Origin of the sequence: Sphingomonas sp. (genome assembly GCF_035910975.1) — a bacterium.
Lineage (GTDB): Bacteria > Pseudomonadota > Alphaproteobacteria > Sphingomonadales > Sphingomonadaceae > Sphingomonas.
In genome coordinates, this window is record NZ_JAMHWM010000026.1 from 1 (window position 1) to 115343 (window position 115343).

99 protein-coding genes and 2 tRNA genes (1 of these 101 running past the window's edge) are annotated in these 115343 nt (G+C 68.2%); 57 read left to right on the forward strand and 44 right to left on the reverse strand.

Translation table 11 applies throughout. The annotated features are described in order from the left end of the window. Positions 1-142 (reverse strand): transposase (locus tag VYI76_RS04560; RefSeq protein ID WP_326523881.1); only part of this gene is annotated, 142 nt, incomplete at its 3' end. Positions 143-179: 37 nt separating this feature from the next. On the opposite strand from VYI76_RS04560, the gene VYI76_RS04565 reads away from it, so the two are divergent. Together VYI76_RS04565 and VYI76_RS04570 are read left to right on the forward strand one after the other, a co-directional pair. Further along, entirely contained in the window at positions 180-569 is a 390-nt protein-coding gene (locus VYI76_RS04565) for a hypothetical protein (RefSeq protein ID WP_326523589.1), read from the forward strand. A gap of 6 nt (positions 570-575) precedes the next feature. Next, positions 576-1082 (forward strand): hypothetical protein, encoded by a 507-nt coding sequence (locus VYI76_RS04570; protein WP_326523590.1) that lies wholly within the window; start codon positions 576-578, stop codon positions 1080-1082. A gap of 474 nt (positions 1083-1556) precedes the next feature. On the opposite strand, the gene VYI76_RS04575 is transcribed toward VYI76_RS04570, so the two are convergent. Both VYI76_RS04575 and VYI76_RS04580 read right to left on the reverse strand, forming a co-directional pair. Beyond that, positions 1557-1838 carry an RHS repeat domain-containing protein gene (locus tag VYI76_RS04575; protein ID WP_326523591.1) on the reverse strand — a complete coding sequence of 94 codons (282 nt, stop codon included), beginning with the start codon at positions 1836-1838 and terminating at the stop codon, positions 1557-1559. Positions 1839-2068: 230 nt separating this feature from the next. After that, complete coding sequence (locus VYI76_RS04580) at positions 2069-2500, reverse strand: site-specific integrase (RefSeq protein ID WP_326523592.1); 432 nt, start codon at positions 2498-2500, stop codon at positions 2069-2071. Positions 2501-2562: 62 nt separating this feature from the next. On the opposite strand from VYI76_RS04580, the gene VYI76_RS04585 reads away from it, so the two are divergent. Next, positions 2563-3710 (forward strand): IS3 family transposase gene (locus VYI76_RS04585; protein WP_326523593.1). Its coding sequence is split into 2 segments (ribosomal slippage): positions 2563-2821 and positions 2821-3710, totalling 1149 coding nucleotides; the frame shifts between segments, so codons are not numbered across the junction. A 231-nt stretch (positions 3711-3941) separates the two neighbouring features. Here the strand turns inward: VYI76_RS04585 and VYI76_RS04590 are convergent. After that, positions 3942-4017, reverse strand: a tRNA-Thr gene (locus VYI76_RS04590). 187 nt (positions 4018-4204) lie between these two features. Between VYI76_RS04590 and VYI76_RS04595 the strand changes: the two genes are divergently transcribed. The 6 genes from VYI76_RS04595 to VYI76_RS04620 all read left to right on the forward strand — a co-directional run bounded on the left by VYI76_RS04595 (position 4205) and on the right by VYI76_RS04620 (position 13280). Continuing rightward, a complete protein-coding gene (locus VYI76_RS04595) occupies positions 4205-5479 on the forward strand; it encodes a PAS domain-containing protein (RefSeq protein WP_326523594.1) in 1275 nt (424 codons plus the stop codon). 67 nt (positions 5480-5546) lie between these two features. Further along, positions 5547-10169 carry an NAD-glutamate dehydrogenase gene (locus VYI76_RS04600; RefSeq protein ID WP_326523595.1) on the forward strand — a complete coding sequence of 1541 codons (4623 nt, stop codon included), beginning with the start codon at positions 5547-5549 and terminating at the stop codon, positions 10167-10169. Positions 10170-10293: 124 nt separating this feature from the next. Continuing rightward, entirely contained in the window at positions 10294-10941 is a 648-nt protein-coding gene (locus VYI76_RS04605; RefSeq protein ID WP_326523596.1) for a PepSY-associated TM helix domain-containing protein, read from the forward strand. A 10-nt stretch (positions 10942-10951) separates the two neighbouring features. Then, positions 10952-11467, forward strand: coding sequence for a DUF2271 domain-containing protein (locus tag VYI76_RS04610; protein ID WP_326523597.1), 516 nt, complete (start codon positions 10952-10954; stop codon positions 11465-11467). Between the two features lie 17 nt (positions 11468-11484). Then, the gene (locus tag VYI76_RS04615) at positions 11485-12297 is read left to right on the forward strand and encodes a DUF4198 domain-containing protein (protein ID WP_326523598.1); all 813 of its coding nucleotides are present in this window, start codon (positions 11485-11487) and stop codon (positions 12295-12297) included. A gap of 89 nt (positions 12298-12386) precedes the next feature. Next, complete coding sequence (locus tag VYI76_RS04620; protein WP_326523599.1) at positions 12387-13280, forward strand: FAD:protein FMN transferase; 894 nt, start codon at positions 12387-12389, stop codon at positions 13278-13280. Positions 13281-13283: 3 nt separating this feature from the next. On the opposite strand, the gene glmM is transcribed toward VYI76_RS04620, so the two are convergent. Beyond that, positions 13284-14621, reverse strand: coding sequence for a phosphoglucosamine mutase (glmM, locus tag VYI76_RS04625; RefSeq protein WP_326523600.1), 1338 nt, complete (start codon positions 14619-14621; stop codon positions 13284-13286). Between the two features lie 60 nt (positions 14622-14681). On the opposite strand from glmM, the gene VYI76_RS04630 reads away from it, so the two are divergent. Continuing rightward, positions 14682-15959 carry a dicarboxylate/amino acid:cation symporter gene (locus VYI76_RS04630; protein ID WP_326523601.1) on the forward strand — a complete coding sequence of 426 codons (1278 nt, stop codon included), beginning with the start codon at positions 14682-14684 and terminating at the stop codon, positions 15957-15959. Positions 15960-16469: 510 nt separating this feature from the next. On the opposite strand, the gene gorA is transcribed toward VYI76_RS04630, so the two are convergent. Continuing rightward, the gene (gene gorA, locus VYI76_RS04635) at positions 16470-17819 is read right to left on the reverse strand and encodes a glutathione-disulfide reductase (RefSeq protein ID WP_326523602.1); all 1350 of its coding nucleotides are present in this window, start codon (positions 17817-17819) and stop codon (positions 16470-16472) included. A gap of 63 nt (positions 17820-17882) precedes the next feature. Continuing rightward, positions 17883-20468, reverse strand: coding sequence for an aminopeptidase N (pepN, locus tag VYI76_RS04640; protein WP_443018907.1), 2586 nt, complete (start codon positions 20466-20468; stop codon positions 17883-17885). Between the two features lie 109 nt (positions 20469-20577). Between pepN and VYI76_RS04645 the strand changes: the two genes are divergently transcribed. The 9 genes from VYI76_RS04645 to VYI76_RS04685 all read left to right on the forward strand — a co-directional run bounded on the left by VYI76_RS04645 (position 20578) and on the right by VYI76_RS04685 (position 28597). Beyond that, on the forward strand, positions 20578-22284 hold the full coding sequence (locus VYI76_RS04645) for a M28 family metallopeptidase (RefSeq protein ID WP_326523603.1): 1707 nt from the start codon (positions 20578-20580) through the stop codon (positions 22282-22284). 128 nt (positions 22285-22412) lie between these two features. Beyond that, complete coding sequence (locus VYI76_RS04650; RefSeq protein WP_326523604.1) at positions 22413-23543, forward strand: CaiB/BaiF CoA transferase family protein; 1131 nt, start codon at positions 22413-22415, stop codon at positions 23541-23543. Positions 23544-23609: 66 nt separating this feature from the next. Continuing rightward, a complete protein-coding gene (locus tag VYI76_RS04655; RefSeq protein ID WP_326523605.1) occupies positions 23610-24551 on the forward strand; it encodes a J domain-containing protein in 942 nt (313 codons plus the stop codon). Between the two features lie 7 nt (positions 24552-24558). After that, on the forward strand, positions 24559-25524 hold the full coding sequence (locus VYI76_RS04660) for a YihY/virulence factor BrkB family protein (protein WP_326523606.1): 966 nt from the start codon (positions 24559-24561) through the stop codon (positions 25522-25524). After that, a complete protein-coding gene (gene fabI, locus VYI76_RS04665) occupies positions 25521-26324 on the forward strand; it encodes an enoyl-ACP reductase FabI (protein WP_326523607.1) in 804 nt (267 codons plus the stop codon). The genes VYI76_RS04660 and fabI overlap by 4 nt, the downstream gene beginning before the upstream one ends. Then, positions 26321-26848: a GNAT family N-acetyltransferase gene (locus VYI76_RS04670; protein WP_326523608.1), complete on the forward strand. Its 528-nt coding sequence runs from the start codon at positions 26321-26323 to the stop codon at positions 26846-26848. Before fabI ends, VYI76_RS04670 begins: the two co-directional genes overlap by 4 nt. Further along, complete coding sequence (aroC, locus tag VYI76_RS04675; protein ID WP_326523609.1) at positions 26845-27906, forward strand: chorismate synthase; 1062 nt, start codon at positions 26845-26847, stop codon at positions 27904-27906. The genes VYI76_RS04670 and aroC overlap by 4 nt, the downstream gene beginning before the upstream one ends. An 86-nt stretch (positions 27907-27992) precedes the next feature. Continuing rightward, entirely contained in the window at positions 27993-28262 is a 270-nt protein-coding gene (locus VYI76_RS04680; protein WP_326523610.1) for a hypothetical protein, read from the forward strand. Between the two features lie 113 nt (positions 28263-28375). Then, complete coding sequence (locus VYI76_RS04685) at positions 28376-28597, forward strand: hypothetical protein (RefSeq protein WP_326523611.1); 222 nt, start codon at positions 28376-28378, stop codon at positions 28595-28597. A 30-nt stretch (positions 28598-28627) separates the two neighbouring features. On the opposite strand, the gene VYI76_RS04690 is transcribed toward VYI76_RS04685, so the two are convergent. Both VYI76_RS04690 and VYI76_RS04695 read right to left on the reverse strand, forming a co-directional pair. Beyond that, positions 28628-29917 carry an adenylosuccinate synthase gene (locus tag VYI76_RS04690; RefSeq protein ID WP_326523612.1) on the reverse strand — a complete coding sequence of 430 codons (1290 nt, stop codon included), beginning with the start codon at positions 29915-29917 and terminating at the stop codon, positions 28628-28630. A 36-nt stretch (positions 29918-29953) separates the two neighbouring features. Beyond that, on the reverse strand, positions 29954-33328 hold the full coding sequence (locus tag VYI76_RS04695) for a PAS domain-containing protein (RefSeq protein ID WP_326523613.1): 3375 nt from the start codon (positions 33326-33328) through the stop codon (positions 29954-29956). Positions 33329-33429: 101 nt separating this feature from the next. Between VYI76_RS04695 and VYI76_RS04700 the strand changes: the two genes are divergently transcribed. Beyond that, positions 33430-34434: a fumarylacetoacetate hydrolase family protein gene (locus VYI76_RS04700; RefSeq protein ID WP_326523614.1), complete on the forward strand. Its 1005-nt coding sequence runs from the start codon at positions 33430-33432 to the stop codon at positions 34432-34434. A gap of 93 nt (positions 34435-34527) precedes the next feature. On the opposite strand, the gene VYI76_RS04705 is transcribed toward VYI76_RS04700, so the two are convergent. The 5 genes from VYI76_RS04705 to VYI76_RS04725 form a co-directional block, all read right to left on the reverse strand. Continuing rightward, positions 34528-35271, reverse strand: a complete 744-nt coding sequence (locus VYI76_RS04705; protein WP_326523615.1) for an extensin-like domain-containing protein — start codon at positions 35269-35271, stop codon at positions 34528-34530. Next, on the reverse strand, positions 35268-36023 hold the full coding sequence (locus VYI76_RS04710; RefSeq protein WP_326523616.1) for an NUDIX hydrolase: 756 nt from the start codon (positions 36021-36023) through the stop codon (positions 35268-35270). Before VYI76_RS04710 ends, VYI76_RS04705 begins: the two co-directional genes overlap by 4 nt. Before the next feature lie 40 nt (positions 36024-36063). Continuing rightward, positions 36064-36516 carry a YaiI/YqxD family protein gene (locus VYI76_RS04715; protein ID WP_326523883.1) on the reverse strand — a complete coding sequence of 151 codons (453 nt, stop codon included), beginning with the start codon at positions 36514-36516 and terminating at the stop codon, positions 36064-36066. Between the two features lie 16 nt (positions 36517-36532). After that, positions 36533-38218, reverse strand: a complete 1686-nt coding sequence (locus VYI76_RS04720; protein WP_326523617.1) for a DEAD/DEAH box helicase — start codon at positions 38216-38218, stop codon at positions 36533-36535. A 149-nt stretch (positions 38219-38367) separates the two neighbouring features. Further along, a complete protein-coding gene (locus VYI76_RS04725; RefSeq protein ID WP_326523618.1) occupies positions 38368-39285 on the reverse strand; it encodes an ABC transporter ATP-binding protein in 918 nt (305 codons plus the stop codon). 85 nt (positions 39286-39370) lie between these two features. Here VYI76_RS04725 and VYI76_RS04730 point away from each other — a divergent pair, with 85 nt between their 5' ends. Beyond that, on the forward strand, positions 39371-39868 hold the full coding sequence (locus tag VYI76_RS04730) for a hypothetical protein (protein WP_326523619.1): 498 nt from the start codon (positions 39371-39373) through the stop codon (positions 39866-39868). Positions 39869-39928: 60 nt separating this feature from the next. After that, a complete protein-coding gene (locus VYI76_RS04735) occupies positions 39929-40165 on the forward strand; it encodes a zinc-finger domain-containing protein (protein WP_326523620.1) in 237 nt (78 codons plus the stop codon). A gap of 19 nt (positions 40166-40184) precedes the next feature. Here the strand turns inward: VYI76_RS04735 and VYI76_RS04740 are convergent, their stop codons facing one another. Next, positions 40185-41291: a DUF3667 domain-containing protein gene (locus VYI76_RS04740; protein WP_326523621.1), complete on the reverse strand. Its 1107-nt coding sequence runs from the start codon at positions 41289-41291 to the stop codon at positions 40185-40187. Between the two features lie 47 nt (positions 41292-41338). On the opposite strand from VYI76_RS04740, the gene VYI76_RS04745 reads away from it, so the two are divergent. The 10 genes from VYI76_RS04745 (at position 41339) to VYI76_RS04790 (ending at position 49156) form a co-directional block, all read left to right on the forward strand. Next, a complete protein-coding gene (locus VYI76_RS04745) occupies positions 41339-42586 on the forward strand; it encodes a glutamate-5-semialdehyde dehydrogenase (protein ID WP_326523622.1) in 1248 nt (415 codons plus the stop codon). Positions 42587-42643: 57 nt separating this feature from the next. Continuing rightward, positions 42644-43693 carry an aldo/keto reductase gene (locus tag VYI76_RS04750; protein ID WP_326523623.1) on the forward strand — a complete coding sequence of 350 codons (1050 nt, stop codon included), beginning with the start codon at positions 42644-42646 and terminating at the stop codon, positions 43691-43693. Further along, positions 43690-44313 (forward strand): nicotinate-nucleotide adenylyltransferase, encoded by a 624-nt coding sequence (locus VYI76_RS04755; RefSeq protein WP_326523884.1) that lies wholly within the window; start codon positions 43690-43692, stop codon positions 44311-44313. The genes VYI76_RS04750 and VYI76_RS04755 overlap by 4 nt, the downstream gene beginning before the upstream one ends. Next, positions 44295-44702 (forward strand): ribosome silencing factor, encoded by a 408-nt coding sequence (gene rsfS, locus VYI76_RS04760; protein ID WP_443018899.1) that lies wholly within the window; start codon positions 44295-44297, stop codon positions 44700-44702. Before VYI76_RS04755 ends, rsfS begins: the two co-directional genes overlap by 19 nt. 17 nt (positions 44703-44719) lie before the next feature. Beyond that, entirely contained in the window at positions 44720-45139 is a 420-nt protein-coding gene (locus VYI76_RS04765; RefSeq protein ID WP_326523625.1) for a 23S rRNA (pseudouridine(1915)-N(3))-methyltransferase RlmH, read from the forward strand. After that, entirely contained in the window at positions 45129-46271 is a 1143-nt protein-coding gene (locus VYI76_RS04770) for a murein hydrolase activator EnvC family protein (protein WP_326523626.1), read from the forward strand. Before VYI76_RS04765 ends, VYI76_RS04770 begins: the two co-directional genes overlap by 11 nt. 113 nt (positions 46272-46384) lie before the next feature. Then, a complete protein-coding gene (locus VYI76_RS04775; protein ID WP_326523885.1) occupies positions 46385-47716 on the forward strand; it encodes a S41 family peptidase in 1332 nt (443 codons plus the stop codon). A 14-nt stretch (positions 47717-47730) separates the two neighbouring features. Beyond that, positions 47731-48207, forward strand: coding sequence for a disulfide bond formation protein B (locus tag VYI76_RS04780; protein WP_326523627.1), 477 nt, complete (start codon positions 47731-47733; stop codon positions 48205-48207). Next, the gene (locus VYI76_RS04785) at positions 48204-48740 is read left to right on the forward strand and encodes a demethoxyubiquinone hydroxylase family protein (protein ID WP_326523628.1); all 537 of its coding nucleotides are present in this window, start codon (positions 48204-48206) and stop codon (positions 48738-48740) included. The genes VYI76_RS04780 and VYI76_RS04785 overlap by 4 nt, the downstream gene beginning before the upstream one ends. A 14-nt stretch (positions 48741-48754) precedes the next feature. Next, positions 48755-49156 carry a hypothetical protein gene (locus tag VYI76_RS04790; protein WP_326523629.1) on the forward strand — a complete coding sequence of 134 codons (402 nt, stop codon included), beginning with the start codon at positions 48755-48757 and terminating at the stop codon, positions 49154-49156. Between the two features lie 81 nt (positions 49157-49237). Here the strand turns inward: VYI76_RS04790 and VYI76_RS04795 are convergent, their stop codons facing one another. Next, entirely contained in the window at positions 49238-50515 is a 1278-nt protein-coding gene (locus VYI76_RS04795) for a dicarboxylate/amino acid:cation symporter (protein WP_326523630.1), read from the reverse strand. 238 nt (positions 50516-50753) lie between these two features. After that, the gene (gene rpoZ / locus VYI76_RS04800; protein ID WP_326523631.1) at positions 50754-51098 is read right to left on the reverse strand and encodes a DNA-directed RNA polymerase subunit omega; all 345 of its coding nucleotides are present in this window, start codon (positions 51096-51098) and stop codon (positions 50754-50756) included. Between the two features lie 114 nt (positions 51099-51212). Between rpoZ and VYI76_RS04805 the strand changes: the two genes are divergently transcribed. Then, complete coding sequence (locus VYI76_RS04805) at positions 51213-52385, forward strand: phospholipase D-like domain-containing protein (RefSeq protein ID WP_326523632.1); 1173 nt, start codon at positions 51213-51215, stop codon at positions 52383-52385. Between the two features lie 16 nt (positions 52386-52401). Here VYI76_RS04805 and VYI76_RS04810 read toward each other — a convergent pair whose 3' ends face one another. Next, on the reverse strand, positions 52402-53610 hold the full coding sequence (locus tag VYI76_RS04810; RefSeq protein WP_326523633.1) for an MFS transporter: 1209 nt from the start codon (positions 53608-53610) through the stop codon (positions 52402-52404). Further along, positions 53607-55085, reverse strand: coding sequence for a S10 family serine carboxypeptidase-like protein (locus VYI76_RS04815; protein WP_326523634.1), 1479 nt, complete (start codon positions 55083-55085; stop codon positions 53607-53609). Before VYI76_RS04815 ends, VYI76_RS04810 begins: the two co-directional genes overlap by 4 nt. Before the next feature lie 129 nt (positions 55086-55214). Here VYI76_RS04815 and VYI76_RS04820 point away from each other — a divergent pair, with 129 nt between their 5' ends. The 5 genes from VYI76_RS04820 to VYI76_RS04840 are packed head-to-tail and all read left to right on the forward strand — an operon-like array spanning position 55215 to position 61062. Next, positions 55215-56903, forward strand: coding sequence for a M61 family metallopeptidase (locus tag VYI76_RS04820; protein ID WP_326523635.1), 1689 nt, complete (start codon positions 55215-55217; stop codon positions 56901-56903). Then, positions 56900-58354: a CapA family protein gene (locus VYI76_RS04825; RefSeq protein ID WP_326523636.1), complete on the forward strand. Its 1455-nt coding sequence runs from the start codon at positions 56900-56902 to the stop codon at positions 58352-58354. The genes VYI76_RS04820 and VYI76_RS04825 overlap by 4 nt, the downstream gene beginning before the upstream one ends. Before the next feature lie 43 nt (positions 58355-58397). Next, positions 58398-58922, forward strand: a complete 525-nt coding sequence (locus tag VYI76_RS04830; RefSeq protein ID WP_326523637.1) for an RNA polymerase sigma factor — start codon at positions 58398-58400, stop codon at positions 58920-58922. Beyond that, entirely contained in the window at positions 58919-59953 is a 1035-nt protein-coding gene (locus tag VYI76_RS04835; RefSeq protein WP_326523638.1) for a FecR family protein, read from the forward strand. Before VYI76_RS04830 ends, VYI76_RS04835 begins: the two co-directional genes overlap by 4 nt. Continuing rightward, positions 59950-61062, forward strand: coding sequence for a dipeptidase (locus tag VYI76_RS04840; RefSeq protein ID WP_326523639.1), 1113 nt, complete (start codon positions 59950-59952; stop codon positions 61060-61062). The genes VYI76_RS04835 and VYI76_RS04840 overlap by 4 nt, the downstream gene beginning before the upstream one ends. On the opposite strand, the gene VYI76_RS04845 is transcribed toward VYI76_RS04840, so the two are convergent. From VYI76_RS04845 to VYI76_RS04855, 3 genes are read right to left on the reverse strand one after another with little or no spacing between them, the layout of a single operon-like run. Continuing rightward, positions 61022-62461 (reverse strand): M28 family peptidase, encoded by a 1440-nt coding sequence (locus tag VYI76_RS04845; protein WP_326523640.1) that lies wholly within the window; start codon positions 62459-62461, stop codon positions 61022-61024. The genes VYI76_RS04840 and VYI76_RS04845 overlap by 41 nt on opposite strands. Further along, on the reverse strand, positions 62458-63645 hold the full coding sequence (locus VYI76_RS04850; RefSeq protein ID WP_326523641.1) for an aminotransferase class V-fold PLP-dependent enzyme: 1188 nt from the start codon (positions 63643-63645) through the stop codon (positions 62458-62460). Before VYI76_RS04850 ends, VYI76_RS04845 begins: the two co-directional genes overlap by 4 nt. Then, on the reverse strand, positions 63642-66932 hold the full coding sequence (locus VYI76_RS04855; protein WP_326523642.1) for a TonB-dependent receptor plug domain-containing protein: 3291 nt from the start codon (positions 66930-66932) through the stop codon (positions 63642-63644). The genes VYI76_RS04850 and VYI76_RS04855 overlap by 4 nt, the downstream gene beginning before the upstream one ends. A gap of 208 nt (positions 66933-67140) precedes the next feature. On the opposite strand from VYI76_RS04855, the gene VYI76_RS04860 reads away from it, so the two are divergent. After that, positions 67141-68802, forward strand: a complete 1662-nt coding sequence (locus VYI76_RS04860; protein ID WP_326523643.1) for a hypothetical protein — start codon at positions 67141-67143, stop codon at positions 68800-68802. A 119-nt stretch (positions 68803-68921) separates the two neighbouring features. On the opposite strand, the gene VYI76_RS04865 is transcribed toward VYI76_RS04860, so the two are convergent. Further along, complete coding sequence (locus VYI76_RS04865) at positions 68922-70190, reverse strand: serine/threonine protein phosphatase (protein ID WP_326523644.1); 1269 nt, start codon at positions 70188-70190, stop codon at positions 68922-68924. 440 nt (positions 70191-70630) lie between these two features. Between VYI76_RS04865 and VYI76_RS04870 the strand changes: the two genes are divergently transcribed. Further along, complete coding sequence (locus tag VYI76_RS04870; protein WP_326523645.1) at positions 70631-73504, forward strand: TonB-dependent receptor plug domain-containing protein; 2874 nt, start codon at positions 70631-70633, stop codon at positions 73502-73504. Positions 73505-73719: 215 nt separating this feature from the next. Here the strand turns inward: VYI76_RS04870 and VYI76_RS04875 are convergent, their stop codons facing one another. Further along, positions 73720-76068 carry a TonB-dependent receptor domain-containing protein gene (locus VYI76_RS04875; protein WP_326523646.1) on the reverse strand — a complete coding sequence of 783 codons (2349 nt, stop codon included), beginning with the start codon at positions 76066-76068 and terminating at the stop codon, positions 73720-73722. Between the two features lie 231 nt (positions 76069-76299). Between VYI76_RS04875 and VYI76_RS04880 the strand changes: the two genes are divergently transcribed. Both VYI76_RS04880 and VYI76_RS04885 read left to right on the forward strand, forming a co-directional pair. Beyond that, positions 76300-77001: a response regulator transcription factor gene (locus VYI76_RS04880; protein WP_326523886.1), complete on the forward strand. Its 702-nt coding sequence runs from the start codon at positions 76300-76302 to the stop codon at positions 76999-77001. Further along, positions 76998-78386: an ATP-binding protein gene (locus VYI76_RS04885; protein WP_326523647.1), complete on the forward strand. Its 1389-nt coding sequence runs from the start codon at positions 76998-77000 to the stop codon at positions 78384-78386. Before VYI76_RS04880 ends, VYI76_RS04885 begins: the two co-directional genes overlap by 4 nt. 207 nt (positions 78387-78593) lie before the next feature. Here VYI76_RS04885 and VYI76_RS04890 read toward each other — a convergent pair. Continuing rightward, positions 78594-78680 (reverse strand) — tRNA-Leu (locus VYI76_RS04890). A 99-nt stretch (positions 78681-78779) separates the two neighbouring features. Further along, complete coding sequence (locus tag VYI76_RS04895) at positions 78780-79559, reverse strand: MJ0042-type zinc finger domain-containing protein (RefSeq protein ID WP_326523648.1); 780 nt, start codon at positions 79557-79559, stop codon at positions 78780-78782. 159 nt (positions 79560-79718) lie between these two features. On the opposite strand from VYI76_RS04895, the gene ftsE reads away from it, so the two are divergent. From ftsE to VYI76_RS04915, 4 genes are read left to right on the forward strand one after another with little or no spacing between them, the layout of a single operon-like run. After that, the gene (gene ftsE / locus VYI76_RS04900; protein ID WP_326523649.1) at positions 79719-80426 is read left to right on the forward strand and encodes a cell division ATP-binding protein FtsE; all 708 of its coding nucleotides are present in this window, start codon (positions 79719-79721) and stop codon (positions 80424-80426) included. After that, a complete protein-coding gene (locus VYI76_RS04905; protein ID WP_326523650.1) occupies positions 80423-81295 on the forward strand; it encodes a cell division protein FtsX in 873 nt (290 codons plus the stop codon). Before ftsE ends, VYI76_RS04905 begins: the two co-directional genes overlap by 4 nt. Before the next feature lie 59 nt (positions 81296-81354). Next, on the forward strand, positions 81355-81828 hold the full coding sequence (locus VYI76_RS04910; RefSeq protein WP_326523887.1) for a YdcF family protein: 474 nt from the start codon (positions 81355-81357) through the stop codon (positions 81826-81828). After that, complete coding sequence (locus VYI76_RS04915; protein WP_326523651.1) at positions 81825-82556, forward strand: lysophospholipid acyltransferase family protein; 732 nt, start codon at positions 81825-81827, stop codon at positions 82554-82556. Before VYI76_RS04910 ends, VYI76_RS04915 begins: the two co-directional genes overlap by 4 nt. Before the next feature lie 79 nt (positions 82557-82635). Here the strand turns inward: VYI76_RS04915 and VYI76_RS04920 are convergent, their stop codons facing one another. Then, positions 82636-83544, reverse strand: a complete 909-nt coding sequence (locus tag VYI76_RS04920) for a prephenate/arogenate dehydrogenase family protein (RefSeq protein ID WP_326523652.1) — start codon at positions 83542-83544, stop codon at positions 82636-82638. Further along, positions 83544-84641 carry a histidinol-phosphate transaminase gene (gene hisC / locus VYI76_RS04925; RefSeq protein ID WP_326523653.1) on the reverse strand — a complete coding sequence of 366 codons (1098 nt, stop codon included), beginning with the start codon at positions 84639-84641 and terminating at the stop codon, positions 83544-83546. The genes VYI76_RS04920 and hisC overlap by 1 nt, the downstream gene beginning before the upstream one ends. An 80-nt stretch (positions 84642-84721) precedes the next feature. Here hisC and VYI76_RS04930 point away from each other — a divergent pair, with 80 nt between their 5' ends. The 3 genes from VYI76_RS04930 to metW all read left to right on the forward strand — a co-directional run bounded on the left by VYI76_RS04930 (position 84722) and on the right by metW (position 88126). After that, positions 84722-86290, forward strand: coding sequence for a flavin monoamine oxidase family protein (locus VYI76_RS04930; RefSeq protein WP_326523654.1), 1569 nt, complete (start codon positions 84722-84724; stop codon positions 86288-86290). Between the two features lie 142 nt (positions 86291-86432). Further along, positions 86433-87542, forward strand: a complete 1110-nt coding sequence (gene metX, locus VYI76_RS04935; protein ID WP_326523655.1) for a homoserine O-acetyltransferase MetX — start codon at positions 86433-86435, stop codon at positions 87540-87542. Beyond that, positions 87539-88126 (forward strand): methionine biosynthesis protein MetW, encoded by a 588-nt coding sequence (metW, locus tag VYI76_RS04940; RefSeq protein WP_326523656.1) that lies wholly within the window; start codon positions 87539-87541, stop codon positions 88124-88126. Before metX ends, metW begins: the two co-directional genes overlap by 4 nt. Positions 88127-88145: 19 nt before the next feature. Here the strand turns inward: metW and VYI76_RS04945 are convergent, their stop codons facing one another. After that, the gene (locus VYI76_RS04945; protein WP_326523657.1) at positions 88146-88781 is read right to left on the reverse strand and encodes a TetR/AcrR family transcriptional regulator; all 636 of its coding nucleotides are present in this window, start codon (positions 88779-88781) and stop codon (positions 88146-88148) included. 113 nt (positions 88782-88894) lie between these two features. Here VYI76_RS04945 and VYI76_RS04950 point away from each other — a divergent pair, with 113 nt between their 5' ends. Both VYI76_RS04950 and VYI76_RS04955 read left to right on the forward strand, forming a co-directional pair. After that, positions 88895-91234, forward strand: a complete 2340-nt coding sequence (locus tag VYI76_RS04950) for a TonB-dependent receptor (protein ID WP_326523658.1) — start codon at positions 88895-88897, stop codon at positions 91232-91234. Between the two features lie 151 nt (positions 91235-91385). Then, entirely contained in the window at positions 91386-92663 is a 1278-nt protein-coding gene (locus VYI76_RS04955) for a spinster family MFS transporter (RefSeq protein WP_326523659.1), read from the forward strand. A gap of 48 nt (positions 92664-92711) precedes the next feature. Here the strand turns inward: VYI76_RS04955 and VYI76_RS04960 are convergent, their stop codons facing one another. The 6 genes from VYI76_RS04960 to rpmI form a co-directional block, all read right to left on the reverse strand. Then, positions 92712-94181, reverse strand: a complete 1470-nt coding sequence (locus VYI76_RS04960) for a peptide chain release factor 3 (RefSeq protein ID WP_326523660.1) — start codon at positions 94179-94181, stop codon at positions 92712-92714. 138 nt (positions 94182-94319) lie between these two features. Then, complete coding sequence (locus tag VYI76_RS04965) at positions 94320-94727, reverse strand: hypothetical protein (protein WP_326523661.1); 408 nt, start codon at positions 94725-94727, stop codon at positions 94320-94322. Positions 94728-94750: 23 nt separating this feature from the next. Next, entirely contained in the window at positions 94751-97171 is a 2421-nt protein-coding gene (gene pheT, locus VYI76_RS04970) for a phenylalanine--tRNA ligase subunit beta (RefSeq protein ID WP_326523662.1), read from the reverse strand. Then, entirely contained in the window at positions 97168-98241 is a 1074-nt protein-coding gene (gene pheS, locus VYI76_RS04975) for a phenylalanine--tRNA ligase subunit alpha (RefSeq protein WP_326523663.1), read from the reverse strand. The genes pheT and pheS overlap by 4 nt, the downstream gene beginning before the upstream one ends. Before the next feature lie 239 nt (positions 98242-98480). Further along, on the reverse strand, positions 98481-98849 hold the full coding sequence (rplT, locus tag VYI76_RS04980) for a 50S ribosomal protein L20 (protein ID WP_326523664.1): 369 nt from the start codon (positions 98847-98849) through the stop codon (positions 98481-98483). A gap of 15 nt (positions 98850-98864) precedes the next feature. Then, a complete protein-coding gene (rpmI, locus tag VYI76_RS04985; RefSeq protein ID WP_056428647.1) occupies positions 98865-99068 on the reverse strand; it encodes a 50S ribosomal protein L35 in 204 nt (67 codons plus the stop codon). 168 nt (positions 99069-99236) lie between these two features. Between rpmI and VYI76_RS04990 the strand changes: the two genes are divergently transcribed. Together VYI76_RS04990 and VYI76_RS04995 are read left to right on the forward strand one after the other, a co-directional pair. Continuing rightward, positions 99237-101342, forward strand: a complete 2106-nt coding sequence (locus VYI76_RS04990; protein WP_326523665.1) for an AsmA family protein — start codon at positions 99237-99239, stop codon at positions 101340-101342. Positions 101343-101404: 62 nt separating this feature from the next. Then, positions 101405-102298 carry a sterol desaturase family protein gene (locus VYI76_RS04995; protein ID WP_443018900.1) on the forward strand — a complete coding sequence of 298 codons (894 nt, stop codon included), beginning with the start codon at positions 101405-101407 and terminating at the stop codon, positions 102296-102298. Positions 102299-102390: 92 nt separating this feature from the next. Here the strand turns inward: VYI76_RS04995 and VYI76_RS05000 are convergent, their stop codons facing one another. Next, positions 102391-102693: a polyhydroxyalkanoic acid system family protein gene (locus tag VYI76_RS05000; protein WP_326523666.1), complete on the reverse strand. Its 303-nt coding sequence runs from the start codon at positions 102691-102693 to the stop codon at positions 102391-102393. Continuing rightward, positions 102693-103124, reverse strand: a complete 432-nt coding sequence (locus VYI76_RS05005; RefSeq protein ID WP_326523667.1) for a VOC family protein — start codon at positions 103122-103124, stop codon at positions 102693-102695. The genes VYI76_RS05000 and VYI76_RS05005 overlap by 1 nt, the downstream gene beginning before the upstream one ends. Positions 103125-103189: 65 nt before the next feature. On the opposite strand from VYI76_RS05005, the gene lnt reads away from it, so the two are divergent. Both lnt and metK read left to right on the forward strand, forming a co-directional pair. Beyond that, a complete protein-coding gene (lnt, locus tag VYI76_RS05010) occupies positions 103190-104737 on the forward strand; it encodes an apolipoprotein N-acyltransferase (protein WP_326523668.1) in 1548 nt (515 codons plus the stop codon). A 102-nt stretch (positions 104738-104839) separates the two neighbouring features. Further along, entirely contained in the window at positions 104840-106054 is a 1215-nt protein-coding gene (gene metK / locus VYI76_RS05015; protein WP_326523669.1) for a methionine adenosyltransferase, read from the forward strand. Positions 106055-106116: 62 nt separating this feature from the next. On the opposite strand, the gene gdhA is transcribed toward metK, so the two are convergent. Beyond that, positions 106117-107463, reverse strand: a complete 1347-nt coding sequence (gene gdhA, locus VYI76_RS05020) for an NADP-specific glutamate dehydrogenase (protein ID WP_326523670.1) — start codon at positions 107461-107463, stop codon at positions 106117-106119. A 218-nt stretch (positions 107464-107681) separates the two neighbouring features. On the opposite strand from gdhA, the gene trmB reads away from it, so the two are divergent. Then, entirely contained in the window at positions 107682-108362 is a 681-nt protein-coding gene (gene trmB / locus VYI76_RS05025; RefSeq protein ID WP_326523671.1) for a tRNA (guanine(46)-N(7))-methyltransferase TrmB, read from the forward strand. 147 nt (positions 108363-108509) lie between these two features. Next, on the forward strand, positions 108510-109457 hold the full coding sequence (locus VYI76_RS05030) for a winged helix-turn-helix transcriptional regulator (protein ID WP_326523672.1): 948 nt from the start codon (positions 108510-108512) through the stop codon (positions 109455-109457). Positions 109458-109469: 12 nt separating this feature from the next. On the opposite strand, the gene VYI76_RS05035 is transcribed toward VYI76_RS05030, so the two are convergent. The 6 genes from VYI76_RS05035 to VYI76_RS05060 all read right to left on the reverse strand — a co-directional run. After that, entirely contained in the window at positions 109470-109883 is a 414-nt protein-coding gene (locus VYI76_RS05035; protein WP_326523673.1) for a nuclear transport factor 2 family protein, read from the reverse strand. Continuing rightward, entirely contained in the window at positions 109880-111574 is a 1695-nt protein-coding gene (locus VYI76_RS05040) for a class I adenylate-forming enzyme family protein (RefSeq protein WP_326523674.1), read from the reverse strand. Before VYI76_RS05040 ends, VYI76_RS05035 begins: the two co-directional genes overlap by 4 nt. Positions 111575-111697: 123 nt before the next feature. Continuing rightward, entirely contained in the window at positions 111698-112495 is a 798-nt protein-coding gene (locus tag VYI76_RS05045) for a DUF1295 domain-containing protein (RefSeq protein ID WP_326523675.1), read from the reverse strand. A 104-nt stretch (positions 112496-112599) separates the two neighbouring features. Next, complete coding sequence (locus tag VYI76_RS05050) at positions 112600-113364, reverse strand: SDR family oxidoreductase (protein WP_326523676.1); 765 nt, start codon at positions 113362-113364, stop codon at positions 112600-112602. A gap of 1 nt (position 113365) precedes the next feature. After that, positions 113366-113899 carry a nuclear transport factor 2 family protein gene (locus tag VYI76_RS05055; protein WP_326523677.1) on the reverse strand — a complete coding sequence of 178 codons (534 nt, stop codon included), beginning with the start codon at positions 113897-113899 and terminating at the stop codon, positions 113366-113368. Positions 113900-113910: 11 nt separating this feature from the next. Next, positions 113911-115343: the 3' portion of an AMP-binding protein gene (locus tag VYI76_RS05060; protein ID WP_326523678.1), read on the reverse strand. Its footprint extends 349 nt past the window's final position; only the last 1433 of its 1782 coding nucleotides appear in the window; the start codon falls outside the window, past its right edge; it ends in the stop codon at positions 113911-113913.

Genomic DNA, 115343 nt, shown 5'->3' on the forward strand with positions numbered 1-115343 from the left:
GCCCGCCGTACTTCGACTTCCAGTTGTAGAAGGTCGCATCGCTGATCCCGTGCTTTCGGCAAAGGTCCGGCGTCTTCACGCCAGCCTCATGCTCCCGCAGCACCCCAATGATCTGATCCTCGGTAAATCGGCTTCGCCGCATCGCTCGTCTCCATCTGACGAGCTAACTTACCAATGGCATGAATTCTGGGGAGCAGGTCAGCATCAATCGAGTTGCAAGACGCGATGATGTGAAATCTCCTGAGCGCAAATCACCGAATCCAGGCGGCTCGAAAGGCGGGCCTGCCCATCGTGAGAAAATAAAGGAACGAATAAGAGAACTTGAAGGCGAAGGCATGGAGCATGTAGCTGGTGGTGACAAACCTGAAGAAAGGGTTGATACGCCAGGCGGTGAGAAAGGCTACCGCCGTCCCGATATTACAATGGACGATAACGGCACTCCGTATCGTGAAAATGTCGGCCGACAAACCAAAAGTCGTGGACCTATTTTTCGAGAGAGACGGGCGCAAAATGATATTGAACAAGCGACCGGACAATGTGCATTCACAGCATATAATGACTGCGATTAAGAGAATATGAAAACTAAAACTGTCAGTTTTTTCTCTTATCCAAAAGAGATTATTGAATTATTCCAACCAGTAATGGCTTTGCATAAAGTCCATTTCGCAAAAGTAAAAAAGAATAATCAGGTATATTTCTTTAAAAGAGTTGAAGCTGAGCAAATCATAGATTTTGACAGAGAAATATGGATTGTCTCAGCATCATGTTTTAATATTCAATCTTCAATTCTAGGAAAAATTCAACTCTTTTTGCCAAGTGTGCAAGAACACAAAATATTAATGGGATCTCTATCAATAAAAACAGATGAAACATACAATGAATTAACAAATACATTTAATAGTTTAAAGTATGCTGTTAAAAAATCTTTTAAAGGCGGGATATGGGCAAAAAACACTAAGACTTGTAAAGCGAGATATTATAAAGATATATATATGTCACCGGAAGCTCAAATGGCAAATCAAGAAATTTCTTTTTTGGCGAGATATGGAGAGGGAAATGTTTCATACTTTCTACTCCCATAGAGTTCTTAAATTTTAGAGTATGAATCATAGTGCACTAATTCGGCGCCATATGGAGGCGCGGCGCATTTGCCTCCTGCTTGCAGCCTGAACCGAACAGGCGCACGATAGCGCCCGCTCTTTGACCCGTTAAACTCTCTGATCGCCCACTTCCTACACGGCATCGCCTGTGGTGGACACAGGCGGTGGGTCGGGTATCGCTGGTCCGCCGGAGTCTCGGGGTAGCACGGACGACCGCGAGAAATACGCGTACGACGGGAACGGCAACCGCGCGAAGCTGATGAAACGCGACGGTCGGGTGCTGGGCTATGCGTACGACCTCTTGAATCGGGTGACGGTGAAGACGGTGCCCGACGCGTGCGTGATCGCGGCGCCTGGGTGCGTGAACGTGCCGGGGACGGCGACGCGCGACGTCCATTACGCCTACGACCTGCGGGGGCTGCAGCTCGCGGCGCGGTTCGACTCGGGTGAAGCCGCTCAATCGTCCTTGAGCGGAATGACCGTGAAGCCGTTCAACGGCACCACGACTACGCGACGCGCCGCCGGTCGCACGCCCGATACCGTCCGGGTCGTGCGGTTCCCCGCCGGGTCATAGGAGGTGCCGGCGACCACCCCGCCGTTGCGGCCGTTGGTCGTCGATGCGTTCACCAGACGCCCGAGGGCATCATACTGATAGATGACTTCCTCATCCTGCGCCTGCGCCGGAACCGCGCCGGTCAGCAAGGCCGCATTGACCAGAACCGCTAGACCTCGTCGCATCGTCACATCCTGATCCGCGTTCGGTAAGACGCGAGCATGATCCAATTTTGGCGATAGCTCAAGCTGCCGTATCACTGCGGTTGGAAAGCCCTGAGGTCGCGCCGCGAACTGCGGCCGACGAGAGGCGATACGAAGCTCAAGGTGGCTGCCGGACAGCAAAAAACAAAGCAGAAGAGTGCCCCCGGCTCCCACCGACCGCGAGGGTCAGCGAGGGGCCGGGGGCGCAGGGCTCATGCGGCGCGCATCTTGCTCGCGCCGGCCTCGACCGCCGCGAGCAGCGTGTCGTTGGCGAGGTGGGCGTAACGCATCGTCGACTTGTGATCGGCGTGGCCCAGCACGCGCCCGACCGCGAACAGGTCGATTCCCGCCTGAAACATGAATGACGCAGCTGCATGGCGGCAATCATGAAGGCGGTACCCCGGCAGCTTCGCGTCGTCCCGCGCCTTCTGCCAGGCGTGCTTGATTTCCGTGAACGGTTTCTTCGTCTTCGGGTTGGGCAGAAGATAGGGACAGCCAGCGAACCGAGGCACCGCCACGATGATGTCCACCGCCGCCTGCGACAGGGGGACGTGACGAGCCTTGCCGGTCTTCGATGTAGGGATCAGCCAGGCGCGCCGCTCAAGATCGACGTGCCGCCATTCCGCGTTCAGCAGTTCCGACACTTGGCCTGTCCCCGGTTTCGTGGACACCGAGATAAGGTGTTTAACGGAGCAGGAGGTGTACGATGGGACGACGTCAGTTCAGTCGGGAGTTCAAGGTTGAGGCTGTGAAGCTGGTTCGAGAACGCGGGGTATCTGTGACCCAGGCGTCGCGGGATCTGGACCTTCACGTGAACGTGCTGCGCAAGTGGGTTCGCGATCACGATGCCGACCCTCCGTCAGCTTTTCCCGGTCACGGTCAGATGAGGCCGGAGCAGATGGAGATTGATCGCCTGCGGCGCGAGGTTGCCAAGTTGAAGGCGGAGCGCGACATCCTAAAAAAAGCCGCGGCCTACTTCGCGAAGGACCTGATGTGAGGTTCGGGTTTATCGCGAAGCACCGAGGGGTCTGGCCGGTATCTTGGCTTTGCGAAGCGCTCGGTGTGTCGCGCAGTGGGTTCCATGCGTGGCTGGTCCGTGAGCCGAGCGCTCGGGCACGAGCCGATCAGAAGCTTGGCGCCAGCGTGCGGGCAAGCTTCATCGCCAGCTATCGGACGTATGGCGCTCGGCGGGTCTGGCACGATCTACTGGCCGAAGGCCATTCATGCGGCCTGCATCGCATTGAACGCCTGATGCGGCAGCAGGCGCTGAAGGCCCGCCCCCGTCGGCGCGGGCTGCCCAAGGATGATGGCCAGCGATCCGTGATCGCCGGCAATGTCCTCGATCGCCAGTTCAGTGCTGAAGCACCCAACAAGAAGTGGATCGCCGACTTCGCCTACATCTGGACTGCCGAGGGCTGGCTGTATGTGGCGGCCGTGATCGACCTGTTCTCGCGTCGCGTGGTGGGCTGGTCGATGAGCGCGACGATGACCGCCCAGCTCGTCACCGACGCGCTGATCATGGCGATCTGGCGTCGTGGTGCGCCCGACGCGCTGCTGCATCATTCAGACCAGGGGAGCCAATACACGAGCGAGCAGTTCCAGCGGTTGATGGCCGACAACGGCGTCACCTGCTCAATGAGCCGGTCCGGCAATGTCTGGGATAATGCGGCCATGGAGAGCTTCTTCTCAAGCCTGAAGACCGAGCGGATCGCACGCAAAACTTACCGGACTCGGAACCAGGCCAAAGCCGAAGTGTTCGACTACATCGAACGCTACTGCAACCCAACACGCAGGCACTCGACCTTGGGATACATCAGCCCCATGGACTTCGAGCGACAAGCCAATGTAGCCTAACCACGTGTCCACCAAACCGGGGACAGGTCAATCAATGACGATCATTGATAGAGTGGAGAGCGTCATAGATGCGGGCCAGTCGCCTTTACGGTCGCGTGCATCACGCGTTTAAAATGGGTTTAGCTTGGGTCGAGCACATTTCCTAGCCAAAGCGCCCCACGCAGTACCCAAACACCGACCCAGCCGAACGCACGTCCGCAAGCAACCGCCGCATTTCCCTGCTGAAAGTGGTGGTGCCGCCTACAGGACTCGAACCTGTGACCCCCGCATTACGAATGCGATGCTCTACCAGCTGAGCTAAGGCGGCCTGGTGCGCCGCCGGTGGTGCCGGGGGCGAGGCGGCGGCGCTTAGCAGTGTGGCCGGGCGGTGGCAAGCCGGGTTCTCCGGGGGTGCGAGGCGCGGGGTCCGGCGCGGCCCTTTACGCGGTCTTTACCATGGCTGGCGCACACCGGCGGCGGACCGGGCGCAGGCGCCCTCTGGGAAAGACGACGTGATGGATACCGCGCGCGGCATCGACCATTCGAGCGATTCGGATCGCGATAACGGCGGTGGCCCCCGCGACGGCAACGTCACCGAGGCGGCGATCGACGTCGGCGGCGACGAGCGGCGGATGCACGTGCGCGCGTACAACCACTGGGTCTCCCTGCTCCAGGGGCGCGCCTATCCGTCGATCGAGGATCTCGACCCCGCTTCGATCAGCGATTTCGGGCCGCACAGCGTGCTGCTCGATTTCACGAAGGGGATCGATGATCCGCGCATCGCGTTTCTTGGTCACCGGCTGCGCGACGAATGCGCGATCGATGCGGGGATCATGCTGATCTCGCAGGTGCCGGCACGCTCGCTGCTGTCGCGGCTGACCGATCATTATCTCCAGATCATCGCCAATCGCGCGCCGATCGGGTTCGAGGCCGAATTCGTCGGGACGCGCGGCTACAACACGCTCTATCGCGGCATCCTGATGCCGTTTTCGTCGGACGAGGATTCGATCGACTATATCTACGGCGTCATCAACTGGAAGGAGATGGTGGACGCCGAGACGCAGGCGCAACTGACCGCCGACCTCGCCGCCGCCCGCCGCGCCGCGCCCGTCGCGAGTGCGGCGCCGGCCTGGGCCGACGGCCCGAGCGCCAGCTTCGCGCCGACGCCCGAGGAGCCCGCGGAGACGCCGCTGCCAGCCGGCGCCTCGCTCGACGAACGGCTCGCCGCTGCCCGCGCCAGCGCCGCCGCCTTCGCGGCGAGCGAGGGGCGCAGCCGCACCGCGCTCTACCACGCGCTCGGCCATGCGCATGACATCGCCCGTGCCGCAGCGGGAGAGCCCGAGGCCTATGCCGACCTGCTCGCCGTCGCCGGGCTGAAGGCGCAGGCGCGTGCCCCGATGACGCCGGTCGCGAAGCTGGTGTTCGGCGCCGACTACGACAAGACGCGGCTGACCGAATTCGCCTCGGTACTGACGCATGCCGCGCGGCATGAGATCGGTGCCGGCGGGCTCGGCGCCTATCTCGAGAGCTTCCCCGGCGGGATAAAGGGCGTGGTAGGCGCCGAACGCGCGCTGAAACGCCCGCCGCGGCCGCAGGCGCTGTTCGAACGGGTCGCCGCCGAGCTGCGCGCCCGCCCGACGCTCGGCCATATCGATATCCCGGCCGGCCGCGACAGCGAGTTCGTCGTCCTGCTCGCTCGGGCGAGCGAGACCGGCGGCCTCGACGTCGTCGCGCGGGTCGATGACGATCCCAGGCTGGCCGAACGGCTGGCTCGCCGCGCCGCAGCATAATTCCGCAAGCGCACAAGATTGTTGCGCGGCCCTTGAGCCCCCGACTCAACGGGCGCATAGGGCGTCCATGGCTACCCAGACCAAGACGCTGTCGGCCGCACTCGACGCCCGACTGATCGAAGGCGCGCTGCCCGGAGAGATCGAGGGGATGACCCCGGCCGAACGCGCGGAGGCCGCGCGATTCGTCGCCGAAGCCGCCGCGTCGCGCCCGCCCGGTTCGGCGAAGGTGGTGCTCGAGCCGCTGGAGGCGGAAGGCCATCTGCGGCGGATGCGGCTGGCCGCCATCAACGACGACATGCCGTTCCTGGTCGATTCGATCGCGGCCTCGATCGCTGCGCACGACGTGCCGATCGACCGCGTGATCCACCCGGTCGTGCCGGCCCGGCGCGACGCGGAAGGCAAGCTGCTCGCGGTGGGCGAGGGCGCGCTCGAATCGATGGTCTATATCGAGCTGCATCGCGCCGACGCGCGGGTGCGTCGCGCGCTGGCGGCCGATCTGGAGCGCAACCTGGCGCATGTCCGGAGCGCGGTGGCCGACTGGCCGGCGCTGCAGGCGGCGATGCGCACCGACGCCTCGCGGCTGGTCGCCGACGGCAACATCGAGGGCGGCACGCTGCTCCAGTGGTTCAATGACCGCGCGCTGACATTGCTCGGCCACGAGACCTGGTATCGCGACGGCACCCGTGCCAACCGGCTGGGCATCGCGCGGCACGAATTCGACGTGCCCCTGCTGGCCGACCGGTCGCGCGCGGCGGCGATCGAGTTCTTCGACAAGGGCGGCGCCGCGCCGCTGCTGCTGAAATCCAATTGCATCGCGACCGTGCACCGCCGCGTGCCGCTCGACCTGGTGATCACGCCGGTGCGCGACGGCGGGCAGGTGATCGGGCTGTCGCTGCACACCGGGCTGTGGACGTCGGGCGCGCTGCATGCGTCCCCGCGCGACGTGCCGGTGCTGCGCGAACGGCTGGCGATGATGGAGGCGCGGTTCGGCTTCGATCCCAAGGGTCATACCGGCAAGGCGCTGACCCACGCGCTGACCGCGCTGCCGCACGATCTGACGACGGCGTTCCAGGCCGGCGAACTGGAAAAGCTGGCGCTGACCGCGATGTCGCTGGCCGATCGCCCGCGCCCGAAGCTGGAAATGGTGCGATCCGCGCTCGGCCGGCATATCTTCGCCTTCGTCTGGCTGCCGCGCGACGACGTGACGACGGCGCGCCGGCTGGCGATCGGCGACATGCTGGCACAGGCGGCGGACGCCACGGTGCTCAACTGGTCGATTGCGCTGGAGGATGGGGTCGTCGCGCTGCTCCGCTACACGCTCGACGTGCGCGAGAGTGCGCGGGTGCCGGACGTCGCTGCTCTGGACCGCGAACTGGAGCGGGTGGTGCGCGGCTGGGTGCCGGCGATCGAGGCGGCGCTGATCGCCGATGTCGGCGACGCGCGCGCGACGCGGCTGGCGCTGAAATACGCGAATGCGTTCCCCAACGGCTATCGCCTGCACTACACGCCCGAAGAAGCCGCGCGCGACATCGCGCGCATCGCCGAACTCGACGATGCGGAAAGCCGGTCGATCCGCATCGTCGAAAGCGATGCGAGCGATGGCGAGGTGCGGATCAAGCTGTACCGGCTGGGCGGCCCGCTGGCGCTGTCGGACGCGGTGCCGGTCTTCGAGAATTTCGGCTTCCGCGTGATCGAGGAGGTGCCGACCGCGCTGGCCGACGCCGACCGCGCCTACGTTCATGATTTTCTGGTCGGCGTGCCCGTCGATGTGCCCGCGCTCGACGTGCCGACGATCGAGGCGGCGATCGCCGCCGTATTGGAGGGCCATGCCGAGAACGACGCGTTCAACCGGCTGATCGTCGAATCGGGAATGCGCCCGAAATCGGTGGTGCTGTTCCGCGCCTGGTTCCGCTATCTGCGCCAGACCGGGCTCAGCTACGGCCTGGTGACGGTGGTCGACGCGATCCGCCGCGCCCCGACGGTCGCCGCGGCGCTGATCGAACGGTTCGCCGCCGCGCACGATCCCGCGGCCAAGGATCGCGACGCGCGCATCGCGACGCTCGACCGCACGATCCTCGACGGGCTCGACAAGGTGACGGCGATCGACGACGATCGCATCCTGCGCACGATTCACGGCGTGATCGGCGCCACGCTGCGCACCAACGCCTTTGCCCCCGCCGCGGCCGAGGCGCTGGCGTTCAAGCTCGATTCGTCGAAGGTTCCGGGGCTGCCCAAGCCGCTGCCGTGGCGCGAGATCTGGGTCTACAGTCCGCGCGTGGAGGGCATCCACCTGCGGTCCGGCCCGGTCGCGCGCGGCGGGCTGCGCTGGTCCGACCGGCGCGACGATTTCCGTACCGAAATCCTGGGGCTGATGAAGGCGCAGCGCGTCAAGAACGCGGTGATCGTGCCGAGCGGTGCCAAGGGCGGCTTCTATGCGAAGCAACTGCCCAACCCGGCGGTCGATCGCGACGCATGGTTCGCCGAAGGGACCGAAAGCTACCGTATCTTCATTCGCACCCTGTTGTCGGTCACCGACAACCTCGTCGAGGACAAGGTCGTCCATCCGGCGAAGGTGGTTATCGGCGACGGCGACGATCCCTATTTCGTCGTCGCCGCCGACAAGGGGACCGCGACGTTCAGCGACGTCGCCAACGCGATCGCGCTGGAGCGCGACTTCTGGCTGGGCGATGCCTTCGCCAGCGGTGGGTCGGTCGGCTATGACCACAAGGCGATGGGTATCACCGCCAAGGGTGCCTGGGTCTCGGTCCAGCGCCATTTCGCCGAAATGGGCGTCGATGTGCAGACGCAGTCGATCGACGTCGTCGGTTGCGGCGACATGTCGGGTGACGTGTTCGGCAACGGGATGCTGCTGTCGAAGGCGATCCGGCTGGTCGCGGCGTTCGACCACCGCCACATCTTCCTCGATCCGTCGCCCGATCCCGCGGCGTCCTGGGAGGAGCGCAGCCGCTTGTTCGAGCTGCCGCGATCGAGCTGGGCGGATTACGACGCCAAGCTGATTTCGAAGGGCGGCGGCGTGTTCGCGCGCACCGAGAAATCGATCAGGGTGTCGAAGGAGGCCGCGACGGTGCTGGGCATCGAGCCCGGCGATATCGAGCCCGCCGCGCTGATCTCCGCCATTCTCACCAGCCCGACCGACCTGGTCTGGTTCGGCGGCATCGGCACCTATGTGAAGGCGGCGGCGGAGAACAACGCCGTCGTCGGCGATCCCGCCAACGACCGGCTGCGCGTCGATGCGGAGACCATGCGCGCCAGGGCGGTGGGCGAGGGCGCCAACCTGGGCGTCACCCAGGCGGCGCGTATCGCGTTCGCGGCGAAGGGCGGTCGTATCAACACCGACTTCATCGACAATTCGGCCGGCGTCGATTGTTCGGACAACGAGGTCAACATCAAGATCGCGCTCAACCGCGAGATGGCCGAGGGGCGGCTGGCGGAGGACAAGCGCAATGCGTTGCTCGTCAGCATGACCGATGACGTCGCGCATCTGGTGCTGGAGGACAACCGCCTGCAGACGCTGGCGCTGTCGGTGATGGAGAATGATGGGCCGATCGCGGTGCCCAGCTACGTCCGCGCTATCGAGATGCTGGAGGCTGGCGGACGCCTGGATCGCAAGGTCGAGGGGTTGGCGAGCAGCGAGGAGTATCTGCGGCGGGCTCAGGACGGCACGGGGCTGACCCGGCCCGAACTGGCGGTGCTGCTGGCGACGTCGAAGCTGGGGCTGCAGGACGCGATCGAACAGCGCGCTCTGGGCAGCGATCCGGCGTTGCTGCCCGATCTGCTCGCCGCCTTCCCGCCGGCGATGCGCAAGGGCCATGCCGCCGCGGTCGAGGCGCACCGCCTGCGCGGCGAGATCGTCGCGACCAAGCTCGCCAACCGCATCGTCAACCGGATGGGTGTGCTCCACCCGTTCGAGCTGGCGGAAGAGGAAGGCGCCGCGATGGGCGACATCGCCGCGATGTTCGTCGCGGCCGAGCGCATCTTCGGCCTGCCCGCCCTGTGGGAGGAGATCGAGACGGCGGCGATCCCCGAGGCTGCGCGTATCGCGCTGTTCGAGGAAGTCGCGGTCGCTGCGCGCGCGCAGATCGCCGACCTGCTGCGCGCCGCGCGGCCCGGCGAGGGGCCGGCGGAGATCGTCGCGCGATTGCAGCCCGGTATCGATGCGCTCGACCGGCAGACCAAGGCGCTGCTGCGCGAGGAGGCGCGTGCCGGCAGCGACCGCATCGTCCAGCGGCTGGAGGCGGCGGGCGCGCCCGGACCGTTGGTGCGCCGTATCGTTCGACTGTTCGAGCTCGACGGCGCGGTCGGCCTCGCCGATCTCGGCCAGCGGCTCGGTCTCGACGAGACGAAGCTGACCCATGCCTTCACCCATCTGGGCCAGGCGCTGGGGCTCGACTGGGCACAGGCCAATGCCGCGCGGATCACCACCGGCGATCCGTGGGAACGCCTGCTGATCGCCGGGCTCGCCCGCGATTTCCAGCAATTGCGGCTGGAATTCCTGGCGCGGGCGGGCGGGGCGGATCCGCAGGGCGCGGTGACGGCGTGGCTCGACGCCAACAGCTCGCGGGTGGCGCAGTTCGCCGAACTGGTCCGTCGCGCGCGCGCGGCCCCCGCGCCCAATGCCGCGATGCTCGCGCAGATCGCCGGACAGGCCAGGGTATTGCTGGGGCGGTAGGATGAAACGGACAGGTGCAGTCCGGACGACGGTGTGAGCAGGGGCGCGGTTCGGCCCTTGTTCTTGAGAATGGTTCGCGTTATCGGCCCGCATCAGCCACCGCGTTCGGATTCGCGCCTTGCTCATGACGTCATCGCAGCCCGCGCGCGCGAAGCCCAAGTCCAGCGCCAAGGCGTTCTGGCTGAAGCAGCTTCACACCTGGCACTGGGTCAGCTCGGCCGTCAGCCTGATCGGCCTGCTGCTGTTCACGATCACCGGCTTCACGTTGAACCACGCCGCCGAGATCGAGGCGAGCCCGACCACGGTCGAGAAGGCCGCGCAATTGCCGCCCGCGCTGCTCCGCCACGTCGCGCCGGACGGCGCGGCGGACGCGAAGAAGCCGCTGCCCGCGCCCGTCGCCGACTGGGTCCGCGCGACCTTCCCGACCAAGGCGCAAGGCGTCGCCGAATGGTCGGCGGACGAGGTCTATCTCGCCTTGCCGCGCCCCGGCGGTGACGGCTGGATCGCGATCGACCGCGAAACCGGCGCGGTCACCAGCGAAGCGACCGACCGCGGCTGGATCGCCTACCTCAACGATCTCCATAAAGGCCGCAATTCCGGTGCGGTCTGGAAATGGTTCATCGACGTCTTCGCGTTCGCGTGCCTGGTCTTCTCGCTGACCGGCCTCGCATTGCTGTGGCTGCACGCCAAGCGGCGGCCCTCGACCTGGCCGCTCGTCGTGCTGGGCCTTGCCATTCCCGCCGCGCTGGCGGTCCTGTTCATCCATGTCTGAGGGGTCTTCGATGCACCTTGTCCACCGTATCGCGCTGACCGGCGCGCCGCTCGCCGCGCTGGCCGCCGGCCCTGCCGCGGCGCAGTCTGTCGAGCTGACGATCACCGTCCCGCGGCTGACCGTCGCCGAATATCACCGCCCCTATGTCGCCGCCTATATCGAGGCGCCCGGCAAGCCCGCGAAGACGCTGGCCGTGTGGTACGACGACGACATGAAGGCCAATGAGGGCACCAAATGGCTGCGCGACGTGCGGCAATGGTGGCGCGCCTCGGGCCGGACTATGAACTTTCCGGCCGATGGTGTCAGTGGCGCGACGCGCGCGCCCGGTACGCACAAGGTCGTGCTGACCGGCGGACGCGGCGGCCTCGCCGGCATCACGCCGGGCCAGTACACGCTGGTGGTCGAGGCCGCGCGCGAGGCCGGTGGGCGCGAGGTCGTCCGCCTGCCGTTCGTCTGGCCGCCAAAGCCGGCCGCCATCAAGGGCACGAGCGAACTCGGTGCCGTCAGCATCGCGCCGAAGCGCTGAAACAGGGAGAAGAAGACATGATCCGCAAGCTGCTGATCCCCGCCGCGCTGGTTGCCGCGGTTGCCGCGCCCGCCGCACTCCAGGCGCATCGCATGTGGCTGATGCCATCGATCACCGTCGTGTCGGGAGAAGACGACTGGGTGACGTTCGACGCCGCCGCATCGACCAACGTGTTCGAATCCGACCACCAGCCGCTGCGCGTCCAGCCGGAAGTCGCCCAGCCCGACGGGTCGGCAGGGAAGGCCGAGAATTTCGCGACCGGCCGCTATCGCTCCACCTTCGACGTGCACCTGACGCAGAAGGGCACGTGGAAGGTCTATCTCGCCAACGGCGGCGTGATGGGCAGCTATACGCTGAACGGCAAGGAGGAACGCCTGCCGCGCGGCACTACCGCCGACAAGCTTGCGACCGCGATCCCCGCCGGCGCGACCGACGTCAAGCTGACCGAGAGCGACAATCGCTACGTGGTCTATGTCACCTCGGGCGCGCCGACCGATACGGTGCTGAAGCCGACCGGCAAGGGGCTGGAGGCGAGCTTCGCCACCCATCCCAACGATCTCGTCGCGGGTGAGCCGCTCGCCGTCACGTTCCTGCTCGACGGCAAGCCCGCCACAGGGCTGAAGGTCACGCTCGCCAAGGCCGGCATGCGCTATCGCGACGCGACGCAGGAGCAGGAACTGACCACCGATGCGCAGGGGCGCGTCACGCTCAAATGGACCGGCCCCGGCATGTACTGGCTCAACACCAGCGCGACCGGGGTCAGCACCGCCATTCCCAATGCGCAGAAGCGGATGGCCTATACCACCACGCTGGAAGTGCTGAACAGCTGAGCCCGCGCGTCGCGATCCCCCCGGTCGCCCCGTCCGCCTTCCACAGGCGGACGGCGGGCGCGCGTATCGTCTCGCTGGGAGGCGAGACGATGGGGACGAGCTGGTCGGCGAAGATCGTCGATCCCGCTGCCCCGCCTGCGGACGGCTGGTCGCCGGTCGTCGATGCGGCGCTCGACCGCATCATCGTCGAGATGAGCCAGTGGGTCGCGGATTCGACGCTGTCGCGGTTCAACCGGGCGCCGGTCGGCAGCTGGCAGGACATGCCCGCCGACCTGCGCCGTGTCGTCGATGCCGGGCGCGCGATCGGCCAGGCGAGCGGCGGCGCGTTCGACATCGCCGGCGGTGCGCTTGCCGACCTCTGGGGTTTCGGCCCGCCCGGCGCGCGACGCGGCCTGCCGGCCGATGCCGACGTTGCCGCCGCCCTCGCCCGATCCGGCGGCGATGCCATCGAATCCATGGGCGACCGTGCCCGCCGGACCCGCGACGTCGCGCTCGACCTGTCGGGCATCGCAAAGGGCTTCGCCGTCGATGCGGTGGCTGCGGCGCTGGCCGGGGCGGGCGCCAGCGACTTGCTGGTCGAAATCGGTGGTGAGTTCGCCGGGCGTGGCATTCGCCCCGACGGCCAGCCCTGGTGGGTCGACCTGGAGACCCCACCCGGCATCAGCATCGCGCCGCTGCGGATCGCGCTCCACGGCCTCGCCGTCGCCACTTCGGGCGACTATCGCCGCTTCGTCGCGCATGAGGGGCGTCGGCTCGGCCATACGATCGATCCGCGCACCGGCCGCCCGATCGAGAATGGCGTCGTCTCCGCCAGCGTGATCGCCGGCGATTGCATGACGGCGGACGGCTGGGCGACCGCGCTGACCGTGCTCGGTGTGGACGCGGGCATGGCGGCGGCCGAACGCCAGGGCCTCGCGGCGCGGCTGGTCACCCGCGACGGACGCGAATATCTCTCGCCCGCGCTCGTCGCGATGCTCGGCTGACGCTCAGGCCGCCGCCTTCACCGCGGCGCAGATGCGATCGACCACCGTCTCGACCTGCCGCGCATCTTCCCCTTCCGCCATCACCCGGATCACCGGTTCGGTGCCCGACTTGCGGATCAGCAGCCGTCCGCGCCCGTCCAGCTCGCCCTCGGCGGCCGCGATCACGGCCTTGACCGTCGCGTTCTCCAGCGGCTGCCCGCCGGCGAAGCGCACGTTCTTCAGCGTCTGCGGCAGCGGATCGAACCGGTGCAGCACCTCGCTCGCCGGCGCGCCGGAACGGACCACCTCGGCCAACACCTGAAGCGCGGCGACTAGCCCGTCGCCGGTCGTCGCATAGTCGGTCAGGATGATGTGGCCCGACTGTTCGCCGCCGATATTGTAGCCCGACGAGCGCATCTTCTCCAGCACATGGCGGTCGCCGACCTGGGTGCGCACCAGCCCCAGCCCCTGCGCGGACAAATGCCGTTCCAGCCCCAGGTTCGACATCACCGTGGCGACCAGCCCGCCGCCCCGCAGCCGGCCCGCACGCGCCCAGCCGCCAGCGATGGTCGCCATCAGCTGGTCGCCGTCGACCACCTCGCCCGTTTCGTCGACCACGATCAGCCGGTCGGCGTCGCCGTCCAGCGCGATGCCGATCTGCGCGCCCGACGCGACCACCGTCTCGCACAGCGTCAGCGGCGCGGTCGATCCGACCTGGTCGTTGATGTTCTTGCCATTGGGGGTGACGCCGATCGTCACCACCTCGGCACCCAGTTCCCACAGCGCGGACGGCGCGACCTGATATCCCGCGCCGTTCGCGCAATCGACGACGATCTTCAGCCCGTCGAGCCGCAGGTCGGTGGGGAAGGTCGATTTGGCGAAGTGGATGTAGCGGCCACGCGCGTCCTCCACCCGGCGGGCGCGGCCGATCTCGGCGGCGGGCGCGAGGTCGATCGATCCCTCGATCCCCGCCTCGATCGCGGCCTCGTCGGCGTCGCTCAGCTTGTAGCCGTCCGGGCCGAACAGTTTGATGCCATTGTCGAAATAGGGGTTGTGGCTCGCCGATAGCATCACGCCCATGTCGGCGCGCATCGACGCCGTCAGCATTGCGACGGCCGGCGTCGGCATCGGCCCCAGCAGCACCACGTCCATGCCGACGCTGGTGAACCCCGCGACCAGCGCCGATTCGAGCATATAGCCCGACAGGCGGGTGTCCTTGCCGATCACCACCCGGTGGCGGTGGTCGCCGCGCAGGAAGTGCTTGCCCGCCGCCATGCCGACCTTCATCGCCATCTCGGCGGTCATCTTGTCGGCGTTGGTGAGGCCGCGGATGCCGTCGGTCCCGAAATATTTCCTTGCCATCTTTCCCGTTTCCGCAACCTTGTGAACGCGCCATAGCGCCCGACCACCGGAGAATCGAGCATGTCGCAAGCCACCCGAATCCTGACCGCGCTGGTAGCGGGGCTGCTGCTCGGGATCGGGCTCGCCTATTGGTCGCCGGCGACCGATGCGGCGCTGCTGGCGGTGGCCGAGCCGGTCGGCACCCTGTGGCTGAACGCCCTTCAAATGACGATCGTCCCGTTGGTCGTCGGCCTGCTGGTGACGGGCATCGCTGCGAGCGCGGAGGCGGCGCGGGCGAACCGGCTGGCGTCGCGCGCGCTGGTGATCTTCATCGCGCTGCTGTGGACCTCGTCCGCGCTGGCCGCCGTCATCATGTTCGTCCTGCTCGACCTGTTTCCGCTCGGCGCGGCCTCCGCCGAGGCGCTCAGGTCGGCGGTGGCGAGCGCGGGATCGGTCGGAGAGGTGCCGCCGTTCGCCGATTTCATCGTCGCCATGGTGCCGACCAACCCGTTGAATGCCGCCGCCAGCGGCGCCTTCCTGCCGCTGATCGTTTTCACCGTCGTGTTCGCCTTCGCGGTGACACGCCTGCCCGACGCACCGCGCAAGCTGTTGACCGGCGTGTTTCAGGCGATCGCGGACACCATGCTGATCGTCATCGGCTGGGTGTTGTGGCTGGCGCCGATCGGCGTGTTCGCCCTGGCTTTCGGGGTGGGGGCGAAGGCCGGCGCCGCGGCGTTCGGCGCGCTCGTCCACTATGTCCTGATCGTCACCGCAACCGGCGCCGCGGTGACCCTGCTCGCATTTCCGGTCGCGATTTTCGGTGGCAGGTTGCGGCTGGGCGACTATCTGCGCGCGATGACGCAGCCGGCCGCGGTGGCGGTATCGACCCAGTCGTCGCTCGCCTCGCTGCCCGCGATGCTGCGCGCCAGCGAGAGGCTGAACATTCCCGTCGCTACATCGGGCGTGGTGCTGCCGCTCGCGGTCGCGGTGTTCCGCTACACGGGACCGGCGATGAACCTGGCGGTCGCGCTCTACGTCGCGCATATCTTCGGGGTGGAACTGACGCCGACGCAGGTCGCGATCGGCATCGCCGCGGCGGCGGTCACGACGATGGGGTCGGTCAGCCTGCCCGGCACCATCAGCTTCGTGTCGGCGATCGCGCCGATCGCGCTGGCGATGGGCCTGCCGATCGGGCCGCTCGCGCTGCTCGTCGCGGTCGAGACCTTCCCCGACATCATGCGCACACTGGGCAATGTCAGCATGAATGTCGCTGCGACCTCGGCGATCGCGAAGCGGACGGGGGGCGACAGGACGGCGGAAAGCGAGGCGGACGAAATCCTGGCGCGGGCGCCCGAATGAGGCGGGGCGGCGTGCCGACTTGCAGATCGCGACGAAGCTTTGGTGCTAGCTGATGTTTACGCTTTCGCCCCTGACGCGCATCGATCGATCGCGCTTAAGAGCTTCTGCACGACCGAGCCGCCATCCTCGCCATGTTAAGAATATCAACCAGAAGCCTGTTGCCAGAGTCCAAAGCAGTATTCCCGCTGGCGCGGGAAGCAATAATGCCGTGAGCATGAAGAGGGGTACTAGCGGAAGTATGATCGCCCCTGACGCTCGACCACCAGACCTCGACAGCGTCTCGTCGACCCAACGGCGTATAGTCAGGTATCGCATAGTCGCGCCATCATGGGGCGCCCGCGCGCGTCGCGCAACGCCGGAGACGGAAGCAGAAGCCGCTGGCCTGGTCAAACCGCTGCGGTCAAAGCCCGCGTCGTCGGACGGCGCTTCGCGCCGCCGGCCGGCTGAGGCCGCGCGCTTTGCGCGCCGGCGCCGTCCCCCCGACTTACGCCGTGGCGACGCGCCTCGGCCTCAGCGCATCAGCACCAGTTCCTCCGCCATCGACGGATGCAGCGCCACGGTCGCATCGAAATCGGCCTTGGTCAGTCGTGCCTTCACCGCGATCGCCGCGGCCTGCAGGATTTCCGGCGCGTCGGGGCCGATCATGTGCAGGCCGACGACCCGGTCGGTCTCCGCCTCGCAGATCATCTTGTACAGGCAGCGTTCGTTGCGGTTCGCCAGCACGTTCTTCATCGCCCGGAAATCGGACGTGTAGACGCGGACGTTGCCCAGCTTCTGCTTGGCCTCCGATTCGGTCATGCCGACCCCGGCGATCGGCGGGTGGCTGAATACCGCCGCCGGGATGCAGTCGTAATCGACCCGCGTCGGCTTGCCGCCAAAGACGGTGTCCGCGAATGCCTGCCCCTCGCGGATCGCGACCGGGGTCAGCTGGACGCGGTTGGTGACGTCGCCGACCGCGTAGATCGACGGGCAGGAGGACTGACTATCCTCGTCCACCGGCACCGCGCCCTTGGCGTCGAGTTCGATCCCCGCGCTCTCCAGCCCCAGCCCTTCGGTATTGGGGACGCGGCCGGTGGCGAACATCACGCAATCGACCTCGACCGGATCGTGGTTGGTCATGCTGACCTTCAGGCTGCCGTCGGCCTGTTTCTCTATCCCGGCGAACTCGGCGTGGAAGCGGAAATCGATGCCCTTCATCATGCTGATCTGGAGCAGCCGGTCGCGGATCTGGGCGTCATAGCTGCGCAGGATCACATCGCTGCGGTTGATGAGCGTCACATGGGCGCCGAACTGGTGAAAGATGCCGGCGAATTCATTGGCGATATAGCCGGCGCCCGCGATCAGCACGCGCCGCGGAATGGCGTCGAGGTGGAACACCTCGTTCGAGGTGATGCCGTGTTCGCTGCCCTTGCACTCGGGCACAGCCGGCCGCGCGCCGACCGCGATCAGGATACGTTCCGCCGTCACCTCGCGTCCGCCGGCCAGCTTCACGCTGTTCGGCCCGGTGACGACCGCGCGTTCGGGGATGATCTCCACCGAATGGCTTTCCAGCGTGCTGGTATAGGCGCCGTTGATCCGGTCGACCTCGGCCAGCACATTCTCCTGCAGGCACTTCCAGTCGAACTCGGGGGCGCTGGGCACGCGCCAGCCGAAGCGCTGGGCGTCCTTCAGATCCTCGGCAAAATGCGCGCCATAGACCAGCAGCTTCTTGGGCACGCAGCCGCGGATGACGCAGGTGCCGCCGACGCGATATTCCTCCGCCACCGCGACCCGCGCGCCGTGCGCGGCCGATACGCGCGCCGCGCGCGTGCCGCCCGATCCCGCGCCGATGACGAAGAGATCATAGTCATAGCCTGCCATGCCGCGCTCCCGCTTGTGCCGGGGCCGCGTTAGGATGCCCGGCGCGCCCGCGCAAATCCCGCGTCAGTCGAGGCTTTTGGATGCCTGTTCGAACATGTCCTTGGACAGGCCGGGCGTGGCCAGGATACGGTCCAGTTCGGCGCGCATCAGGCCGGCGCGCTGCGTATCGAAACGGCGCCAGCGGCCGAGCGGGGGCAGCAGCTTCGCCGCAGTCTGCGGGTTCAACCTGTCGAGCGCGATGAGCTGGTCGGCCAGGAAGCGGTAGCCGCCCCCGCCGGCCGCGTGGAACGCGCGCTGGTTGACCCCGAACGCGCCGACCAGCGCCCGCGCGCGATTGGGGTTGGCCAGCGTGAAGTCGCGATGCCGCGCCAGCATCTCCACGGTCGCCAGCGTGTCGTCGCGCGACGACAGCGCCTGCACCTGGAACCATTTGTCGAGCACAAGCGCATTGTCCGAATAGCGGTTGTAGAAGATGTCGAGCGCCGCCTCGCGCTCATCGGCGGCGCCATTGACCAGCGTCACCAGTGCGCCCTGCCGGTCGGTCATGTTGTCGGCCGCCTCGAACTGGCGGAAAGCGAGTGTTGCGGCATCCTCCGCGCCGCTGGCGGCGATATAGCCGAGCGCGACGGTGCGCAGGCGGCGGTCGCCCTTCGCCGCCGGGGTATATTCGAAGCGGTTGGCGCGGGCCGCGTCATAGGCGGCGCGCCAGTCCTTCTCCAGCGCGCGGCCCAGATCGCGGCGCAGCGCCTCGCGCGCGGCGAAGATAGCTTCAGGGTCCACGCTCGCCATCTGGTCGCCGACGAAGCTTTCGGACGGCAGTAGTACAGCCTCGGCGATGAAGGCGTGGTCCAGCGCGGCGTCGGCCAGTGTACCGCGCACCGCATCGATGACGGCAACGTGATCGCCCCGCCCGTCGGCGACGGCGCCGACCAATGTGTCGAGCATCAGCTGCTGCATCGCCTCGTAGCGGGCGAAGGGATCGTCGTCGTGCGCCGACAGGAAGGCGAGATCCTCGGGCGTCCGGTTGGTATCGACGATGACAGGGGCGGAAAAATCGCGGTTGATCGACAGCACCGGGCGTTCGCCGATATTGTCGAAGCGGACGGTCTCCTCTGCGCCGTCGAACATGACGAGCCGTTCGGGGATCAGCGGTGTCGCGGTCTGCGCGCCGAACAGCTTGAGCCTGAGCGGCAACACCATCGACGCCTTGTCGGGCTGGCCCGGTGTCGGCGGCACGCTCTGCGCCAGATGCAGTGTCGCGCGGCCGCCCTCATGCGTCAGGCGGGCAGTGACGCGCGGGGTGCCGGCCTGCGAATACCACAGGCGAAACTGGGTCAGGTCGACGCCGCCGGCTTCCTCCATGCAGCGCACGAAATCCTCGCAGGTCGCGGCGTGACCATCGTAGCGGTCGAAATAAAGGTCCGCCGCCGCGCGGAAGCGTTCAGGGCCCAGGATGGTGGCGATCATGCGGATCACCTCGGCGCCCTTGTTGTAGATCGTCGCGGTGTAGAAGTTGCTGATTTCCATGTAGGAATCGGGGCGCACCGGGTGGGCGAGCGGGCCGGCATCCTCCGGGAACTGCGCCGCACGCAGGCCGCGCACGTCCTCGATCCGCTTGACCGCGGCCGATCCCTGATCGGCGGAAAAGCTCTGGTCGCGGAAGACGGTGAAGCCTTCCTTCAGGCTGAGCTGGAACCAGTCGCGGCAGGTGACGCGGTTGCCCGACCAGTTGTGGAAATATTCATGCGCGACGACGGCTGCGATGCCGTCATAGTCATAATCGGTCGCGGTGTCGGGATCGGCCAGGATGTAGCGGCTGTTGAAGATGTTCAGCCCCTTGTTCTCCATCGCGCCGAAGTTGAAATCATCCACCGCGACGATGTTGAAAACGTCGAGATCATATTCGCGCCCATAGACGCGCTCGTCCCAGCGCATCGACGTCTCCAGCGCCTGAAGCGCGTGGTCGGTCTTGGGGAGGTCGGCTTCGCGCACCCAGATGCCGAGCGTCACGCTGCGGCCCGAGCGGGTGACGAAGGTGGAGGAATTGGCGACCAGATCGCCCGCCACCAGCGCGAACAGATAGCTCGGCTTGGGGAAGGGGTCGTGCCATTCGGCCCAGTGCCGACCGTCGGGCAAGTCACCCGAAGCGACGGGATCGCCGTTCGCCAGCAGCACCGGGAAGCGCGTGCGGTCGGCGGTCATCCGCACCTTGTAACGCGCCAGCACGTCGGGCCGGTCAGGGAAGAAGGTGATGCGGCGGAACCCTTCCGCCTCGCACTGGGTGCACAGCAGCCCGCTGGAGGCATAAAGGCCCATCAACTGGGTGTTGGTTTCCGGCGCGATCTCGACCTCGGTCGCGACCTGATGGGCATCGCCGCCCAGTGTCACGATCAGTTCGGGACCCTCCATCGCCCAGTCGGCCGTGCCGCCGTCGACCGTTACGGACAACGCTGACAGCCCGTCCCCGTCCAGGCGCAGCGGCCGGTCGTGGTCGCCGTTGCGCGCCACCGAAAGCACCGCCTTCACGCGTGTCCGCGCCGGATCGAGATCGAAATCGAGCGCGATGTCGGTCACCAGCCAGTCGGGCGGGCGATAATCGCTGCGGTGGATCACGTGCGGGGCGGCGGCGGTGGTCTGGACGTCCATGATGCCGTTCATATGCCCCTCCGGTGCAATTGCCAGCCCGCCGATTGCGCGCGCGCCGACAGCGCTGCTACGCATGAACCAGCCCTATTCTCCCAAAAGGACTCGTCCGACCTTGCGCATCCTTCGTCTCGCGGCCGTCTCGCCGCTCGCCCTGCTCGCCGCCGCCGCGCTCCACGCTCAGGAAGCCCCGGCCCCCGCGCCCGCCCCGCAGCCTGTCTCGGCCACCGAACTCGCCAAGCGCAACGCGACGGTCAACGCCGCGCTGCCCCCGGCCGAGGCGGCGATGAAGGCGCATGTGATGTTCCTGGCGTCCGATGCGCTGAAGGGCCGCGAGGCTGGGACACCCGAATATGACATCGCCGCGCAATATGTGGCATCGCAATTCTATGCCGCCGGGCTGCGTCCGGCGGGTGATGCCGGCAGCTATCTCCAGGCCGTGCCGCTGATCCAGGTCAAGGCGAAGGACAAGGGCAGCCTGAGCTACACGCCCCCGCGCGGCAAACCGGTGCCGCTGGTGTTCGGGCAGGATTATGCGCCGGGCACCAACGCCTCGCAGGCGACCACCAACGTGACGGGCGGGCTCGCCTTCGTCGGCTATGGCATCGTCAATCCCGAAACGGGCCGCGACGATTATGCCGGCGTCGACGTGAAGGGCAAGATCGTGCTGGTCTTCGGCGGCGCGCCCAAGAGCTTCCACCCGGAGATCCGCGCGCATTACGGCAGCCTGCAGTCCAAGCGCCAGGTCGCGCAGATGAAGGGCGCGGCGGGCGTCATCCTGATCGAGAATGCGGCGGGCGCCAAGGCGGGCAATTTCGCCAGGCTGGCCGAAGGCTACAACCGCAGCCGCACCGCCTGGGCGAAGGACGGCGTCGGCTTCGATCCGGCGCCGCGCGCGCCCGCGCTCGGCTCGATCAGCCAGGCCTATGCCGCGAAGCTGTTCGGCACCGGCTGGGCGGCGATCGCCAAGGGCGCCGAATCGGACGAGACCAGGTTCAAGGCGCAGGCATTGCCCGGCACGCTCAGCGCCACGATCAACACCGAATGGACGACGGTCGCCAGCAGCAACGTCGCCGGCATCATCCCCGGCGGCGATCCGAAGGTGAAGGACGAAGTGGTCGTCCTCACCGCGCACCTCGACCATGTCGGTGTCGGCCGCGCGGTGAACGGCGACACGATCTACAACGGGGCGGAGGACAATGCCGTCGGCATCGCTTCGCTGATCGAGGAAGCCAAGAAGTTCAAGGCGAGCGGAACGCCGCCCAGGCGCTCGATCCTGTTCCTGGCGGTCACCGCCGAGGAAAAGGGCCTGGTCGGCGCCGAATATTTCGCCAACAATCCCAGCTTCGGCGCCGACGTGCCCGGCGGCAGGATGGTCGCCAACGTCAACCTCGACATGCCGATCATCACCTACAAGTTCGAGGACGTGATCGCCTTCGGCGCCGAACGCTCGACGCTGGGGCCGATCGTCAAGCGCGCGGCGGCCGGGATCGGCGTCGGCTTCTCGCCCGATCCGATGCCCGACCAGAGCCTGTTCGTGCGGTCGGATCACTATCGCTTCGTCCAGCAGGGCGTGCCCAGCGTGTTCCTGTGGCCGGGCGTCAAGGGGCCGGGCCAGGCCGCGGTCGACGAGTTCTTCGCCAAGCATTACCACAAGCCGTCGGACGAGCCGTGGAACCCGGCGATCGACTGGTCGCAGGGCGTGCGCTTCATCGAGGTCAACTACGCCATCGCGCGCGAGATCGCCGACGCGGCCGAACGCCCGGCATGGAACAAGGGCGATTTCTTCGGCACCTTCTACAACGGCCACGGCGCGAAATAGGGCGCCGGTTTCTTCGCCGTCATTCCCGCGCAGGCGGGATAAATTCTGGCCAGCCTCACGGTTCCTGCGGCAAGGTCAGCCAGAATTGACCCCGTCTGCGCGGGGATGACGGTGGAAGAGGACATTGCATGCCCGGCGCACTCGACGGCATCCGGATCATCGAGTTCGCCGGGATCGGCCCCGGTCCGTTCGCCGGCATGATGCTGGCCGATCACGGGGCGGAAGTGATCCGCATCGACCGTCCCGGCACGCCGCCGGCGCCGCATGACGTGCTGTCGCGATCCCGGCGATCGATCGCGATCGACCTGAAGCAACCGGCGGGGGTCGCGCTCGTGCGGCGGCTGTGCGCGGAGGCGGACGGCCTGATCGAGGGGTATCGGCCCGGCGTGATGGAACGGCTGCGGCTCGGCCCCGACGTGCTGCTCGGCGACAATCCTAAGCTGGTCTATGGCCGGATGACCGGCTGGGGACAGTCGGGACCGCTGGCGCAGGCCGCCGGCCACGACATCAACTATATCGCGATCTCGGGCGTGCTCCACACGATCGGGACTGCGGGCGGCAAACCGGTGCCTCCGGTCAATTATGTCGGCGATTTCGCGGGCGGCGGGATGATGCTGGCCTACGGGATGCTGGCGGCCTTGCTGAACGTGGCGCGAGGCGGCGGCGGCCAGGTGATCGACGCGGCGATGACCGACGGCTCCGCGCTCATCGCCGCGATCCTGTGGCGGCTGAAGGCGGAAGGGCGCTGGGCCGACCGGCCGGGCGTCAACCTGATCGACGGCGGCGCGCATTTCTACGATAGCTATGTCTGCGCCGACGGCAGGTTCGTTGCGGTCGGCGCGATCGAACCGCAATTCTACGCCGAACTCCGCGCCGTCGCCGGCGTCGCCGATGATCCGGCCTTCGACGCGCAGTTCGATCCGCGCACATGGGGCGCACTGAAGGAAAAACTGGCGGCGATCTTCGCGACACGCCCGCGCGACGAATGGGTGGCGGCCTTCGCCGGACGCGATGCCTGTTTCGCGCCGGTGTTGTCGCTCGACGAGGCGGCGGCGCACCCGCACAATGTCTCGCGCGGCACCTATCTGGAGGTGGACGGCCTGCGCCAGCCCGCGCCCGCGCCGCGCCTTTCGACGACGCCCGCCGCCGATCCCGCCGCTCCGGTCACCCCGGGCGCCGACACCGACGCCGTGCTTGCCGCGCTCGGCGTGGCGGCGGACGAGGTCGCCGCGCTGCGCCGCGATGGCACCATCGGCTGACAGGGGGTTTGCGCGAAGGCCGCGCCTGCCCCACATAGGCGCGCGATCATGCGAACAGGGATGTAGATGGCCGATCCTTACCAGACCTTGGGCGTCGCGCGCGGCGCCGGCGAGGACGAGATCAAGAAGGCGTATCGCAAGCTCGCCAAGGAGCTGCATCCCGATCGCAACAAGGACAATCCCAAGGCGGCCGAACGCTTCAGCCAGGTGACGCAGGCGTACGACCTGCTGACCGACAAGGACAAGCGCGCGCGTTTCGATCGCGGCGAGATCGACGGCGACGGCAATCCGGCCACCCCGTTCGGATATGGCCCGCGCCCCGGCGCCGGCGGGCGGGGTGGTCAAGGCGGTTTCCAAGCCGATTTCGGTGGCGGCGGCGAAGGCGGCGACTTCTCCGATATCTTCGAAAGCATCTTCGGCGGCGCGCGCGGGGGGCAGGGTGGCGGCGGCTTCTCGGGCGGTTTCGGCCGGCGCCCGGCGGCGAAGGGCGCCAACGTGCCCTATCGGCTGGTCGTCAGTTTCGAGGATGCGGCGAGCCTCGCCACCCAGCGCGTGACGCTGCGCGACGGCAAGACGATCGACCTGAAGCTGCCCGCCGGCGTAGAGACCGGCACCCAGATGCGGCTGACCGGCAAGGGCGAGGAAGGCCCCGGCGGGCGCGGCGACGCGATCGTCTCGATCGAGGTCGGCACCCACCGCTTCTTCACCCGCGATGGCGACGATGTGCGGCTCGACCTGCCGGTGACGCTGGCCGAGGCGGTGGAGGGCGGCAAGGTGCCCGTGCCGACCGTCGAGGGCAAGGTGATGCTGACGGTGCCGGCGGGCGCCTCGTCGGGCAAGGTGCTGCGCTTGAAGGGCCGTGGCTTCCACGCCAAGGGCGGCTCGCGCGGCGACCAGCTGGTCACGCTGATGATCGAGCTTCCCGGTGACGATGCGGCATTGAAGGCGTTCGTGAAGGACTGGCCCGGCCGCGACCAGGGGAACCCGAGGGCGCGACTGGGCGTCTGACCTCCGCATGGACGATATCGCCCCGCAGACGCCCGAAGCTCGCGCCCATCAACCCGGCAAGGCGCGCCAGCGGATCGACAAGGGACTGGCCAAGGTGAAGCCCGGCAGCGCGGCCTGGCAGGTCGCGAAGCGCGTGCTGGTCGGCGTCTACAACGACGGGTTCATCCACGCCGGCAACCTCGCCTACCTGGCGTTGATGACGGTGTTCCCCTTCTTCATCGTTGCCGCCGCGATCGCATCGATCCTCGGCCAGTCGGAGGAGACGCAGCGCGCCGTCGCATCGTTCCTCTACGTCCTGCCGCCCGACGTCGCGGATATCCTGCGCAAGCCGATCAGCGACGTGCTCGCCGCGCGCACGGGATCGCTGCTGTGGCTCGGCGGGCTCGTCGGCCTGTGGACGGTGGGCAGCTTCATCGAGACGATCCGCGACATCTTCCGCCGCGCCTATGGCACGGTGTTCGCCAATCCGTTCTGGAAATACCGGCTGGGATCGGTGCTGGTCATCGTCGGGTCGGTGATCCTGGCCTTGCTGTCATTCCTGATCCAGGGTGTGCTGACGGCGGCCGAGCAGTTCGTCTACCGCCTCGTGCCATTCGCGGAAGGGGCGGCGAGCTGGATCGGGATCAGCCGCATCGTCCCCGGCATCGTAATGTTCGGGGCGCTCTACATGCTGTTCTATTCGGTCACGCCGTCCAAATACCGTTATTCGGACTGCCCGAAATGGCCCGGCGCGCTGTTCACCGCGATCTGGTGGGTCAGCATGACGGCGGCGTTGCCGCTCGTCCTGTCGAATCTGGGCGGCTATGACCTGACCTATGGCAGCCTGGCGGGCGTCGTCGTCGCGCTGCTATTCTTCTTCCTGATCGGCCTCGGCATCGTGTTCGGCGCGCATCTGAACGCGGCTCTGGCCGAACCGCCCCCGACCGGTGTAGAGGCGCCTGAGGCCGAAAAGACGGAGGCGAAGGCGGCGTGACCGGATTGATGCAGGGCAAGCGCGGGCTGGTGATGGGGCTGGCGAACGACCGGTCGCTGGCCTGGGGGATCGCGCAGAAGCTGGCCGAACAGGGCGCCGAGATGGCGTTCAGCTACCAGGGCGAGGCGCTGGAGAAGCGCGTGCGCCCGCTCGCCGAACAGCTTGGCCAGGATTTCCTGCTCGACTGCGACGTGTCGGACATGGCCGAACTCGACAAGACCTTCGCCGCGCTCGGCGAACGCTGGCCGCAGATCGATTTCGTCGTTCACGCGATCGGCTTTTCCGACAAGAACGAGCTGCGCGGCCGCTATATCGACACCAGCCTCGACAATTTCCTGATGACGATGAACATCAGCGTCTTTTCGTTCGTCGCCGTCGCCCAGCGCGCGGCGCGGCTGATGAAGCCCGGCGGCAGCCTGCTGACGCTCAGCTATTACGGCGCGGAAAAGGTCATCCCGCATTATAACGTGATGGGCGTCGCCAAAGCCGCGCTGGAGACGAGCGTGCAATATATGGCGGTCGACCTGGGCCGCGACGGCATTCGCGTCAACGCAATCTCGGCCGGCCCGATCAAGACGCTCGCCGCCTCGGGCATCGGCGATTTCCGCCTGATCCTGAAGTGGAACGAGCTCAACGCGCCATTGAAGCGCAACGTGACGATCGAGGACGTCGGCGGCGCCGGCCTCTACCTGGTCAGCGACCTCGCCTCGGGCGTGACCGGCGAGGTCCATCACGTCGATGCCGGCTACAATGTCATCGGCATGAAGGCCGAGGACGCGCCCGACATCGCGCTGGCGTGACCTATATCGTCCGGCACGCGACGGGTGGGGACGTCGCGGCGATCGAGGCGTTGCTGATCGCCTCGTTTCCTGAAGCGGCGGAGGCGTCGCTGGTGCGGCGGCTGTGCATCGATGGCGACATGGTACTGACGATCGTCGCCGATGATGGCGATACCGGCGCGCTGGCAGGGATGGTCGCGTTCAGCACGATGGCGGTCGATATCGCGGGCCGCGCGGTCCCCTCCGTCGCGCTGGCGCCGATCGCGACCGGTCCGGCGCATCGCGGATATGGCGTGGCCGACATGCTGATCCGCACCGGGCTGCGCAACCTGGCCGATGCCGGCGTGGTCCTGTGCTTCGTGCTGGGCGATCAGGCCTTTTATGGCCGGCACGGTTTTTCGGCCGACTGGGCTACGGGCTTCGCCTCGCCCTATGCCGGCGAGCATTTCATGGCGTTGCCGCTTCAGGGCGGGGCGATGCCGTGCGGGGAGCGGGGGGAGGCGGCGCACGCGCCGGCCTTCGCCGCGCTGGGGGAGGCTGCATGAGCTGGAACAGTTTCGGGCGGGTGTTCCGCTTCACCACCTGGGGCGAGAGCCACGGTCCCGCGCTTGGGGTGGTGATCGACGGTTGCCCGCCGGGCATCGCGCTGTCCGAAGGCGATATCCAGCCGTGGCTCGACAAGCGCCGCCCCGGCACCAGTCGCTTCACCACCCAGCGGCGCGAGCCCGATGCGGTGCGCATCCTGTCGGGCGTGTTCGACGGGCGGACGACCGGTACGCCGATCAGCCTGATGATCGAGAATGTCGACCAGCGATCGAAGGACTATTCGGAGGTCGCCAAGGCCTATCGCCCCGGCCATGCCGACTATGCCTATGACGCCAAATACGGCTTTCGCGACTATCGCGGCGGCGGGCGATCTTCCGCACGCGAGACGGCGGCGCGGGTCGCCGCGGGTGCGGTTGCGCGGCTGGTGATCCCGGAAGTGACGATCACCGGCTGGGTCGAGGCGATCGGCGGCGACGCGGCGACCGGGTTCGATCCCGCGCAGATCGGCGAGAATCCGTTCTTCGCCGCCGATGCGGCCGCCGCCGCGCGGTGGGAGACACTGGTTGATGGCGCGCGCAAGGCGGGTTCGTCGTTGGGCGCGATCGTCGCGTGCCGGGCGACGGGCGTGCCGGCCGGCTGGGGCGCGCCGCTCTATGCCAAGCTCGATGCGGAGCTTGCCGCCGCCGCCATGTCGATCAACGCGGTGAAGGGCGTCGAGATCGGCGACGGCTTCGCCGCGGCGACGTTGTCGGGCGAAGGCAATGCCGATCCGATGCGGCCGGGTGACGGCGCGCCCGAATTCCTCGCCAACCACGCCGGCGGGATCGCCGGCGGCATATCGACCGGCCAGCCGGTGCGCCTGCGCGTCGCGTTCAAGCCGACCAGCTCGATCCTGACGCCGGTCGAAACGATCGGCCCGGACGGTGCCGCGACCGAGATCGCCACGAAGGGCCGGCACGATCCCTGCGTCGGGATTCGCGGGGTGCCCGTCGTCGAGGCGATGATGGCGCTGGTGCTGGCGGACCAGAAGCTGCTCCACCGCGCGCAATGCGGCTGAGCCGTGCCGGCCAGGGGGTGGGCTGACGCCCGTTCGTCCAATGCGCCAGTATAATGAAAGGCGCAGGGGACGAACTGGAGAAGACCATGAAGAAGACCCTCATCGCCGGCCTGTTCGCGTTCGGCCTGTCGACCGCCGCCGGGGCCCAGCAACTGCCCCCGGCTACGCCCCAGACGCCGCCCGCCGACACGACGCTGCCGGCACCGACCCCGCCGGCTGACCCGGCGCTGACGCCGGTGCCCAGTGAGCCGGTGGCCGAACCCGCCCCCGTTCCGACGACCGATGACGCCGCTCCGCCAGCAGATCCGGCGACGGATGACGGGACAGCGAAGAAGGACAGGAAGAAGCCCCGCTAAGTCGGGCCAAGAAACGGATTCGTGGTCATCCGGCGACGGACGGCCGCGAATCCGGGACCGGACGCGCCACTTTCGCACCGACGGGGCGTTGGTTCGGCGCAAAGGAGATAATCATGCGCAAATCCACGATCGCCAGCGTGCTCATCCTGTGCGGATCGACCGCTGCGCTCGCGCAGGTCGCGACGCCCGCCCCGACGCAGGACATCAACAACAATATCGTCACCAACGAGACGCCGCCGCCAACCCCATCGCCGATGCCGGCCCCGGAGCCGAATCCGACGCCGGCTCCCGACCCGGTGACGAACAACACCGCTGAACCGCCGACCAGCTGGTAAGCCAGCGGCCGGGACCGGGGCCGAGGCCGGTCAGTCCGCGAAAGGATCGCGGACGAGGATCGTGTCCTCGCGCTCCGGGCTGGTCGAGACCAACGCGACCGGGCAGCGGATCAGTTCCTCTATTCGCTTGATGTACTTGATTGCCTGGGCGGGCAGCTCCGCCCAGCTTCTCGCGCCGGCAGTTGTTTCCGACCAGCCGGCCATCACCTCCCAGATCGGCTCGACGCGCGCCTGATCGGCGGCGTGCGCGGGGAAATGGTCGAGGTTCTCGCCGTCGAGACGATAGCCGGTGCAGATTCGCACCTCGTCGAACCCGTCGAGCACGTCGAGCTTGGTCAGCGCGATCCCGGTCACACCGGAAACCGCGGCCGACTGGCGCACCAGCACCGCGTCGAACCAGCCGCAGCGCCGCTTGCGGCCCGTCACCGTGCCGAATTCATGCCCGCGCGTGCCCAGCCGCTCGCCGATCGCATCGTCGAGCTCGGTCGGGAACGGCCCCGATCCGACGCGCGTCGTATAGGCCTTGGCGATGCCCAGCACGAAGCCGACTGCGCTGGGCCCCAGGCCCGATCCCGCCGCCGCGGTGCCCGCCACCGTGTTCGACGAGGTGACGAACGGGTAGGTGCCGTGATCGACGTCGAGCAACACGCCCTGCGCGCCTTCGAACAGCATCCGCCGCCCCGCCGCCTTGGCCTCGGCCAGCAGCTTCCAGGCAGGCTTGGCGAAGGGCAGGACGAATCCTGCGATCTCGCGCAGTTCGGCCAGCAGCCGCTCGCGATCGATCGGCGGCTGGCCGAACCCCGCACGCAGCGCGTCGTGGTGCGCGGTCAGCCGGTCGAGCTGCGGCCCCAGCGCGTCGAGGTGGGCGAGGTCGCACACGCGGATCGCGCGGCGGCCGACCTTGTCCTCATAGGCGGGTCCGATGCCACGACGGGTGGTGCCGATCTTGCCCGCGCCGCTCGCATCCTCGCGCAGTGCGTCGAGATCGCGGTGGAACGGCAGGATCAGCGCGCAGGTGTCGGCGATCGTCAGGGTTTCGGGGGAAACGGCGACGCCCTGGCCCTCCAGCCGTGCGATCTCGTCCCTCAGCGCCCAGGGGTCGAGCACCACGCCGTTGCCGATCACGCTCGGCGTGCCGCGAACGATGCCTGAGGGCAGCAGCGACAGCTTGTAGACGTTCTCGCCCACCACCAGCGTGTGGCCGGCGTTGTGCCCGCCCTGAAAACGGACGACCAGATCGGCCCGCTCGGCGAGCCAGTCGACGATCTTGCCCTTGCCCTCGTCGCCCCATTGGGCGCCGATCACCGCGACGTTTGCCACTTGCTAATCCTCGTGCCGGGGAAAGTCGCGCGCGCCCTAGCGCGCCTGCCGCCCCGCGTCGAGCGCGACACGTACGCGCGTCGCCAGCGCGGCGATGTCGAACGGCTTGGTCAGCACGCCGCTTCCGGCATCCGCTAGGTCGACCGCGTCGCCGGTATAGCCGCTGGTGTAGAGCACGGGCAGGCCCGGCAGGCGTTCGCGTGCCGCGTCGGCCAGCTCCCGGCCGTTCATCCCCGGCATCATCACGTCGGTGAACAGCAGATCGACCGGCTGGCCGCCCGCGATCAGCCGCAGGGCCCCGGCACCGCTTGCCGCCTCAACCACGGTATAGCCGAGCTCGGCCAGCGCCTCGCGCGAATAGGCGCGGACGCGCTCCTCGTCCTCGACCACCAGCACGACCTCCTCCGCGCGGCCGCGCGGCATCGCTCGCCGATCGTCGGGGCCGGCGCGCTTGGTGGCCGGCGAGTCGGCGCGGGGCAGCAGCATGCGCACCGTCGTACCTTCGCCGGCCACGCTTTCGATCGCGACATGGCCGCCCGACTGGCGGACCAGCCCGAACACCTGGCTGAGGCCCAGCCCAGTCCCCTTGCCGATCGCCTTGGTGGTGAAGAACGGTTCGAAAGCGCGCGCCGCGACATCGGGCGGCATGCCGGTGCCGGTATCGGTGACGGCGATTCCGGCATAGTCGCCCGCCGGCACGCCGATCGCCGCGGCGCGTTCGGCATCGACTACATGGTTCGCGGTGGCGATGGTCACCCGTCCGCCGCCGGGCATCGCATCGCGGGCGTTGACCGCCAGGTTGACGATCGCATTCTCGAGCTGCGCCGCGTCGGTATGCCCGGCCCAGTCCCCGGCAAGCTGCGTATCCACCACGATCGTATCGCCCAGCGTGCGCGCCAGCATGTCTCGCATGCCGGAGATCACCGCGTTCAAATCGGTCGCGGTCAGCGCCAGCGACGACTGGCGCGAAAAGCCCAGCAGCCGCTGGGTCAGCGCCGCCGCGCGCGTCGCACCGTCGCGTGCCGCCTCGACATAGCGCCCCACATCGGTGCGCCCCTGCGCGATGCGGCGGTCGAGCAGGTCGAGCGCGCCGATCACCACCGCCAGCATGTTGTTGAAATCATGCGCGATGCCCCCGGTGAGCTGGCCGAGCGCCTCCATCTTCTGGGCCTGGCGCAGCTGCGCCTCGGCGGCCATCAGCTGTTCGGTACGTTCGATCACCGCCTGTTCCAGGTCCGCGCGCGAAAGGGCCAGCACCTCGCGCGCCTCCATGATCTCCTGGATGTCGGTGCAGGTGCCGAACCAGCGCAGGATGGCGCCGCCGTCGTCGCGCACCGCCTGCGCCCGGCCCAGCACCCAGCGATAGCCGCCGCCGGCGTGGCGCAGGCGGTACTCGGTTCGATAATCCTCGCCCGTCCTCAGGCTGTGCTGCCACACCGCCCAGGCGCGATCCCGGTCGTCGGGGTGGAACATGCCGTTCCAGCCCTCGCCGTCGGTCGATCCGTGCTGCACGCCGGTGAATTCGTACCAGCGATCGTTGAAGTAATCGTGATAGCCGTCGGGCCGGGTGGACCACACCATCTGGTCGATCGAGTTGGCGATCGCGCGGAACTTGGTCTCGCTCTCGCGCAGCGCGGTGACCGCCTCGGCGCGATCGACGGCGTCCCAGGCGATGCCCGCGACCGTTTCGATCAGCGCGACCTCCTCGGCGGTCCAGTGGCGCGGTCGATCCTGATTGACGTAGAAGCCTGCGACCCAGCCGTCCTGGCGCAACAGGGGCACGCCGATGCCCGCGCCGGCCTGTTGTCGGGCCTCCTGGGCAAGATGCGGATTTTCCTTCAGATAGTCCGCGACCACGCGGGTAGTGCCGGCCCGATAGTCAGCGACCGCCTCCTCGCCCAGTGCGGCCAGCGGAACGCTGCCGGTCTGGAGCTTCAGCGTCTCACCGGTCCAGCCCGCGTGGAATTCCATGCGATCGTCGCGGATGCGGCAGAACCCGACCCGGTCCGCCGCCATCCGCCTGCCAACCGCGGACGCGGCGAAGCGCATGATCTCGTCGGCTGAATCGAGCCGGCGAACCTGGTCGGTCAGCCGGTAGACGAAATCCTGCGTTTCGGTGGCGATGCGCAGATCGTCGGCGACGCTGCGTGCGGTTTCCTCGGCCAGGCGCCGCTTGGTGATGTCGAAGCTGATGCCGGGAAAGCGCACCGCGCGCCCCTGTGCGTCAAAGCGCGCGCGGCCCTGCGCCACGACCCAGTGCACATCCTCTCCGGCGACCAGCCGATATTCCTCCGCGAAAGGCGCGCCGGCGGTCAGCGTCGCCTCGATCGCGGCCTGCACGCGCGGGCGGTCGTCGGGGTGGATGCCGCGGAAAAAGGTCTCGATCGACGCGCCCGTTGCGGCGATCTCGGGATCGACGCCGTACAGCCGTGCGAACCGCGCGTCGGCGGTCACCAGATTGGCCGGCACGTCCCAGTCCCAGGTGCCGACGCCGACCGACGAATCGAGCGCGAGCTGCAGCCGTTCCTCGCTCTCCCGCAGCGCCTGTTCCGCGCGCGCGCGGTCGGTGACGTCGTTGGCCTGCACGAGGATATCGGCGACCTCGCCCGACACACCGCGGATCGGCTGATAGACGAAATCGAGCAGCCGGATCTCGCCCATCCCGCCCTCGCGGTTGAACAGCGGCACCTCGGCCGCGTCGGCGCGGAAAGCCACGCCCGTGCGGCGCACTTCTTCCAGTAACGGCAGGAAATTATGCTCGACCTCGGGCAGCGCCTCCAGGATCGGGCGCCCGATCAGCGGACGGTGGCCGACCAGGTCGCCATAGGCGTCGTTGGCGAATTCATAGACGAAATCGGGGCCGCGCAGCAGTGCGACCGCGCCGGGCGACTGGTGGAACAGCTCGCGCAGCCGCTCGGTCTCGGCGGTCTGGCGCCTTTCCGCGAGAACGAAGCGTGTCGTCTCGGTGCCTTCGTTGAAAATGCCGACTACCTCGCCGCCATCGTCTCGGATCGGGGAGAAGCTGTAGTTGAACCACGTCTGCACCGGCACGCCGCCGCGGATGAAGGTCAGCGGCTGGTTCTGCGCGGAAAAGCCGTCCCCGGTGGTGATGACTTGCGCGAACTGCGGCCCGACGACATCCCAGACGTCGCTCCACACCTCAGCCGCGGGGTGCCCCAGGCTGGCAGGGTGCCGCTCGGCGAGTATCGGTGCCCAGGTGTCGTTGTAGAGCAGGAGAAGCTCCGGCCCCCAGCAGATCGCGGTCGGGTGGCTAGACGACAGGCAGATTCCGAGCGCGGTGCGAAGTGCCGCCGGCCATGTCTCCAGTGGGCCGAGCGGGGTTGCCGCCCAGTCGTGGTCGCGAATGCGCCGCCCCATCTCCCCGCCGTGATCGAGAAAGCGCAGCCCCATGACGTCGGCAGGTCCTTCAGAGATGCGGGCCTGTCAATAAGATGATCGACATGAGCGGCATCGCTGGGCATGAAACGCGTGAAACCGGGAGACGATGCACGATGAAACTGGCGAGCCTCAAGCACGGCCGCGACGGCCGCCTGGTGGTAGTATCCAACGATCTGGCGTGGTGCGCGGACGCGTCTCACATCGCGCCGACGCTTCAGGCGGCGCTCGACGGCTGGGAACGCCTGTTGCCCGACCTCAGGAATCTTCAGACCGATCTCGATCACGCGGTGATCCCGCGCCTCCGCTTCCATGAACATGACGCCGCCGCCCCGTTGCCGCGCGCGTACCAGTGGGCGGACGGATCGGCCTATGTGAACCACGTCGCGCTGGTGCGGCAGGCGCGCGGGGCGGAGCTGCCCGACAGTTTCTGGCGTGATCCGCTGATGTATCAGGGCGGATCGGACGGGTTCCTGGGGCCGCGCGACCCGATCCCGCTCGCCGACGAGGCGTGGGGCTGCGATCTGGAGGCCGAGGTGGTTGTCGTCACTGGCGACGTACCGCTTGGCGCGACGCGCGAACAGGCGCTGGACGCGGTGCGGCTGGTCGGGCTGACCAACGACGTGTCGCTGCGCAACCTGATCCCCGGCGAACTCGCCAAGGGCTTCGGCTTCTTCCAGTCGAAGCCGGCCAGCGCCTTCTCGCCGGTGTTCGTCACGCCCGACGCGCTGGGCGACTGGTGGCGGGACGGCAAGCTGCACCGCACGCTGATGGTCGATGTCAACGGCCAGCCGTTCGGCCGCGCCGCGGCGGGCGAGGACATGACGTTCGATTTCGGCACGCTGATCGCCCATGCCGCGAAGACCCGCGCGCTGGGGGCGGGGACGATCATCGGTTCGGGCACCGTCAGCAACCGCGACGCGGATGGCGGCCCCGGCAAGCCGGTCGCCGAGGGCGGCGTCGGCTATTCGTGCATCGCCGAGGTGCGGATGATCGAGACGATCGCCAGCGGCGCGGCCGTCACGCCGTTCCTGAAAAAGGGCGACACGGTACGCATCTGGGCCGAGGACGACCGGCACCACCCGATCTTCGGCGTGATCGAGCAGACGGTCGGCCAGTGAATCAGCGAGGCTGATCCACGTTGCGGACCGCCGGCCGCGGTGCGGCGCGCGCATTCGCGCACCGGCGGCCGAGCTCCGCTTACCCGCCTCGCCTCACCGACAGGCGTTCCACCCCATCGCGCCGCGGTTCGCGGTGTCGATGTGGAAATGGTCGCGGTGGGCGGCATTGTAGTCGGGCGACAGGACGGTGGTGAACAGCCGGCACGCGCCGTCGCGCACGTCGCGCAGGAATGCCGCCTTCGCCGCGCCGTCCTCTCCGGTGCCCGACCAGTCGCGCACGATGCTGATCCGCGTGCCGTCGGTCAGGACGAAACCGGCCAGGTCGATCGCGTCGGCGGTGGCGTGCTGGCTCCAGTCGCCTTCGCTGCGGCCGTAGAGACGGCGGCAGTTGTAGCTGCCGAAATGCTCGATCGTCCGCACCCGCTCGCCGAAATGGCGCTTGGCGGCAGGCTGGATGACATTCCATTCGAGCATCGCCATCCCGGCCGCGACGGGGCAGGCCATGCCGGGGCCGGCGGGCGCATAGCGCAGCGCCACCGCGCCGCCGGTCGACCGTACGCCGTCGTCATAGCCGCAGGCCGACTGGGCCGGGCGCACAGGCTCCAGCGCGATGTGGCGGACGCCGGCATGGTCGAGCAGGGCGCGGCACTGCGCGAAATCCTCGCCCAGCGCGGCGATCTTGCGCGCGGTGAACAGCCCCGGCGTCTCGCCCAGGCCGAGCGGGGTCCACGGCAGGTCCTGCGGTCGTGATTTCGTGAAGGAATAGACCGCGAAGACGATCGCCAGCAGCACCGCCGCAAGCGTCGCCGCGCCCAGAAAGCGGCGGACAGCGGTCACGCGCGGCGCGCGAACCGTGCAGGCAGCGCGGTCACCGGATATCCCAGGTCGTCGGGGATGCAGACATAGTCGATCCCGTCGCGCGCTTCGATCCACGGCGTGATCGCGCGAATCCCGTACCTGCGCGCATAGGCCACCGCCTGCGCATGATCGGCGAACAGCGCCAGCCGTTCCAGATTGCAGCGGGTCGGGAAAATCACCTCCGCCCGGCCGGCGTCGGCGGCCACCAGCGCCCCGCGCGCCGTTGTCCACGCCAGCCGGGTATTCTCGGTCGCATCGACGCTCGGCTCCGGCGCGTCTGCGGGGTGAAGCGCGAGATAGAAGCGCGTGTCGAAGATGCGGTGCGACATGCCGAGCGGCAGCCAGCGGGCGAAGGGCACCAGCGCATCGGGGTCGAGCGCCAGATCCTCCGCCTCCAGCACCGCGCCGATCGTTGCCCCGCCGTGCAGCGCGGCGCGCAACCGGGCAATCGTCACGGCGTCAGGTGCCGGCACCACGCCGGGCGCCACCCCCGCTTCCTCGATCGATTCGCGGATCGCCGCGATGCGCGCCGGCCCGTCCTCGTCATCGAGGCCGAGCGCGGCGGCGAGCGCGCGGTCGCCCGCATCGATCCGACCGCCGGGAAACACCCAGGCGCCGCCTGCAAACACCATCGCCTTCGAGCGTTCGAGCATCAGCAGCTCTGGCGGGCCATCGGCCTGCTCGCGCATCACCACGACGGTGGCGGCGGGTATCGGATCGGGGTGCGTCATCGGCACAGGATCCTCGAAACGCCGGACCGTCGCAATCGTCTTATCCCCGCTTCAACCGCACGATCGCGGCGTTGAGCGCGGAGAGGAAGCGTGATCGGTCTTCCTTGGCGAACGGCTTCGGCCCGCCGATCGCGTCGCCCACCGCGCCCGCGCGCAGATCCGCCATGATCGCGCGGGTGGCGACGGCCCCGCCGATCGAGGCGCTGGTGAAGGGCTTGCCGGTCGGCGCCAGTACGGCCGCGCCAGCCTTCAGGCAGCGGTCGGCGAGCAGGATGTCGGCGGTGACGACGATTGCCCGCGCGTCGGCGCTTTCCGCGATCCAGTCGTCGGCGGCGTCGAACCCGTCGGACACCACGATCCGGTCGATCAGCGGATGATCGGGGATACGGAACGGGCTGTTGCTGACTAATGTCACCGGTACCTCGGTCCGCCACGCGACGCGGTAGATCTCGTCCTTCACCGGGCAGGCGTCGGCGTCGACCAGAATGCGTATCGTCACGCCCGGCCGCTCACGGCCGGCGTGGCCCCCGGTGATGCGCCGGCTTGGCCTTGTATCCGCCGGGGCGCTGCTGCGGCCGGTTGGGGCCGCCGCGCTGCGGGGCGCCGCGCTGGGGCGGGCCGTCCGACGGGATGATCGTCACCTCGTCCTCGCCATCGGTGCGGCGCACGGCTGCCAGGAACCGGTCGGCGATGGCGCGCGGCACCTGGAAGCTCGTCTCGTCCTGACCGATGCGGATCGCGCCGATTTCGCCCTTGGTCACATGGCCCCGGCGGCAGATCAGCGGCAGCACCCAGCGCGGATCGGCGTTCTGCCGCCGGCCGATGTCCATGCGGAACCAGACGACGTCGTCGAACCCCTCGCGGTGCCCCTTCTGCGCCAGCGGCGACAGGGCGGAACGATCGATCAGTTCCTCGGGCTGCGGCATCGCGGCGCGGTGCGCGCGGACCAGTGCGGCGGCGATCTCCTCCGGCGTTTTCTCCGCCATCAGCCGCTCGGCGAGCGCCTTGTCCTCGTCGTCGGCCTCGACCGGCGCGAGCAGCGCGGTGAGCAGCCGTTCGCGATCCTGCACGCGGATATCCTCGGGCGTCGGCGGATCGGACCATTCGGCGGCGATCCGCGCGCCCTTCAGCATCATCTCGACCCGGCGGCGGCGGGGGTAGGGGACCAGAAGGACGGCGGTGCCCTTCTTGCCGGCGCGGCCGGTGCGGCCCGACCGGTGCTGGAGCGCCTCGGCATCGCGCGGCAGCTCGACGTGGATGACCAGGCTGAGCGAGGGCAGGTCGATCCCGCGCGCGGCGACGTCGGTCGCCACGCACACCCGCGCGCGGCGATCGCGCAGCGCCTGCAACGCATGGTTGCGCTCGTTCTGGCTATGCTCGCCCGACAGCGCGACGGCGGAAAAGCCGCGCTCGACCAGGCTGGCGTGCAGGTGACGGACGTTGTCGCGCGTCGCGCAGAACAGCATCGCCGTCTCCGCCTCGAAGTAACGCAGCAGGTTGATGACGGCGTGCTCGATGTCGGACGGCGCGACCGCGACCGCCTTGTATTCGATGTCGCCGTGCCCGCGCTCCTCGCCGATCGTCGAGATGCGCAGTGCGTCGCGCTGATAACGTTTCGCCAGCGCGACGATCGGCTTGGGCATCGTCGCGGAGAACAACAGGGTGCGCCGCCCCTCGGGCGTGGTGTCGAGAATCGCTTCCAGATCGTCGCGGAAGCCCATGTCGAGCATCTCGTCCGCTTCGTCGAGCACCACCGCGCGCAGCGCCTGGAGATCGAGGCTGCCGCGTTCGATATGGTCGCGCAGGCGGCCGGGGGTGCCGACGACGATATGCGCGCCGTGGCTCAGCGCGCGACGCTCCTTGGCAGCGTCCATTCCGCCGACGCAGGTCGCGATCCGCGCGCCGGCATAGAGCCAGCCGAGTTCGCGGCTGACCTGCAGCGCCAGTTCGCGGGTCGGCGCTATGACCAGCGCCAGCGGCCAGGCCGGCGGCGGCAGCGCCCCGTCTGCGAGCAGTTCGTCGGCCATCGCGAGGCCGAAGGCGACGGTCTTGCCCGAGCCCGTCTGGGCGGAGACGATCAGGTCGCGGCCGTGCGCATCGGCGGCGGTCGCGGCCGACTGGACCGGGGTGAGCGCGCTGTAGCCGCGCGTGGCAAGGGCGTCGCCGAGCGACGCGGGAAGATCAGGAAACGGCATGACGACTCAACATGGGGGCGATCCCGACGCAGGCAAGGCGACAGGACGGCGAGGGGGCGGTGATCGGGGCGATCGCCCGCGGGAAACTCCGGGACCGGGACGCGGTCGCGGCTCCCTTAGCGAAATGCGCCCGCTCGCGAAAGCCCGCGCTATTCGGCCCGGCGGGTCAGGCTCAGGAACACGTCCTCCAGGTCCGGCTCCTTGGTCGATACGTCGACGATGCCGTATCCGTCACGCTGCACGGCGGCGAGCACCTCGCCGGCATTGGCGACGTCCTTGCGATAGGTGATCGTCAGCAGCCTTCCCGCGCTCTCGACCTTCTCGAAAAAGGATGCGGCGGGGGCGGCGGTGATATCGCGGTCCACCGTCACCTCGACGACCTTCTCCTGCGCGCGGCCGACCAGCTCGCGGGTCGGCTCGTTGGCGATCAGGCGGCCGTGGTTGATGATCGCGATGCGATCGCACAATTGCTCGGCTTCCTCGAGGTAGTGCGTGGTCAGCACCACCGTCGTGCCCGCCGCATGAAGCTCGCGGACATAGGCCCAGAGTTGCTGGCGCAACTCGATATCGACGCCCGCGGTCGGCTCGTCGAGGACGAGCACCGGCGGATTATGGACCAGCGCCTTGGCAACCATCAGCCGCCGCTTCATGCCCCCGGAAAGGGTGCGGGCATAGGCGCGCGCCTTGTCCTCCAGATGTACCGCGCGCAGCAGCTCCATCGAACGCCGCTCGGCCCTGGGCACGCCGTACAGCCCGGCCTGGATCTCCAGCGTCTCCACCGGGGTGAAGAACGGGTCGAACAGGATTTCCTGGTTGACGATGCCGATCGACGCCTTGGCGTTGCGCGGATGCGCGTCGATGTCGAAGCCCCAGATCTCGGCCGTCCCGCCGCTCTTGTTGACCAGTCCCGCCAGGATGTTGATGAGCGTCGACTTGCCCGCGCCGTTCGGCCCGAGCAGGCCGAAGATCGTGCCGCGCGGCACATCCAAACTGACCCCGTCCAACGCGCGCTTGCCCCCCGCATAGGTCTTGCTGAGGTCGCGGATCGTAATGGCGGCTTCGGTCATGGCGGTGCGATAGGCTCGCTCGCGGTTCACGCCAAGCCTCCCCCCTTTAAGGCGATGGCAATTCGGCCAAGGTTACGGTGGCGCGATGACCGATCTCGCATTTCCGCCGGAAACCAACGCAATGCGCTGGGAACGCATGTGCGCCGAAATCCACCAGTGGCGTGGCGAGATGCTGGATATCTTCGCGAAGACGGAACGTGCCGTCGGCCAGACCTTGAATGCCGCGGGCAGCAAGGGGCAGAAGCTGTATCTGGTCGGCCCAAAATATGACGAGCTCGAAAAGCTCGTCGGAGAAAGCGGAGCTTTGGCGGCCGTCGGCAGGCAGGTACGCGGAGAACTGGCCGCATTCCGGGCCTATGATCCCTTGCGGTCGACGCTCGGCCATGGCGAGCTTCAGGCCACCGCGGATGCGACCGGTAAATGGGTCGCGATCTTTCGACTGCTGGTCTTTCGATCCACTGGGACCGAATCTGAGGTGGCAGTGTTCTCCAAAAATGAGGCTGAAGCGCTACGCGACACATTGAAGGCACGGTCGGCGCACCTGATCGGCCAGCTTCGTAACTTGCAAAAGCAACTCTCCTAACCCCTCGATGGGCGCTGTGCCGAATTGCCGTGCCGCAACGCCCTTGCTATGCGAATCGCCATGATCGCTCCGCCCGAAACCACCCGCGTCACCACCCGCCGCGTCTCCTGCGACGGGGCGCATGACGGCCTGCCCGCCGCGCTCGGCCATCCGCGCGTATGGCTGGAGATCGACGAGCATGGCTATGTCGATTGCGGCTATTGCGACCGCCGCTTCGTGCTGATCGGCGGGCCGGTCGACGGCGCGGACCAGGCGACTCTGCCCGACATCGCCTCGGGCGCCAGCCTCCAGGGCTGACCGGCGGCCTGGCGCGCCGTCAGTCGGCGACGCCCAGATAGACCAGCAGGATCATGAACGCCGGCACGATCGCCGCCATGATGAACGTGACGAGCACCCCGGTGCGCAGCAGCGCGCTGCCCCGGCGCAGGCCGTAGGCGCCCTTCAGCTGGCGATAGATATGGAACGGCGGGATAAGTGACGCGGCGACCGCCAGCGCCTGTCCCGGCACCCCCACCGTGCCCAGCAGCGCCAGCACGATCACCAGCAGCGACATGAACGTCAGCGAATAGGTGGTGAAGATCGCGTGGTCGTACATGCCGAAGCGGCGGCTGAACGGGAACAGCAGCCAGATGAACGGCAGCGAGATCGGGATCAGCGCCCAACTGAACTTGTAGGCGGAAGTCTTGAGTTTGTAGAGCAGCAGCTTGGGGTTGCCCAACGCCGCGCGGAATTTCGCGTCCAGCCAGTTGTTCGCCGCGGGAGGCGGCGCGCCCTTCGCCTCGAACGTCGTGGCGGGGGGCAGGGCCTGTTCGGCGGCGACCAGCGCCGAACGGGTCTTCTCGATTTCGGCGATGCGGTTTTCATAGCGCGCGATGCGTTCGGGACGCGGCTCCTCCTTCGCCCGTTCACTGGTCAGGCCCTCGCGCTGCCTGACCAGCGCCCTGTCGGCCTGGGCGCGCTCCTCGACCAGCTTTTCGCGGGCCTGGACCATTCCGGTGCTCAGGCCGGGGTCGAACAGGTCGCTTTTGACCAGTCCCGCCGGCGCCAGGTTCGATACGATCGCGAACATCAGGAATACGGAAAACAGAAACAGCGCGATCGGCGACACATATCGCGCGCGCGCTCCGTCGATGTAGCGGCGGGTCAGCTCGCCCGGCCGCCACGCCAGCATCGGCAGCGTCCGCCAGATCTTCCCTTCGAAATGAAACACGCCGTGCAGGATATCGTGGCCGATCGCGCCCATCGTCTTGTGGACGTGGCCCGCCTGGCCGCAGGCATGGCAGTGGCTGCCGACCAGCGCGGTGCCGCAGTTGAGACAGCGGCCGTGCACGTTACTATGCCCGCCCTCGCCCACGTGCGGCTCGGCGGCGCGCGCCAGCATGCCGCCCGTCACCGCATCGCCCGCTGCGTCGAGTTCCCCCATGCACTGCCAACTACCAGCACTCGCCGCGCCATGCTACCGGCCCCGGCATGACCGACGCCGGAAGACTGATCGCAGACATGGGCGCCCGCGCGCGCATCGCCGCCGGGGTGCTGGCGACGCTGCCGACCGTGACCAAGGCGGCGGCGCTCCGCGCGGCGGCCGACGCGGTCGACGCGGCGATGCCCGCGATCCTGGAGGCCAATGCCGCCGACATGGCGGCGGGCGCGGCGAACGGCCTGTCGGGCGCGATGCTCGACAGGCTGCGCCTGGACGAGGGGCGGGTGCGCGGCATCGCCGACGGCGTCCGCGCGGTGGCCGGGCTCGACGATCCGGTCGGCGGCAGCGTCTCCGAAAGCTTGCGGCCCAACGGGCTACGGCTCGCGCGCGTCCGCGTGCCGATCGGCGTGATCGGCATCATCTATGAAAGCCGGCCCAACGTGACCGCCGACGCCGGCGCGCTGGCGGCGATGGCCGGCAACGCCGCGATCCTGCGTGGGGGATCGGAGGCGGCGCGCAGCAACCGCGCTATCCACGCCGCGCTGGTCGCCGGGCTGGTGGCGGGTGGCATGCCCGCCGACGCGGTGCAACTGGTGCCGATCACCGATCGCGCGGCGGTGGGCGCGATGCTCCAGGCCGACGGGCTGATCGACCTGATCGTGCCGCGCGGCGGCAAGAGCCTGGTGGCGCGCGTGCAGGCGGAGGCGCGGGTGCCGGTGCTCGCGCACCTCGACGGCATCAACCACGTCTATGTCGATGCGGCCGCCGATTTCGACATGGCGCGCCGCATCGTGATCGACGCCAAGCTGCGCCGTACCGGTGTGTGCGGAGCGATGGAGACATTGCTGATCCATCGCGGCTGGCCGCATGTCGAGGCGCTGCTGCGCGCGCTGGCCGATGCGGGGTGCGAGTTGCGCGGTGACGCCGCCGTCTCCGCGCTCGGCTATACCGCCGCGCAGGCCGCCGACTGGGATACCGAATATCTCGACGCGATCGCCTCCGTCGCGCTGGTCGACGGGCTTGACGACGTCATCGCGCACATCGACGCGCACGGATCGCACCACACCGACGCGATCGTCACCGGGGATGCGGCGACGGCGGAGGCATTCCTGGCCCGCGTCGATTCGGCAATCGTGATGTGGAACGCCTCCACACAGTTCGCCGATGGTGGCGAGTTCGGGCTGGGCGCGGAAATCGGCATCGCCACCGGCCGGCTCCATGCGCGTGGGCCGGTCGCGCTGGAGGGGCTGACGACCTACAAATGGGTGGTGCGCGGCGCCGGCCAGGTCCGCGGCTGACTGGAAAGCCGGCCGGCGGCCCCTATCTGACGCGCGCACCCCAACGGAGATCCCGCAATGCGCTACAACCCGCTCGGCCGCACCGGCCTGTTCGTTTCCGAACTCTGCCTCGGCACGATGACGTTCGGCGGGGAAGGCATGTTCCGCGCGGTCGGACAGGTGCAGCAGGACGAGGCGGATGCGCTGCTCAAGGCAGCAGTCGATGCCGGCGTCAACTTCGTCGATACAGCCAACGTCTATTCGAACGGCCTGTCGGAGGAGATCACCGGCCGCGCGCTTCGCAACCTGGGTCTCGCCCGCGAGGATATCGTGCTGGCGACCAAGGTGCTCGGGCCGATGGGCAGGGACGTCAACGCGCGTGGCGCCTCGCGCGGGCATATCATGGACCAGGTCAAGGCGTCGCTGAAGCGACTCGGCACCGACCATATCGACCTCTACCAGATCCACGGTTGGGATGCGGCGACCCCCGTCGAGGAGACCGTCCGCGCGCTCGATGATCTCGTGCGGCAGGGCCATGTCCGCTACGTCGGCGTCTCCAACTGGGCGGCGTGGCAGATCGCCAAGGCGCTGGGCATCGCCGAACGGCTGGGTGCCAGCCGGTTCCAGTCGGTGCAATCCTATTACACCATCGCCGGCCGCGACCTGGAGCGGGAGGTCATTCCGATGCTCGCGTCCGAGGGGCTGGGACTGATGGTGTGGAGCCCGCTCGCCGGTGGCTATCTGTCGGGCAAGTACCGCGACGGCAAGGACGCCGACGGGCGGCGCGCGACCTTCGATTTCCCGCCGGTCGACATGGTGCGCGGCGACGCGGTGATCGATGCGATGGCGCCGATCGCGGAGGCGAAGGGGGTGTCGATCGCCCGCATCGCGCTCGCCTGGCTGCTGCACCGGCCCGCCGTCACCAGCGTCATCGTCGGCGCCAAGCGCGTCGATCAGCTGGAGGACAACCTCGGCGCGGTCGATGTCCGCCTGTCCGACGAGGACCTGGCCCGGCTCGACGCGGTCAGCGCGCTGCCGCCCGAATATCCCGGCTGGATGATCGAGCGGCAGGGCGAGTACCGACGCGGCGCCGCCGCTGGACAGCCGCCCGCCGGGCGCGACCGCTGACCCCGACCGGCCTCCTCGGCGGATCGTTCAACCCGGCGCACCGCGGGCATCGCGGAATCACGCTCGCGGCGATCCGTGCGCTGGGACTGGATGAGGCGTGGTGGCTGGTGTCGCCGGGCAATCCGCTGAAGACCGGCGCGCGCGACATGGCGCCGCTCGCCGCGCGGCTCGCCTCCGCCCGCCGCATGGCACGCCGCGCGCCGATCCGCGCCACCGCGATCGAGGCTCGGCTGGGCACCCGCTACACGATCGACACGCTGCGCAAGCTCAGGCGCCGCTATCCGAAGCGGCGGTTCATCTGGCTGATGGGCGCGGACAATCTCGCGCAGTTCCACAAATGGCGGGCGTGGCGCGATATCGCGCGGACGATGCCGATTGCGGTGATCGCGCGGCCGGGGTATGATACACAGGCCCTCGCGGGTCCGGCGATGGCATGGCTGCGGCGCTTCCGGCACCCCGCGGTCGAGGCGAAACACTGGACCGAATGGAGTCTGCCGGCGCTCGTGCTTCTGCGCTTCCGCCCCGATCCGACCTCCGCCACCGCGGTGCGCGCTGCTTCGCCGGACTGGTATCTGGCCCAGCCGCGCCCCATATCGCCGACATGGAAACCCCAGGAGTAACCTTGGCCACCAATCCCACGCCTGCCCGCTCGCCCGACGCCGATGGCGTCCAGGCGTTGCACCGGCTCGTCCTGTCGAGCCTCGACGACGACCAGGCGGTCGATACCGTCAGCATCCCGCTCGCCGGCAAGTCGTCGATCGCCGACCATATGGTCGTCGCGTCGGGCCGCTCGACCCGCCAGGTCGCGTCGATGGCCAACAAGCTGGCAGAGAAGATCAAGGCCGAGACGGGCCGCAGCGCCCGGATCGAGGGGTTGCCCAACGCTGACTGGGTGCTGATCGACGCGGGCGACGTGATCATCCACCTGTTCCGCCCGGAAGTCCGCAGCTTCTACAATCTGGAACGCATGTGGGGCTTCGGCGACACGCCGGCCGGCGAGCCTAATTGATCTGAGCGGCGCGCGCGTTGCTCCTCCACATCATCACGCGCGGGCGGATCGGGCGAAGTGCCGAGGGCGAGCTGGTCGAACGCTATCTGAAGCGCATCGCCTGGCCGGTGAAGGTCACCGAACTGCCCGATACCGGGGGCCGGATGCCCGATGCGGGCGGCGCGAAGATCGTCATGCTCGATGAAACCGGCGAGACGCCCGGATCGGTCGCCTTCGCGCAGAAACTGGGGCGGTGGCGCGACGACGGGGTCCGCGAATGCCGCTTCCTGATCGGCGCCGCCGACGGGTTCGACGATGCGCAGCGCGCAGAGGCCGACATGCTGCTGTCGTTCGGGCGGCTGACGTGGCCGCACATGCTGGCCCGCGCGATGCTCGCCGAGCAATTGTGGCGGGCGACCGCGATCCTCTCCGGCCATCCCTATCACCGTGAGGGTTAGGCGCATCCTGATCGTGGCGGCGGCGCTGCCGCTGCTGGGCGCGGCGGCACCCGAACGGGTCGCGCGCAATGCGAAGGCGGCGGCTTCGGCTGCCGAGGCGCGCGCGGCCCGGCTTGAGGCGCAGGCAGACAATGCGTCCGACGACGCCGCCCGCGCCCGGCTGCGCGAGGCGGCGGTCACCGCGCGGATCCGCGCTGCCGAGGCGGCGGTGGCGGCGGCCGAGGCGGGGATCGCGCTCACCGACCGTGGTCTCGCCGACCAGCGCGCGCGCCTCGCGCGGCAGCAGGCGCCGGCGACGCGCCTGGTCGCGGCGGTCCAGTCGCTCGCGCGCCGGCCGGCTGCCGTCGCCGTGGTCCAGCCCGGTTCGACCGCAGACATCGTCCATGCCCGCGCCCTGCTCGGCACGCTATTGCCGATCGTCCGCGCGCGCAGCGAGGCGGTACGTCGCGACCTCGAACGCACGCGCGCGCTGCGCGAGGAGGCCGATGCCGCCGCCGCCGCGCTGCGTGAGGGGCGCAGTCGCCTGCGCGAGGGCCAGCTGGCCCTCGCGCGGCTGGAGGGTGAGCGGCGGCTGCGCGCCGGCGGGCAAAACCGCGCGCTCTACGAAAGCGAACGCGCGATCGCGCTGGGCGAGCAGGCGCGTGATCTTGCCGGCCTGATGGCGACGACCGCGGCGGCGAGCGAAGTGCGTGCCTCGCTCGCCGGGCTGGCCGGGCCGCTCCCCCGACCGAGTGAGGCCGCCGCGACCAGTGCAGCCGGTTTCGCGGTGCCGCCCTATCGCCTGCCGGTCGCCGGCCGCATCGTCGAGGGGCTGGGCGAGCTTTCCGACACCGGCGTGCGCGCGCGCGGGCTGACGATCGCCGTCGCACCCGCCGCCCGCGTCGCCGCGCCCGCCGCCGGCACGATCGTCTTCGCCCGCCGCTTCCGCGAATACGGCACCGTCGTGATCGTCGATCACGGCGGTGGCTGGTCGACCGCGCTGACCGGGCTCGACGGGGTCGAGGTCGCGGTCGGCGACAGGGTCCCGCAAGGGCAGCCGGTCGGCCGCGCCGCGATGAGCGATGCAGCGCGGATCGGGGTCGAGCTGCGCCGTCGCGGCACCGCGATGGACATCGCCCAGCTGCTCGGATGACGCATCCCGCGACCGGTCAGCGGCGGTTCATCGCCTCCACGCTTTGCTCGCGCCCGACAACCGGCTAGATTCGCATCCCAACCGGCGCTTTCCAGGACCAGTCGATGCCCCGTATGTTCAGCCCCGCGCTCCGTGCCGCCGCCCTGCTCGGCACCATCGCGATCGTCCCCGCGACCACCGCCGCGCTGGCCCAGGTCGACAGCGGCACCTACCGCGAGCTCGACACCTTCATGGACATCTACAACCGGGTGAAGGCCGATTACGTCGACAGGGTCGACGACAAGACGCTGATGAAGGGCGCGATCCAGGGCATGCTGTCCGCGCTCGACCCGCATTCCAGCTATGTCGACGCGCTCGATTTCGACAATATGCGGATCGCGACGGAGGGGAATTACGGCGGCCTGGGCCTGACCGTCAGCATGGAGGACGGCGCGGTCAAGGTGATCGCGCCGACCGAGGACACGCCGGCGTGGCGCGCGGGCATCAAATCCGGCGACTATATTACCCACATCAACGGTACGCTGATCTTCGGCCAGTCGCTCGATGAGGCGATCGAGGGGATGCGCGGCCCGGCCGGCACCAAGGTGTCGCTGACGATCGTGCGACCCGGCCGCGACAAGCCGCTCGACGTCACGCTGGTGCGCGAGAACATCATCCAGAAACCGGTGAAGTGGGAAGTGAAGGGCGGCGTCGGTATCGTCAACATCACCACCTTCAGCGCCAACACCGGCGCCGATACCCGCGCGGCGATGATGGCGATCGACAAGTCGCTGGGCAAGCCGCCGCTCGGCTATATCATCGATCTGCGCAGCAACGGCGGCGGCCTGCTGACCCAGGCGATCGAGGTCGCCGACGTGTTCCTCGAACGCGGCGAGATCGTGTCGCAGCGCGGCCGGGCGAAGGGCGATATCGAACGCTATTATGCCAAGCCCGGCGATCTGGCGAAGGGCCTGCCGGTGATCGTGCTGACCGACGCCGGCACCGCCTCCGCGTCGGAAATCGTCGCCGGCGCGTTGCAGGATCACCACCGCGCGCTGGTGATGGGCACGCGCAGCTTCGGCAAGGGATCGGTCCAAACGCTGCTGCCGCTCAGCGCCAATTCCGCGCTGCGCCTCACCACCGCGCGCTACTATACCCCCGCCGGCCGTTCGGTGCAGGAAGGCGGGATCGAGCCCGACATCCTCGTGCCGCAGCTGAGCGACCCCGATTACAAGACGCGCCCCGTGTTTCGCGAGGCCGACCTGCGCCGCCATCTCATCAACACCGCCAAGGTCGACAACAAGGCGCTGGAGGAGGATGTGATCGACGATCCGCGATTCACCGCCACCGCCGAGGGCCTCAAGAAGGCCGGGGTCGAGGATTTCCAGCTCGATTACGCGCTGAAGACGCTCGCGCGGCTCGGGCCGGCGGTGCAGACCGCCGCGGCGACTCCGCGGAAGCGTTGAGGGGAACGCCGCCGATGCCGCCGCGCCCGCTCATCGCCGCCAACCGCCTGGCGCTGCTGGTGCCCGCCGCGCTGATGGCGGGCGCGCTTGGCTCGCAATATTGGGGCGGGCTCTACCCGTGCGAGATGTGCCAGTGGCAGCGCTGGCCGCACTATGCCGCGATCGTGCTGGCCGGCGCCGCCTTCCTCACGCCGCCCGCGCTGCGCCGCGCGCTCGTCATCCTCGCAGCATTTGCGATCGCGACCAGCGGGGCGATCGGCGTGTTCCATGCCGGCGTCGAATATGGCTGGTGGCCGGGGATCACCGGCTGCACCTCGACCGTTCAGCCCACCGGGACCGTGGAGGAAAGGCTCGCGCAGATCATGGCCGCCCCAATGGTCCGCTGCGACGTCGCGCCCTGGTCGCTCGCCGGTATCTCGCTCGCCGGGTGGAACGCGATCGTCTCGCTCTTCGGCGTGGCGGCGGTGCTGCGGCTGGCGGTGAAGAAATGAGCCGCTGGCGCCCCGGCGACGCCCGTGAGGGGCGGGATGCGATGATCCGCGTCGATCAGGCCGGCGAATATGGCGCGGTGCGCATCTACGCCGGCCAGCTCGCGGTGCTGGGCGATGGTTCCCCCGCCGCGCGTCAGGTCGCCCACATGGCCGAGCAGGAAGAACGCCACCGCGCCTTCTTCGATGCGATGATCGCCGAACGCGGCGTGCGGCCGACGATCCTCCAGCCCTTCTGGCACGTCGCCGGCTTTGCACTGGGCGCGGTCACCGCCGCGATCGGGCCGGAAGCGGCGATGGCCTGTACCGCGGCGGTCGAGACGGAGATCGACCTCCATTACGCCGCCCAGCTCGACGAACTGGGGGACAGCGATCCGGAACTGTCGGATGCCGTCGCGCGCTTTCGGGCGGAGGAACTCGAACACCGCGATACGGCACTCGCCAGCGGGGCGGAAAACGCCCCGGCCTATCCGATCCTGTCGGGGGCGATCCGGCTGGGGTGCCGCGCCGCCATCGCGGTCGCCAAGCGGATATGATAAGGACCATAGTCATGATGAAGCCGATCCTCGCCGCCGGAACGCTGATGCTTGCCTTTGCCGCGACGCCGGCCGCGACCCAGGATGCGCCGGTCAACGGCGTCGTCATCCTCTACGGCAACCAGAAATGCCCGACCAATCAGAATGGCGAAGAGATCGTTGTGTGCGAGAAGCGCCACGCGAGCGAACAGTTCCGCATTCCCAAGGAAATCCGCCAGCCGGAGATCAAGCCGGAATATCAGGCCTGGGCGACGAAGACCGAAGGCGCGCTGACCCTCGGACAGGGCGGGATCGGCAGCTGCTCGACGATCGGGCCGGGCGGCGCGACGGGCTGCGCCAACCAGGCGCTGGGCGCCAACCGCCGCATCACCCAGTCGAAGGCGCGCGAGGATCAGGATTACGTGCCCCCGCGCTGATCGGCTTGTCGCCGCCACGACCGGCGGTCAGCGGGCCGCCGGCGAACTTCCGGATATGGTGACGGCGGCCGGGTAAGCGGCCTATGCCGTGCCCGGCTCGGCGCTCGACGGTGCGGCGCGCTCGCCGCGATAGACCGCGTCGTCCAGCGCGCCCTCGGCCCGTGCGACGCAGGTAGCCACCGTCAGGTTCGCGCTCGCGCTCGGCACCGTCCGCGCCATGTCGAGCAATCTGTCGAAGGGGAGGACGAGCCCCACCACCAGCGCGGTCTGTTCGGCGCTGACCCCGACGGCGCCCAGCATCGCCGTCAGCATGAACAGCGACGCCGACGGCACCGGCGCCGTCCCGAACGCGGCGAGCGCGCCCGTCACCAGCATCACCGCCAGCATCGTGCCGTCAGGCGTGATCCCCAGCGCCTGCAACGCGAACTGGCCGAGCAGCCCGACGTACATCGCCGTCCCGTCCTTGCCGATGCTGGCGCCGAGCGGCAGCACGGTCGAGGCGACCGGGCGCGACACGCCGATCCGTTCCTGCGCCACGCGCAGCGCGACCGGCAGCGTCGCGGAGGACGACGCGGTGGAGAAGGCCACCGCCAGCGCGTCCACCGCCTTGCGGAAGAACGCCACCACGCCGACCCGCGCGACCAGCCGCAACAGGCTGGCATGCACCACCAGCATCTGGAACAGCGCGGCCAGCACCACGCACACCGCCAGCCAGCCGATGTGGACGAAGACGCCGAGTCCGGCGGTGGCGATCGCATTAGCGATCAGCGCAAGCACGCCCAGCGGCGTGATCTCCATCACGATCCCGACGATCCGCATCAGCACCGCCGACAGGCCCTGAAGCAGCCGCGCGACCGGTGCTCCCGCCTCGCCCGCCGCCAGCGTGCCGACGCCCAGCAGCACCGATACGAAGATGATCGCCAGCATGTCGCCCTTCGCCAGCGCCTCGACGATGTTGGTCGGAACGATGCCGATCAGTTGCTGGTACGGCGTCACCGGCTCGCCCAGCACGTGCGGCGCGATGCCGGCCAGCGCAGCTCCCTCGCCGGGCCGGAACACCAGCCCGGCCGTCATGCCCACCGTCACCGCGATCAGCGTCGTCAGCGCGAACAACATCACCGTCCGTCCGCCGACCGACCCCAGCTTGCGCACATCGCCCAGCGCGGTGATGCCGGCGGCGATGGTGATGAGCACGATCGGCACCACCAGCATGCGGATCGCCCGGACGAACAGGTCGCCGAACACCATCAGCCACGGCGCCGCCTGGGGCGCGAACAAGCCGATCGCGACGCCGATCACGAGGCCGCCGACCACGCGCTGCCACAGGGGAATGGCGAACCAGCGCCGCAAGATGTTCATGGGCGGATCATGCCGCGCGGCGGCGCAAAGGCAAGCGCGCACGCCGTGGGTACCTTATGCGCGGCGGTTATGGATGGCGAGCACGAAACAGGCCGCGAGCGTCTTTCGCGCGCGGCCTGTTTAGTCTGGCTTCTCTCGGGGGCAGCGCCGCGGCGGAGCCGCGTCGTCGGTTGGCGCTGGTGCGCCGCCGTCCGGGCTGGCCCGTCTCGCGGATAGCCGGCGCTATCCGCGTGCGGACTCAGCCGTCGTAGTCGCCCCCGACGTTGGTGTTGCGCGGCGGAGCGGCGGCGGTCAGGCGCAGCGCCTCGGCCGATGCAGACAGCGATCCGATCTCGTCCGGCGCGTCGTCGTCGTCGATCTGCACCTTCTGCAGGCCGGACACGACGGCTTCCTCCAGATGGCCCGGACGCACCGTCTGCTCCGCGATCTCGCGCAGCGCAACGACCGGATTCTTGTCGCGATCGCGATCGATCGTCAGTTCCGCGCCACCCGAAATCTGGCGTGCGCGCTGCGACGCGAGCAGGACCAGGTCGAAACGGTTGGGAATCTTGTCGACGCAATCTTCGACGGTGACGCGCGCCATCGGCGGTTCCTTGAAATTACCGGTATCCGGGGAAGCGCGCCAGATAGGCTCCGGCCGGTCGGGAGTCAAGGAAATCCCCCTTGTCGCCCGCGGCATCGCCCGGCAACAGGACGCATGGCCGAACCGCCCGCCCAGCCCAGTTTCGTCGTCGAGGGCAACCGGCTGACGATGCTCGACACCGGGCCGCGGCGGCTGGACACGATGCTGGCGCTGATCGCGGGCGCGCGATCGTCGATCCGCGTGCTGTTCTACATCTATGTCGGCGACGCCGCCGGGCGCGTCATCCGCGATGCGTTGGTCGATGCCGTAGGGCGCGGGGTGCGGGTTTCGCTGACGATCGACGCGATGGGCAGCGAGCCCGCGGCGTCGAACGATTTCTTCGCGCCACTCGCGGCGGCCGGCGCCGATGTGTGCCAGTTCATCCCGCGCTGGGGCCGCCGCTACCTGCTGCGCAACCACCAGAAGCTGCTGATCGCCGACGGCGACGGCGACGATCCTCGCGCGATCATCGGCGGGTTCAACGTCGAGGACAGCTATTTCGGCACCGAACCCGGCACGGCGTGGCGCGACCTGGGGCTGCTGGTGGAGGGGGCTGCCGTGCGGCGGTTGACCGGCTATTACGATGCCCTGTCGCGCTGGATGCGCCATCCGAAGGCGACGATCCGCGCCCTGCGGCGGCTGCTCGGCAAGTGGAGCGAACCCGAGGGGCGCGCGCGCTGGCTGTTCGGCGGGCCGACCCGGCGGCTGTCGCCCTGGGCCAAGGTCGTGCGACGCGACATGCGCGCGGCGCGGCGCACCGACATCATCGCCGGCTATTTCGCCCCGAGCCCGGCGATGCTGCGCCGGCTCGACAAGGTCGGCCTGCGCGGCCGGGTGCGGATCGTGTTGCCCGCGACGACCGATCACGGTGCGGCGCTGTGGGGCGCGCATTTCACCTACGCCGGGCTGCTGCGCAAGGGCGTGGAAATCTACGAATATCAGCCGACCAAGCTCCACACCAAGCTCTATCTGGTCGATGATGCCGTCCACATCGGCTCGGCCAATTTCGACATGCGCAGCCTGTTCCTCAACCTGGAACTGATGCTGCGGATCGAGGATCCGGCCTTCGCCGCGCACGTCCGGGCCTATATCGATGGCGAGGTCGCCCGGTCAGAACGCATCACGCTGGAACTGGAACGCGCGCGCACGACATGGTGGATGCGTATCAAGCAGTTCGCCGCCTATTTCGTGATGGCCGTCCTAGATCCCAGCGTGTCGCGCGGGCTGAACTTCGGTCCCGAGCGCTAGGTGTTTGATCCCCAACTCAGTCTAGTTTGATCGGATCGGGCACATGCTGCCGCGATCTTGTCGCAAGCGCGAGCGCAGCCGCGCCGCCGATGAGCGCGCACGGCATCGCACAGATCAGCACGAGGGCGGGGCTGAGTCCGGCAGCGAGCAGCGCGCCCGCCGCAAGCGGTCCCGAAATCGCCCCGAGCCGGCCGACGGATACCGCGGCGCCGACACCTGTCGCACGGCCCAGGACCGGATAGAATCCGGGGGCCAGGCCATAGAGCAGGAACTGGCCACCGATCGCAAAGAAGCCGACGACGATCCCGGCGATGACGACCGGGACGAGCCCCTGCAGGGCGCCAAGCGCCCATAGCCCGATCGCGGTGATCGCATAGGTTGTCACCAATACGCTCCTCAACCTGCCGCGATCGGCGAGCATGCCGAGTGCGACGCACCCGGCGGCGGCACCTGCGTTCTCGAAGGCGGAGATGATCCCGGCCTGCTGTGGCGTGAAGCCCTTTGCGACCATCAGCGTCGGCAGCCAGTTGTTCAGCAGGTAGACGATCACCTGGGTAAAGCCGTAGCAGACCCACAGCAACAGCGTGATGCCGGTGCGGTCGCCGCCGAACAGCGCCTGTCCGGCGGGAAGCGCCTGTCCTCCGCCATGGGCTCGCGCCGCCTTGAACGCCACGGATTCCGGCAGCGCCGCCATCAGGACCGGCGCCAGCAGGAGCGGCAGCACGCCCGCGATCACGAAGATCGTACGCCAGTCGAGCATTCCTGTCGTCATCGCGACGAAGATTGCGAGCAGTGTCCCCCCGACGGGCTGGCCGGCGAACATCAGCCCGATGCCGGTCGCGCGCCGTTCGGCGGGCGACGCTTCCGCCGCGATCGCGATCAGGTTTGGAAACGCGCCGCCGATGCCGAGACCGCATAACGCGCGTGCCGCGATGAAGCTGGGCCCGTCATAGGCCTGCGTCGTCGCCAGCGCGAAGATGCCCAGCACGACGAACGACAGCACCAGGGTTCGCTTGCGCCCCCATCGGTCGCCCAGCCTGCCGCCGATCGCGGCGCCGATCATCAGCCCGACGATCGTCGCGGTCAGGATCAGCCCGATCAGGCCTGGCCCGAACCCGAATTCGCGCGCGACCATGGGCGCTGCGAGGCCCATCGAAACGATGTCGGCCCCTTCGAGGATGGCCGCGAGGAAGCACAAGCCGATGGTGCGACGCTTGACTGTCATGGCTTTGCCTCCTCGGCCGCCTCGCGCGCCAGACGGCGCATGTCCGCTGCAAACTCCGCGCGCGCCGGAGCGTCGCGATAGATGGCGTGACCCGCCAGATAGCATCGGAACCGGATCGCCCGCGTCCATGCCGGCGGCAGGTTGCGGCCGTGCTCGGCATCCATCGAACAGCCGCCCAGCGGATCATAGGCGCCGTGCGGGACCAGGATGCGGAGTTTCGGTTCCAGAGCAAACGCCTCCGCCGCGCCGGGCAGCGGCGGGCCATAGCGATACATGCCGATCCGGCCCGTCGCGGCGAAGGCGCGCTTCGCCTCCTCGATCTGGGCGGGCGTCGCGTCGTACGTGGTCGCGTGGATCCAGCTGCTGTTGACCGGCCTTGGATAGTCGCCGAACGGCGCGAAGCCGTGTTCGGTCGGCTCTATCCCCATGTAGATCAGGTCCGACGGGTAGCCCAGGGCATCGCGGATATGCGCTATGCCGGCGTCCAGCGGCGGCCCGGCGTACGGCTCGGGCTGGCGGTAGTCGAGGTAATGGACCGCCCGCCCGGCGATGCTGCCGAGGAACTTGCCCTGGCTGAGCGAGAGGGTGCCGGGATCGATCGCATCGACCGGCAAGCCGATCCGTCGCGCCAGCTCGGCGCGCAACGAAGCGCGCTCGTCCGGGCGCATCGCGTCGAGCCGGCGAAGGCCGGGCAGGTAGGTGGCGCGCACCCAGTCCTCGGCATTGCGCCGCGCCGCGTCGGGCGTCGTGCCATATTCGGCGGGCAGCTTGTCGTAATAGAGGGCGGTGACCGCATAATCCGCCATGCGATAGGCGCCCGACACGCGCGCCTGGTCGGGATAGACGGGCAGCCCTGTGGTGTTCGAGATCAGCGCCAGGCCGCGGACCTTGAACCCCTGCTTCAGCAGAGCGTGCGCGACCGACCCCGCCCGGCCTGAACCATAGCTTTGCCCGGCGATGACCAGCGGAGCGCCCTCGGCGCGATGGCGGACGAGCCAGGCGCGGATGAATTCGGTCGTCGCCGCGACGTCGCCGATCACGCTGGTGAACGCCCGTTCCCTGTCCCGATTGACCGCGCGGGAGAAGCCGGTGCCGACCGGGTCGACGAACACCAGGTCGCTGTCGGTCAGCCAGGTGTCGGCATTATCGACCATCCGGCCATGTTCGATCCGCTTCGGCCCGGCCCCCTCGAAGTTGAGCGAGGCGGCCGGCCTGCCGGGCCCGCCGTTCCAGACGAAGGTGATCGGCCGCGTCTCGCCGCGCCGGGGTGCGACGCGATAGGCTATGTAGAAGACATGTCCGAAAGCCTCGCCCGTCGCGACGTCGCGGATCGGCAGGCGCCCCGTTTCTGCGGTGTAGGCCAGAGCGGTCGAACCCGCGCGGAGCTGCTGCGCGGTAACAGTCGGCGCCGGTTCCTCGGCGTGGGCCGGCGGCGAAAGGGCCGCCAGCGTCGCGGCCGCAGCCAGACCGATCATCGCCCCATGAAGCATCCTGATGTCCCCCGTTAGGGCAATACGCATGCTCGCGTTAAATCCGCAGCATCGTCGTCGGAAATGATGAGGCCGTGCGTATAACCCTGCAGTGGCACAAAGGGGTGGCGGGGCATGCGGACATCTTTGAAGCTGGCGTTGCTCACCGTTGCCGCGGCCCTGCTTCCGGGCGCCGGCGCCGCGCCGCCGGTGCTGAAAATCCTGGTGACGCCAGGCCCGATGGACCAGCAGGCCGGCAAGGGCGAAGTGGCGGTAGCGATGACCATCCCCGCGATCGGCGATCCGGGCGATGGCCCGCTGCTGTCGATCGATCTGATGGTGCCGGGAATGGCCAGGCCGCTGGCCGTCCGCGGCCTCACCGCGCGCGATGCTGGCGGCACGCTGAGCCTGACGGCAATCCCGGGGCCTCCGGGCCGCTGGCGCGCCGATCGCGCCGTGCGTGGCCCGCTTGCGCTCGATTACATCCTCGAGATCGAGAACGTCCCCATGCTGCAGGGTGGCCCGCCGACGGCCGCGCGGATCGACGGCAACGCCTTTTCCGCGATCGGCAGCGGGCTGTTCATGAAGGTGCCGCCGGCCGGGCCGACCGCAATCCGGCTCGACTGGGATTTCGCCCGCATGGCCTCCGGATCGGAAGCCGTCACGAGCTGGGGCAACGGCGCGATCGCCTTGGGATCGAGCACGCCGGACCGGCTGATGCGCGGCGTATTCATGGTCGGCCGGCTGATGCACGAGCCCCGTCAGGAGGTGAAGCAGGGCTTCTCGGCGGTCTGGGCCGGCGACCCCGGCTTTGACCCGCGCCCGCCGATGCAGTGGACCGCGAAGCTGCACGGGTGGATGAGCGGGTTCTTCGGCGACACCGAAGTGCCGCCGTACCGCGTGTTCATGCGCTACAACCCGATGAATGCCGGCGGTGGCGCGGCGCTCCATCGCTCGTTCCTCATCACCTACGGCACCGGCGTGACCGGGCAGGGACTGGCCGGCATCCTGGGCCATGAGATGACGCATACCTGGACGGCCAATGACTTGGGCAAATGGTATAGCGAGGGCAACGCCGTCTATTATCAGGTGCTGCTGCCGTGGCGGGCGGGGCTCGTCACCACCGACGAATATCTGGCCGACATCAACGAAACCGCCAGCCGTTATTATTCCAACCTGCTGCGCAACACGCCGGAGGAGGAAGCGGTGCGGCGCTTCTGGGAGGATACCCGCGTCCGCGTCCTGCCCTATGACCGGGGTGCGCTGTACTTCGCCGCGCTCGACGGCAAGATCCGGCGCGCGTCGGGCGGCAAGCGGTCGATCGACGATCTCGTGCTGGCGATGGTCGATCGCGCTAAAAAGGGCGAGCCGATCACCGAAGCCATCTGGTTCGACATGCTGCGCGCCGAAATCGGCGAGGCGGGCCCGACGCTGCACAGAGCGATGCTGGCGGGCGACCTGATCCTGCCGGAATCCGGCGACTACGGGCCATGCTTCCGCCGCACGACCAGGCCGGTACGGCGGTTCGACGTGGGCTTCGACTTCGCGTCGCTGATCGGCGCGAAGAAGGTGGTGAAGGGCCTGAAGCCCGATTCGGAGGCCGCCAGGGCCGGGCTCCGCGACGGCGACGTCATCACCTACGGCGTGGCTCTCGATTCGCTGCAGGGCGCGCCGGACCGACACTTCAACGTTCAGGTTACGCGCGACGGCCGGACGTGGCCGGTATCCTACCTGCCCCGCGGAGAGGCGGTCGACGTCTATCAATGGGAGCGGGAGCCCGGCGTACCCGACGATCAATGCAAGCTGCGGTGGGGGAAATCATGATGCGGAACGTGCGAAAACTGGCGATCGGGACAGCCCTGGCGACGCTGGTCGCGGCGGCGGCGGCAGGAGCACAGGGCGTGCCCGCGGCACAGGCCCCGATGCCGTCGAAGGACCCCAGCGAATTCCTGCGCGAGCCTCCCAAGCCGAGTTCGGTCAAGGGCGACTTCACGCTCGTCGCGATCGGTGACATGCTCTATTCGCACCCTTACGCCGGGACGACCGATCCGGAACTCCGCAAGGTGCTCGACATCGTCAGGAGCGGCGACGTGACCGTCACCAATCAGGAAGGTGTCTTCATCGACCTCAAGACCTTCAAGGGTTCCGCCTACGGCAACGGCCAGCTCTGGGGATCGGGAACGCTGGCGAAGGACATGAAGGACATGGGGATCGACATCCTGTCGGTCGCCAACAACCATTCGACGGACTTCGGCTGGGAAGGGCTGATCGAATCGATGCGGCTGCTCGACGCCGCCGGCGTCAGCCATTCGGGCGGCGGGATGAACCTGAAGGAAGCGCGGGCGCCGGCCTATTTCGATACGCCGAAGGGCCGGGTCTCGCTGATCTCCACCGCCTCGACAGTGAAGCCCAATGCCCGGGCCAACGACGCGTTCGGAGAAACCAACGCGCGGCCGGGTATCAGCACCCTGCGGCTGCGGCGAGTGGAACTCGTCACCCCGGCACAGATGGATGCGGTGCGCGCGCTCGCGATCGAACGCGCCTCTGTCCGTGAGCCGGCGCCCGCGCCCGACGCCAGGGAGATCACCTTCGGCGAGCGTATATATCGTGTTCGCGACAAGGAGCCGGCCGACTGGGCGATCCACTGGGACATGGACCTCTACGATCACGCCGGACTGCTCCAGTCGGTGCGCGAGGCCAAGGCGCAGTCCGATCTCGCGGTTTTCACCATCCACGCCCACGAAAGTCCGACGGGCGTCGATGACGACAATCCGCCGCCGCCCAATTTCCTGATAAAGCTGTTCCGCGACGTGGTGGATGCAGGGGGCGACGTCGTCGTCGGCGGCGGGCCGCATTCGTTGCGCGGGATTGAGATCTACAAGGGCAAGCCGATCTTCTACGGCGTCGGCGTGTTCTTCATCCGCGGCGAGATCAAGGCACTGCAGGAAACCGCGCTGCGTGTCTTCCCCGATCCCGCGACCGGCAAGGCACCGCCGCCGAAGCCCGAGGAACGCTCCGTGCGGCCCGGCGGCAATCCGGCAAGCTGGTATGATTCGATCGTCGCGGCGGTCGATTACAAGGACGGAAAGGCCGTGGCGGTGCGCCTCTATCCGCTCGACGTCGGCAACACCTATGATCGCTCGCGTCGCGGCATCCCGCACCTGGCCGACCCGGCGAACGCAAAGCGCATCCTGGCCGACCTCCAGAAATTCTCGGCGCCGTTCGGTACCAGGATCGCGATCGACGGTTCTGTCGGGATAATTCGCATCCCATGACAGGGGGATCGGGGGGCTCCGTGCGTATATCGAATGGCGGCCCATGAAGCCGGAACGCAACGACGTGCTGGTGACGGCGCTGCACCAGCGGTTCCGTCCCGCCCTGATGTCGTTCTTCCTGCGAAGGATGCGCGACGTGACGGAGGCCGAGGATCTGACCCAGGAAGTATTGCTGCGCGTATCGGAACATGCCGCGACGATCGATCCGTCGCGCCCGGACGCCTATGTCTTCCAGATCGCCGCCAACATGCTGCGCGACCGGGCGCGGCGCACCCGAGTGCGTTCCGCCTATCAGGCGGAGGCGTCCGCGCTCCGCACAGGCTGGATCGACGAACTCGATCCCGATCGCGTCATGCAGGGGCGCCAGTCCCTCAATGCCGTGCTCGCCGCGCTGCGCGACCTGCCCGAGCGGACGCGCACGATCTTCGTGCTGTTCCGGCTGGAACATATGAAGCAGCGCGAGATCGCCACCATGCTGGGAATTTCGATCCGCACGGTGGAGCAGCATGTAATTCGCGCCAGCGTTAGCCTGAAACGCAGTCTGGCGAGTGAGGAAAGCCCCCAATGACATCAGCCGCCGACGAGCGCGACGAGATCGCAGCCGCCTGGGCGATTCGGCTTGGCGATACCGAACTGACGGGTCCGGAACAGGCCGAGCTGCGCGCCTGGCTTGACGCTGACGGCGCCAACGGCGCCGCGCTGGAGGAGATCGCCGGCACCTGGCGAGCGGTCGAGAGCTATGCCACCGCGATGCCGGTCATGGCGCTCCGCGAGAAGGCGCTGGCGAGCGCGCGGATGGAGTCCCAGCGCCTCCACCGGCCGCGCTGGCCGATCGTGCGCGATGTCCGGCGGTTCGCGGCGATCGCCGCCATGCTGCTGCTATGCGTCATGAGCGCGAGCTACTGGTACGCGGAACAGCCCGACCGATATGCGACATCACGCGGAGAGCGTCGCGTCGTCGTGCTCGACGACGGATCTCGCCTGTCGCTCGACGCGTCGACCCTCGTCCGGGTCAAATATGCCGCCGGCCGCCGCCAGCTGTGGCTCGACCGCGGGCGCGCGAAATTCGACGTGGCGCCAGATCCGCTCCGCCCGTTCAGTGTGGCGGCGGACGATCGCGTGGTCGTCGCGACCGGCACGTCCTTCAGCGTCGAGTTGATCGGCGAACAGGTGCGCGTGGCGCTTTATGAAGGGCATGTGTCCGTGCTGCGCGACGGGACGGTGTTGGCCCCCGCGGCGGCCGCGGCCACGCAAGACATAAAAATGAAGCAGCCGGGGCGCGAACTGGTACTGAGCGGCGTGACGGATGGTCCGAAGCCCTCGCTGGTGCCGATCGATCCCGTTCGGTCGATGACCTGGCAGTCCGGAATGCTCGACTTCGAGAACGACTCGCTGGAGGTCGTGGTGGCACGCACCAATCGCTCGGCGGCGCGGCAGCTGGTGCTCGGCGATGCCAGGGTCGGCGGCATGCGCGTGTCGGGCGTGTTCCGCGCCGGCGATACCGAAGCGCTTGTCGATGGACTGGCGATCACGCTGGGCGTGCGGACGCAGGTGCGGGGCAATGCGATAGCGCTGTTCGCGCCGGAGGAAGCCAAATGATCGATCGTCGTGGGCTGATGGCGGCGGCTGCCGCGCTGTCGGTGGCGCCGGCGCCGGGCGCGATGGCGCAGCGGCGGGGCGACCGGCTGGTCATCAATGCGTTGGGCGGGCTGAGCGACCCGAATCTGTGGGGCAGCGGTGAGAAGCCGGACTGGGATCGCCTGATCCGCGACGCGTCCGCGTCCGGGATGGACGCGCTCAACATCACGATCGGTTATGTGTCCGGGAAGGACGAACCCTTTGAAGCGAGTGTACGCGACATCGCCGAATGGGACGCGCGCGTACGGAAATATTCCGACCGCCTGACCAAGGTCTGGACCGCGAACGACATCCGCCGGGCGCAAGCCGCGGGCAGGCTGGGGTTGATCTACGGCTTTCAGAATGCCGCGATGATGGGATCGGATGCGCGCAGGGTCGATGTCTTCGCCGATCTGGGGGTCCGCATCATCCAGCTGACCTACAATGTCCGCAACCAGCTGGGCGGCGGTTCGCTCGACCGGGAAGACCAAGGGCTCACCGCGTTCGGGCGCGAGGTCGTGGCCCGGCTCAATGCGCGCCGCGTGATGGTGGACCTGTCGCACAGCGGGCGCAGCATCTGCCTTGATGCCGCGCGGGCTTCGACCCAGCCGATCTCGATCAATCATACCGGCTGCCGCGCGCTGGCCGACCTGCCTCGTAACAAGACCGACGAGGAGCTGCGGCTGGTCGCCGAGCGGGGCGGCTTCGTCGGCATTTATTTCATGCCGTTCCTGCGCGCGGACGGCAGCCAGGTTCGCGGCGACGACGTGGTCGCGCATATCGAACATGCCATCGACATCTGCGGCGAGGACGCAGTCGGTATCGGCACCGACGGGCCGACGACCGGCATCGACGACATGCCGCGCTGGACCGCGGCCTTCGCCAGGGACATCGAGCGCCGCCGCGCCGCCGGCATCTCCGCGCCGGGCGAGCGGCCCGATTCCTATATCTTCGCGATCGACATGACCGGGCCGGAACAGTTCCGCATCCTCGCGGACAAGCTCAGGCGACGTGGGCACGGCGCGGCGCGGATCGACAAGATCCTCGGCCTCAATTTCCTGCGGTACGCCGAACGGATCTGGGGCGGCTGAAGCGGCTGCCCGGCAGAAAGTCCGGCCAGGCATCACGGCGCGCCAGATCCAGCCCCAGTGCGTGCATCAGGCGCAGATCCTCGATCGCGCCGCCGAGTTCGAGGTCGCGCATGTCGTCGCTCGGGAAATGCGCGCGGGTCGTGATGAAATTCTGGAACGCCGCGCCCTTGTCAGGGCCGGTCCGGGCAATGACGTTGGACAGGATGACCGACGGCACGCCGCCGCGCAGCATCGGCCACGCGTCCGAACTGCGCGCGACGAACGCCGGGCCAGCCCCTTCGTCCAGCGTGCGGCCCTGCCCCGCGACCAGCCGCGCGATGATCGGGTCGAGGTCCGTCAGCCCGCCGCCCACGAAACCGACCGGATGGCCCGCGCCATAGAGCGCGATCGTATCTACGTTGATCGCCGCCACGGTATCCGCCAGCGGTACCACCGGCCGCGCCGCATAGGCGCGCATGCCCAGCAGGCCATGTTCCTCGGCCGTTGTCGCCACGAACAGGATCGAACGGTCCGGCCGTGGGCCAGCGACGAACCAGCGCGCGATCTCCAGCAGGCCCGCGATCCCGCTGGCGTTATCGATCCCGCCGTTGCAGATCGCATCGGCCTCGCCCGGACGGCAGCGGCCGAACGCATCCCAATGCGCCGAATAGACCAGGGCTCTTCCAGGTTCAGTCGCGCCTCGCAGTCGCCCGATGACATTGACCGAGGTGAAGCGGCGAACCGCGGTCTCCACCCGGGCATCAACCACCACGCCGCCCGCGAGCAGGCGTTGCGCCGCCGCTTCGCTGATATAGCCGCGAATCGGCGCGCGTGCCGCGCCGGCGGCTTCGATCACGCCCAGCGGCATGCGCTGCCGCTGGCGGGCGATGATCCTGTCATCGACGATCGCCAGCGCCATCGCGGCACCGCTGACGGCCAACCGTTCGTAACGCGCGACATTGTCGCTGTCGGGCGCGAATGGCGCGTCGGCGGGCGTCTGGTCGCGATAGAGCAGGATCATGCCCGGCGCCGGCGCGACCGCCTGGGCATGATCGACATAGCGGACCTGCGCGCCGCTGACGCGCATGGCGGGGCGTTCGCCGATCAGCAGAACGTCGCCGGAAATGTCGTCGCCGCCCCGCACGGCGAACTGCGCCCGCACCGGCCTGCGTTCTGCAAGCGGCACCGGCTGCCGCCAGCCGCCCCCGGCGCCGGGTTCCAGCCCGACCCGGTGAAACATGGCGATCAGCTCGCGGACGGTCTTGCGTTCGCCCGACGTACCGGGCCGTCTGCCTTCCATCCCGTCGGACGTCAGCACCGCCATGTCCGCGAGAATGCGCTGCTCGGCCGACCCCGGCTGTGCTTGCGACGGGGCCGCAACCAGGAACAGCGCCGCCGCGCACAGGCCAGGCAATCTCATCGCAACCCCTTCAGCACGTCCAATGCGCGGTCGATATCGGTTTCGGTGTTGAAGACAGCCGGGGCGATGCGGATCATGCCCTGGCGTGCCGTCACATCGACTCCGGCCCGGTCGAACGCCGTGCGCACCGCCTCGATCGGCCGTGGCGCGACAAGCGAGACGATCGGCGAGCGATTGCCGGGCGGCGTCAGCGGTTGCAGGCCCAGGCGCTCGACCCCGTCACGCAGCCGCATCGCGAGGCCAGTGCACTGCGCCTCGATCTGCGGCACGCCGAGCGCGCCGATATGATCGAGCGCGGCGCCCAGCGCGTGGACCTCGCCGAACGCTCGGCTTGAATAGTCGAAGCGGCGCGCCGTCCCGTCGATCGCAAAGCTGCCATCGGCGCGCGCGCTTGCGTGCATCTCGCCGAACCGGTCGAGCCTGAGCCGGTCGAGCCGGTCACGGCGGCAATAGAAGGGCGCCACACCCCACCCGGCGAACAGCCATTTGTACGATCCGGCACACAGGAAATCGATGCGCTCCTTCTTCACGTCGATCGCCAGCGCACCGATCCCCTGGATGGCATCGGCATACAGCAAGGCACCATGCGCGTGCGCGAGTTCGGCCAGGGCCGCCAGATCGTGGCGGAAACCGTTGCGATGCGACACCCATGCGACCGACAGCAGCCGGGTCCGGCGATCGACGAGTGGCGCGAATTCCGCGACGCCGACCCGCCCGCTCCGGTTCTTCGCCACGCGCAATTCGATGCCGCGGGTCCGTTCAAGCTCACGATACAGGATGAACTCGGTGTCATAGTGCAGGTCGTCGATCACGACGTTGTCGCCCGGCCGAAGTTCCAGGCCCGAAGCGATCAGGTTTTCGGCCTCGGCGGTCGAGAACAGCAGGCCGACTTCATCGGCGTCGGCGCCGATCAGGGCGGCGAACTGCTTGCGGACCCTCTCGGTGGTGCCGAGCAGCATGCCGAGCGTCATCGGCGCCTCGGCCTTGGCGCGCATGAAGCCCGCCGCCGCGTCCGCAACCTGGCGCGACACCGGCGCGATATAGGCCGAGTTCAGGAACGCCCGCCCGTTCGCGACGATCGGGAAATCTTCGCGAACGGCGTCGAGCCGGATTGGCGGCGCCGCCGCCATGGCGCCCGCCCCCGCCGCGCCGAACAGGGCCGCGCGGCGGGTGAGGGAGGTCACAGGCGAACCTTGGCTCCGACGAAGAACTGGCGGCCGTTGATGTCGCCGAACGAACGGCTCGGGAAGGACGGTCCTTCGTCGAAGATGTTGTTCACACCCGCGCGAAAGGTGATGCGCGGCAGTTCATACTGAACCGACACGGTATGCCGGGTGTTGGCGGCAAGCACCGGGACCGGGTTGGTCTCGATCGTGTCGGTGAACGACGCCTTCGACGCCGGCAGGTGATAGACCGAGTAGAACATGCGGAACGATCCGAGATGGTAGCGCGCATCAAAGCGCCAGCGCCACGCCGGCACCGCGATGGTGCCGTCCGACCGGCCGAGATTGAAGCCCGTGCTCGACTGCGCATAATAGTCGTTGTGGGTCGCCTCCACGCCGAATTCCAGCGTACCGACGTTCGCCTTGAACCAGTCGCTGAGCGGCATGCGATAGTTGAAGTTGTAGATTTCACCCCGATACAGCAGCGTCCCGGCGTTGAACGTCGTCGATGTACCCGTCGGGGTGAATCCCTGCGCGTCACGGGTGAACGTGTCGCACGCCGCGTTGGGATAGGGGGTGCTGTCGTAGCAGACGGCCATGAAGGTCGCGGGCGTGAAGGCCGAGAGACCGTCGCTCAGATCGAGCTGCAGGCGATCGGCCGTGAACGTCAGGCCCGGAATGAATTCGGGCTGGATCACCACGCCGAACGTCAGCGTGTTGGCAATCTCGTTGCGCAGGTTCGGGTTGCCGCGGTTGGTGACCGCCATGAAACCGGTGTTCTCGGCCGGGTTCTGGAACGTCGCCAGCCGCGCTTCCGCCGACGCACCGGCCGCCGCGCCACCGGTGTAGACGCCGTAGGTCGGATTCGCGGTGAACAGAGCGAGGCAGTTGGCGCGCCGGGTGGCGGGCGCAGGACCGCTCGCGATACGATCGGCGTCGCATGGATCGTTGCCCAGCGGCAGTCCCGAAACGCTGGCCGGGGCGAATTGCTGGGTCAGGCTCGGCGCGCGGAAGTTACGGCTGCGCGACACGCGGAAGGTTATACCCAGGCCCGTGTCCCAGCGACCGCCGACGCCCCAGACCGTTTCCTTGCCCGCGATCGAATGATCGACGAAGCGCACCGATCCGGTCGCCTCCAGGCTCTTGACCAGCGGCAGGGTGAAGTCGCGGCCGACGAGCGGCAGCAGCAGCTCGCCGGAAAACTCGTTGGTCTTGTATCCCTGCGACACCGGCAGGCTCGGCCCGCTGTTGAACACGATGCCCGCCTGCGCGGCCGGTGCCGGCGTGAAATCCACGGTTTCGCGGCGATGTTCATAGGCGATGCTGAACTTGGCCGTGCCGGCGGGCAGGCGGACGATGTCGCCGCCCAGAGTGGCGAGATAATTGTCCTGGACGTTCTTGAACGACGACCCGTCCATGACCGTGATGTACGCCAGTGCCTCCGCGGAGGCCGGCGTGTTGCCGAACGGATTGATCGGACGGCATGCGGCATCGTCGTTGGTCGTGATCGCATCCGCGTTGATCGCGCAGACGATGGTGTTGCCGACCCGCGTCGCGTTCAGCGCGTTGCCGAAACGGTTGGCCCATTTGTCCGGGTTTTCCGAGAAGCCTTCGGTCTGCCCCCGACTGGCGGTCAAACTGTAGTAGAACTCGCGCTCGCCGGCCTTGAAATCGCCTTCGAACCCGACCAGCGCGCGCCACGTGTCGGTTTCGGCATGCCGGTTGCGATTGGGCAGGATGTCGAAATAGCGCGACAGGAACAGGTTCCCGCCCGCCGCGAACGTCGGGCTTGCCGCATCGAGCGCGGTGATCGCCGCCGCGGTCAGGTACGGATTGGTGCGGTTGAAGGTCACCGCCTGCCCCTGGGACGCAGCCGACCCCGTCAGCGAGCGGGTGATGCCCTGGATGCCGTACGGATCGTCCGCTTCCTGGCGAGCATAGACGAATTCGCCGACCAGCCGCACGCCCTCGGTAAGGTCGAAATGGCCGATGAGCGTACCGGAATAGCGCCGGACGCCAGCCTGCAATGTCGATAGCTCGCGCCAGTCGCGACCCTGCCCGCCGATCGCGGTCGAACTCGTCCCCTGGATCAGGCCCGGATCATAGGAGGTCACGCCTTGCCCGTCGGCGGAGAATTGGAGCGCCTGGCCGCCGCTGCGCAGCAGGGAGTTCGGGCTGTTGGCGGTCGAGGAAAAGATAACGCCCTGATTGTTGATCTGCCACATGCGCCCGCCCAGCACCCACATCGTCGGCGAGATGCCGTCGGTGGTGGAGACATTGGCCGGGTTGGGCACGTTGCGCGCCGACAGCGCGGTCAGCGGGCGATCGACCTCCAGCAGCGGATCGGTCTTCGAGAATTCCAGATTGACGGCGATATTGCCGCGCCCGCCGCCGAAATTCGTCCCCGCGGTCAACCGCGCGTAGGGCCGCCAATCGTCGCCGCGCGAACTGATCGAGTTCTGCAGATCGACTTCGATACCCTCGAAATCGTCGCGAAGGACATAGTTCACCACGCCGGCGATCGCGTCCGATCCATAGACTGCCGCACCGCCCGCCTGCACGACGTCCACCCGCCGGATCAGGCCGGAGGGGATGACGTTGGTATCGACGGTGCGGTCGCCCAGGCCGGAATCCGACGCAACCATGCGTCGCCCGTTGAGCAGTGTCAGGGTTCGACCGGCGCCCAGGCTGAACAGGTTGGGATAGGTTCTGCCGGCGCCCGCCGGAAACCCCGTCCCCTGCGACGTCGGGAACGATGGCGTGTTCGACGTCACCTCGTTCAGCATCTGGCCCACCTGGGTGAAGCCGCGTTCCTCGAGTTCCTGGCGGTCGAACACGCGCACCGGCGCGGCGGTGTCGGTATCGCTGCGACGGATTCGCGAACCGGTGACGACCACCTGGTCTTCCGTCGTTTCCTCGGTGCTGGCCCCGGCCGTCAGCGGAGCGGTCTGCGCCACAGCCGCGGTCGCGGCGCCCGCCGTCATCGCGGAGGTCTTCAGATAGTACATCCCGCTGGACGTGCGGCTGGTCGACAGTCCGGTTCCCGACAGCAGCTGGCGCAGGCCGTCCTCCGCCGAATAGCGGCCGATCAGGGCCGGCGCGCGCTTGCCGGAGACGGCCCGCTCAGAGAATATGATCTGCTGGTTGGTCGCGCGGCCGAATGCTCTCAGAGCTCCGCCCAGATCCTGGGACGGAATGTCGAAGCGATATTGCTGCGGCGCCTGCGCCACCGCATCGGGAACAACCACCGCCACGGTCGCCACCATCGCAGCCGAAACCGCCAAACGAACCAGTCTGGAACCAACCATCTGAAGCCCCCCTCAGCGCCGTCGCGGTTATCGCGTCTGGCCTGTCCAGTTCTACGCGCGATGCCGCGAAACCCGAAGGACGCAGCAACAAAATTGTTTCAATTGTTACTTCTTGCTTCCTTGATTGCAAAAATGGGCCTCTGTTCGGTGGGAACATGCCCCTGCCGCGTATTGCTCCGGGCTGGGTAACTTCACAAAGGGTCGGAACATGAGGTTCGTGATCGCCGCTGCCGCGATATTGTCGGGCTCAACCCCGCTGTTCGCACAGGGCGACCAGGCGCCGCAGCTGTCGATAGCCTTGGCTCCCGGTGCGATCGATCAGGCGGCGGGGCGGGCCGATCTTGCGGTGGTACTCCGGCTGTCGGACGCACGCTTTGCCGCGGGCGACACGCTGTTCGTCCATCAGAACATGGCGCCGCGCATGTCCGGGCCTATCCGTATCGAAGGCCTGTCAGTCGTCGACAACGACGGCGCGGTGCCGATCACCGACGACGGTCAGACGGGGCAGCGCGGCTGGCGGGCCGGCCGGGCGATCTCCGGTGCGGTCACCGTCCGCTATCGCGTGGCGATCGACAATTCGACGGGCGGCATATTGTCCACCACCCCCCACGTCGATGGAGCAGGGGTCTTCGGCGTCGGTAACATGCTGCTGCTGATCCCGCGACAGGATGGAAATTATCGCATCGCGCTCGACTGGGATCTGTCCGCCCTGCGGCGGGGTGCGACCGCCATCTCGACCTTCGGCGAAGGCGATCAGGCATTGCCGGCCGGCCCGCTTTCGCGCCTGACCTACGCAATGTTCATGGCGGGCGACGTCAAGCGCGTCCAGCACGATGCATTCGGCGTCTACTGGACCGGCGCCCCGCGCTTCGACATCGCGGCCGCCGCGACCTGGACCGGCGATCTCTACGCCTGGATGAGCCGGTTCTTCGCCGACCCCTCACTGCCCCGTTACAGCGTGTTCCTGCGCGAGAACCCGTCGGCCCCCGGGAACGGCGTCGCCGCGCCCTACAGCTTCGTGCTGGGCTATGGCGCAGCGACCACGGCGGAAGGGATGAAGACGATCCTCGGCCACGAGATGACCCACAGCTGGACCGCCAACGACCTCGGCAAATGGTACAGCGAAGGCAACGCGGTCTATTATCAGTCCCGGCTGCCGTGGCTCGCCGGCATGATCTCGACCGACCGCTACCTGCGTGACATCAACCTGACGGCGGCGCGCTACTATACGAATGACGTGATCGCCGAGCCGGACGAGACGATCGTGCCGAGGTTCTGGAGCGACATGCGGTACAATGTGTTGCCGTACGATCGCGGCGCGATCTATTTCGCGGTACTCGACGCGCGGATCCGCGCGGCATCGCGAGGCAGGCGATCGGTCGACGACCTGGTTCGCGCGATGGTAGACCGGCATCGCCGGAACCAGCCGATCGCGGCGGAGCACTGGCTGGACTTGCTGAAGCGCGAACTGGGCGCGGAGGGTCCGCAGCTACATCTGGCGATGATGCGCGGCGAGCGGCTGGTGCCGCCATCAGGTGCATATGGACCCTGTTTTCGCCGGGTCGCCGCGAAAATCCGCCGCTACGACTTGGGCTTCGGCGGGCCGGAGATCGTCCGTCGTCAGATCGTCGAGAATCTCAGGTCTGACAGCGAGGCTGCCCGCTCCGGGCTGCTCGACGGCGACCGGGTCGACTATGCGAGCAGCACCGAAGGGGCTCAGCGCGATCCCGCGCAGACGATCACGATGAAGGTGATGCGGGGGGACAGGACGTTCGACGTGACCTATCTCCCACGGGGCAAGCCTGTCGACGCCTATCAATGGGTCCGTGTGCCCGGCGTGCCCGATGCGCGCTGCCGGCTACTCACGTAAAAGGCGCGGCAAGCCAACCGACCCCGTCCGCCGCTGCCGCCAACCAAACGCAACGCCGGCGGCGCCGGTCTGACGGGTTTGGGGCGACGGTACGCGTCTTTCTTCGGCAGCGGGAGCGGTCAGCTACCCTTGCCAAATCTGCGATGAAAATCGTCAAGCTGGATCGTGAATTCGTCGCGCCCCAGAAAGGCCGCGTCCGTCAATTCGCCCTGGCCGTCCTGCACCTTGTACCATGAGGCATATTCCGCGATTTCGGACGAGAATTTTCCATAGTGCGTAGAATAGGTACGCACGTCGATCCGGGGGCGATCGCCGTCGAGCCGGAACTTCAGCACGCGGAGCCATCCGTCGCCGGTGGCGCCTGTCGTGCCGGCGTCCTTCGCGGTCTGGCCCCGGCTCTGATAGTCGGCCATCATCTGGTAGACGCGATTGCCCGCGCGGTTCGTGTCGATGCTGAAGGCCTGGCCCGACACGTGCCCGCTCAGCACCAGGAAGATCTGGTCGTGGCGGCTGACGAAGTCGTTCCAGATGATCTCGGGATCGCCGTCGCTCGGATCGAGTTTGCTGTTGAGCGGGTTGGACTTCATGTTTCTCCTGCCGTCACGCCCGAGATAGTCGTGGGTGGTGACGATCGTCGGCAGTCCGGGGTGGCGACGGATCACCTGGGCGGCCCAGGCCAGCGACGCGCGCGGTGCATGATATTGCAGGCCGATGTGCAGGAACCGGCACTGTCCCGCGGTGAACAACTGCGCGCTGTCGGCCCCGTCGTCGCGCGAATCGACGTACCATGGCTGGCCGGCAAAGAAGGATGACCTTGCGGAGAAGACCGATCCGAAACCCGTCAAGCCGCCGATATGCCGCACGCCGGCCCGGTCGAGATCGGGGCGCGGCGGGTGCGCGGGATCCGTCCATAGCGCGTCATAGTCGTGATTTCCCGCGACCACGGAGAAGGGCAGCCTGCCCTCGATCAGCCGAAACGCCTGGGCGGCGGCGGGAATCTCGAAAGCCCTGGTGTGAACCTTGGGGGACATCGCGGTTTCCGACCCGCCATTGGGCATCCACTTGAAGCCGCGGGCCGCGTGGGCGGGGTCCATCCACTCGGAATAATGCTGCCATACGTCGCCGACATGGGTGGCGAAGACGATGTCCCCGCCGGAACTCCGGGCATTGCGGGCGATCCACCACATCTGGGTGTTCATCTGCTCGATCGCGTCAAAGGCGAAGCCGGACCATTTCTGACGCCGGTAATCGACATAATTCTGGGTGTCGGGGATCATCGCCACGCTGAAATCGCCGCAATCTCCCTGTCGATATGTGGTTGCGTTCGCCGAAGCCGCGGCGGCCATCGCCACAAGCGACAGGGCTGTCTTCAAAGCTGCGCGCTTCATCTTTGTCCATCTCCCTCCACGCGATTATCAGCCGGGTGACCCGGCACATCGACATGCCCCACCCATCGGCGCAACGCGCCGCAACAATGCGCGCTGGCGGCGACGCGGAGCCCGCTCCCCCGCGCGTCTATCAATCCGGAACACCCCGTCCCCTGTCGAGCACGAGATCATAAAACAGTCATAAAATAGCGTTATTGTAAAAGAAGGGCAAGGAGTTCGGTCGGCCTGGAAAGCGCCGGAATCGACATTAAAATCTGTGTCTTATCAATGCTATAATTATCTGCCGGATCGAGGATGGACGGAAGCATGAACATTAACGCTATTGACAATCCTATTCATTGGCGAGGAAGGAAGGGTCCAGGGCGGGCTGCCGTTCGCGTCGTTGCGGCGGGCGGCCAACCTTCAGGATCATTCGATTACGACAGCCAGGGAGAGGTTTCATGAAGATGCGGGCACGCTTGCTCTTTGCGACGTCGGCGATCTCGATGCAGCTCGCGATGATTCCGGCGTCGGCCGCCCAGGGTGCGGCATCTCTTCCCGCAGAAGCTCTTGCCGGGTCCTCGCGGAACGGTGACGCGGCGATGCCGCAGGTCGCCGATGCAACGGCGCCCGACGGCCAGGGCGTTGCAGAACAGGATGTGATCGTCACCGGCACTCGCGTGATCCGCAAGGGCTATGACGCGCCTGTGCCGACGACGGTGCTGACGACCGACGATCTCAATCGGTCAGGAAATGCGAACCTGATCGATACGCTGGAGGAGTTGCCGCAGATCAAGGGAGGCCTGGGCGTATCGACGGTTCCAGCCAGCGGCAATTATGTCGGCCAGACCAGCGTCGCCCTGCGCGGCCTGGGATCGATCCGTACGCTGGTGATGGTCGACGGCGAACGCATGATGCCGGGCTCGATCTACGGAATCACCAACATCAGCCTCATCCCGCAGTCGCTGGTCAAGCGCGTGGAGGTGGTGACGGGCGGCGCGTCGGCACAATGGGGCTCGGATGCGCTGGCCGGCGTGGTCAACCTCATCATGGATCATGATTTCGAGGGTGTCCGCGGCAGCCTGCAGGGCGGCATCTCGACCTACGGCGACAATGGCAATTATCGCGCGTCGCTGGCCTGGGGGCACCGCTTCGCCGACGACCGGGCGAGAATCGCCCTGTCCTTCGAGATTGCCGAAAGCTCCGGCATCCCGGCCAATTCGCGTGACTGGCTGGGGGCGCAGTTCGTGTCCAACCCCAACGCCACGGCCGCGACCAAGAGCGTCAGCAATCCGCTCAATATCCTGTCGTCCAACGTGATGCTGTCCAACGCGACGTTCGGCGGCCTCATCACGGCCGGGCCCCTGAGGGGCACCGCGTTCGGGCCGAATGGCACCACCTACCAGTTCAACTACGGCACGCTGGTCAGCCCGACCCTGATGGTCGGCGGCGGCGAGGTGTCGCGCGCGGCGATCGTCCGCGTCGCCGCGCCGCTCCAGCGCAAGGTCGGCTATGGTCACCTGTCCTACGATCTGTCCGATCGCGTCGAGGTCTATCTGCGCGGTCTCTACGCGCACACCGAAACGTCCGGCCCGCTGACGCTGCCCGCGAGCAACTACGACACCAATACGGTGAGGATCGACAACGCGTTCCTGCCCGCGTCGGTGCGGGCGCAGATGGCGGCGAACAACCTGTCGACAATCAGCGTCGTGCGCTTTTCCACCGACTATGCGATGAACGTCATGCGCTACCCGACCGACACCGGCCAGTTCGGTGGCGGCATCAACGGCAGCTTCGGCAGTGAAGGCTTCCTGCGCGACTGGCGATGGGACGCGCATTACAACTACGGCTGGACGAACAGCCCGATCCAGACGTTCAACAACCTCAACAAGACGAATTACGCAAACGCGCTCGATTCCATCATCGTGAACGGCCAGCCGGTGTGCCGCAATGTCGATGCGCGCGCGGCGGGGTGTCGGCCGATCAACATCTTCGGGCTCGGCTCCCCCGCGACCACGCCGGACGCGCTCGCCTATGTGATGGGCACCTCGATCAAGACCTATTACATCGATCGACACAATGCCGCCGCGACACTGAAGGGATCGCCCTTTTCCACCTGGGCGGGTCCGATCTCCTTCGCCGCCGGGGTGGAGTGGCGGCGCGACCGCGTGAACATCACCGCCGATCCGATCGCGGTGGCGACCGGGTGGGGCGTCAGCAGCCAGTTGCCCTTCGGCGGTTCGGTGTCGGTGGTCGAGGGCTTTGCCGAAGCGGTCGTGCCGCTGATTTCGGGACAGAGCTGGACCAAGTCGCTGGATATCGCCGGCGCCGTGCGCCAGGCCCGTTACTCGACCTCGGGCGACACGCGCGTGTGGAAGGTGGGCGCGAGCTGGACCATCAACGATTCGATCCGCCTGCGCGCCAACCGCAGCCGCGACTTCCGCGGCCCCGCGCTGACGCAGCTGTTCCAGGCCGGCTCGTCGGCAAATTCGACGATCACCGATCCGCAGCTGAACCTGCAATATTCCATATATTCGCCCAACACCGGCAACCCCCTGCTCACCCCGGAAATTTCCTACACCAATACTGCCGGGATCGTGCTGACCCCCAGTTTCCTGCCCGGATTGCGTCTGTCGGCGGACTGGTACGACATTCGTCTGAAAGGCCTGATCGTCAGCGCCAGTGCCCAGTTGACCATCGACAGCTGCTTCAACTTCAATACCGGCTGCGGGGTGATCGTGCGCGGCGCCGACGGGCGTATCACCCAGACGCCCGCCAGCTACATCAACCTGCAATCGGCCCGTACCAGCGGCGTGGATTTCGAAGCGGAGTATCGCACACCCCGGCACGACTGGGGCAGCCTGACCCTGCGGCTGATGGGAACCTATCTCGACACCGCCACCGGCCAGCGCCCCGCCGATCCGAAACCCACCCGCTATGACGGACTGATCAGCTACACCGGGGTTACCGATGGCCTGTCCGGCGGCCCGAAGTGGCGGGTCACCGCGGGCGCGACGTGGGACAGCGGCCCCGCTTCGTTCAGCGTCACGCAGCGCTTCATCGGCGGCGGGCGGGTCGTCGGTTACGACTTCACACCGGCGGATTACGACGTGCTCACGGTCGATGGTCGGTCCTATACCGACCTCAGCCTGCAATACAGGATCGCGCCGGGAAGGCGGAAGGGGACGGCGACGGCATTCGTCGGCGTGCAGAACCTGTTCAATGTCGATCCGCCGATCACCGGCGCGGGCGGCATCGGCCAGGTGCCCACCGATGCGTCGGTCTATGACGTGATCGGCCGTCAGTTCGTCGCAGGGCTCAGGTTCAGCTATTGACGTGGACGGACCGCAGGCTCGGCCGGCCGGGCACGAGATGACCCGCGGCCAGGCGGGTCACGCCTGGGAGGAAGGACCAGTCAGAGTGATGGTGCGACCCGTCTTGCGCGAGACGGGTCCGCGACGATGCGGCCGCCCCTTTCAGGGCCACGCCTGACCAGCGATCAGGCACCATCGACCGTAACGGCCGAGGCGCCCGATCGCCGCGAGCGACATCAGAAGCGTGCGTTGATGCTCACCCAGTAGCTGCGCGCCCGGTCCTTGTTGTTGTAATGATCCTGGAAGCTCGGCGTCCAGGTTCCGTTGCCGTTGTTGACGAAGCTGGTGTCGTAGGCGGTGAAATCGCGATCGAGCAGATTGTTGACGCGGCCGCTGATCGAGAAATTCTCGGTGATCCTGTACTGCATGCCGAGGTTCACCACCTCGTAGCTGCTCCAGTAGAGCTGGTTGCCGTTGACGTCGACGCCGCGGTAGCGCTGCGAGCGGTGCTCGGCGGCGAGCTGGACCGACAGGCCGGAAAATGGCTCCCAGTTCACCGTCGCGTTGGCCATGTGCTTCGCCGTCTGGGTCAGCGGGAGGCCCTTCTGGGCTCCGGTCAGCTGTTCGCTGTCGGTATAGGTGTAGTTGGCGCGCAGCGACAGTCCGCTGAATACCCCCAGGCGGCCGGCCAGTTCGGCGCCGCGGATGCGCGCCTCATCCACGTTGACCGGCACGCTGATGTTGCCGCCCAGGCCCAGGATTGCCCAGTAATCGCCCAGGTTGGCGCACGGCCGCACGAAGTTGGTTACCACGCACGGCCGCACGTTGGTGGTGGAGATCTTGTCCTTGAAGTCGTTCTGGAACAGCGTGACGTTGATCCCGCTGCGGGGCGTCGGGTTCCAGTAGACCGCGATCTCGCTGTTCACGCTGGTTTCCGGCTTCAGGTCGGGATTGCCGATGAACGGACTGGTGCCCTGCCCGCCGAAACCGCGGATGCCGTCGTAGAGATCGGTGGTCTTCGGCGTCTTGTAGCCGGTGCTGACGCCGCCCTTGACGGTCAGCTTCGGCGAGATGTCGTACACCGCGTAGAGGCGCGGACTGAAATGCCCGCCGAACATGTCGTGCTCGTCGTAGCGCAGCCCGGCGGTGACTGTCAGCCCCTCGACCGGTGTCCAGTTGTCTTCGGCGAACAGCGACCAGATGCGGTGGGCCTGGACCGCCTGGATGCCGCCGACGCTGGCCTCCAGGCCGAACACGCCGTCCTCCAGGTCGCCGTCGATATACTGGCCGCCGATCACGAAATGATGCTTGCCGGCGAGATTCTCGACCGGAATGTCGACGCGCGCGTCGAGCGTGTACTGGCGGCTTTCCAATGTGCGCAGCGGGCGCGGCAGGAAGGTCCGCTCGGCCATCGCCCGGCGCTCGGCGGTGGTCAGGCCGGCATATTGGCCGGTGCCGCTCCACATCTGTTGCAGCTGCTGCCGTTCCGCGACCGAAAAGGGCATGGTACGGCCCTTGTTGTTGGTCGCGACATAGGCGAGCGACAGGAAGCTGCGCGCAAAGCCCCAGTCGCCGTTATGGGTGGCCGACCAGTTGAACCTGTCGAAGACCTGATCCTCGGTATAGCCGACCTGCGGCTGGACGACCCCCCCGGTCGCGCGCCAGATGCTGGCGATGCCGTCGAGCGTGCCGAGCGGATATACCAGGGCGCCCGTCGTCGGGTTGGTGGTGGGCGTGTTGTCGTAAACCTGCCGCGAATAGTCGATGTCGAATATCAGGCTGTGGCCATCGGCCGGCGTGAGGCTGATCGAGGCGCCGCCGCTGCGGTTGGTGTTGTCGACCGTCCGTCCGCCGCCGCCGAAGCCGAGCGCGCGGACGTGGGTAACACCGGCGGGATCAACCGACGGGCTGAAATCGGGCAGCGAGGCCATCCGCCGGTAGATCGAACCGCGCAGGCTGACGCCGAGCAGGCCCGGAATCACCGGCCCGCGCAGGCTGGCGTCGAACGTCATGTCGTCGCCGAAATCGCCGTCTTCCTGAAGAGTGCGGCCGAACGTCGCCGATCCGGCCCAGCGGTCGGCGACCTTCTTGGTGATGATGTTGATGACGCCGCCCAGCGCGTCGGCGCCGTAGAGCGTCGACGCGGGGCCGCGGATCACTTCGATCCGTTCGATCGCGTCGAGCGGCGGGATGTGGTTGAACTGGTTGCCGCCGAAGCTGTTGGGATAGATGTCGCCGTGATTGTTCTGACGCCGCCCGTCGACCAGGATCAGCGTATAGTCCGATCCCATGCCGCGAATGCTGATCGTGCGCTGCCCGGTCTTGTCGGACGTTTCGCCGACATCGACGCCCTCGATATCGCGCACCGCGTCGATCAGCGTCATGTAGGGCCGCTCGCGCAGCTCCTTTTCCGTCACCACGGTGATGCTGGCGGGCGCGTCGGTGATCTTCTGCTCGAAGCCCGCGGCGGTCACCACCACCTCGTTGCTCTGGGGGTCGCTTTCGGCGCGGGCGCTGGAAGCGCCGATGACGAGCGCGATGACCGACGCCGCGCTGATGAGCGGCAGCCTGATGGACGATGACATGGTGACCCCCGGTTCCGCCGGCCCGGCGCCGATCAGCGACGGACGGGCTCGATTTGCATAGTTCTGCTAATGCAAGTAATTCGCATCAGCGCCGGGCGGCCATTGCGAACCCGATTGCCGGGTGTCAATTCCTGATCGGTCCGGCGGGGCGGGAGCAATAGTTTGTTACAAACGGGCACCATCGACGACACCACCGCTTCGCCGGGCGAGGCCGCGCCGCGCCCCCGGCATATCGTGGTCGTGGAGGACGATCCCGGCCTTCGGGTCCTGCTCTGCCGGCTGCTTCGCGAATGCGGTTACGACGCCACCGGAGCGGCCGACGGAGACGAACTGGAAGAGGCGCTGCAACAGCGATCGATCGACCTGATCCTGCTGGACATCATGCTGCCGGGCCGGAGCGGACTGGAGCTGTGCCAGGCGATCCGCGAGCGCAGCCAGGTGCCGATCGTCATCATCAGCGCGCGGGGCCAGGAATCCGACCGGGTCGCCGGCCTCGATCTCGGCGCCGACGACTATATCGCCAAGCCGTTCGGCCGGTCCGAGGTGCTGGCGCGGGTGCGCGCCGTCCTGCGCCGGGCCGAGAAGGCGCATATGCCCCTCGACGTGCCGGCGCCCGAACGCTTCGTCTTCGCTGGCTGGATCTATCATCCGCGCCGGCACGAACTGATCTCCCCCACCGGCGTCGAGGTCGAGCTGACCGCTGCGGAGCATGACCTGCTGCTGAGCCTGCTGCGCAACGCCCAGCGCATGATCGGCCGCGAGCGCCTGCTCGAGATGTCGCGCTCGCGGCTCGGCCAATCCTCGGATCGCAGCATCGACGTGCTGGTCAGCCGCCTGCGCCGCAAGATGGGCGACGGCCGCCGCGCCCGCCCGCTGATCCGCACGGTGCGCGGCGTCGGATACATGTTCGCCGCCGACGTCGAACTGCGATGAGGTTCGCGATGCTGCCGCCACGGGGGATGACGGCGCGGCTTGCGCTGGTGCTGGTGGTGGCGCTGGCGATCGAGTTTTCCGGCAATGTCCTGCTGGGGCGCCTTCTGGAGCGCGAGGCGGTATCGGAACAGAAGTTCCGCGCGATCGCCGCTCAGCTCGCTACCGCCGGAGAAGTGGCGGCGGATGTCGATCGGTCGGGGCGATCGAGGTTGATGGCGGACATGGCGATCGACGGACTGCGGCTGAACTGGGTTTCGCGCACGGTGATCGTCGATACAGCGGTGACCTCTCCGCAACTGGGCCAGGTCCATGCCCGGTTGGGCCAGGCCGCGCCGGGGTTGCGCGGGCGCGACCTGCGCCTGAGCGTGGTGCCCCTGGCCGACGGGCGCCGCGACCTTATCGGCGCGCTTCGCCTGGCCGATGGCAGCTTCGTCACCTTCCGCGTCCATCCGTTCCTCAACCCACCGCCCTCGCAGGCGCTCGTCACCGTGCTTCACCTTCTCCTGCTGGCGAGCGTGCTCGGCATCGCGCTGGCGATGCTCCATGCGCTGGTCCGGCCGCTGGGGAATCTCGCCCGCGCGGCCGACGCGACGGGCAGGGGCATGCGGGCGGAGATGCCGCTCGACGGACCGAGCGAGGTGCGGCGCGTCGCGACGGCGTTTCGGGACATGCAATCGCGACTGCTGGGGATGATGGAGGACCATGCCACGGCGCTGGTCGCGGTGTCGCACGATCTGCGCACCCCGATCCAGCGCGCGCGGCTGCGCGCCGTCGCGATCGAGGACTCGGACCTGCGCGATGCGATCGTCGCCGACCTTGCCGACATGGAGAAATTCGTCGGGTCGGTCACCGCCTTCATCCAGAGCGGCGCGCGCGAGGAAGCGCGGCCAGTCGATCTGGCGGCGATGGCGATGACACTGGTCGACGACGCGGCCGATGCCGGCTTCCTGGTCGAGTATGACGGGCCGGATACGCTTCCGGTCGTGCTGAAGCCGCTCGCGATGAAACGGGCCTTGGCGAACCTGTTGCAGAATGCCTGCCGCCACGCCCGCCGGATACGGGTCAGCGTGGAGGCGGGGCCGCCGGTCGCGGTGCGAGTCGAGGATGACGGGCCGGGTATTCCGACGGATCGCCGCGAAGAGGCGTTCCTGCCGTTCCGGCGGCTGGATCCCGAGCGCGGCGGAGATGGCACGGGCCTGGGATTGGCGATCGTCAGGAATGCGGCGGCCAGCATGGGTGCGAGCGTGACCCTGGAGGACAGCCCGATGGGAGGGTTGGCGGCCAGGATCGATTTGCTGCCATGCAAGTCGCTGTCGACCAGCCCGGAACACGCTCCATATCCCGTCGTTCAGAGCGCCAGCCGCCCTCCGCCGACCGGCGCGTAACCGCGGACGCGACCCGTCGACTGGCCGAGGCCGTCCTCGAAAAGTTGCGCTTTGGCGACCCCCCTGCGTCAGGGCTACGCCCGCCGATCTATCGCCAAGGGGGGTACCCAACGTCATTATCATCGCCGGGCCGATCAAGCCGCTCGCGAGCATCGCGAACGACGGCCCCGAACAGTCAGCACAATGGTGCCTTCTTCTGATCGGGAGTGGTGCGGTCGAGAAGACTCGAACTTCCACGGGCTTTCGCCCACAACGACCTCAACGTTGCGCGTCTACCAGTTCCGCCACGACCGCACGTGAAACCCCAACCGACGGACGCCGGAGGCTGGTAAGGCGAGCGCCCCTAGCAAAGCCCGGCGGGCGTTGCAATGGCGCTTCGCCGATCGGGCCCGATCAGCCCTCGATCCCCTTGGCGAAGCTCAGGACGAGCAGCTTCGAACTGGCCGGCACATCGACGCGCCCGCTGTTGAATTCCAGCGTCTCGCCCGCGCCCAGGCGGCGCTGGCGCGGGGTGACGTTCCAGTTGTAGACGCGGCGTCCCTGGGCATCGCGCAGCTCGACGCGGATATCGGGCACCCGCTGGACGCTGCCCGTCGGGTTGACGATCTTGCCGCTGACCGCGAACAGTTCGTTGCCGGTGCCCATGTCGCGGCGGTTGATCGCCTTGTCCGTGAAGCGCAGCGGGGTTTCCGCCTCCCCGATCGGCAGGCCCAGCTGCGCGGCGATGCCCGGCGCACCCGAATAGAGGATAGCGCCCGCGCCCAGCAGCATCGACAGCCCCGCGACCATCGCCGCCGCCGTCCAGCGCTTCGCCGGGTTGCGGCGCGGCTTGAACATCGGACGGTGCGCGAAGGGATCGAAGCCGGGCGCGAGCACCGCGTCATCGACGAAGGTGCGCACCGGCGCGGCGCGCTGCGGCACGGGCTGTTCGGAAACCGGCGTCGGGCGCGGTTCGGCCCGCTGGGGTGCCGCTTCCGCTGCGGCCGCCGGGGCGGCGGGCGTCTCCGGCGGCGTCGCCGCGTCGATCCGCTCGCGGGCCGACAGGTCAAGCAGCGCCGGCGGCTGGAACCAGCTGTGGCGGCAATTGGCGCAGCGCACCGTCCGCCCGTCGGCGCCGATCGCGCTGTCGGGGACCATGTAACGCGATCCGCACTGGGTACATTCGAGGATCATCGCCTGTTCGATTCCTCTGCTTGACGCCCCGCCGGGGACATACTCGATCCGATCGAATCTTAAGCATTTCCGCGAGTCGCGGGCAAGAGTCGTCCACCGGCTTATCCACAGTTTCATCCCCCGCTTGAGCGGGACAGGGCGCTGTGCGATGCCGGGCCGATGGCGAACATCGTCCAGTTCGAGAATGTCGGCCTGCGCTACGGGACCGGGGCGGAGACGCTGGTGGACGTCAGCTTCTCGCTGGCGGGGGGCGCCTTCTACTTCCTGACCGGGCCAAGCGGCGCCGGCAAGACGTCGCTGCTCAAGCTCCTCTACCTCGCGCAGCGGCCGACGCGCGGGATCATCCGGCTGTTCGGCGAGGATGCCGTGATGATGCCGCGCGATCGCCTGCCCGGCTTCCGCCGCCGCATCGGCGTGGTGTTCCAGGACTTTCGCCTGATCCCCCATTTGTCGGCGGCGGACAACATCGCGCTCCCCCTGCGCGTCGCCGGCGTGCCCGAGGCCGACATCGAGACGCCGGTGCGCGAGATGCTGGCCTGGGTCGGCCTGAGCGACCGGGCGAACGCCCGCCCGCCGACGCTGTCGGGCGGCGAGCAGCAGCGGATCGCCATCGCCCGCGCCGTCATCGCCCGGCCCGAGATGCTGGTCGCCGACGAACCGACCGGCAACGTCGATCCCGACATGGCCGAACGGCTGCTTCACCTGTTCGACGGGCTCAACCGGCTGGGCACCACCGTGGTCGTCGCGACGCACGATTTCCAGATGCTGTCGCGGATCAAGGGCGCACACATGATGCGGATCGAGGGCGGACGGCTGGTCGATCCGACGGGGTCGCTCCGCTTCCCGCCGGGAGCGCGCGGCGCATGAGCGGAAGGGTGCGGAACGGCGGTCCGCTCGGCGCGGCGCGCGGCGGCGCGCGCGCGATGGGATCTGTGATGGCGGTGATGCTGTTTCTCACCGTGCTCGCCGCCGCGCTGGGCCTCGCGACGCTGGCGGCGGTCGCCGGGCTCGACCGCCAGCTCGCCGGGCAGATGACGGTTCAGCTGCTCGACGCCGACGATGCCGCCGTGCAGCGCACCGTCGACGCTATCCGCGTCCTGCCGGAGGTGCGGGCCGTCCGCGCGGTGCCGCGTGCCGAACTCGCCGAACTGGTGCGGCCGTGGCTGGGCGACGCCGGGCTGGACGCCGACCTGCCGATGCCGGCGATGATCGACGTGACTCTGGCGAGCGGCAGCAACGATACCGCCGACGCGGCGGCGACGGCGATCACGCGGATCGCGCCGGCCGCGCGAGTGGATCGCAGCGCGCGGTGGCTGGCGCCAGTACGCAGCTTCATCGTCTCGCTCGCCTGGCTGGCGGGCGGAATCGTGCTGCTGATGGCGCTCGCCACCTCGGCCGTCGTGCTGCTCGCCGCGCGCGCCGGGCTGGACATCCACCGCGACACCATCGACGTACTGCACATGCTGGGATCGACCGACGTCCAGATCTCGCGCCTGTTCCAGCGCCGTATCGCACTCGACACCCTGGTCGGCGGCACGATCGGCACCGTGCTGGCGATGACTGCGGTGCTGGCGGTCGGCACGCGCGTCGCCGCGATCGATTCGGTGCTGGTCGGGGGTCTGACACTGTCGCCGGGGGCGTGGGCGATCCTTGCCGCGCTGCCGATCGCCTTCGCGCTGCTCGCGACGATCGCCGCGCGGTTCGCGATCCTGCGCGCGCTGAGGCGGACGCTGTGAGGATCGCGCGCCTGCTCTCGCTCGCAGCACTTGCCTATCTGCTGGGCTTCGCGGTGTTCATGCTGTCGGTCGGCAGCCCGGCCGAACCGGCCAGGACCGACGCCATCGTCGTGCTGACCGGCGGTGCGGGCCGGATCCATCGCGGGCTGGTGCTGATGGACGGCGGCTATGCGAAGCGCATGCTGATCTCTGGCGCGGATTCGACCGTGCGGCCGGTCGAGCTGGCCGCCGAGTACAATGTCCCGCCCCGCATCTTCGCCTGCTGCATCGATCTGGGCTATGAGGCGGTCGATACGCGATCGAACGCCGAGGAAACCGCGCGCTGGCTGCGCACCCGCGGCTATCGCACCGTCCGGCTCGTCACCGCCGACTGGCACATGCCGCGCGCGCGGCTGGAGCTGGCGGCGGTCGCGGACGGCGACGTCGAGGTGACGGGCGACGCGGTGGCGACCAACCCGCGGTTCGGCATGCTGGTGCGCGAGTACAACAAATATCTGGTCCGCCGCGTCGCGCTGCTGGTCGGCTATCGATGAGCGCGCGGCTTCGGACCTGGCTGTTCAACCTCGTCTTCTTCGGCGGATCGGTGCCCTATGTGCTGGCGACACCGCTGCTGGCGGCGCTGGGCAGCGGTCCGCTGCGCTACTGGGTGCGCGCGTGGACCCGCTACCATCGCCGCTGCGCGCGCCTGATCCTCGGCATCCGCGTGGTCGCCTCGGGCACGATTCCCGCGGGACCCGCGCTCTATCCAGCCAAGCACCAGGCGATGTTCGAGACGTTCGAACTGGTCGCACTGCTCGACGCGCCGGTCGTGGTGATGAAACGCGAGCTCGCCCGTATACCGATGTGGGGCTGGGCGGCGCAGCGCTACGGCATGATCGTGGTCGACCGCGAGGGATCGGCGGCGGCGCTGCGGGGCTTGATGCGCGCAGCGGCGGCGGCGAAGGCTGAAGGCCGCTCGGTCGTGATCTTTCCCGAAGGCACCCGCGTGCCGCCGGGCGAGGCGCCACCGCTCAAGCCCGGCTTCTCCGGCCTCTACCGCGCGCTCGGCCTGCCCGTCGTGCCGATCGCGCTCGACAGCGGCACGGCCTGGCCAAAGCACGGCGTCAAACGGCCCGACACACCGATCCGCTTCGCCTTCCAGCCGGCGATCGAGACTGGCCTGCCGCGCCGCGAGATCGAGGCACGCGTATACGCCGCGATCAACGCGCTTGAGCCATCCCAGTCCAGCGATCGTCATTCCCGCGAAGACGGGACTCCATAGCCGCCGGACAGGCGGCTCTTCTCGATGGCGCGGCCGCAATTGATCCCCGCCCGCGCGGGGATGTCGCCAGCAGGAAAGATCAGTGGTCCGACCGGCCGAAGTCGGGCCGGGCGTCGTCCTGGCCCTGTTCGATGATCGAACGGCGGATCGCGCGGGTCTTGGTGAAGCTGTCGAACAGCGCATCGCCCTTGCCCCAGCGGATCGCGCGCTGCAGTTCCGACAGATCCTCGGAGAAGCGCTGGAGCATGTCGAGCACCGCCTCGCGGTTGGAGAGGAACACGTCGCGCCACATCGTCGGGTCCGACGCGGCGATGCGGGTGAAATCCCGGAAACCCCCGGCCGAATATTTGATGACCTCGGAAGAGGTGACTTCCTCCAGATCGCTGGCGGTGCCGACGATCGTATAGGCGATCAGGTGCGGCAGGTGGCTGGTCACCGCCAACACGCGATCGTGATGGTCGGGCGCCATGATTTCGATGTCCGCGCCCAGCCGCCGCCAGAACTCGCACAGCCGCTCGACCGCCAGCGGATCGGCGCCCTCGGGCGGAGTGACGATGCACCAGCGCTTTTGGAACAGCGCGGCGAAGCCCGCATCAGGCCCGCTGCGCTCGGTGCCGGCCACCGGGTGCGCGGGAACGATCGTCGCGCCGGGCAACGCTGCGGTCAACGCCTCGACCACGCTCGCCTTGCACGATCCGACATCGCTGACGATCGCGTCGGCGGGCAGGTCGGCGGCGATCTCGGCCGCCACCGCGCCCATCGCGCCGACCGGCACGCACAGGATCACCAGATCGGCGTCGATCACCGCCGCGCCCGCCGTGTCCGCGACATCGTCGACCAACCCCAGCGCGCGCGCCGTCTCGCGCACCTCGGGATCGGCGTCGTGGCCGGCAAGCGCGACCGATGGCATGCTTTCGCGCACCCCGCGCGCGATCGACGAGCCGATCAGTCCCAGCCCGATGACGCACACGCGCGCGAACGGCAGCATCAGGCGCTCGTCAGCGCCCTGAGCGCGGCGATGACGCCGCGCGTCTCCTCCTCGGTACCCACGGTGATGCGCAGGCCGTGGGGCAGGCCCTGTCCCGGCAGCCAGCGGACGATATAGCCCGCGTCCATCAACCCCTTGTACGCGGTCTCCGCGGTCAGCGCGCCTTCGAACACGACCAGCACGAAATTGGCCTGGCTGGGGATCGCGCGCAGCCCGGCGTTGCCGAGCTTGCCGATCTCGTCGGCGAACCATGCGCGCCACGTCGCATTGTGCTGGCGGGCATGGGCGACGAAATCGGTATCGCCCAGCGCCGCGATCGCCGCCGCCGTCCCGGCGATGGTGATCGAGAAGGGCAGGCGGATGCGGTGCATCGCCTCGATGATCGCGGGGTGGGCATAGCCCCAGCCGATCCGCTCGGCGGCGAGGCCGTACATCTTGGAAAAGGTCCGCGTGACCAGCACGTTGGGCGCGCTTTTCGCCAGCGCCATACCGCCATCGTCCTTGGCATCGCCCTCGATATATTCGGCATAGGCGTGATCGAGCACCAGCAGGATGTCGCCGCGCAAGCCCGCGTGCAGCCGGGCGATCTCCGCGCGGCTTTCGTAAGTGCCGGTCGGGTTGTTCGGATTGGCGACGAAGACGATCCGGGTACGGTCGGTGACGGCGGCCAGGATCGCATCGACATCGGTCGCATAATCGCGGTCGGGGGCGATCACCGGCGTCGCGCCGACACGCCGTGTCGCGATCTCGTACACCGCGAAACCGTATCTGACGTAGATCACCTCGTCACCCGGCCCGGCGAAGGCGCCGGCGGCCAGGTGCAGCACCTCGTCCGATCCGTTGCCGTAGATGATCCGCGCGGGATCGAGCCCGTGCTTCGCCGCCAGCGCATCGCGCAGCTCGGTCGCGCTCGCATCGGGATAGCGTTCGAGCCGTCCGGCGGCGGCGGCGAATGCCGCGCGCGCCGCGTCGCTCGTACCTAGCGGATTCTCGTTCGACGACAGCTTGGCGACCTGGCGTCCGTCGTCGGTCGTGCTGCGGCCGGGAATATAGGGAGCAATCCCCATGATCCAGGGCTTGGGTGCGGGTCCGGTCATGGCTGCAAGCGCCTACGCGCGTGGCCATCGCCTTGGCAAGCGCGCGGCGCTATGGAGCCTGCCAAGGGGGACTATCGACAATGCGTGGACCGACGGCGGTGTGGCAGGCACTGGAGGCGGCGCGGCAGGCCAATCTGCGCGACGCGGGGGTGGAGTTGCCGGTGGCGGGCGACGCCGGCTGGACCCGCCGGCGCCTGATCGCGAGCCTCGCCGCGCTGGGCGCGACGGCTGCCCTGCCCCGTCAGGCGCGCGCGCAAGGCGCCGCCGGGCCGGTCGCGATCATCGGCGGCGGCATCGCCGGGCTGACCGCGCTGCACCACCTGACGAAGGCGGGCGTGGAGGCGCGGCTGTTCGAGGCGCGTACGCGCGTCGGCGGGCGCATCCTGACCGTCCGCGCGCCCGGCACGCCAGTGTTCGAAATGGGCGGCCAGCTGGTCAACAGCGAGCACGAGGACATGCACGCGCTAACCCGCGAGTTCGGCATCGCGCTGATCGATCGCAAGACGGGGCCACATCGCACGATGGTGCTCGACGGCCGCGCCGAAGTGTCGCGCGAACGGATGATCGCCGGCCTGCGGCCGATCGCCGCGCAGATCGACGCCGATTCGGTGCGCCTCGACAAGGATTATGCGACCGTCGCCGCCGAAATCGACCGCATGTCGTTCGCCGGATATCTCGACCTCTATGCGCCGCTGATCCGCGATCCGTGGGTGCGCCGCCTGCTCGAGGCGACCGCGCGCACCGAATATGGCGTCGAGCCGGCCAATGCGTCCGCGCTCGAACTCGTCTTCAACCTGCCGGCGGTCGACGGACGCCGCTTCGACGTGCTCAGCCGCAGCGACGAGCGCTTCCAGATCGCGGGGGGATCGAGCAGCCTGGTCGAGGCGATGGCGAAGCGCCACGCCGCGCGCATCGTCACCTATCGCCGGCTGACCCGCGTCGATCCGCGCGGGGCCGGCGTGCGCCTAACCTTCTCCAACGCCGAGACGTTCGACGCCGCCGCCGTGATCGTCACCACGCCCGCCTCGATCATGAGCCGGGTCGATTATCGCGTGCCCCTGCCCGATCTGTGGCGCCGCTTCATCGCCGAGGTCGGGCTGGGGGTGAACGGCAAGGTGCTTGCAGCCATGACGGCGCGGCCGTGGGAGCAACCGATCGGACGCGGCGGCGAGATCTGGCAGACCGATCCCGCGCAGGGCGTGTCGCTCGGCTGGGACAGCGGGGTACGCCCGGCCAGCGGCGCCGGCAGCGTGTGGACCTGGTTCACCGGCGGCAAGGACGTGCACGCCGCCGACGCGGCCGAACCCCGCGCGCTCGCCCGTCGCTTCGCGCAGATGGCAGAGGGTAGCGTGCCGGGCATGACCGCAGCCACCGGCCCGGTCGTCCGCCGTACCAATTGGCACGACGAACCCTTCACGCGCGGCGCCTACGTCAATTTCCGCCCCGGCCAGCTCACCCGCTTCGCGCCTTTGATCTGGACCGAGACCAACGGGATCGCTTCCGTCCCCGTCCCCGCCGGGCCCGTGGTGTTCGCCGGCGAGCATCTGTCCGACGCCTATCCCGGCTACATGAACGGCGGTGCGCAGACCGGCCGCCTCGCTGCGCAGGCGATCATCGCGGCTCGGGCACCGGCGAGACGGCGGGGATGATGTGCGGGCGGCCGTGGTTTGCGCCAGGCAAACCACGGACTCGCCACGTCGGGCAGCGGGACGGCACCGCCGTCCAGCCTGACGGCGTGGCGTTGAAAGCGCATGCTTGCCGCACGTCCCCGCACCCCCTAACGGCCCGACCATGACCGACGCGCGCTTCGGACTGGACCGTACCGCCACGCTCGGCGCGCTCGCGCTCGACGGCGGCGGCACGCTCGCGGCGGTGGAAGTCGCCTATGAGACCTATGGCACCCTCGCGCCGGACGCGTCGAACGCGATCCTGATCTGCCATGCGCTGACCGGCGACCAGCATGTCGCCTCCACCCACCCGCGCACCGGCAAGCCCGGCTGGTGGGCGCGGATGGTCGGCCCCGGCAAGCCGATCGACACCGACCGCTGGTGCGTGGTCGCCAGCAACGTGATCGGCAGTTGCCTGGGTTCGTCCGGCCCGGCGAGCGGCGATCCCGCCACCGGCCGCCCCTATGCGATGGCGTTCCCGGTCATAACCATCCGTGACATGGTGCGCGCGCAGGCGATGCTGCTCGACCACCTCGGCATCGGAACGCTGGCGGCCGTGGTCGGCGGATCGATGGGCGGCATGCAGGCGCTGAGCTGGGCGGCGACGTTCCCGGATCGCGTCCGCGCCTGCGTCACGCTGGCGTCGGCCGCGCGACATTCGGCGCAGAACATCGCGTTCCATGAGGTCGGGCGCCAGGCGATCATGGCCGACCCCAACTGGGCGAACGGCAATTACTATGACGGCGCGGCGCCCACCGCTGGCCTGGCAGTCGCGCGGATGGCGGCGCACATCACCTATCTGTCCGAAGCCGGGCTGACCGCCAAGTTCGGCCGCAAGCTCCAGGCGCGTGACACGAAGACGTTCGGCTTCGACGCCGATTTCCAGGTCGAAAGCTATCTGCGCCACCAGGGACTGGCCTTCACCGACCGGTTTGACGCCAATTCCTACCTCTACATCACCCGCGCGCTCGACTATTTCGATCTGGCGGAGGAACATGGCGGGCATCTCGCGCGCGCCTTCGCCGGCTCGCGGACGCGCTTCTGCCTGGTCAGCTTCGACACCGACTGGCTCTATCCGACGTCCGAATCGCGCGGCATCGTCCACGCGCTCAACGCCGCCGGCGCACCGGCCAGCTTCGTGGAACTGAAATCACCGTTCGGACACGACGCCTTCCTGCTCGATTCGCCCGAACTCGACAGGGTGATGGCGGGGTTCCTGGGGGCGGCGGCGTGATCCTGCGCCCCGATCTCGCGATCATCGCCGCGAACGTCGCGCACGGATCGCGCGTGCTCGATGTCGGGTGTGGCGACGGCGCGCTGATGGCGGCGCTGATCGCCGACCGGGGATGCGACGCGCGCGGGCTGGAGCTGAACGCCGGTGACGTGACCACCGCGCTGGGCCGCGGCCTGTCGGTGATGCAGGGCGATGCCGACACCGACCTGGCCGACTATCCGCCGCAGGCGTTCGACTATGCCATCCTCAGCCAGACGCTGCAGACGACGATGCGGCCCGATATCGTGCTGGGCGAACTGCTCCGCATCGGGCGGCGCGCCTTCGTCAGCTTTCCCAATTTCGCGCACTGGCGGGTGCGCGCGTCGCTGCTGTGGGGCGGGCGGATGCCGGTGACGACCCTGTTGCCGCTGGCGTGGTACGAAACGCCCAATATCCACCACGTCACGATCGACGATTTCCGCGCCTATGTGCGCGACAGCGGGATCACGGTGGAGGGCGCCTGGTTCCTCAACCGCGGCCGCCCGACGACCGCGGCGGCGGCGAACTTCCGCGCCGAACATGCGGTGTTCCTGCTGCGGCGGTGACACGTCACCGTTGTGAAATCTACCGCCCGATCCCCCGCCGCAGCAGCTCGGCGACGGTATCGGCGACGTCGCCCGGCGCGGCATCCTCGTCCCACACGCCGTAGCGCAGGCCCAGGAACACGTTCATCCCCATCACCGCCCAGGCGTGGACCTCGCCCACACCGTCGCGCAGATCGCCGCGCGCCGCCGCCGCCTCCAGCCGCTGGCGGATGCGGCCGGCGGTGGTCGCGTAATGCGCGCGGAAGCTGTCGGGATCGACGAACTCCGCCTCGTCGATGATGCGGTAGATTTCCTTGTGCGCCCGCACGAAGCCGATGAACTGTTCGAGGCCGGCGCGCTCGGCCGCGATGCCGTCGCCCGCCGCCCGGATCGCCGGGGCGACGTGATCGCGTACCTGCCCCGACATGTGGCGGACGAGCGCGCGGAACACCGCGTCCTTCGAATCGAAATAAGTGTAGAAGCTGCCCAGCGCGACGCCGGCGCGTCGGGTGATGTCGCTGATCGACGCTTCGTGGAAACCACGCTCGCCGAATTCCTTCGCCGCCGCGTCAAGAATCGCCTGCTGGGTACGCCGGCCGCGTTCGGTGCGCGGCGCCTTCGCCTCGCTGCCCGCGTCGATAGCCACTGTTGCCGCCGGAACACGTCCGCCCGCCATCTCGTCACCCCCTCGATTTCCCAAGTTGAAACCTGGTTCACCTTTCAGTATAGCGGCTTTCGACCACGCACAACCCCGCGTCTGACGGCGGGGGATGCCAGGGGAGGGAAGCCATGATCCGCACCGTTCGTTCCACTCGCATGTTCCTCGCGCTCGGCGCCAGCGTCGCCGCGCTTGCCTCCGCCGCGCCGGCCGCCGCGCAGGACGCCGCCCCCGCAGCGGCGACGGAAGCCGCCGAGAATTCGGGCGACATCATCGTCACCGCGCGCCGCCGCGAGGAATCGCTGCTGAACGTGCCGATCGCGGTCACCGCCTTCTCGGGCGCGCAGCTTGAGGCGTCGGGGGCGATCGACGTCACCGATATCGCGGCCGTCACTCCCAACGTGACGCTGGAGGTGTCGCGCGGCACCAATTCGACGCTCAGCGCCTTCATCCGCGGCGTCGGCCAGCAGGATCCGGTCGCGGGCTTCGAGGCCGGCGTCGGCATCTACCTCGACGACGTCTACCTCAATCGTCCGCAGGCCGCCGTGCTCGACATCTACGACGTCGAGCGGATCGAGGTGCTGCGCGGGCCGCAGGGCACGCTCTATGGCCGCAACACGATCGGCGGCGCCGTCAAATACGTCACCCGCCGGCTGGGCGACGATCCCAAGCTCTATGTGCGCGGCACCTACGGCAGCTACAACCAGGCCGACGGCGTGATCTCGGGCTCGGTCCCGATCGGTGACGGCACGGTGAAGATCGGCGCGGCGGTCGCGCGCCTGACCCGCGAGGGCTTCGGCAAGAACCTGACGACGGGCGACGAGAACTACAACAAGGACATCTGGGCCGCGCGCGGCACGCTGCAGGTCGAGCCGTCGTCGTCGGCGTTCTTCCGCCTGTCCGGCGACTATACGATGGACAAGTCGAACCCGCGCGGCGGCCACCGCCTGATCGCGGGGCTGGCCAGCAACATACCGGTGCTGGCCAAGGTCTATGACACGCGCGGCGGCCTGCGCGATCCCGAGCAGAAGGTGGAGGCCTATGGCGGGTCGTTCTTCGCGGAGTTGAAGCCCGCCGACTGGCTGACGTTCCGGTCGATCACCGGCTATCGCAAGGACGATTCGGGCACCCCGATCGATTTCGACGCGCTGCCCGCGGTCGATGTCGACGTGCCCGCCTTCTACAACAACAAGCAGTTTTCGCAGGAAGCGCAGCTGCTGGTCGATAGCGGCGGCTTCTCCGGCCTGCTCGGCCTCTACTATCTCGATGCCAAGGCGCGCACCGTGTTCGACGTGCGCCTGCCCGGCGGCGTCACCGCGCTGACCTTCGGCAACGTGGAGACCGACACGGTCGCGATCTTCGGCGACTTCACCTATGATCTGTCGCCGATGTTCTCGGCGTCGGTCGGCGGTCGCTACACCTGGGACAGCCGCCAGTCGTCGATCCTGCGGCGTACTTATCTGGGCGGCGGATCGCCGTTCTTCGGCGGCGCCGGCACGCTGTTCGCCACCACGTCCGACTTCACCGGCTCGGCCAACTTCTCGAAGTTCACCCCGCGCGGATCGATCAGCTTCAAGCCCAGCCCGGATCACACGCTCTATGCGAGCTATTCGAAGGGCTTCAAGGGCGGCGGCTTCGATCCGCGCGGCCAGTCGACCGCGTGCCGCACCCCGGCCGGCGCGGTGTGCACCTCGGCGGAGATCTACGACTTCCTGTCGTTCGATCCGGAAACGGTCGACAGCTATGAAGTCGGCTACAAGGCGGCGCTGTTCGACCGCCGCCTGACCTTCGCGCTCGCCGGCTTCCACGCCAAGTACAAGGACGTGCAGGTGCCCGGATCGATCGGCACCACGGTGGCCGGCCAGCAGACCTTCATCGGCATCACCACCAACGCCGGCGCCGCGCGCATCAACGGCTTCGAGGCGGAGGTCAATGCGACGCTCGCCCGCGGCCTCGCCGCCGACAGCGACCGGCTGACCCTGTCGGGTACCGCCGGCTATCTCGACGCGAAATACACGACGTACATCGATTCGCGCGGCATCAACGTCGCCAGCCGCCGCAAATTCCAGAACACGCCCGACTGGACGGCAAGCGGCACGCTCGCCTATTCGTCGCCGGTCGGCGACAGCGGATCGGTCGATATGTCGACCACCCTGTCCTATCGCGGCGACTCGCAGCAGTTCGAACTCGCCATCCCCCAGCTCGACCAGCCCGCCTATGCGCTGTGGGACGCCAATCTGGTGTGGAGCATCAACGACACATTCTCGCTGGGCGTCCACGGCCGTAACCTTACCGACAAGCGTTACGTGGTGTCGGGCTACAACTTCCTGCGCCAGAACCCCGACACCGGCCAGTTCGTCCTGGCGAACGGCCAGCCGGGCCTCAGCTCGACGCTGGGCGCCGAGGGTGTCCTGACCGCCTATTACGGCAACCCGCGCCAGGTGTTCGCCACCTTCACCGCGCGCTTCTGATCCGCTCGTCGCAGCGGTAAACGGGGGAAGGGCCGGGCTTTCGTTTGACGAAGGTCCGGCCCTTGCCGCATCAAGGCCGGAGCCCACCCGGTTCGCCCTGAGCTTGTCGAAGGGCTGCCCGAACGGTCAGGGGCCGGGGGAGAGAGACACGATGACCAGCGTCACGCACACGCCGCCCAGCCGGCGCTACGCCAACACCGTGCTGGCGATGCTGTTCATCGTCTACACCTTCAACTTCCTCGACCGGCAGATCCTCGGCATCCTCGTTCAGCCGATCAAGGCCGACCTGGGGCTGACCGACACCCAGCTCGGCGCACTGGGTGGCATCGCCTTCGCCCTCCTCTATTCGACGCTCGCAATTCCCCTCGCGATCGTCGCGGATCGCACCAGCCGCAGCTGGGTCATCACCATCTCGCTGACCGTCTGGAGCGGGTTCACCGCGCTGTGCGGCCTCGCCACCGGCTTCTGGAGCCTGTTCCTCGCGCGGCTGGGCGTCGGCGTGGGAGAGGCGGGCGGCGTCGCCCCCTCCTACGCGATGATCGCCGATTATTTCCCGCCGGAACGCCGGGCGCGTGCGCTCGCCATCTACTCGATGGGCATTCCGATCGGGCTGGCGATGGGCGCGATCCTGGGCGGCTGGATCGCCGCGACGGTCGACTGGCGCACCGCCTTCATCGTCGTCGGCATCGCCGGCATCCTCGTCGCACCGATCTTTCGCCTGGTGGTGAAGGAGCCGCTGCGCGGCGGCGCCGATCCGTCCGGCCCCGCCCCCAAGGTCGCGGTGCCCGTCTCCGCCGTCTTCCCGATCCTGGCGAAGAAGCCCAGCTTCTGGCTGATGGCCTTCGCCGCGGCGTTCAGCTCGATGTGCGGCTACGGCCTCGCCTTCTGGTCACCGTCGCTGCTGATCCGCAGCTTCGGGTTCGACCTGTGGGGCGCGTCGCTGTTCTTCGGCTCGCTGCTGCTGGTCGGCGGCACGCTGGGCGTGTTCGCCGGCGGCTGGTTCGCCGACAAGCTCGGCGGGCGCGATCGGGGCAATTACGCGAAGCTGCCGGCGATCGCCTGGCTCGTCACGCTGCCGCTGTTCGCCGCGGGTTTCTGGAGCAGTTCGCCGTGGGTCGCCTGGGCGTTCCTCGTCATCCCCAACGGCCTCAACATCCTGTGGCTGGGGCCGGTCACCACCGCGGTCCAGAACCTGGTGCCGCCGCAGATGCGCGCGACGGCATCGGCGTGCTTCCTGTTCATCAACAACCTGATCGGGCTGGGCGCGGGCAGCTGGGTGATGGGCGCGATGTCGGATGGGATGACCGCGCAGTTCGGCAACGAATCGCTGCGCTACTCGCTGATCGCGGCGACCAGTTTCTATCTGGTCGCGGCGGTGCTGATGTTCGCGGCGGTGAAGCATCTACGGAAGGACTGGGTGGAGGCGTAATCGCCACGCCGTCAGACGGGGCCGCTTCGCGCCCCCGCTGGCCGCCCGCTACCGCTCCCGCGTCGCCGCGAACTTCACCGCAGGATAACGATCCGCGACATAGTTCACTTCCCACGCCGATTTGGCCAGGAACACCGGGTTGCCGTCGCGGTCCTTCGCCATCGCGCCCTTGTTGAGATCGGTGAAGCCCTTCACATCGGCCGCCGCGCCGCCGATCCAGCGCGCGGTGTCGTAGGGCGAGGGCTCCAGCGCCGCCGCCACCTTGTACTCCGCGTCGAGCCGGCTGAGCAGCACGTCGAGCTGGAGCTGGCCGACCACGCCGATGATCCAGTTCGATCCGATCTCCGGATAGAACACCTGGATCACGCCTTCTTCCGACAGGTCGTCGAGCGCCTTGCGAAGCTGCTTGGTCTTGGTGAAATCCTTCAACACCACGCGGCGCAGGATTTCGGGCGCGAAGTTGGGCAGGCCAGTGAAACGCACCCCCGGCTTTTCCGCCAGCGTATCGCCGACGCGCAGCGTGCCGTGGTTGGGGATGCCGATGATGTCGCCGGGGAACGCCTCGTCCGCCAGTTCGCGCTGTTGGGCGAAGAACAGGATCGGCGAATGCACCGCGATCGGCTTGCCGTGGCCGGTCGGCGTCAGCTTCATGCCGCGTTTGAACGTGCCCGAAACGAGCCGCATGAACGCGATGCGGTCACGGTGGTTCGGGTCCATGTTGGCCTGGACCTTGAACACGAAGCCGGTGACGTCGGGATGGTCGGGCGCGACCGGCGCGGGCTCGGCCGGCAGCGCGTGCGGCGGCGGCGCATGCTCGGCGATCGCCGCGATCAGATCGTCCACCCCGAACTCGCGCAGCGCGGAGCCGAAGAACACCGGCGTCAGGTCGCCGTGGCGATATGCCTCGACATCGAATTCGGGATAGCCGACCTGCGCCAGCTCGACTTCCTCGCGCACGGCCTCGGGCAGCGCGTCCACCGCGTCGCCCATCCGGTGCAGCCCCTGATACGTCCCGCCCATCCCGATCGGCCAGAGCATCGGCGCAACGTCCAGCGCCAGCTTATCGGCGATCTCGTCGAGCAGCGCGAACGGGCTCAGCCCCTCGCGGTCGACCTTGTTGACGAAGGTGATGATCGGCACCGAGCGCAGCCGGCACACCTCGAACAGCTTGCGCGTCTGCGCCTCGATCCCGCGCGCGGCATCGATCACCATGATCGCCGAATCGACCGCGGTCAGCGTGCGGTACGTGTCCTCGCTGAAATCCTCGTGCCCGGGCGTGTCGAGCAGGTTGAAGGTGATGCCGTCCCGCTCGAACGTCATCACGCTGGACGTTACCGAGATGCCGCGCTGCTGTTCGATCTTCATCCAGTCCGACCGCGCCCGCCGCGCGGCCCCGCGCGCCTTCACCTCGCCGGCCAGATGGATCGCGCCGCCCTTCAGCAGCAGCTTTTCCGTCAGCGTCGTCTTGCCGGCATCGGGGTGCGAGATGATCGCGAAGGTACGGCGGGGGGAGGTCATGTCTTGCCTTGATTGCACACCGTCATCCCCGCACGCGGGAATCAATTCTGGCTGAACCGGCGAGGGTCGCGACGGCTGGGTGAGGTCAACCCCGCCTACGCGGGAATGGCATGCGGGGAAAGGGTCGGCCCGCCGGCATCACTCCGGCGGCGCGACCTGCCCCAGCCGCCAGTCGTTCCCATCGAAGATGTCGCGCAGATAGCTGCCCGCGTGGTCATATTCGATCGCGGTCCCGGCCGGACAACCCAACAGCGGCAGATGATGCCGCAACAGGTCGCGCGTCGCGCCGACGTTCTGCGTGTCGATGTCCACCCCGCAATATTCGATCTCGCGATGACCGCTCGCATCCAGGTCACTTAGCCCCGTTCCGCCCCCGCTGACGCAACCGAGTCCCGCCAGCCGCAATTCGGCATCGAGCGGGTCTTCGTAAGTGGCGCCACGCGCTTCGGGATCGATCGGCGCGGGGATGCGGACATAGACGAGGTGATCCGCGCCAGCGGCCGGCGGCGGGGGCGGACTTCCGAACAGTTTCCACAGCCAGTTCACGAGCCCAGTCCCGCCACCGATCTCTATCCCCGCAAAACCGCGCCCAGCTTCGCCGCCGCCGCCACCACCTTGTCGGCGATGCCCTTCAATTCCTCGTCGGTGAAGCTCTTCGCTCCGGGCTGGAGCGTCACTTCGACGGCCAGGCTGGTCTGGTCTTCCTTCACGAAGCGGTCGAACAGGCGGGCATCGACGATCGCCGCCTTGTCCGCGCCCCTGATCGCGCGAACGAGGTCGCCCGCCTTCAGTTCCGCCGGCACCAGGAAGGCGAAGTCGCGCGTCACCGCCTGCAGTGCGGGCGGCGTATAGGCCGGGCGCATGAAACCCTGCTGCCCACGCTTGGCCGGAATTGCGTCGAGATAGAGTTCGACCGCCGCGACATCGCCCGACAGGTCGAACGCGCGCACGGTCGACGGATGGAGGATACCGAACGCCGCCAGCACCGTCTTCGGTCCCAGCCGTAGTGTCGCCGACTGGCCGGGGTGCCAGACCTCGCCCGCCTCGCCCATCACCTGGAGGTTGCCGACGGGCGCGCCGGCGGCCTCGAGCAGCGCGAGCGCCTCCGCCTTGACGTCGAACGCGTCGAAGCCCCGCGCCTTGCCCTGCGCCCAGCCGCGCGGTCGCGCGTCGCCGGCCAGCACCACGCCCAGCGTCAGGCGCTCTCCGTCCGCCAGATAGCGCCGGCCGATCTCGAACAGCCGGATGCTGTCCGCACCGCGCTTCGCGTTGCGCTCGGCCGCCGCGAGCAGGCCGGGCAGCAGCGAGGTGCGCATGACCTTCATGTCCTCGCTGATCGGGTTGGCGAGCGTCCATGCGCCGCCGCCGAACGCTGCCGCCTCGGTTTCGCTGATGAAGCTCCACGTCACCGCCTCGGCCAGGCCGCGCGCGGCGGCGGTGCGGCGAAGCTTGCGCTCCAGCAACTGAACCGGCGTCGCGGTCGGCCGGGCGACGCCGGGCGCGCGCGGCAGCGGCATCGAGGGCACCTTGTCCAGCCCTTCTATACGGATCACTTCCTCGACCAGATCCTCCGGCCCGTCGATGTCGCGCCGCCACGTCGGCACGGTCACGCGGAAGGCGTCGAATGCGGCCTCCACCTCCACCGGATCGCCGTTGGCGTCGAGCGGCGCGACCGTGAAGCCAAGGCTCTCCAGGATCGCCTGCTGCCGCGCCGGCGCCACCGCCAGCCCGCCCAGCGTCTCGGCCAGCGTCGGGTCATAGCCCAGGATGCGCCGCTCGTTCGGCGCACTGCCTGCGCGGGTGATTCCGCTCGCCGTCCCGCCGCAATGATCGAGCACCAGCCCGGTCGCGATGGCCAACCCGTCCTCCAGGAACGCCGGATCGACCCCCCGCTCAAACCGCTGGCGCGCGTCGCTGGTCAGCGCCAGCTTCTGCCCGGTCCGCGCGATCGCCTCGGGCGTGAAATAGGCGCATTCGATCAGCACATCGATGGTCGTGTCGGACACGCCCGAATCCTCGCCGCCCATGATGCCGCCGATATCGTGCACCTGGGCGTCATCGGCGATGACGGTCATTCCCTCGGCCAGCGTGTAGGTCTTGCCGTTAAGCGCCAGCACCTGCTCGTCCGCCTTCGCCCTGCGCGCGACGAGCGGTCCAGCCAGCTTCGCGCGGTCGTAGACGTGGAGCGGCCGCCCGAGATCGACCGACACGAAATTGGTGATGTCGACCAGTACCGAGATCGGCTTCTGCCCGATCGCGGTCAGGTAACGCCGCATCCATTCGGGCGATGAACCGTTCACGACGCCCGACACCGCCTGTGCGTAGAAGGCTGGGCAGCCTTCGGGATCGTCGATCCGCACGTCGGGGCCGGCGCCTTCGCCCGCGATCGGCGCGATCGCGTCGCGGCGATAGACCTCCGCCAGCGGCCTGAGCGTGCCCAGTCCGGCCGCCGCCAGATCGCGCGCGATGCCGCGCACGCCCATGCAGTCCTGCCGGTTGGGCGTGATCGCCACGTCGAACACCGGATCGCTCAGCCCGACATAGTCGGGATAGGCGGTGCCGACGGGTGCATCGCCGGGCAGTTCGATGATCCCTTCATGCCCTTCGCCGATCTGAAGCTCGCGCGCCGAACACATCATCCCGCGCGATTCGACGCCGCGGATCGCCGCGACCTTCAGCGTGATGTCGGCGCCCGGCACATAGGCGCCCGGCGGGCCGAACACGCCGACCAGCCCGGCGCGTGCATTGGGCGCGCCGCACACCACCTGCACGGGTCCGTCGCCGGCATCGACCGACAGCACCTGAAGCTTGTCTGCCTGCGGGTGCCGTTCGGCCGACAGCACCTTCGCGACGCGGAACGCGCCCAGCGCCACGCCGGGATTTTCGATGCCTTCGACTTCCAGACCGATGCGGGTCAGCGCCTCGGCAACCTGATCGACGGTCGCGTCCGTCTCGAGATGCTCCTTGAGCCAGCTCAGCGTGAACTTCATGCCCCGACTCCTCCCGACAGCGTGGGCACGTCGAGCGCGGAGAAGCCGTAATGGCGCAGCCAGCGCAGGTCGCCGTCGAAGAAGGCGCGCAAATCGTCCATCCCGTATTTGAGCATCGCGAGGCGATCGACCCCGGTGCCGAACGCGAAGCCCTGCCATTCATCGGGGTCGAGCCCGGCGGCGGCGATCACGCGGCGGTGAACCATCCCGCTGCCCAGCACCTCCATCCAGCCTTCGGACCCGCCGATGACACGCTTTCCGTTGACGACGCTGTAGCCGACATCGACCTCCGCCGACGGTTCGGTGAAGGGGAAATAGCTGGGCCGCAGGCGCAGCACGATGTCGTCGCGCTCGAAGAACGCCTTCAGGAACGTCTCCAGCGTCCACTTAAGGTGGCCCATGGTGATGCCCTTGTCGATCACCAGCCCCTCGATCTGGTGGAACATCGGTGTGTGGGTGGCGTCCGAATCCGAACGATAGACGCGGCCCGGCGCGATGATGCGGATCGGCGGCTTCTGCGCCATCATCGTGCGGATCTGCACAGGACTCGTATGGGTCCGCAGAACCATCGGCCGCTCATGTTCGCCGGCAAGATAGAAGGTATCGTGCATCGCACGCGCCGGGTGTGTCTCCGGGATATTGAGCGCGGTGAAGTTATGCCAGTCGTCCTCGATCTCCGGACCCGTCGCCACCGCGAAGCCGAGGTCGGCGAAGATTTCCGCCAGCTCGTCCATCACCTGGCTGACGGGATGCACCCCGCCCGGCGCGGGCGGATCGACCGGCAGCGTCATGTCGAGCGTCTCGCTCGCCAGCCGCGTGTCGAGCACGTCGCGCTCCATCCCTGCCTTTCGGGTGGCGATCGCGTCGGTCACCGCCTCGCGCAGCGCATGGATGCGCGGGCCGGTCGCCTGCCGCTCCTCGGGCGACATGCCGCCCAGCGTCTTGAGCAGCCCGGTGACCGCCCCCTGCTTGCCCAGCGCATGCACGCGTACGGCATCCAGCGCATCGAGGCTGCCGGCGGCATCGACCGATGCGAGCAGGTCGGTGCGGAGTTGGTCGAGATCGGTCATTCGTCAAATTTCCGTTCGCCCAGAGCGTGTCGAAGGGCTGCCCTTCTTCGCTCGGTTGGAAAGTGCAGGGCTTCGACAAGCTCAGCCCGAACCGGGTTCGGCGGCTTGCGATAGCTTCCCCGCTCGCTAACGAAAAGGGCGCCGGCGGTTACCCGCCAACGCCCCTGGTTTCGTCGCTACAGTGCGATCGGGCCGCCACGTCGTCGAACGTGGCGAAGCCTGAATCAGCTGACGCTAACTCAGGCCGCCTGTGCCGGCAACGCCGCCTTCGCCTGCGCGACGATGGCGCTAAACGCCTCGCCTTCGTGCATCGCGATGTCGGCCAGCACCTTCCGGTCGAGTTCGATGCCGGCGAGCTTCAGCCCGTGCATGAACTGCGAATAGGTCAGGCCTTCGGCGCGGACGCCGGCGTTGATGCGCTGGATCCACAGGCCGCGGAACGTGCGCTTCTTAACCTTGCGGTCGCGATAAGCGTACTGGCCGGCCTTTTCGACGGCCTGGCGCGCGACGCGGATCGTGTTCTTGCGACGGCCGCGATAGCCCTTCGCCTGATCCAGAATCCGCTTGTGCTTCAGCTTCGTGGTCGTGCCACGTTTCACTCGTGCCATGTCTCAGGGCCTCCCTTAGCGCAGGCCGTACGGCGCCCACTGGCGCACGTGCGCCACGTCGGCGTCGGCGAGCACGGACGTGCCCCGGTTCTGGCGGATGTACTTCGCGTTGTGCGAGATCAGGCGGTGGCGCTTGCCCGCGACACCGTGCTTGACCTTGCCGGTGGCGGTGAACTTGAAGCGCTTCTTCACCCCACTCTTGGTCTTGAGCTTGGGCATTTTCGTCCTTTCACATCGGGCGATTTTCGAACAGCCTTGGCAGCCCACACTGGCCAGGCGGTTCCGTTATGCAAATCGCGGAAGTGGGCGCCCCTAGCGAACCCCCCGCGCAAATGCAACCACGCGGGGCGGGAACCAGCGGGGCGGCCGGCACATTGACGCCGTTCCATGCCCGACACGACCGCGCCTCCGCCACCACACCTGCCGATTCGCACCCCGCTGGCGGTCGCGGTGTCGGTGCTGGCGACGATCCTCGGTCTGGCGGTGCTCACCTGGGGCGTGCTCTACGTCACCAAGGGGCGGTTCCTGCGCCCCAGCTTCGAATCGGTCGCCGGCACGCTGACCGATCGCCAGGTCCGCGTCGACGGCGACTTCCAGCTCTACTTCGATCCCTTCGACCTGAAATTCGTCGCGGAACGCATCTCGGTCTCCAACCCCGGCTGGGCTAGCCGGCCCAACCTGTTCGCGGCCGATTCGGTCCACACCCGCATCCGGCCCCTGTCGCTGGTCTTTGGCCGCTATCACGCGCGTTTCCTCGATCTCAGGAACGCCGCGATCGATCTCGAATGGAATGAAGATCGCCGCAACACCTGGACGTTCGGCGAGAGGAAGGGCGATCCCGTCGAACTGCCGATCATCGATCGAGCGGTGCTTGCCGGCACCACGCTGCGCTACCGCGACCCGCAGTTGCGCCTGCTGGCCGACCTGAAATTCCAGACGGTGCGTTCGGACGGCAACCGGATCGCCGATGCGGTGCGCTTTGCCGGAAACGGGGCGGTGCGCGACACGCCGTTCACCGTCACCGGCGCGCTGCTGTCGCCCAACGACACCGCGGGCGGCGGGCGCAACCAGCTACGGCTCGCCGCCCGCGCGGCGGGCAACGACATCACCGTCGCCGGCACGCTGCCCAGCCTTGCCGACATCGAGAATGTCCCGCTCAGGACGACGGCGCGCGGCGCTAACCTGGCGACGCTGCTCGGCATCATCGGCGTCGTCCTGCCCGATACCCGCGATTACCGCGCATCCGCCAATCTGGTGAAATCGGGCGACGTCTACACCTTCACCGGCCTGCAGGGGCGATTCGGCAACAGCGACCTCGCCGGCAAGTTCGCCGCCGACGCGAGCGGCGACCGGCTGCTGATGACGGCGGACCTCGCGACCCGCGCGCTCGACATCGTCGATGCCGCGCCGTTCATCGGCTACAACCCCGATACCGTGGCGGCGAAGGGCGCGGTCGCCGCCGCTGCCGAAACCGGCGCGGGACCGGCCCGCGTGCTGCCGGATGCCACGTTCCCCGTCGAATCAATGCAGGTGTTCGACGCGAAGGTGAAATGGACGATCCGTGACGTCCGGTCGAGGAGCGTGCCGATCTCCAGCGTCGACCTGACGCTCGATCTCGATCGCGGGCGGTTGGAACTGTCGCCGTTCAGCTTCGCGATGGCGCGCGGCAACGTCGCGTCGGACCTGGTGTTCGACACCCGCCAGCGCCCCACCGCCGCCAGCTACGACATCCGCCTCGCGCCGACCCCGCTCGGCACACTCCTGGCGGGCTGGGGCGTCGAACAGTCGGGCACCTCGGGCATGGTCAAGGGCCGCATCCGGCTGGAGGGGCGCGGCGACACGATCCACGAGACGCTGGCAAGTTCGGCCGGGCGCATCGCCTTCGTCCTGCCCAAGGGGACGTTCTGGACCCGCAACGTCCAGCTTTCCGAACTCGATCTCGGCACCTTCGCGCAGAAGATGTTCGAGGGGAAGCTGAAGGAACCGGTACGGATAAACTGCGGCCTGATCGGGTTCACCGTGCGTCGCGGGATCGCGGCGGCCGACCCGATCCTGATCGATACGAGCAAGAGCGTGATGCTCGGGCGCGGCGGGTTTTCGTTCCGCAACGAAACGCTCGACCTCGCCTTCCGCGCTGATTCCAAGAAGTTCAGCCTGTTCGCCGGCCAGTCGCCGGTCGGGGTGAACGGCACCTTCGCGGCGCCCGGCGTCAATGTCATCAGCCCCGAACTGCTCGGCCGTGCCGGTGCCGGCCTGGGCCTTGCCGCCGTCGCCTCGCCGCTGGCGGGCGTGCTCGCCTTCGTCGATATCGGTGACGCCAAGGCGGCGGATTGCGGCCCCGTGCTCACCGGCGCCCGCGCCGCGGCACAGCGCACCGCCGGCGGCAAGCCGCGCGACGACGTCGGACGCGGAACTACCGCCACGTCGGAGGACGGGTCACGCTCCAAGGGCGAGCGGAAGGAACAGCGCAAGAAGTTTCTCGGCATCTTCTGATCGCGGCGCCCATCCGTCGGGCCCGGCTTCCCGACTCACCCCGCGCGGCGTACAGACGGACCGTGCCCGCGCTGCCCAACCCCGTGACGCTCGCCATCCCTGCCTTCGTGCTCCTGGTGATGGCGGAGATGGTCGTCGCGCGCTTCCGCGATCGCAGCCGTTTCTGCCCGCGCGACACGCTGACCTCGCTCGCGCTCGGGCTCGGCAGCACCATCGCGGGCGTGCTGTCGGCGGGCCTCGTCTTCGCGCTCGCCGTCTGGATCCACCAGTATCGGCTGTTCGACATCGGCTGGGCGTGGTGGGCGTTCGTGCTCGCCTTCGTCCTCGACGATCTTGCCTATTACTGGTTCCACCGGACGGCGCACCGCGTGCGCTGGTTCTGGGCGAGCCACGTCGTCCACCATTCCAGCCAGCACTATAACCTGTCGACCGCGCTGCGGCAGACGTGGACCGGCTTCGTCAGCCTCGCCTTCCTGTTCCGCCTGCCCCTGTTCCTGATCGGCTTTCCGCCGGCCATGGTCTTCTTCGTGGCCGGGCTGAACCTCGTGTACCAGTTCTGGATCCACACGGAGACGGTGGGTCGCATGCCACGCTGGGTCGAGGCGGTGATGAACACGCCGTCGCACCACCGCGTGCACCACGCAACCAACCCGCGCTATCTCGACCGCAACTATGCCGGGGTATTTATCGTGTGGGACCGGATGTTCGGCACCTACACGCCCGAGGTCGACGAGGAGCGCCCCCGCTACGGTATCGTCCGCAACCTCGGCAGCTTCAACCTGATCTGGGCGGCGTTCCACGAATGGATCGGCATCGCCAAGGACGTATGGGCGGCGCCCTGGGGATCGAAGCTCGGCTATGTCTGGCGCGAACCCGGCTGGAGCCACGACGGCAGCCGCGAGACATCGGATGTCATCCGGGAAAAGTGGGAGGCGTCCAGAACCCGTTCGGGCTGAGCCTGTCGAAGCCCTGTCCTTTTCTTCGGCTCACAGCTTGCGGCGCGAAGAGGGGCAGCCCTTCGACAGACTCAGGGCAAACGGCGTAGGGCTCACTTCAGCAGCTTCGGCCCCTCGCGGCCCAGCACGTCCCTGATCTTGCCCGCGAACATCGCCAGGAACGGCGGCAGTTCGACCTTCAGGTGAACCTTGTCCTCCAGCACGTCGAGCGTGGTCGCCGCGCGCTGGCCCATCGCGGCAACGGTGAAGTGCAGCCGGTCGCCGTCCCAGCGATGCTCGGTCACCTTGCCGCCGGGGATATAGCTCTCCAGCCTGCCGATGCCCCCGGCGATCCGCGCCTTTGCCGCCTCGCGTCCCAGACTGTGGGCGATGTCGAGTTCGACGGGATCGGTCATCAGGCGGCCTTTTCGGTTGCGAACAGCATCGAATCATCGGCGAACGCCTTGAATTCAAGCGCGTTCCCCGACGGATCGCGAAAGAACATCGTCGCCTGCTCGCCCGGCTCGCCCCTGAAACGGATATAGGGCGCGATGCCGAACATCGTGCCGGCCGCCGTCAGCCGGTCGGCCAGCGACTGCCAGTCCGCCATCGTCAGCACGATGCCGAAATGCGGTACCGGCACATGGTGCCCGTCGACCGCGTTCTCAACCGCGACCGGCTGCGCCGCCGGATCGAGATGCGTGACGATCTGGTGGCCGTAGAAGTCGAAATCGATCCACTGGTCCGAAGACCGCCCCTCCGCACATCCCATCACGCGCCCGTAGAAGTCCCGCGCGGCGGCGAGATCGTGGACCGGAAAGGCGAGGTGGAAGGGGCGCAGCGTCATGCCCGCCTGATACACCGGCGACAGGGCTGGTGACAATCGATCGTCGCCGACCCATAGCGCATGCGATGCGTTTCGTGCTTCCCATCCTGCTCGGCGCCATCGCCGCCACCGGGTTCGCCCCGCTGGAACTGGTGCCGCTGACGATCGTCGCGGTCGCGCTGTGGCTGCGGCTGGTGCACGATGCGCCCGACCTGAAACGCGCGCTGCTCGCCGGCTGGCTGTTCGGCGTGGGCCATTTCACGGTCAACAACAACTGGATCCAGCACGCCTTCGACTATCAGGACAAGATGCCGCCGGTGCTGGGATATGGCGCGGTCGTCGGCCTGGCGTTCTACCTCGCCGTCTATCCCGCGATCGCCGCCGGGCTGCTCTGGCGCCTCGCGAGTCCGCGCAGCCGCGGCGACCGGATCACCCGGCCCGGCCTCGCCTTCGCGCTGGTCGCGGGCGCCGCATGGATCGCGGGCGAATGGCTGCGCTCGACACTATTCACCGGCTATGCCTGGAACCCGCTCTCGGTCACCTGGGTGCCGGTGCAGCCGATCGCCGGCCTCGCCGCCTGGATCGGCACCTATGCGCTGTCGGGCCTGACGGTCGCGGCCGCCGCGCTGCTGCTGCTCGTGCCGCGCCGCCCGCTGCCGCTCATCCTCGCGAGCCTCGCGGTGATCGCGCCGGTGCCGCTGGCCATGATGAGCTACCGCACCGCGCCGCCGACCGTCGCCGCCGATGCGCCGCGCCTTCGCGTCGTCCAGCCCAACATCGACCAGGTCGTCGATGTGACGCCCGCGCACGGCCGCCACGTGCTGCTGACGCTCGCGGGGCTGTCGGGCACGCCCGGCTCCGCACCGCGCCTGCTGCTGTGGCCCGAAGGCGCGGTCGATCCCTATCTGGAGGACGGCTATCCGCCCTATGCCTACTGGCGCGGCTCGCCGGTCGCGACGCGCGGCGTGATCGCCCGGCTGCTCGGCCCGCGCGATGCCGCGCTGGTCGGCGGCACCGCGCTGATGTTCGACAAGGACGGCGTGATCGATGAAGCCGGCAATTCGATCTTCGTCGTCCGCCCTAACGCACGCCTCGCCGGCCGTTACGACAAGGCGCATCTGGTGCCTTATGGCGAGTATCTGCCGATGCGCACGATCCTCGAACCGCTCGGCCTGTCGCGACTGGTGGCGGGCGAGATAGATTTCGCCGACGGCCCCGGCCCGCGCTCGCTCCCTGTCGCGCCGTTCGGCGATATCGGCATGCAGGTCTGTTACGAAATCATCTTCTCCGGCCAGGTGGTCGATCCGGCGAAGCGCCCGGCGCTGATCTTCAACCCGTCGAACGATGCCTGGTTCGGCAGCTGGGGTCCGCCCCAGCATCTGGCGCAGGCTCGGATGCGCGCGATCGAGGAAGGGCTGCCGGTAGCCCGCTCGACGCCCAACGGCATCTCGGCGGTGATCGGCGCCGACGGCCGGCTGGTCGCCACCGTGCCCCGCCACACGGCCGGCGCAATCGAGGTGCCTTTGCCGCCCGCCGCTCCGCCGACTCTGTTCTCGCGGATCGGCAACTGGGCGGCGGCGATCGTCGCGCTGCTGCTGCTCGCCGGCGCGCTAGTGGTCCGCCGGCGGCGTTGACGCGAGAGGACCGCGCGCCTAGGGGCGATATAAGGAAAGCTTTATATCGAAGGGCATGGCAACGGCCCTATGCTTTCCCTCGCCCCATTCTCGAGGAAAACCATGCGTTCCAGCTATCTCTTCACGTCCGAATCGGTTTCCGAAGGCCATCCCGACAAGGTCGCCGACCAGATTTCCGACGCCATCGTCGATCTGTTCCTGTCGAAGGACCCCGAGGCGCGCATCGCCTGCGAAACGCTGACCACCACCCAACTGGTCGTGCTCGCTGGTGAAATCCGCGGGCGCGGCATCATGGACGAGGCCGGCAACTGGGCCGAGGGCGTGCGCGAGGAGGTCGAGAAGGCCGTCCGCGATACCGTGAAGCGCATCGGCTACGAGCAGGACGGCTTCCACTGGAAGACGCTGCGGTTCGAAAACAACCTTCACCCGCAGTCGGCGCATATCGCGCAGGGCGTTGACGCGTCGGGCAACAAGGACGAGGGCGCCGGCGATCAGGGCATCATGTTCGGCTATGCCGCCAACGACACGCCCGATCTGATGCCGGCGACGCTCGACTACAGCCACAAGATTCTGGAGGCGATGGCCGCCGATCGCCATTCGGGCGCCGCGCCGTTCCTCGAACCCGACACCAAGAGCCAGGTCACGCTGCGCTACGAAGGCAGCAAGGCCGTTGCCGCCACCGCGATCGTCGTGTCGACCCAGCATGCGCCGGGTTATGACCAGGGCGACAAGGAAGCCGAGCTCCACGCCTATGTGAAATCCGTGATCGCCCGCGTGATCCCGGCCGACCTGCTGGGCGACGAGACCGTCTACCACATCAACCCGACCGGCAGCTTCGAGATCGGCGGGCCGGACGGCGACGCCGGCCTGACCGGCCGCAAGATCATCGTCGACACCTATGGCGGTGCGGCCCCCCACGGCGGCGGCGCGTTCAGCGGCAAGGATCCGACCAAGGTCGATCGCTCGGCCGCCTACATCACGCGTTACCTGGCAAAGAATATCGTCGCCGCCGGCCTCGCCCAGCGCTGCACGATCCAGCTCGCCTATGCGATCGGCGTGTCGAAGCCGCTGTCGCTCTACGTCGACACGCACGGCACCGGCACCGTCGGCGACGACGCGATCGAGGCGGCGATCGGTCGCATCGACAAGCTCGGCGGCCTCACCCCGCGCGGCATCCGCACGCATCTCGGCCTCAACAAGCCGATCTATGCGAAGACCGCAGCCTACGGCCATTTCGGCCGCAAGGCGGAGGGCGATCATTTCCCGTGGGAACGCACCGACCTGGTCGATGATCTCAAGGCCGCGCTTGCCGGCTGACGGCGGCTTGCGTTTGGCGTTTTCGGCGGCGTCCGCCCAGCGGGGCGGACGCCGCCTGCCGCTCAGATAACGCCCTGCGCCAGCATCGCGTCGGCGACCTTGACGAACCCGGCGATGTTGGCGCCGTCGACATAGCTGACGCTGCCGTCCGCGCGCTCGCCATAGCTCAGGCAGCCATTGTGGATGCCGCGCATGATTTCCAGCAGGCGTGCATCGACTTCCTCGCGCGGCCACGACAGCCGCATCGCGTTCTGGCTCATTTCCAGACCCGATGTCGCCACGCCGCCGGCATTGGTCGCCTTGCCCGGCCCGAACAGGACCCCCGCCCCCTCGAAGGCTTCGACCGCTTCCGCTGTCGAAGGCATGTTGGCGCCTTCGGCCACGCAGATCACGCCGTTCCCGATCAGCGTGCGGGCTGCGGCCCCGTCCAGTTCGTTCTGTGTGGCGCACGGCAGCGCGACATCGCACGGCACCGCCCAGGGCGTCGCGCCGGCCTCGAATCGTGCACCGGTGCGCTCGGAATAGTCGCTGACGCGGCCATAATGATTGTTCTTCACGTCCTGAAGGATCGCCAGCTTTTCCGCCGTGAACCCGTCGGGTTCGATCACCGTCCCGCTTGAATCGGAAACGGTGACGACGATCGCGCCCAGTTCCATCGCCTTCTCGATCGCATATTGCGCGACATTTCCCGAGCCCGAGACGGCGACCCGCAGCCCCTCCAGCGAGCGCCCCGAGCGCAGGAGCATCTCCTGCGCGAAATAGACGGTGCCATAGCCGGTCGCCTCCGGCCGGATCAGCGAGCCGCCGAAACTCATCCCCTTGCCGGTGAACACACAGTCCGACCGGTTGCTGAGCTTCTTGACCATACCGGCCATGAATCCGACCTCCCGCGCGCCCACGCCGATGTCGCCGGCCGGCACGTCCGTGTCCGATCCCACATGACGGAACAGCTCTGACGCGAACGCCTGGCAGAACCGCATAACCTCGCCCGGGCTTTTCGCCTTGGGGTCGAAATCGCTGCCGCCCTTTCCGCCGCCCATCGGCAAGGTCGTCAGCGCGTTCTTGAACGTCTGTTCGAACGCCAGGAATTTCAGGACCGACAGATCGACGGTGGGGTGGAAGCGGATTCCGCCCTTGTACGGCCCGATCGCCGAATTGTGCTGGACGCGGTAGCCGCGGTTGACCTGCGTCTCGCCCCGGTCATCGACCCAGGGCACCCGAAAGATGATGATCCGTTCCGGTTCCACCAGCCGTTCGATCAGACCGTGTTCGGCGTAGCGCGGGTTGCGCTCGATATGCGGCCAGATGCTGTGCAGCACCTCTGTGACCGCCTGGATATATTCGGCTTGCCCGCGATTGCGGGCCGAGATCATCTCGAGATGATCCGACAGATTTTTCTTCTTCACCATGGCTCCCGACGAACTTTCGCCGGGTTCCTGCGGAAAAAAGGCATCTGGCGCCAGAAAATTTCGCTAGCCGCCTAGCATCAGGAAATTTCTCTGCGCGCGCCATCGTCGGGTGGGCAAGCGCGGGACGCCCCGGACGGACGAGACGATGCGCCGCCGTAACAACCAGCGAGGCGCCCGGCGGTTGCGGCGACGCGAACGCGGGCCTATCGGCGCTCGCCATGGTCGATCCCGCCAGCCACCGCCAACTCTATGGCCGCCGCGCCGGCCACAAGCTGCGCGCCGGTCAGGCCGAGCTTCTCGAGGACCTGTTGCCGCGCGTGTCGGTGCCCGACAGCGGCGCCCTCGACGCGACGACGCTGTTCGGTCGCGACGTTCCGCTCGAGTTCGAGATCGGCTTCGGCGCAGGCGAGCACCTGGCGGGGCAGGCGGCGATGCGGCCGGGCCACGGCTTCATCGGCTGCGAGCCGTTCCTGAACGGCGTGGTCGGCGCGCTTCTGCACATCCGCAACGAGCGCCTCGACAACGTCCGCCTGCACATGGGCAATGCGATCGATGTGCTCGACCGGCTGCCCGATGCCAGCCTCGACCGGCTGTACCTGCTCCACCCCGATCCCTGGCCCAAGCCGCGCCATGCCAAGCGCCGCATGGTCAACGACGGTCCGCTCGATCTGATCGCCGCCAAGCTCAAGCCCGGCGCCGAGTTCCGGCTGGGCACCGACGATCCGACCTATTGTGCCCACGCCATGATGGTGATGAACCGCCGCCGGGATTTCCTGTGGCAGGCGCGCGAGGCGTCGGACTTCCTGACCCGCCCCGCCGACTGGCCCGAAACCCGCTACGAACGCAAGGCGCGACGCAAGGGGCATGAGGTCTGGTATTTCAGGTATATCCGGCGCTGATCCGGGCGCTGGTCTTCCTGCGAAATTGCTCGCCGCGACCGGACGCTCGCCCGGGTGATGACCGGGGGCGACTCCGCCCCGCATGCCGCCCGAACTTTTCCCGATTCGACGCTTTCATGGCGCGAGCGATCGGCTAGGGTCGTCGCAATGGCGGAAGATATCGCGATCTCGGGAGAGCGGACCGGGCACCGGCTGGCGTCGAACTCCGCGCGCCGCGCGCTCGACATCCTGGGCGATCGCTGGACGCTGATGATCCTCTATCTCGCGTTCACGCGGGTGCGGCGGTTCGACGAGTTCCAGGCGCGCATCGGCCTGGCACGCAGCCTGCTGACCGACCGCCTGCGGCGGCTGGAGGCGAGCGGGGTGCTGCGTCGCCAGCGCTATCAGGAACGCCCCCCGCGCGACGAATATCGCCTCACCGAAATGGGCACCGACCTGTTCGGCGCGGCGCTGATGATCATCCGCTGGGAAAAGCGCTGGTTTCCCGATCCCCAGGTCGGCGCGCACCGCATCCGCCACAATTGTGGGCGCGAATTCACCCCCGAACTGCGCTGCGCCTGCTGTGGCGAGCAGGTCGCCGCCCGCGACGTGTCGGCGGCCGACGGCCCCGGCGCCGGGCTGGAGCCCCCCGCCCGGCCGCGCGCGCAGCGCCGCTCGACCGTCGAACGCGGCGAACTCGCGCCTGAGGAAAAGATGCTCGAACGCGCGATCGAGGTGCTCGGCGATCGCTGGACCGCGCAGACGATCGCCTCCGCCTTCACCGGCAAGCGCCGCTTCAACGCGCTGCAGGCCGAGCTCGGCGTTGCGCCCAACATCCTGTCGGAACGCCTCGCGCGGCTGGTCGATCTCGGCGTGCTCGACCGCCGCCGCTATCAGGAGCGGCCCGAGCGGTTCGAATATGCGTTGACGCCCGAGGGGCTCGACCTGTTCCCGCTGATCCTCGAGTTGATCCGCTGGGGCGATCGCTGGCTGGCGGGCACGGCGGGGCCGCCGCAGATCATCACCCACCGCCCCTGCGGAAACCGGCTGGAGCCCCGGATCACCTGCGACCAGTGCGGTGAGGCGGTGACGGTGCTGTCGACCCGTTTCGACTAGGTCCGGCAAGGTTCAGCCAGAGAGCGCCGCCAGCCATGCCGGCGCCGAATCGCCGCCGCGCAGCCGCTCCATCCGCCGGGTATCGATATAGTCGCGCCACGCGGCGATCAGCTCGCCGCGAAACTCGATCACCGCGGCATAGGGCATCGCCACCACGGTGCCGTCGGTGCGGGTATAGGCGTCCACGCCTTCCGCAAACAACCGGTCGCCGCTTTCGGCATGGTGCAGGATGCGCCAGCGCGTTTCCGCCATGTCGCCGCGCAGCTGCTCCAGGAAGGCACGCACCGCCGCCTTGCCCATCAGCGGTGGAAACGCGCCGACCGCCACGTGCCAGACCACATCGTCGGCCATGCCGGCGAGCGCGCCGTCGATGTCCCCCGCATTCCACGCCGCGATCACCGCCGCGAAGCGATCGGCGTGGCTCAACCGATCATCTCCAGCACCTGTTCGCGCAGGTGACGGCGCGACACCTTGTTCATCGCGTTGCGCGGGAGGGCATCGACCGTGACCAGCTGTTCGGGCAGCTTGAACCGCGCTAGTCCCTGCTCCTCCAGCCAGCCGGCGATATCACCCAGCGCCGGGGCGGCACCATCGACCGGAACCACCGCCGCGCACATCCGCTCGCCCAGCCGCTCGTCAGGCACACCGACCACGGCGGCTTCCCTGACCATCGGATGGCCGGCGAGCAGGTCGTCGATCTCGGCGGGCGAGATGTTCACGCCGCCGCGCACGATGATGTCCTTGCAGCGCCCGACGAAGCGGTAGAAGCGGGGCGTCTCGCCCTCACCCGCGATCTCGAACAGGTCACCGGTGCGATAATAGCCCTGCGCGTCGAACGCGTTCGCGGTCGTCCCAGGGTTGTTCCAATATCCGCCGAACGTCGCCGCACCCTGGAACCGCAGCTCGCCGGGCCGGCCGGGTTCGGTGATGTCCTCCTCGCTGTCGAGATCGACCAGCCGGGTCGAGATCATCGCGTTCGATCGGCTGTCCGGCCAGTCGATCCCCTCGACGCCCATGCGCGGAAAATAGCGCGCGCGATCGTGATGGTCGGGCACCTGCCGGGCGTCGCTGAACAGCGATGCGCCCTCGTTCGACCCGTAGATGTTGCACACCTCGATCCCGTGGTCCTTCGCAAACCCCTCGATCATCCACGGGCTGAGCGGCGCCGATCCCGATCCGATCGCCCGCAGCGACGACAGGTCGCACGCGTCCATCAGCCCTGGCGTCTTGAGCAGCGCGTTGAGGATCGCCGGCGCGGCGATCGTGTAGTTCACCCGTTCGGCGGCGATCTGCGCCAGATAGACCTTCAGGTCGAACGGGTGGTGCAGCACCAATGTGCCGCGGTGCATCAGCCACGGCGTCACCAGCCCGAACGACCCGATGTTGACCAGCGGGAAGGGGTTGAGCAGCACCTCGCCCTCGCGGATGTCGGCAGCCTCCGCCACCATCTCGCCGTTGACGATCCAGTGGTTCATGTCGCGCGGCACGCCCTTCGGCCGCGCCTCGGTGCCCGACGTCCAGAAGATCGTGAACACCTCAGCCGGCCGGATCGGCCGGGCATCGTGATAGGCGGCGGCCTCGACCGGGTCCGCGCTCGCGATGCGCGCGTCGAAATCGATCGTACCGTCGGGCGCGCCGCCGCCGTGGATCAGGACATGCTCGACCCCCGTCGCCAGCGCCATCGCGGCGTGATCGTGCCCGGCGAAGCGCGCCAGCGTGACGATTGCCCTGGGCTTCACCGTATCGACGACATAGCCCAGTTCGTGCGCGCGATACGGCATCACCACCGGCGAGATGACGACCCCGATCCGCGAACAGGCCAGCGCCAGCACCACCGTCTCGCTGATGTTGGGCAGCTGGTAGGTCAGGACATCGTCCTTCCCAAGCCCGATGCCGAGCAGCGCGGCGGCGACGCGATCGACTTCCTCGCCCAGTTCGCCCCAGGTGAAGCGCCGCACCGCGCCGCCGTCCAGTTCGGCGCGGTTCATCGGATCGACCAGCGCCAGCCGTTCGGGCACCTCGCCCCGGTTGCGCTGCATCCAGTCGTCGAGCGTCAGGTCGCCCCACCAGCCCCGGGCGGTGAAGTCGTCGATCCGCGCCTGCGGGGTCAGTTGCACTCTACCTCTCCATCCTCATCAGGTCCCCAACCCCGTTCGTGCTGAGCTTGTCGAAGCACCGTCCTTGTTCGAGAGGACGTGCGGCCCTTCGACAAGCGCGGGCCGAACGGGAGAAGGGACGTCTCACGCCCGCTTGGGCGGCCACGGTACGAAACCGCTGGTCCGTGCGATATAGTCGGCATAGCCCGGCTTGGTCTTGCGCATGCGGAATTCCAGCGTCGGCGCGCCCGACCATTTCATCAGAGTCCAGGTCAGCAGCACCGGCCCCGGCAGCGCAAGCCAGCCGAGCGGGGTTTCCGCACCGATCAGGAACAGCCCCCACCACACACAGGCGTCGCCGAAGTAGTTGGGGTGCCGGGTATAGCGCCACAGACCCGTCGACAGCACCTGCCCCGCGTTCGCCGGGTTCTTGCGGAAAACGGTCAGCTGCCAGTCGCCGATGCTTTCGAAGATGATGCCGAACACCGCCAGCGCGGCACCAACGTAGGCAAGCGTGCCCAGCGCGACCGGCTCCGCCTGGATCTGCCCCAGCATCACCGGCAGCGCGACGATGAACTGCAGCGGCGCCTGGGTGGCGAACACCAGCCAGAACGACGCCCTGGCATAGCCCCAGCCGCGCTTGTCCTGCGCCTTCTCCATCATCCGCACATAGCGCCGGTCGGGGCCGTGATCGCGCCACCGCCAGAACAGATATCCGCCCAGCCGGATCGCCCAGATCGCGCAGATCACGGTCAGCAGCCAGCGCCGGTCGGTCGCCACCTCCATCTGCGCGAAGGTCGCGATCGCCAGCACCATCATGCCCAGCGCCCACCAGGCATCCACCATCGTCACGTCGCGGATCGACGCGCAGATCGCCCACATCATCGTGAAAGCGATGACGACGGTCACCGCGTCGATCGCCAGGATTCTAATGACGTCCATATTCCCTCCCCCGGTGCTCCCGCGCAGGCGGGAGCCTAGAGCCACACAGGACAGCATTTGCGGCCCTGGGCTCCCGCCTGCGCGGGAGCACGGCGGTATGTCGATCAACGCCCCGTGCTGATCGTCTCCATGTCCAGCATCCGTGCCAGCGCGCGTTCCTGCGCCTTGGGATCACGCGCCTTGTGGGCGCGGACCTCGATAGCCATGCGGTCGGTGTCGATCTCGTCGGTGCCGCGCTTGATCGCCGACAGGCCGATCTTCGCGATGTCAGCCGGCGTTTCCTTGGCGCCGGCGACGTGCGCGGCCATCCGCGTATCGACCGAACCGACGATCAGCGCCGACACGCTCGTCCCCTGTTTCGCCAGTTCGGCGCGGATCGATGTGCTCGCCGCGCGCGCCGCGAACTTCGACGGGCTGTATCCGCCCATCGCCGGCACCGCGACGACGCCGCCCGATGACAGGATGTTGACGATCGCCCCGCCGCCATTGGCCTTCAGCGCAGGCGCGAAGGCGCGGCACATGCCGAGCAGGCCGAAGTAGTTGACCTCCATCTCCTCGCGCGCGGCGTCCATCGTCTCGGCGCCGATCAACCGCTGGTTGAGGAACGCGCCGGCATTGTTGACGACGATGGTGACATCGGTCGCCGCCTTCGCGGCCGCGGCGATCTGGTCGGGCCTGGCGACGTCGAGCGTCAACGCGACGACCTTCCCCTGTCCCTCCTCGACCAGATGCTGCGCGTTCGCCGGATCGCGGCTGCCGACATAGACCTTCGCCGCACCACCCGCGATCAGCGCGCGGACGAACGCCTCGCCGATCCCGCGATTGCCCCCGGTGACGATCGCCACCGATCCCTCGATAGGCGTCGCCACGTCAGGCCGCCCGCGAACTGTACAGCACGTCGGCCGGATGCTTGGCGCCGCGCACCAGCTCGGTGCCGTCGGGGAACATCATCCCCCGGCCCCAGCTTTCGGCGAACGGCATCTCGTGGTTCCATTCCCACGCCAGCCGGCGGTGCGCGATCTTCCACTGGCCGTCGCGGCGCTCGAACCGGTCGATCGCGCGGGCCAGCGTCAGCGTGTCGAATTTCTCGCCGCCCTTCTCCTTCATCCGCGCAAAGGCCAGGATGTAATGCTCGGCGTGGGCGACGTCGCCGTCCAGTTCGATGACGATATTGGTCGCCAGGTGGTTCATGATCCCGCCCCTGGGCAGCATCTTCGCCATCAACGCCACATAGTCGCTGGCGGGTCCGTTGTAGACGCCGCCGTGATCCTCGATCGCGTCGGGGTGATAGGCATCGGCGATCAGCGCGATCTCCGCCCGGTCGGCGCCGCGCAGGTACAGGTTGATGACGTCGGTGATCGCCTGCTTGTCCAGCAGCGCCTGGATTTCGGGCGGAAGGCTCATCGATTTTCCTCTCAAAGAACGATGACGTCGGCGTCGGGCGCGTCGGCGTACAGCCGCTCGACGTCGCCAGAACGGCGGGCGATGACCGCGCGGCGGTTGATCGTGCCCTTGTCGGACATTTCATGCGCATTGGCCGATGGCGGTTCATCGAGGAGCAGCGCGCGGGATATCCTCGACGATCCGCCGTGCTGGCCCGCGTTGAACGCGCGCAGCCCGGCCTCGATATCCGCGCGCCCCGCGCCGCCGACGGTCCACAGCATCAGCGTCAGGTACGGCCGGTTCTCATCGCACAGCACGACATCGCGGACATGCGGCGCCAGGGCCTTGAGCAACTGGTCGCGCAGCGCCCCGCCATAGACCCACGCGCCGCTCGACAGCTTGAATTCCTCCGCCGCACGCCCGGCGAAAGCCAGTCCCGCCTCGGGCCGCGCATCGTCATGGAACACCGCCATGTCGCCGGTGCGATAAAAGCCCTCGTCGTCGAACGCCTGGGCGGTCTTCTCAGGCTCGTCGAGGTAGCCGCGGGTAACGTTCGGCCCCTTCGCGCGCACCTCGTAACGGTCGCCCGCCGGCACCAGCTTCACCACCGCGCCCGGCGCGGGCAGGCCGATGCCCACCCGGTCGCTCTCGAAATAGATCGCCATGAACGCCGACACCGTCTCGGTCGAACCATAGCCGGACGTCAGCGTGATACGGTGCCCGGTTTCCGCCACCGCGCACGCCTGCAGCCTGTCGTAGGTCGGCTGGCTCAAACCCGCGCCGCCATAGAGCATCAGCACCAGCCGCGAGAAGAAATTGCGGCGCAACACCGCATCCTGCTCCAGCGCCTCGACCAGCATCGTGTAGCCGAGCGGCACATTGTTGAAATAGCGCACCGGCACGTCGCGCAGGTTGCGGATCGATTCCTCGAACAGGCCGGGCACCGGCTTGCCGTCGTCGATGTACAGCGTGCCGCCTTCGGTCAGCGTGGTGCGCAGCACGAACGCGCCGGCCGCATGATGCCACGGCAGCCAGTCGAGCATCGTGTCGTGCCACCCGGCCGCCTCGCCGATCATCTGGCGGCACTGGATCGAATTGGCGCCCAGGTTGGCGAAGCTGATCTCGACCATCTTGGGCAGGCCGGTCGATCCCGACGTCAGCATATAGGCAGCGATGTCGTCCGGGCGGATCGCGTCGATCGCCACCTGCACCGCACCGGTCGGCACCGCCGCGTAGAGATCGCCAAGCGCCGTGGCCGGGCTGGGCGAGGCGGCGGGATCTGCGGTGACGAGGATCGCATCGCCCAGGTCGAGCGCCGCGAGCGCCGGTGCCAGCTTCGCCGTGTTTTCCGCGACGACGATGCCCGGCTTCACCTTGGCGATCACATGCGCCAGCCGGCCGTAATCGCCGCCCAGCGCGCCATAGGCCGAACTGACCGGACACACCGGCAGCCCCGCCGCCCAGG

Bases quoted from the DNA above. Each gene is read 5' to 3' on its own strand.
- VYI76_RS04565 (WP_326523589.1), top strand. From the start codon at position 180: ATGAATTCTGGGGAGCAGGTCAGCATCAATCGAGTTGCAAGACGCGAT.
- VYI76_RS04570 (WP_326523590.1), top strand. From the start codon at position 576: ATGAAAACTAAAACTGTCAGTTTTTTCTCTTATCCAAAAGAGATTATT.
- VYI76_RS04575 (WP_326523591.1), bottom strand. From the start codon at position 1,838: ATGCGACGAGGTCTAGCGGTTCTGGTCAATGCGGCCTTGCTGACCGGC.
- VYI76_RS04595 (WP_326523594.1), top strand. From the start codon at position 4,205: ATGGATACCGCGCGCGGCATCGACCATTCGAGCGATTCGGATCGCGAT.
- VYI76_RS04600 (WP_326523595.1), top strand. From the start codon at position 5,547: ATGGCTACCCAGACCAAGACGCTGTCGGCCGCACTCGACGCCCGACTG.
- VYI76_RS04605 (WP_326523596.1), top strand. From the start codon at position 10,294: ATGACGTCATCGCAGCCCGCGCGCGCGAAGCCCAAGTCCAGCGCCAAG.
- VYI76_RS04610 (WP_326523597.1), top strand. From the start codon at position 10,952: ATGCACCTTGTCCACCGTATCGCGCTGACCGGCGCGCCGCTCGCCGCG.
- VYI76_RS04615 (WP_326523598.1), top strand. From the start codon at position 11,485: ATGATCCGCAAGCTGCTGATCCCCGCCGCGCTGGTTGCCGCGGTTGCC.
- VYI76_RS04620 (WP_326523599.1), top strand. From the start codon at position 12,387: ATGGGGACGAGCTGGTCGGCGAAGATCGTCGATCCCGCTGCCCCGCCT.
- glmM (WP_326523600.1), bottom strand. From the start codon at position 14,621: ATGGCAAGGAAATATTTCGGGACCGACGGCATCCGCGGCCTCACCAAC.
- VYI76_RS04630 (WP_326523601.1), top strand. From the start codon at position 14,682: ATGTCGCAAGCCACCCGAATCCTGACCGCGCTGGTAGCGGGGCTGCTG.
- gorA (WP_326523602.1), bottom strand. From the start codon at position 17,819: ATGGCAGGCTATGACTATGATCTCTTCGTCATCGGCGCGGGATCGGGC.
- VYI76_RS04650 (WP_326523604.1), top strand. From the start codon at position 22,413: ATGCCCGGCGCACTCGACGGCATCCGGATCATCGAGTTCGCCGGGATC.
- VYI76_RS04655 (WP_326523605.1), top strand. From the start codon at position 23,610: ATGGCCGATCCTTACCAGACCTTGGGCGTCGCGCGCGGCGCCGGCGAG.
- VYI76_RS04660 (WP_326523606.1), top strand. From the start codon at position 24,559: ATGGACGATATCGCCCCGCAGACGCCCGAAGCTCGCGCCCATCAACCC.
- aroC (WP_326523609.1), top strand. From the start codon at position 26,845: ATGAGCTGGAACAGTTTCGGGCGGGTGTTCCGCTTCACCACCTGGGGC.
- VYI76_RS04680 (WP_326523610.1), top strand. From the start codon at position 27,993: ATGAAGAAGACCCTCATCGCCGGCCTGTTCGCGTTCGGCCTGTCGACC.
- VYI76_RS04685 (WP_326523611.1), top strand. From the start codon at position 28,376: ATGCGCAAATCCACGATCGCCAGCGTGCTCATCCTGTGCGGATCGACC.
- VYI76_RS04695 (WP_326523613.1), bottom strand. From the start codon at position 33,328: ATGGGGCTGCGCTTTCTCGATCACGGCGGGGAGATGGGGCGGCGCATT.
- VYI76_RS04700 (WP_326523614.1), top strand. From the start codon at position 33,430: ATGAAACTGGCGAGCCTCAAGCACGGCCGCGACGGCCGCCTGGTGGTA.
- VYI76_RS04710 (WP_326523616.1), bottom strand. From the start codon at position 36,023: ATGACGCACCCCGATCCGATACCCGCCGCCACCGTCGTGGTGATGCGC.
- VYI76_RS04720 (WP_326523617.1), bottom strand. From the start codon at position 38,218: ATGCCGTTTCCTGATCTTCCCGCGTCGCTCGGCGACGCCCTTGCCACG.
- VYI76_RS04725 (WP_326523618.1), bottom strand. From the start codon at position 39,285: ATGACCGAAGCCGCCATTACGATCCGCGACCTCAGCAAGACCTATGCG.
- VYI76_RS04730 (WP_326523619.1), top strand. From the start codon at position 39,371: ATGACCGATCTCGCATTTCCGCCGGAAACCAACGCAATGCGCTGGGAA.
- VYI76_RS04735 (WP_326523620.1), top strand. From the start codon at position 39,929: ATGATCGCTCCGCCCGAAACCACCCGCGTCACCACCCGCCGCGTCTCC.
- VYI76_RS04740 (WP_326523621.1), bottom strand. From the start codon at position 41,291: ATGGGGGAACTCGACGCAGCGGGCGATGCGGTGACGGGCGGCATGCTG.
- VYI76_RS04745 (WP_326523622.1), top strand. From the start codon at position 41,339: ATGACCGACGCCGGAAGACTGATCGCAGACATGGGCGCCCGCGCGCGC.
- VYI76_RS04750 (WP_326523623.1), top strand. From the start codon at position 42,644: ATGCGCTACAACCCGCTCGGCCGCACCGGCCTGTTCGTTTCCGAACTC.
- rsfS (WP_443018899.1), top strand. From the start codon at position 44,295: ATGGAAACCCCAGGAGTAACCTTGGCCACCAATCCCACGCCTGCCCGC.
- VYI76_RS04775 (WP_326523885.1), top strand. From the start codon at position 46,385: ATGTTCAGCCCCGCGCTCCGTGCCGCCGCCCTGCTCGGCACCATCGCG.
- VYI76_RS04780 (WP_326523627.1), top strand. From the start codon at position 47,731: ATGCCGCCGCGCCCGCTCATCGCCGCCAACCGCCTGGCGCTGCTGGTG.
- VYI76_RS04785 (WP_326523628.1), top strand. From the start codon at position 48,204: ATGAGCCGCTGGCGCCCCGGCGACGCCCGTGAGGGGCGGGATGCGATG.
- VYI76_RS04790 (WP_326523629.1), top strand. From the start codon at position 48,755: ATGATGAAGCCGATCCTCGCCGCCGGAACGCTGATGCTTGCCTTTGCC.
- VYI76_RS04795 (WP_326523630.1), bottom strand. From the start codon at position 50,515: ATGAACATCTTGCGGCGCTGGTTCGCCATTCCCCTGTGGCAGCGCGTG.
- rpoZ (WP_326523631.1), bottom strand. From the start codon at position 51,098: ATGGCGCGCGTCACCGTCGAAGATTGCGTCGACAAGATTCCCAACCGT.
- VYI76_RS04805 (WP_326523632.1), top strand. From the start codon at position 51,213: ATGGCCGAACCGCCCGCCCAGCCCAGTTTCGTCGTCGAGGGCAACCGG.
- VYI76_RS04810 (WP_326523633.1), bottom strand. From the start codon at position 53,610: ATGACAGTCAAGCGTCGCACCATCGGCTTGTGCTTCCTCGCGGCCATC.
- VYI76_RS04815 (WP_326523634.1), bottom strand. From the start codon at position 55,085: ATGATCGGTCTGGCTGCGGCCGCGACGCTGGCGGCCCTTTCGCCGCCG.
- VYI76_RS04820 (WP_326523635.1), top strand. From the start codon at position 55,215: ATGCGGACATCTTTGAAGCTGGCGTTGCTCACCGTTGCCGCGGCCCTG.
- VYI76_RS04825 (WP_326523636.1), top strand. From the start codon at position 56,900: ATGATGCGGAACGTGCGAAAACTGGCGATCGGGACAGCCCTGGCGACG.
- VYI76_RS04830 (WP_326523637.1), top strand. From the start codon at position 58,398: ATGAAGCCGGAACGCAACGACGTGCTGGTGACGGCGCTGCACCAGCGG.
- VYI76_RS04835 (WP_326523638.1), top strand. From the start codon at position 58,919: ATGACATCAGCCGCCGACGAGCGCGACGAGATCGCAGCCGCCTGGGCG.
- VYI76_RS04840 (WP_326523639.1), top strand. From the start codon at position 59,950: ATGATCGATCGTCGTGGGCTGATGGCGGCGGCTGCCGCGCTGTCGGTG.
- VYI76_RS04845 (WP_326523640.1), bottom strand. From the start codon at position 62,461: ATGAGATTGCCTGGCCTGTGCGCGGCGGCGCTGTTCCTGGTTGCGGCC.
- VYI76_RS04855 (WP_326523642.1), bottom strand. From the start codon at position 66,932: ATGGTTGGTTCCAGACTGGTTCGTTTGGCGGTTTCGGCTGCGATGGTG.
- VYI76_RS04860 (WP_326523643.1), top strand. From the start codon at position 67,141: ATGAGGTTCGTGATCGCCGCTGCCGCGATATTGTCGGGCTCAACCCCG.
- VYI76_RS04865 (WP_326523644.1), bottom strand. From the start codon at position 70,190: ATGAAGCGCGCAGCTTTGAAGACAGCCCTGTCGCTTGTGGCGATGGCC.
- VYI76_RS04870 (WP_326523645.1), top strand. From the start codon at position 70,631: ATGAAGATGCGGGCACGCTTGCTCTTTGCGACGTCGGCGATCTCGATG.
- VYI76_RS04875 (WP_326523646.1), bottom strand. From the start codon at position 76,068: ATGTCATCGTCCATCAGGCTGCCGCTCATCAGCGCGGCGTCGGTCATC.
- VYI76_RS04885 (WP_326523647.1), top strand. From the start codon at position 76,998: ATGAGGTTCGCGATGCTGCCGCCACGGGGGATGACGGCGCGGCTTGCG.
- VYI76_RS04895 (WP_326523648.1), bottom strand. From the start codon at position 79,559: ATGATCCTCGAATGTACCCAGTGCGGATCGCGTTACATGGTCCCCGAC.
- ftsE (WP_326523649.1), top strand. From the start codon at position 79,719: ATGGCGAACATCGTCCAGTTCGAGAATGTCGGCCTGCGCTACGGGACC.
- VYI76_RS04905 (WP_326523650.1), top strand. From the start codon at position 80,423: ATGAGCGGAAGGGTGCGGAACGGCGGTCCGCTCGGCGCGGCGCGCGGC.
- VYI76_RS04910 (WP_326523887.1), top strand. From the start codon at position 81,355: ATGCTGTCGGTCGGCAGCCCGGCCGAACCGGCCAGGACCGACGCCATC.
- VYI76_RS04915 (WP_326523651.1), top strand. From the start codon at position 81,825: ATGAGCGCGCGGCTTCGGACCTGGCTGTTCAACCTCGTCTTCTTCGGC.
- VYI76_RS04920 (WP_326523652.1), bottom strand. From the start codon at position 83,544: ATGCTGCCGTTCGCGCGCGTGTGCGTCATCGGGCTGGGACTGATCGGC.
- hisC (WP_326523653.1), bottom strand. From the start codon at position 84,641: ATGACCGGACCCGCACCCAAGCCCTGGATCATGGGGATTGCTCCCTAT.
- VYI76_RS04930 (WP_326523654.1), top strand. From the start codon at position 84,722: ATGCGTGGACCGACGGCGGTGTGGCAGGCACTGGAGGCGGCGCGGCAG.
- metX (WP_326523655.1), top strand. From the start codon at position 86,433: ATGACCGACGCGCGCTTCGGACTGGACCGTACCGCCACGCTCGGCGCG.
- VYI76_RS04945 (WP_326523657.1), bottom strand. From the start codon at position 88,781: ATGGCGGGCGGACGTGTTCCGGCGGCAACAGTGGCTATCGACGCGGGC.
- VYI76_RS04950 (WP_326523658.1), top strand. From the start codon at position 88,895: ATGATCCGCACCGTTCGTTCCACTCGCATGTTCCTCGCGCTCGGCGCC.
- VYI76_RS04955 (WP_326523659.1), top strand. From the start codon at position 91,386: ATGACCAGCGTCACGCACACGCCGCCCAGCCGGCGCTACGCCAACACC.
- VYI76_RS04960 (WP_326523660.1), bottom strand. From the start codon at position 94,181: ATGACCTCCCCCCGCCGTACCTTCGCGATCATCTCGCACCCCGATGCC.
- pheT (WP_326523662.1), bottom strand. From the start codon at position 97,171: ATGAAGTTCACGCTGAGCTGGCTCAAGGAGCATCTCGAGACGGACGCG.
- pheS (WP_326523663.1), bottom strand. From the start codon at position 98,241: ATGACCGATCTCGACCAACTCCGCACCGACCTGCTCGCATCGGTCGAT.
- rplT (WP_326523664.1), bottom strand. From the start codon at position 98,849: ATGGCACGAGTGAAACGTGGCACGACCACGAAGCTGAAGCACAAGCGG.
- rpmI (WP_056428647.1), bottom strand. From the start codon at position 99,068: ATGCCCAAGCTCAAGACCAAGAGTGGGGTGAAGAAGCGCTTCAAGTTC.
- VYI76_RS04990 (WP_326523665.1), top strand. From the start codon at position 99,237: ATGCCCGACACGACCGCGCCTCCGCCACCACACCTGCCGATTCGCACC.
- VYI76_RS05000 (WP_326523666.1), bottom strand. From the start codon at position 102,693: ATGACCGATCCCGTCGAACTCGACATCGCCCACAGTCTGGGACGCGAG.
- VYI76_RS05005 (WP_326523667.1), bottom strand. From the start codon at position 103,124: ATGACGCTGCGCCCCTTCCACCTCGCCTTTCCGGTCCACGATCTCGCC.
- lnt (WP_326523668.1), top strand. From the start codon at position 103,190: ATGCGTTTCGTGCTTCCCATCCTGCTCGGCGCCATCGCCGCCACCGGG.
- metK (WP_326523669.1), top strand. From the start codon at position 104,840: ATGCGTTCCAGCTATCTCTTCACGTCCGAATCGGTTTCCGAAGGCCAT.
- gdhA (WP_326523670.1), bottom strand. From the start codon at position 107,463: ATGGTGAAGAAGAAAAATCTGTCGGATCATCTCGAGATGATCTCGGCC.
- trmB (WP_326523671.1), top strand. From the start codon at position 107,682: ATGGTCGATCCCGCCAGCCACCGCCAACTCTATGGCCGCCGCGCCGGC.
- VYI76_RS05030 (WP_326523672.1), top strand. From the start codon at position 108,510: ATGGCGGAAGATATCGCGATCTCGGGAGAGCGGACCGGGCACCGGCTG.
- VYI76_RS05045 (WP_326523675.1), bottom strand. From the start codon at position 112,495: ATGGACGTCATTAGAATCCTGGCGATCGACGCGGTGACCGTCGTCATC.
- VYI76_RS05055 (WP_326523677.1), bottom strand. From the start codon at position 113,899: ATGAGCCTTCCGCCCGAAATCCAGGCGCTGCTGGACAAGCAGGCGATC.